General features: G+C 37.2%; 113 protein-coding genes, 3 tRNA genes and 1 pseudogene (2 of these 117 running past the window's edge). 41 read left to right on the top strand and 76 right to left on the bottom strand.

What is annotated here, in order from left to right; all coding sequences use genetic code 11:
- The 4 genes in view from FFS26_RS03410 to FFS26_RS03395 are tightly spaced (at most 15 nt apart) and all read right to left on the bottom strand, a layout consistent with a single transcriptional unit that may run on beyond the window.
- Positions 1–814 carry the 5' portion of a CheR family methyltransferase gene (locus FFS26_RS03410; RefSeq protein ID WP_110009717.1) on the bottom strand. It extends 17 nt beyond the left edge of the window, so 814 of the gene's 831 nt are visible here — the first part of the coding sequence; the start codon lies at positions 812–814; its stop codon lies beyond the left edge, outside the window.
- Positions 815–1,180 carry a response regulator gene (locus tag FFS26_RS03405; protein ID WP_171006230.1) on the bottom strand — a complete coding sequence of 122 codons (366 nt, stop codon included), beginning with the start codon at positions 1,178–1,180 and terminating at the stop codon, positions 815–817.
- Positions 1,181–1,195: 15 nt separating this feature from the next.
- Positions 1,196–4,798 (bottom strand): response regulator, encoded by a 3,603-nt coding sequence (locus FFS26_RS03400; protein ID WP_110009715.1) that lies wholly within the window; start codon positions 4,796–4,798, stop codon positions 1,196–1,198.
- Between the two features lie 5 nt (positions 4,799–4,803).
- On the bottom strand, positions 4,804–6,276 hold the full coding sequence (locus FFS26_RS03395; RefSeq protein WP_110009714.1) for a response regulator: 1,473 nt from the start codon (positions 6,274–6,276) through the stop codon (positions 4,804–4,806).
- Positions 6,277–6,473: 197 nt separating this feature from the next.
- Between FFS26_RS03395 and FFS26_RS03390 the strand changes: the two genes are divergently transcribed.
- A complete protein-coding gene (locus tag FFS26_RS03390; protein ID WP_228406490.1) occupies positions 6,474–7,091 on the top strand; it encodes a Crp/Fnr family transcriptional regulator in 618 nt (205 codons plus the stop codon).
- Positions 7,092–7,213: 122 nt separating this feature from the next.
- Here FFS26_RS03390 and FFS26_RS03385 read toward each other — a convergent pair whose 3' ends face one another.
- From FFS26_RS03385 to FFS26_RS03340, 10 genes are all read right to left on the bottom strand, one after another.
- Positions 7,214–7,513, bottom strand: a complete 300-nt coding sequence (locus FFS26_RS03385) for a hypothetical protein (protein ID WP_137904281.1) — start codon at positions 7,511–7,513, stop codon at positions 7,214–7,216.
- Between the two features lie 99 nt (positions 7,514–7,612).
- Entirely contained in the window at positions 7,613–9,049 is a 1,437-nt protein-coding gene (locus FFS26_RS03380; RefSeq protein ID WP_137904280.1) for an SDR family oxidoreductase, read from the bottom strand.
- Positions 9,050–9,097: 48 nt separating this feature from the next.
- Entirely contained in the window at positions 9,098–9,688 is a 591-nt protein-coding gene (gene ribA / locus FFS26_RS03375) for a GTP cyclohydrolase II (protein ID WP_110009711.1), read from the bottom strand.
- A gap of 28 nt (positions 9,689–9,716) precedes the next feature.
- Positions 9,717–10,265, bottom strand: a complete 549-nt coding sequence (locus tag FFS26_RS03370; RefSeq protein ID WP_137904279.1) for a lipocalin family protein — start codon at positions 10,263–10,265, stop codon at positions 9,717–9,719.
- Positions 10,255–10,944 carry a lycopene cyclase domain-containing protein gene (locus FFS26_RS03365; RefSeq protein ID WP_110009709.1) on the bottom strand — a complete coding sequence of 230 codons (690 nt, stop codon included), beginning with the start codon at positions 10,942–10,944 and terminating at the stop codon, positions 10,255–10,257. The genes FFS26_RS03370 and FFS26_RS03365 overlap by 11 nt, the downstream gene beginning before the upstream one ends.
- Entirely contained in the window at positions 10,941–11,393 is a 453-nt protein-coding gene (locus FFS26_RS03360) for a sterol desaturase family protein (protein WP_110009708.1), read from the bottom strand. The genes FFS26_RS03365 and FFS26_RS03360 overlap by 4 nt, the downstream gene beginning before the upstream one ends.
- Before the next feature lies 1 nt (position 11,394).
- Positions 11,395–11,859, bottom strand: coding sequence for an SRPBCC family protein (locus FFS26_RS03355; protein ID WP_110009707.1), 465 nt, complete (start codon positions 11,857–11,859; stop codon positions 11,395–11,397).
- Between the two features lie 53 nt (positions 11,860–11,912).
- Positions 11,913–12,749, bottom strand: a complete 837-nt coding sequence (locus FFS26_RS03350; RefSeq protein WP_110009706.1) for a phytoene/squalene synthase family protein — start codon at positions 12,747–12,749, stop codon at positions 11,913–11,915.
- A gap of 6 nt (positions 12,750–12,755) precedes the next feature.
- Positions 12,756–14,240: a phytoene desaturase family protein gene (locus tag FFS26_RS03345; RefSeq protein WP_137904278.1), complete on the bottom strand. Its 1,485-nt coding sequence runs from the start codon at positions 14,238–14,240 to the stop codon at positions 12,756–12,758.
- Between the two features lie 44 nt (positions 14,241–14,284).
- A complete protein-coding gene (locus tag FFS26_RS03340) occupies positions 14,285–14,938 on the bottom strand; it encodes a MarR family winged helix-turn-helix transcriptional regulator (RefSeq protein ID WP_137904277.1) in 654 nt (217 codons plus the stop codon).
- 219 nt (positions 14,939–15,157) lie between these two features.
- Here FFS26_RS03340 and FFS26_RS03335 point away from each other — a divergent pair, with 219 nt between their 5' ends.
- Complete coding sequence (locus FFS26_RS03335; protein ID WP_137904276.1) at positions 15,158–15,469, top strand: hypothetical protein; 312 nt, start codon at positions 15,158–15,160, stop codon at positions 15,467–15,469.
- Between the two features lie 204 nt (positions 15,470–15,673).
- On the opposite strand, the gene FFS26_RS03330 is transcribed toward FFS26_RS03335, so the two are convergent.
- Positions 15,674–15,746, bottom strand: a tRNA-Lys gene (locus FFS26_RS03330).
- A gap of 324 nt (positions 15,747–16,070) precedes the next feature.
- Here FFS26_RS03330 and FFS26_RS22400 point away from each other — a divergent pair.
- Complete coding sequence (locus FFS26_RS22400) at positions 16,071–16,232, top strand: hypothetical protein (protein WP_171006229.1); 162 nt, start codon at positions 16,071–16,073, stop codon at positions 16,230–16,232.
- Between the two features lie 181 nt (positions 16,233–16,413).
- Here FFS26_RS22400 and FFS26_RS03325 read toward each other — a convergent pair.
- Positions 16,414–16,486 (bottom strand) — tRNA-Lys (locus tag FFS26_RS03325).
- A 284-nt stretch (positions 16,487–16,770) separates the two neighbouring features.
- Between FFS26_RS03325 and FFS26_RS03320 the strand changes: the two genes are divergently transcribed.
- The gene (locus tag FFS26_RS03320; protein WP_110009702.1) at positions 16,771–17,226 is read left to right on the top strand and encodes a MarR family winged helix-turn-helix transcriptional regulator; all 456 of its coding nucleotides are present in this window, start codon (positions 16,771–16,773) and stop codon (positions 17,224–17,226) included.
- A 14-nt stretch (positions 17,227–17,240) separates the two neighbouring features.
- On the top strand, positions 17,241–17,744 hold the full coding sequence (locus FFS26_RS03315; protein WP_137904275.1) for a transposase: 504 nt from the start codon (positions 17,241–17,243) through the stop codon (positions 17,742–17,744).
- Positions 17,745–17,813: 69 nt separating this feature from the next.
- Here FFS26_RS03315 and FFS26_RS03310 read toward each other — a convergent pair whose 3' ends face one another.
- From FFS26_RS03310 to FFS26_RS03290, 5 genes are all read right to left on the bottom strand, one after another.
- Positions 17,814–18,452, bottom strand: a complete 639-nt coding sequence (locus FFS26_RS03310; RefSeq protein ID WP_137904274.1) for a DJ-1/PfpI family protein — start codon at positions 18,450–18,452, stop codon at positions 17,814–17,816.
- A gap of 102 nt (positions 18,453–18,554) precedes the next feature.
- Positions 18,555–19,553, bottom strand: a complete 999-nt coding sequence (locus tag FFS26_RS03305) for a GlxA family transcriptional regulator (RefSeq protein WP_171006228.1) — start codon at positions 19,551–19,553, stop codon at positions 18,555–18,557.
- 195 nt (positions 19,554–19,748) lie between these two features.
- A complete protein-coding gene (locus FFS26_RS03300) occupies positions 19,749–21,341 on the bottom strand; it encodes a beta-carotene 15,15'-monooxygenase (protein ID WP_110009810.1) in 1,593 nt (530 codons plus the stop codon).
- A complete protein-coding gene (locus FFS26_RS03295; protein WP_110009698.1) occupies positions 21,334–22,398 on the bottom strand; it encodes an HlyD family secretion protein in 1,065 nt (354 codons plus the stop codon). Before FFS26_RS03295 ends, FFS26_RS03300 begins: the two co-directional genes overlap by 8 nt.
- Positions 22,399–22,402: 4 nt before the next feature.
- The gene (locus FFS26_RS03290) at positions 22,403–23,725 is read right to left on the bottom strand and encodes a TolC family protein (protein WP_137904272.1); all 1,323 of its coding nucleotides are present in this window, start codon (positions 23,723–23,725) and stop codon (positions 22,403–22,405) included.
- 131 nt (positions 23,726–23,856) lie between these two features.
- Here FFS26_RS03290 and FFS26_RS03285 point away from each other — a divergent pair, with 131 nt between their 5' ends.
- On the top strand, positions 23,857–24,669 hold the full coding sequence (locus tag FFS26_RS03285; protein ID WP_110009696.1) for an AraC family transcriptional regulator: 813 nt from the start codon (positions 23,857–23,859) through the stop codon (positions 24,667–24,669).
- Positions 24,670–24,733: 64 nt separating this feature from the next.
- Here the strand turns inward: FFS26_RS03285 and FFS26_RS03280 are convergent, their stop codons facing one another.
- The 7 genes from FFS26_RS03280 to FFS26_RS03250 form a co-directional block, all read right to left on the bottom strand.
- Positions 24,734–28,219 (bottom strand): DUF2723 domain-containing protein, encoded by a 3,486-nt coding sequence (locus FFS26_RS03280; protein WP_110009695.1) that lies wholly within the window; start codon positions 28,217–28,219, stop codon positions 24,734–24,736.
- A gap of 276 nt (positions 28,220–28,495) precedes the next feature.
- Positions 28,496–29,284: an SDR family oxidoreductase gene (locus FFS26_RS03275; protein ID WP_137904271.1), complete on the bottom strand. Its 789-nt coding sequence runs from the start codon at positions 29,282–29,284 to the stop codon at positions 28,496–28,498.
- Positions 29,285–29,377: 93 nt separating this feature from the next.
- Positions 29,378–29,767 carry a RidA family protein gene (locus FFS26_RS03270; RefSeq protein ID WP_110009693.1) on the bottom strand — a complete coding sequence of 130 codons (390 nt, stop codon included), beginning with the start codon at positions 29,765–29,767 and terminating at the stop codon, positions 29,378–29,380.
- A gap of 100 nt (positions 29,768–29,867) precedes the next feature.
- Positions 29,868–30,431 carry a Crp/Fnr family transcriptional regulator gene (locus tag FFS26_RS03265; protein ID WP_110009809.1) on the bottom strand — a complete coding sequence of 188 codons (564 nt, stop codon included), beginning with the start codon at positions 30,429–30,431 and terminating at the stop codon, positions 29,868–29,870.
- Between the two features lie 71 nt (positions 30,432–30,502).
- The gene (locus FFS26_RS03260) at positions 30,503–30,994 is read right to left on the bottom strand and encodes an SMI1/KNR4 family protein (RefSeq protein ID WP_110009692.1); all 492 of its coding nucleotides are present in this window, start codon (positions 30,992–30,994) and stop codon (positions 30,503–30,505) included.
- A 9-nt stretch (positions 30,995–31,003) separates the two neighbouring features.
- Positions 31,004–31,606 carry a TlpA family protein disulfide reductase gene (locus FFS26_RS03255; protein ID WP_137904270.1) on the bottom strand — a complete coding sequence of 201 codons (603 nt, stop codon included), beginning with the start codon at positions 31,604–31,606 and terminating at the stop codon, positions 31,004–31,006.
- Between the two features lie 155 nt (positions 31,607–31,761).
- Positions 31,762–32,481, bottom strand: coding sequence for a DUF6796 family protein (locus FFS26_RS03250; RefSeq protein ID WP_110009691.1), 720 nt, complete (start codon positions 32,479–32,481; stop codon positions 31,762–31,764).
- A gap of 195 nt (positions 32,482–32,676) precedes the next feature.
- Here FFS26_RS03250 and FFS26_RS03245 point away from each other — a divergent pair, with 195 nt between their 5' ends.
- The 3 genes from FFS26_RS03245 (at position 32,677) to FFS26_RS03235 (ending at position 37,133) form a co-directional block, all read left to right on the top strand.
- A complete protein-coding gene (locus tag FFS26_RS03245; RefSeq protein ID WP_137904269.1) occupies positions 32,677–33,660 on the top strand; it encodes a helix-turn-helix transcriptional regulator in 984 nt (327 codons plus the stop codon).
- A gap of 323 nt (positions 33,661–33,983) precedes the next feature.
- Positions 33,984–36,314 (top strand): TonB-dependent receptor, encoded by a 2,331-nt coding sequence (locus FFS26_RS03240; protein ID WP_110009689.1) that lies wholly within the window; start codon positions 33,984–33,986, stop codon positions 36,312–36,314.
- A gap of 3 nt (positions 36,315–36,317) precedes the next feature.
- Positions 36,318–37,133 (top strand): DUF4249 domain-containing protein, encoded by an 816-nt coding sequence (locus tag FFS26_RS03235; RefSeq protein WP_137904268.1) that lies wholly within the window; start codon positions 36,318–36,320, stop codon positions 37,131–37,133.
- Positions 37,134–37,181: 48 nt separating this feature from the next.
- Here the strand turns inward: FFS26_RS03235 and FFS26_RS03230 are convergent, their stop codons facing one another.
- Complete coding sequence (locus FFS26_RS03230) at positions 37,182–37,907, bottom strand: YoaK family protein (protein ID WP_110009687.1); 726 nt, start codon at positions 37,905–37,907, stop codon at positions 37,182–37,184.
- Between the two features lie 365 nt (positions 37,908–38,272).
- On the opposite strand from FFS26_RS03230, the gene FFS26_RS03225 reads away from it, so the two are divergent.
- Entirely contained in the window at positions 38,273–38,959 is a 687-nt protein-coding gene (locus FFS26_RS03225; protein ID WP_137904267.1) for a Crp/Fnr family transcriptional regulator, read from the top strand.
- 98 nt (positions 38,960–39,057) lie between these two features.
- Positions 39,058–39,453, top strand: a complete 396-nt coding sequence (locus FFS26_RS03220) for a VOC family protein (RefSeq protein ID WP_137904266.1) — start codon at positions 39,058–39,060, stop codon at positions 39,451–39,453.
- Between the two features lie 72 nt (positions 39,454–39,525).
- On the opposite strand, the gene FFS26_RS03215 is transcribed toward FFS26_RS03220, so the two are convergent.
- The 4 genes from FFS26_RS03215 to FFS26_RS03200 all read right to left on the bottom strand — a co-directional run bounded on the left by FFS26_RS03215 (position 39,526) and on the right by FFS26_RS03200 (position 43,869).
- Complete coding sequence (locus tag FFS26_RS03215) at positions 39,526–40,473, bottom strand: alpha/beta fold hydrolase (RefSeq protein ID WP_137904265.1); 948 nt, start codon at positions 40,471–40,473, stop codon at positions 39,526–39,528.
- 139 nt (positions 40,474–40,612) lie between these two features.
- The gene (locus tag FFS26_RS03210) at positions 40,613–41,020 is read right to left on the bottom strand and encodes an ACT domain-containing protein (RefSeq protein WP_171006226.1); all 408 of its coding nucleotides are present in this window, start codon (positions 41,018–41,020) and stop codon (positions 40,613–40,615) included.
- Between the two features lie 484 nt (positions 41,021–41,504).
- Positions 41,505–42,158 carry a response regulator transcription factor gene (locus tag FFS26_RS03205; protein WP_171006225.1) on the bottom strand — a complete coding sequence of 218 codons (654 nt, stop codon included), beginning with the start codon at positions 42,156–42,158 and terminating at the stop codon, positions 41,505–41,507.
- A complete protein-coding gene (locus FFS26_RS03200) occupies positions 42,136–43,869 on the bottom strand; it encodes a sensor histidine kinase (RefSeq protein ID WP_137904263.1) in 1,734 nt (577 codons plus the stop codon). The genes FFS26_RS03205 and FFS26_RS03200 overlap by 23 nt, the downstream gene beginning before the upstream one ends.
- Before the next feature lie 577 nt (positions 43,870–44,446).
- Between FFS26_RS03200 and FFS26_RS03195 the strand changes: the two genes are divergently transcribed.
- Together FFS26_RS03195 and FFS26_RS03190 are read left to right on the top strand one after the other, a co-directional pair.
- The gene (locus FFS26_RS03195; protein ID WP_110009806.1) at positions 44,447–45,586 is read left to right on the top strand and encodes a vWA domain-containing protein; all 1,140 of its coding nucleotides are present in this window, start codon (positions 44,447–44,449) and stop codon (positions 45,584–45,586) included.
- A gap of 61 nt (positions 45,587–45,647) precedes the next feature.
- The gene (locus tag FFS26_RS03190) at positions 45,648–47,102 is read left to right on the top strand and encodes a sigma 54-interacting transcriptional regulator (RefSeq protein ID WP_137904262.1); all 1,455 of its coding nucleotides are present in this window, start codon (positions 45,648–45,650) and stop codon (positions 47,100–47,102) included.
- Between the two features lie 127 nt (positions 47,103–47,229).
- Here FFS26_RS03190 and FFS26_RS03185 read toward each other — a convergent pair whose 3' ends face one another.
- Together FFS26_RS03185 and FFS26_RS03180 are read right to left on the bottom strand one after the other, a co-directional pair.
- The gene (locus FFS26_RS03185) at positions 47,230–47,637 is read right to left on the bottom strand and encodes a YybH family protein (protein WP_110009681.1); all 408 of its coding nucleotides are present in this window, start codon (positions 47,635–47,637) and stop codon (positions 47,230–47,232) included.
- Complete coding sequence (locus FFS26_RS03180) at positions 47,637–47,885, bottom strand: FUSC family protein (protein WP_137904261.1); 249 nt, start codon at positions 47,883–47,885, stop codon at positions 47,637–47,639. Before FFS26_RS03180 ends, FFS26_RS03185 begins: the two co-directional genes overlap by 1 nt.
- Before the next feature lie 153 nt (positions 47,886–48,038).
- Here FFS26_RS03180 and FFS26_RS03175 point away from each other — a divergent pair, with 153 nt between their 5' ends.
- The 8 genes from FFS26_RS03175 to FFS26_RS03140 all read left to right on the top strand — a co-directional run bounded on the left by FFS26_RS03175 (position 48,039) and on the right by FFS26_RS03140 (position 54,884).
- Positions 48,039–48,863: a GyrI-like domain-containing protein gene (locus FFS26_RS03175; protein WP_137904260.1), complete on the top strand. Its 825-nt coding sequence runs from the start codon at positions 48,039–48,041 to the stop codon at positions 48,861–48,863.
- 69 nt (positions 48,864–48,932) lie between these two features.
- On the top strand, positions 48,933–50,054 hold the full coding sequence (locus FFS26_RS03170) for an agmatine/peptidylarginine deiminase (protein ID WP_137904259.1): 1,122 nt from the start codon (positions 48,933–48,935) through the stop codon (positions 50,052–50,054).
- 127 nt (positions 50,055–50,181) lie between these two features.
- Positions 50,182–51,123: a 3',5'-cyclic-nucleotide phosphodiesterase gene (locus FFS26_RS03165; RefSeq protein ID WP_137904258.1), complete on the top strand. Its 942-nt coding sequence runs from the start codon at positions 50,182–50,184 to the stop codon at positions 51,121–51,123.
- A 173-nt stretch (positions 51,124–51,296) separates the two neighbouring features.
- The gene (locus FFS26_RS03160; protein ID WP_137904257.1) at positions 51,297–51,626 is read left to right on the top strand and encodes an ArsR/SmtB family transcription factor; all 330 of its coding nucleotides are present in this window, start codon (positions 51,297–51,299) and stop codon (positions 51,624–51,626) included.
- A gap of 77 nt (positions 51,627–51,703) precedes the next feature.
- Complete coding sequence (locus FFS26_RS03155; protein WP_137904256.1) at positions 51,704–52,177, top strand: DUF6428 family protein; 474 nt, start codon at positions 51,704–51,706, stop codon at positions 52,175–52,177.
- A gap of 12 nt (positions 52,178–52,189) precedes the next feature.
- Positions 52,190–52,801, top strand: coding sequence for a low molecular weight phosphatase family protein (locus FFS26_RS03150; protein ID WP_137904255.1), 612 nt, complete (start codon positions 52,190–52,192; stop codon positions 52,799–52,801).
- Positions 52,802–52,803: 2 nt separating this feature from the next.
- Positions 52,804–53,835 carry an ACR3 family arsenite efflux transporter gene (gene arsB, locus FFS26_RS03145; RefSeq protein WP_110009674.1) on the top strand — a complete coding sequence of 344 codons (1,032 nt, stop codon included), beginning with the start codon at positions 52,804–52,806 and terminating at the stop codon, positions 53,833–53,835.
- Positions 53,836–54,095: 260 nt separating this feature from the next.
- Entirely contained in the window at positions 54,096–54,884 is a 789-nt protein-coding gene (locus FFS26_RS03140) for a PhzF family phenazine biosynthesis protein (protein WP_110009673.1), read from the top strand.
- Between the two features lie 136 nt (positions 54,885–55,020).
- Here the strand turns inward: FFS26_RS03140 and FFS26_RS03135 are convergent, their stop codons facing one another.
- Both FFS26_RS03135 and FFS26_RS03130 read right to left on the bottom strand, forming a co-directional pair.
- Complete coding sequence (locus FFS26_RS03135; RefSeq protein WP_137904254.1) at positions 55,021–55,473, bottom strand: Hsp20/alpha crystallin family protein; 453 nt, start codon at positions 55,471–55,473, stop codon at positions 55,021–55,023.
- A gap of 196 nt (positions 55,474–55,669) precedes the next feature.
- Entirely contained in the window at positions 55,670–56,818 is a 1,149-nt protein-coding gene (locus tag FFS26_RS03130; RefSeq protein ID WP_228406484.1) for a cation:proton antiporter, read from the bottom strand.
- A 777-nt stretch (positions 56,819–57,595) separates the two neighbouring features.
- On the opposite strand from FFS26_RS03130, the gene FFS26_RS03125 reads away from it, so the two are divergent.
- Together FFS26_RS03125 and FFS26_RS03120 are read left to right on the top strand one after the other, a co-directional pair.
- Positions 57,596–58,246, top strand: a complete 651-nt coding sequence (locus tag FFS26_RS03125; protein ID WP_110009670.1) for a lysoplasmalogenase — start codon at positions 57,596–57,598, stop codon at positions 58,244–58,246.
- A 10-nt stretch (positions 58,247–58,256) separates the two neighbouring features.
- Entirely contained in the window at positions 58,257–59,237 is a 981-nt protein-coding gene (locus FFS26_RS03120; protein ID WP_137904253.1) for a sterol desaturase family protein, read from the top strand.
- A gap of 135 nt (positions 59,238–59,372) precedes the next feature.
- Here the strand turns inward: FFS26_RS03120 and FFS26_RS03115 are convergent, their stop codons facing one another.
- The 8 genes from FFS26_RS03115 to FFS26_RS03080 all read right to left on the bottom strand — a co-directional run bounded on the left by FFS26_RS03115 (position 59,373) and on the right by FFS26_RS03080 (position 65,593).
- Entirely contained in the window at positions 59,373–60,065 is a 693-nt protein-coding gene (locus FFS26_RS03115; RefSeq protein ID WP_137904252.1) for a hypothetical protein, read from the bottom strand.
- A 497-nt stretch (positions 60,066–60,562) separates the two neighbouring features.
- Positions 60,563–60,820 carry a hypothetical protein gene (locus tag FFS26_RS03110; protein ID WP_110009667.1) on the bottom strand — a complete coding sequence of 86 codons (258 nt, stop codon included), beginning with the start codon at positions 60,818–60,820 and terminating at the stop codon, positions 60,563–60,565.
- A 4-nt stretch (positions 60,821–60,824) separates the two neighbouring features.
- Positions 60,825–61,199: a hypothetical protein gene (locus FFS26_RS03105; protein ID WP_137904251.1), complete on the bottom strand. Its 375-nt coding sequence runs from the start codon at positions 61,197–61,199 to the stop codon at positions 60,825–60,827.
- A 123-nt stretch (positions 61,200–61,322) separates the two neighbouring features.
- A complete protein-coding gene (locus tag FFS26_RS03100; protein ID WP_137904250.1) occupies positions 61,323–61,823 on the bottom strand; it encodes a hypothetical protein in 501 nt (166 codons plus the stop codon).
- Positions 61,820–62,998 carry an RHS repeat-associated core domain-containing protein gene (locus tag FFS26_RS22395; RefSeq protein WP_171006223.1) on the bottom strand — a complete coding sequence of 393 codons (1,179 nt, stop codon included), beginning with the start codon at positions 62,996–62,998 and terminating at the stop codon, positions 61,820–61,822. Before FFS26_RS22395 ends, FFS26_RS03100 begins: the two co-directional genes overlap by 4 nt.
- A 9-nt stretch (positions 62,999–63,007) precedes the next feature.
- Complete coding sequence (locus tag FFS26_RS03090; protein WP_228449379.1) at positions 63,008–64,120, bottom strand: hypothetical protein; 1,113 nt, start codon at positions 64,118–64,120, stop codon at positions 63,008–63,010.
- A 6-nt stretch (positions 64,121–64,126) separates the two neighbouring features.
- Entirely contained in the window at positions 64,127–64,312 is a 186-nt protein-coding gene (locus tag FFS26_RS03085; RefSeq protein ID WP_137904249.1) for a hypothetical protein, read from the bottom strand.
- A gap of 3 nt (positions 64,313–64,315) precedes the next feature.
- Positions 64,316–65,593, bottom strand: coding sequence for a hypothetical protein (locus FFS26_RS03080; RefSeq protein ID WP_137904248.1), 1,278 nt, complete (start codon positions 65,591–65,593; stop codon positions 64,316–64,318).
- 106 nt (positions 65,594–65,699) lie between these two features.
- Here FFS26_RS03080 and FFS26_RS03075 point away from each other — a divergent pair.
- A pseudogene (locus FFS26_RS03075) lies at positions 65,700–66,053 on the top strand (transposase); the annotation flags it as partial.
- A gap of 69 nt (positions 66,054–66,122) precedes the next feature.
- Here FFS26_RS03075 and FFS26_RS03070 read toward each other — a convergent pair.
- Positions 66,123–66,207: transfer RNA gene (locus FFS26_RS03070), tRNA-Ser, on the bottom strand.
- Between the two features lie 283 nt (positions 66,208–66,490).
- Between FFS26_RS03070 and FFS26_RS03065 the strand changes: the two genes are divergently transcribed.
- The gene (locus tag FFS26_RS03065; RefSeq protein WP_306596099.1) at positions 66,491–66,862 is read left to right on the top strand and encodes a helix-turn-helix domain-containing protein; all 372 of its coding nucleotides are present in this window, start codon (positions 66,491–66,493) and stop codon (positions 66,860–66,862) included.
- 67 nt (positions 66,863–66,929) lie between these two features.
- Here the strand turns inward: FFS26_RS03065 and FFS26_RS03060 are convergent, their stop codons facing one another.
- The 3 genes from FFS26_RS03060 to holA all read right to left on the bottom strand — a co-directional run bounded on the left by FFS26_RS03060 (position 66,930) and on the right by holA (position 69,995).
- Positions 66,930–67,142 carry a hypothetical protein gene (locus FFS26_RS03060; protein WP_062670628.1) on the bottom strand — a complete coding sequence of 71 codons (213 nt, stop codon included), beginning with the start codon at positions 67,140–67,142 and terminating at the stop codon, positions 66,930–66,932.
- Between the two features lie 530 nt (positions 67,143–67,672).
- On the bottom strand, positions 67,673–68,617 hold the full coding sequence (gene trxB, locus FFS26_RS03055) for a thioredoxin-disulfide reductase (protein WP_110011081.1): 945 nt from the start codon (positions 68,615–68,617) through the stop codon (positions 67,673–67,675).
- Positions 68,618–68,957: 340 nt separating this feature from the next.
- Entirely contained in the window at positions 68,958–69,995 is a 1,038-nt protein-coding gene (gene holA, locus FFS26_RS03050) for a DNA polymerase III subunit delta (protein WP_137904246.1), read from the bottom strand.
- A 7-nt stretch (positions 69,996–70,002) separates the two neighbouring features.
- On the opposite strand from holA, the gene FFS26_RS03045 reads away from it, so the two are divergent.
- Entirely contained in the window at positions 70,003–70,434 is a 432-nt protein-coding gene (locus FFS26_RS03045) for a type I restriction enzyme HsdR N-terminal domain-containing protein (protein ID WP_110011083.1), read from the top strand.
- 197 nt (positions 70,435–70,631) lie between these two features.
- Complete coding sequence (locus FFS26_RS03040) at positions 70,632–71,375, top strand: dienelactone hydrolase family protein (protein WP_137904245.1); 744 nt, start codon at positions 70,632–70,634, stop codon at positions 71,373–71,375.
- A gap of 64 nt (positions 71,376–71,439) precedes the next feature.
- Here FFS26_RS03040 and FFS26_RS03035 read toward each other — a convergent pair whose 3' ends face one another.
- From FFS26_RS03035 to FFS26_RS02995, 9 genes are all read right to left on the bottom strand, one after another.
- Complete coding sequence (locus FFS26_RS03035) at positions 71,440–71,820, bottom strand: PEGA domain-containing protein (RefSeq protein WP_137904244.1); 381 nt, start codon at positions 71,818–71,820, stop codon at positions 71,440–71,442.
- A gap of 242 nt (positions 71,821–72,062) precedes the next feature.
- Complete coding sequence (locus FFS26_RS03030) at positions 72,063–72,434, bottom strand: cupin domain-containing protein (RefSeq protein WP_137904243.1); 372 nt, start codon at positions 72,432–72,434, stop codon at positions 72,063–72,065.
- Entirely contained in the window at positions 72,431–72,958 is a 528-nt protein-coding gene (locus FFS26_RS03025) for a GNAT family N-acetyltransferase (protein ID WP_110011087.1), read from the bottom strand. Before FFS26_RS03025 ends, FFS26_RS03030 begins: the two co-directional genes overlap by 4 nt.
- A 3-nt stretch (positions 72,959–72,961) precedes the next feature.
- Complete coding sequence (locus FFS26_RS03020) at positions 72,962–73,564, bottom strand: DUF2911 domain-containing protein (protein ID WP_062670647.1); 603 nt, start codon at positions 73,562–73,564, stop codon at positions 72,962–72,964.
- Between the two features lie 210 nt (positions 73,565–73,774).
- Positions 73,775–74,821: a bifunctional transcriptional activator/DNA repair enzyme AdaA gene (locus FFS26_RS22935; protein ID WP_137904242.1), complete on the bottom strand. Its 1,047-nt coding sequence runs from the start codon at positions 74,819–74,821 to the stop codon at positions 73,775–73,777.
- Positions 74,821–75,585: an isocitrate lyase/phosphoenolpyruvate mutase family protein gene (locus FFS26_RS03010; RefSeq protein ID WP_110011089.1), complete on the bottom strand. Its 765-nt coding sequence runs from the start codon at positions 75,583–75,585 to the stop codon at positions 74,821–74,823. The genes FFS26_RS22935 and FFS26_RS03010 overlap by 1 nt, the downstream gene beginning before the upstream one ends.
- A gap of 93 nt (positions 75,586–75,678) precedes the next feature.
- The gene (locus FFS26_RS03005) at positions 75,679–76,191 is read right to left on the bottom strand and encodes a methylated-DNA--[protein]-cysteine S-methyltransferase (RefSeq protein ID WP_137904241.1); all 513 of its coding nucleotides are present in this window, start codon (positions 76,189–76,191) and stop codon (positions 75,679–75,681) included.
- Between the two features lie 39 nt (positions 76,192–76,230).
- Positions 76,231–76,776, bottom strand: a complete 546-nt coding sequence (locus tag FFS26_RS03000; protein WP_137904240.1) for a DinB family protein — start codon at positions 76,774–76,776, stop codon at positions 76,231–76,233.
- 53 nt (positions 76,777–76,829) lie between these two features.
- On the bottom strand, positions 76,830–77,348 hold the full coding sequence (locus tag FFS26_RS02995) for a Crp/Fnr family transcriptional regulator (protein WP_137904239.1): 519 nt from the start codon (positions 77,346–77,348) through the stop codon (positions 76,830–76,832).
- Between the two features lie 69 nt (positions 77,349–77,417).
- Between FFS26_RS02995 and FFS26_RS02990 the strand changes: the two genes are divergently transcribed.
- On the top strand, positions 77,418–78,272 hold the full coding sequence (locus FFS26_RS02990; protein ID WP_137904238.1) for a hypothetical protein: 855 nt from the start codon (positions 77,418–77,420) through the stop codon (positions 78,270–78,272).
- Positions 78,273–78,305: 33 nt separating this feature from the next.
- Positions 78,306–79,319: a hypothetical protein gene (locus FFS26_RS02985; protein WP_137904237.1), complete on the top strand. Its 1,014-nt coding sequence runs from the start codon at positions 78,306–78,308 to the stop codon at positions 79,317–79,319.
- A gap of 225 nt (positions 79,320–79,544) precedes the next feature.
- Here the strand turns inward: FFS26_RS02985 and FFS26_RS02980 are convergent, their stop codons facing one another.
- From FFS26_RS02980 to FFS26_RS02935, 10 genes are all read right to left on the bottom strand, one after another.
- Entirely contained in the window at positions 79,545–80,597 is a 1,053-nt protein-coding gene (locus FFS26_RS02980) for an alpha/beta hydrolase (protein ID WP_137904236.1), read from the bottom strand.
- Entirely contained in the window at positions 80,581–81,855 is a 1,275-nt protein-coding gene (locus FFS26_RS02975) for a PepSY-associated TM helix domain-containing protein (protein WP_228449378.1), read from the bottom strand. Before FFS26_RS02975 ends, FFS26_RS02980 begins: the two co-directional genes overlap by 17 nt.
- Positions 81,856–82,071: 216 nt before the next feature.
- A complete protein-coding gene (locus tag FFS26_RS02970) occupies positions 82,072–84,222 on the bottom strand; it encodes a TonB-dependent siderophore receptor (RefSeq protein ID WP_137904234.1) in 2,151 nt (716 codons plus the stop codon).
- A 157-nt stretch (positions 84,223–84,379) separates the two neighbouring features.
- Complete coding sequence (locus FFS26_RS02965) at positions 84,380–84,841, bottom strand: hypothetical protein (RefSeq protein WP_137904233.1); 462 nt, start codon at positions 84,839–84,841, stop codon at positions 84,380–84,382.
- Between the two features lie 52 nt (positions 84,842–84,893).
- On the bottom strand, positions 84,894–85,394 hold the full coding sequence (locus FFS26_RS02960) for a hypothetical protein (protein ID WP_137904232.1): 501 nt from the start codon (positions 85,392–85,394) through the stop codon (positions 84,894–84,896).
- A 203-nt stretch (positions 85,395–85,597) separates the two neighbouring features.
- Entirely contained in the window at positions 85,598–86,434 is an 837-nt protein-coding gene (locus FFS26_RS02955; RefSeq protein WP_110011100.1) for a hypothetical protein, read from the bottom strand.
- A 14-nt stretch (positions 86,435–86,448) separates the two neighbouring features.
- Positions 86,449–86,892, bottom strand: a complete 444-nt coding sequence (locus tag FFS26_RS02950) for a hypothetical protein (protein ID WP_110011101.1) — start codon at positions 86,890–86,892, stop codon at positions 86,449–86,451.
- Positions 86,893–87,012: 120 nt separating this feature from the next.
- Positions 87,013–90,195, bottom strand: coding sequence for a carbamoyl-phosphate synthase large subunit (gene carB / locus FFS26_RS02945; protein ID WP_137904231.1), 3,183 nt, complete (start codon positions 90,193–90,195; stop codon positions 87,013–87,015).
- A gap of 162 nt (positions 90,196–90,357) precedes the next feature.
- A complete protein-coding gene (locus FFS26_RS02940; RefSeq protein WP_121487400.1) occupies positions 90,358–91,431 on the bottom strand; it encodes a carbamoyl phosphate synthase small subunit in 1,074 nt (357 codons plus the stop codon).
- Positions 91,432–91,541: 110 nt separating this feature from the next.
- Positions 91,542–92,432 (bottom strand): aspartate carbamoyltransferase catalytic subunit, encoded by an 891-nt coding sequence (locus FFS26_RS02935; protein ID WP_137904230.1) that lies wholly within the window; start codon positions 92,430–92,432, stop codon positions 91,542–91,544.
- 240 nt (positions 92,433–92,672) lie between these two features.
- Here FFS26_RS02935 and FFS26_RS02930 point away from each other — a divergent pair, with 240 nt between their 5' ends.
- Positions 92,673–93,134, top strand: a complete 462-nt coding sequence (locus tag FFS26_RS02930) for an Lrp/AsnC family transcriptional regulator (protein ID WP_002980286.1) — start codon at positions 92,673–92,675, stop codon at positions 93,132–93,134.
- A 450-nt stretch (positions 93,135–93,584) separates the two neighbouring features.
- On the opposite strand, the gene argH is transcribed toward FFS26_RS02930, so the two are convergent.
- From argH to FFS26_RS02890, 8 genes are all read right to left on the bottom strand, one after another.
- Positions 93,585–94,889, bottom strand: coding sequence for an argininosuccinate lyase (gene argH, locus FFS26_RS02925; protein ID WP_110011105.1), 1,305 nt, complete (start codon positions 94,887–94,889; stop codon positions 93,585–93,587).
- 246 nt (positions 94,890–95,135) lie between these two features.
- The gene (locus FFS26_RS02920) at positions 95,136–96,218 is read right to left on the bottom strand and encodes a M20 family metallo-hydrolase (RefSeq protein ID WP_110011106.1); all 1,083 of its coding nucleotides are present in this window, start codon (positions 96,216–96,218) and stop codon (positions 95,136–95,138) included.
- Complete coding sequence (gene argB / locus FFS26_RS02915) at positions 96,193–96,987, bottom strand: acetylglutamate kinase (protein ID WP_110011107.1); 795 nt, start codon at positions 96,985–96,987, stop codon at positions 96,193–96,195. Before argB ends, FFS26_RS02920 begins: the two co-directional genes overlap by 26 nt.
- Positions 96,988–97,055: 68 nt before the next feature.
- The gene (locus FFS26_RS02910) at positions 97,056–98,012 is read right to left on the bottom strand and encodes an N-acetylornithine carbamoyltransferase (protein ID WP_137904229.1); all 957 of its coding nucleotides are present in this window, start codon (positions 98,010–98,012) and stop codon (positions 97,056–97,058) included.
- A gap of 238 nt (positions 98,013–98,250) precedes the next feature.
- A complete protein-coding gene (locus FFS26_RS02905; RefSeq protein WP_137904228.1) occupies positions 98,251–99,390 on the bottom strand; it encodes an aspartate aminotransferase family protein in 1,140 nt (379 codons plus the stop codon).
- A gap of 260 nt (positions 99,391–99,650) precedes the next feature.
- The gene (gene argC / locus FFS26_RS02900; protein WP_137904227.1) at positions 99,651–100,616 is read right to left on the bottom strand and encodes an N-acetyl-gamma-glutamyl-phosphate reductase; all 966 of its coding nucleotides are present in this window, start codon (positions 100,614–100,616) and stop codon (positions 99,651–99,653) included.
- Positions 100,617–100,667: 51 nt separating this feature from the next.
- A complete protein-coding gene (gene argG / locus FFS26_RS02895) occupies positions 100,668–101,864 on the bottom strand; it encodes an argininosuccinate synthase (RefSeq protein ID WP_110011110.1) in 1,197 nt (398 codons plus the stop codon).
- On the bottom strand, positions 101,836–102,501 hold the full coding sequence (locus FFS26_RS02890; protein ID WP_110011111.1) for a GNAT family N-acetyltransferase: 666 nt from the start codon (positions 102,499–102,501) through the stop codon (positions 101,836–101,838). Before FFS26_RS02890 ends, argG begins: the two co-directional genes overlap by 29 nt.
- 160 nt (positions 102,502–102,661) lie before the next feature.
- Here FFS26_RS02890 and FFS26_RS02885 point away from each other — a divergent pair, with 160 nt between their 5' ends.
- The 11 genes from FFS26_RS02885 to FFS26_RS02835 all read left to right on the top strand — a co-directional run.
- Entirely contained in the window at positions 102,662–103,078 is a 417-nt protein-coding gene (locus tag FFS26_RS02885; protein ID WP_062670701.1) for a helix-turn-helix domain-containing protein, read from the top strand.
- Positions 103,079–103,404: 326 nt separating this feature from the next.
- The gene (locus FFS26_RS02880) at positions 103,405–104,784 is read left to right on the top strand and encodes a porin (protein WP_110011113.1); all 1,380 of its coding nucleotides are present in this window, start codon (positions 103,405–103,407) and stop codon (positions 104,782–104,784) included.
- Positions 104,785–104,968: 184 nt separating this feature from the next.
- Entirely contained in the window at positions 104,969–106,549 is a 1,581-nt protein-coding gene (locus tag FFS26_RS02875) for an MFS transporter (protein WP_110011114.1), read from the top strand.
- Between the two features lie 43 nt (positions 106,550–106,592).
- Positions 106,593–106,820, top strand: coding sequence for a DUF6814 family protein (locus FFS26_RS02870; protein ID WP_062670707.1), 228 nt, complete (start codon positions 106,593–106,595; stop codon positions 106,818–106,820).
- A 62-nt stretch (positions 106,821–106,882) separates the two neighbouring features.
- Positions 106,883–107,077 carry a hypothetical protein gene (locus FFS26_RS02865; protein ID WP_062670711.1) on the top strand — a complete coding sequence of 65 codons (195 nt, stop codon included), beginning with the start codon at positions 106,883–106,885 and terminating at the stop codon, positions 107,075–107,077.
- Entirely contained in the window at positions 107,070–109,772 is a 2,703-nt protein-coding gene (locus FFS26_RS02860; protein WP_410493495.1) for an ATP-binding protein, read from the top strand. Before FFS26_RS02865 ends, FFS26_RS02860 begins: the two co-directional genes overlap by 8 nt.
- 9 nt (positions 109,773–109,781) lie before the next feature.
- The gene (locus FFS26_RS02855; protein ID WP_110011117.1) at positions 109,782–110,141 is read left to right on the top strand and encodes a response regulator transcription factor; all 360 of its coding nucleotides are present in this window, start codon (positions 109,782–109,784) and stop codon (positions 110,139–110,141) included.
- A 68-nt stretch (positions 110,142–110,209) separates the two neighbouring features.
- Positions 110,210–112,096, top strand: coding sequence for an AMP-binding protein (locus FFS26_RS02850; protein ID WP_110011143.1), 1,887 nt, complete (start codon positions 110,210–110,212; stop codon positions 112,094–112,096).
- Between the two features lie 62 nt (positions 112,097–112,158).
- Positions 112,159–114,066: an acetate--CoA ligase gene (acs, locus tag FFS26_RS02845; protein ID WP_062670720.1), complete on the top strand. Its 1,908-nt coding sequence runs from the start codon at positions 112,159–112,161 to the stop codon at positions 114,064–114,066.
- Positions 114,067–114,262: 196 nt separating this feature from the next.
- Positions 114,263–114,541: a hypothetical protein gene (locus FFS26_RS02840; protein ID WP_137904225.1), complete on the top strand. Its 279-nt coding sequence runs from the start codon at positions 114,263–114,265 to the stop codon at positions 114,539–114,541.
- Between the two features lie 568 nt (positions 114,542–115,109).
- Positions 115,110–115,343 carry the 5' portion of a hypothetical protein gene (locus FFS26_RS02835; protein ID WP_110011120.1) on the top strand. 132 nt of this gene lie beyond the right edge of the window, so only the first 234 of its 366 coding nucleotides appear in the window; it begins with the start codon at positions 115,110–115,112; its stop codon lies off the right edge, out of view.

Raw genomic sequence — 115,343 nt, 5'->3', positions numbered from 1 at the left:
TTTTCCAGATTTTCTGATCTTCAACCTGATGGTAATTTTTGTCGATAGCAGAAAACCGAAGGGTTTCTTTTGCTCCCAATGCGAGAAAACCTAAATTTTCCAGGCTGTTATCAAAAAGTCTGAATACTCTTTCCTGAAGTTCTCTGTCGAAATAAATCAGTACATTTCTGCACACAATCAGCTGAAAACTATTGAAAGAGCTGTCTGACACAAGGTTATGTGTTGATAAAATCAGTTTTTCCTGTAAGCTTTTATCAAATCGTACACTATCATAATTGGCAGTATAATAATCTGAAAAGTCTTTTAATCCGCCTGAAAGCATGTAGTTTTCCGAATACAGTTTCATCTGCTGCAAAGGGAAAATACCAGCTCTGGCTGTTTCAAGAACAGCGGGGTTCAAATCGGTTCCATAAATCAGAGACTTACTGTAAAGACCGGCTTCTTTCAGCAGAATGGCTATAGAATATGCCTCTTCACCTGTTGAACATCCTGCAATCCAGACCCTGATGAGCGGATAGGTTCCCAACTGAGGCAATATATTATCCCGCAGTGCTTTAAAAAAAGAAGGATCCCGGAACATTTCCGTAACATTTACTGTAACTTCTTCAACAAAACGTTTTAAGTACTCTGTATCATTCATCACAGTGTATCTGAGCTCTGCAAAACTGGTAAACCTGTCTAAAAGACATATACGGTTAACTCTTCTTTTAAATGAAGCCCTGCTATAACCCGAAAAGTCATAGCCATACCTGTCATACACATCTCTGATGAGATATTCTACTTCTTCATCTTTTATGATACTTGGTTCCAGCATCTATGAAAGTTTTTCTATTGCCGTTATTAAAAGATCCACATCAATGGGTTTTGTTACGTAATCATCAGCTCCGGCTTCCAGACATTTCTGGCGGTCTTCGGGCATTGCCTGTGCGGTGACAGCAATCACCGGAACATGTTTGATTTCCTGAGTATCCCTTATCATTCTTACAGCTTCATATCCGTCTATGCCAGGCATCATCATGTCCATAAGAACAACGGAAAACTGAGGATCAGACTTCATCATTTCCAGGGCATCCTGTGCCATTGTACATGATTCCACTGTATATCCACGGGCTTTAAGGGTTAGTTTTAAAGCAAATATATTGCGTGGGTCATCATCCACGATTAAAATTTTCTTATTCATCAGAATTTTATCTGTTTAACTTTCATACAACCAAACACGAAGGAGTGATAATAGCTGATCTATATCGACTGGTTTTGAAATATAGTCTGAAGCTCCTGCTGTAATACATTTCTCCCTTTCTCCGATCATTGACTTAGCAGTAATAGCTATAATAGGCAGTTTTTTAAATGCCGGCATTTTTCTTATTTCCTTTATTGTCTCATAGCCATCCATCTCCGGCATCATCATATCCATCAGAATAACATCGATATCCGGATTGTGGCTGATTTGCTCCAAAGCATGTTTTCCATCCATGGCTACAATGACCTCAACTTTATATTTTTCCAGGGCTTTCGTTAAAGAAAAAATATTGCGGACATCGTCATCAGTAATGAGTACTTTTTTACCACTCAGGACTTCTGTTAAAGAACCCAGCATTCTGCCTGTATTACCTTCGGCCGAACTGTTTTTTTCTTCCACCAAATGTAAGAATAAACCAACCTCATCTAAAACTCTTTGATAGGAATGTGCAGTTTTTACAACAATAGAATCTGCATATTGCTTTATTTTTAGTTCTTCTTCTTTAGACAAATGATGTTCCGTAAAAATAATGATCGGTAGATTTTCCAGTCCCTCATAGCTTTTGATTGATTCTATGACGTGATAATCATTTCCTTTTGCACTTCCGGTGTCCAGAATTACACAGTCGACAAGGTCTGAAGTAAGTGCTTTTACACTATCCTCCACATTATGTTCCACAGATAAGGAAATATTAAAATTGCTCAGGAAATAAGACAATGCGCTGGCATGTTTGGCATTTTCTTCGACAATTAAAACTTTTTGAGGTCCTTTTTGTAATGCCTCTTCAATTTTCCTGAATACATCCGTCATTTTGTCCAGAGCCACAGGCTTATTGATAAAGTCTACCGCTCCTTTCATCAGGCTTTCTTTTTTCACATGCAGGGCAGACATCATATGTACCGGAATGTGTTTTACCTGAGGATCAGACTTCAACTCGTCCATGACTTCCCAGCCATCTTTTACAGGAAGCTGAATATCCAGTAAAATAGCATGCGGATGATATTTCTGAGCCGCTGAAAGACCATAATCTCCTCTTACGACCACTACCCCTTTATAGTTCTGTAAGCGGGCATATTTCAATAGAGCTTTTGCAAAATTGGTATCATCTTCAATGATAAGGATGATTTTGTCCCCTTCCTGAATATTCTCTCTGTCGTCCTCCACATCTTCAGGAATTTCCAACGTATTCTTTTTAACAGTTTCTCCTTCATCAAGGATATTCTGAATTTCTTCAACATCTTCCCGTATAATTTCCACCAGATCCTGATCCGTTTCGGAATAAACAACTTCAGTGACCTGATGCACAGGAATAATGAAGCTGAATTCACTTCCTTTATTGAGTTCACTTTTCAGAACAAGCTCACCTCCTAAAAGTCTTGCAATTTCGCGGCTTATTGAAAGTCCCAGACCTGTACCTCCAAATTTTCTTTTTGTAGATCCGTCAGCCTGCTGGAATGCTTCAAAGATAATTTTCTGCTTATCCTCAGCTATTCCGACACCGGTATCTTTTACTGAAAATATAATAAAATCAGGTTTTTCAGAATGTTTTTTGATCAATAAACTGATGCTTCCTTTTGTTGTAAACTTTAAAGCATTGGACAACAGGTTTCTTAATACCTGATCTATTCTGAGACGGTCACTTTCAATAACAGGCTGTACGTTTGAATCAATTTCTATATTGAAAGGAAGGGCTTTTTCCTGAAATACAGGATTAAACAAACTCTTCAGATCTTTTACAATTTCTTCAATAACGACTTCCTGATATTCCAGGGTCATTTTACCGGATTCTATTTTGGCCAGGTCAAGAATTTCATCTATTAACGTTAATAAGCTTGTTCCTGAACTTTGAATAACTTTGGCAGATTCCACCTGGTCTTCGTTAAGGTTTTCATCCGGATTTTCTGCCATTAACCGCGATAACAGAAGGATTGAATTAAGCGGTGTACGAAGTTCATGAGACATATTGGCTAAAAATTCAGACTTGTATTTGGTGCTGAGTGCCAGTTCCTCTACTTTTTTCTGAATCTCATTATTACGTTCAGCAATCAAATGATTCTTTTCTTCCAGCAATCGTGAGCGTTCCTCCAATTCGGCATTGGCCTGCATCAGCTCTTCCTGCTGTACCTTCAATTCTTCTTCTGAAGCCTGAAGCTTCTGCGTTTGTGCTTCCAGTTCAGTATTGAGGTTTTCAAGCTCAGAATGCTGTACCTGTAATTCTTCAGACTGTGCCTGGGTTTCTTCCAGCAGCTGCTGTTCTTTTTCTCTTCCTTTTGCCGCATTCAGGGCTATTCCTATATTGATGCTGCACTCTTCAAAATAGCTGATTCTGTCTTCTTCAAAATTAGAGGTAGATCCTAATTCCAGGACTCCTATGGCATGGCCGTCTGCAAAAACAGGTATCAGAATGATGCCATAGATCTTAATGGTACTGCTGGCAAAAGTTACTACAAAATCATCTTCATGAAGATTATTGTATACCTGTGTTTTAGCATTCATGAAAGCCTGCCCCACCATTCCTTCACCCGGCTCAAAAGTCTGTTTCATATTGGCTTCCAGACCAAATGCTTTGTTGAGCTTCAGGACACCTTCGTCAAAAAGATATAATGAACCGTTGATACAGTTTCCGTATTCAATCAACTGATGTAAAGCCCTGCCGGCAACTTCTTTTACTGATTTATTTCCGACAAGGGATTCATTCAGTAAAGCAAGACCTTTCTGGCGCCAGTCGCTTTTATTAATTTTTTCAAAAGATGTTTTAAGAGATTCGGTCATGTGATTCAGGGATTCTACAAGATCCCCAAGATCATCCTCTGCGTTATCTACAGCTTTCTCGCTGTAATCACCATTGGCTACTCTGTTCGCAATTTTTTGAATAGCACTTACACGGCGTGTCATTTCCTGATCTTTATCCCTCAGCATTTTTTCCAGCTCATCTCTCCTGATAAGATCTGCCCTCATTTTAAAATAGAAAAATGTGGTTACAACTACCGCAGCCAGTGCAGAAAAAACAATAAAAAGAACGGTCGTTTCTGATGAGCGTGTTAAATCTTTGTTTTTGATTTCAACCTGACTCTCTTCATACTGCACAAAATCTTTTACAATTTTACGGCACTCGTCCATATAAGCTTTACCGGTAACGATTTGCTGCTGGGTCATCACAATACCCTTCCGTCTGTTTTCCACAAGATTTTTCAGGTTATCCATCACCTGGCTCACCGCTACTTTTAATCCGGCAAGTCTTTCCTGTTGGTTTTTATCCTTCAATCCCAATGATTCTGCAAGCACCAGCGCTTTGGAGTATTCTCTTAATCCGCGTTTATAGGGTTCGAGAAAATCTTCTCTTCCGGTCAGCTGATAGCCCCTGTTTCCTGTTTCTGCATCCAGCAAAGCTACCAGGACATCCTTAACAGCCGTCACAGAACGTCTGCTTTTGGAAAGACTCTCACGGTGATTCATTTGATTCTGAATACTCCAGTATGAGGCTATCGAACTGGCTATCAATATCAAAAGCGAAAGACCTATTCCAAACTGGAGATTTCGTATAATTTTTTTCGGCATGAAAATTAATTTAATGGTAAGGTAAAATAAAATGTAGAACCTTCATCTACGATACTGGAAACACCAACACTTCCGTGGTGCTGTTTGATGATTTCAGAGCATATAAACAGACCGATTCCCATTCCCTGGAACTGCAGTGAAGATTCTTCCACACGATAGAACTTCTTGAATACGGCCTCCTGTTTAAAGTCAGGAATTCCGATTCCAAAATCTGTAACATTCACTCTCACCTCCTGAGCTTCTTCATCCACAAAGGTAGTTACAATCACCTGGTTATTATGAGGGGAATATTTGATCGCATTGGTCAGGAAATTAATCAGCACCTGCTCGATACGGATTTCATCCAGGGGAATTAAAATATCAGGTTTTACCCCATGGCGTTCAATTTTCACCTGCCGTTCATGGGTTTGTTTTATGGTTTCAATGGCATTACTGATCACATTTTCCAGATTCACCGGCTTTTTATTGATTTTCAGTTTTCCGTTTTCAATTTTTGAAACATCAAGAAGATCCGTGATGAGTGTATTCAGCTTTTCAATCTGGCTCTGGACTTTTGTAACAAATCCTGCTTCGGAGCTGTCTTTATCTAATTTCAGCTTTCTTTCCAATAGCTGAACATAGGCTTTAATACTGGTTAAAGGGGTTTTTAATTCGTGGCTTGCAATACTTAAGAATTCATCTTTTTCTTTTTCCACTTTTTTCTGATCGTCAATATCGGTAAATGTTCCTACCCAGTTTTTAATACGGTGTTCATCATATACAGGGGTTATCCTAAGCAAATGATAACGGTAATGGCCCGAAATAACATTTTTAATTCTGATCTCCAATTCAAGAGCTTTTCCTTTTTTTCTGCATCTTTCCAGTTCTTCGCTGATCTTATGATCATCAGGGTGTGTTTCCGGAAAATCCTGTTCATTGTCTGAATATTGGTACCACTTACCATTAACAAAATCAACTGCACCTTCTTCATTCAGAGTAAATGCAATCTGTGGAAGAGACTCCAGCATAAGATGAAAATGGTCTATCTGGGATTTCATGGTCACCTGAGATTCCCGTCTTCCTTTTACTTCCAGTTCCAGATTCTGCTGTGTTTTTTTCATAGCAATATTCTGCTCCTGGAGATTATAAAAAGTTTTCACTTTAAGCAGAAGAATTTCAGGATCCACGGGCTTGGTTACGTAATCTTTACCACCAGAAGCGTAACCTTGGGTAATGAATTTTTTATCGGTATTAACAGCGGATAAAAATATAATAGGAACATCTTTGGTTTTACTGTAGTCTGCAAGAGTTTCTGCAACTTCAAAGCCATCCATATCAGGCATCTGAACATCTAAAATAATTAAGGCATAGTCATTTTTCAATGCTTTGCCGAGAGCCTCTTCACCGGAGCTGGCCGTTTCAACCTGGAAATCTTTAGATTCAAGTAATTTTTGAAGCGAATAAAGATTACTTTGGTTGTCATCAACAATTAAAATCATAGAAGTTAAAATCAATAATTAGTTACGGATACTTTAGCTTCAAAAATACTCACAATATTTGAAAAAACAGTAATTTTTAAAGGTTTATGCATAAGGATTTCGTACCACATTTTTTAAGAAAAACAGCAATGGCATAATGATTGAAATTATTACAATATTTTTAAAGATTCTCTCTAATTTTCAGAAAAACCATAATTATGAAAAAAACAATAAGCTGTATGAATATCGATCAGGAGATCCTTTACTCGTTCGGGGGTGAAAAAGTCATCTATAAGGCTAAAGAGTTTATTTTCAAAGAAGGTGATTATTCACAATATTATTTTCAGATTATCAGTGGAAAAGTAAAGCTGAACACCTTTACTGAAAATGGAAAAGAATTTATTCATAATATATTAGGTAAAAATCAAAGTTTTGGAGATCCGCTTCTTTTTATTGAAAAAGTATATCCTACCAATGCCATCAGCTTACAGATCACAGAAATTATAAGAATGCCTAAAGATAATTTTATGCAAATGCTTAAAAGTAATCCGGATATTTCCCTGGATATGAACATGTGTTTATCACAAAGACTGTATTATAATAATTTAATGGTCCGCAATCTGGCATTAGCAGATCCCATTCAACGGCTGAAAGGTGTAATGGATTATCTGAAAAGCTACCATGACGGAGACTGCCAGCACTGTTTTCCTATAGAACTTACCCGTCAGCAAATTGCTGATCTTACAGGGCTGAGGGTTGAAACCGTCATCAGAACGATAAAAAAAATGGTGAATAATAAAATAATAAAACTTGAGGGGCGCAGGATTTTATACTAACTGTATATTGATTGCATTATCATAAACTCATCTTATTTCTTTAAATATAGATTATAAATAAACCATAAAACAAAACAGATGGCCGGAATTTAAAAATTCCGGCCATCTGTTTTAAACTAACCTTAATTTGTTTTTTTCCTCCATTCTGCCTTCACATCTTCAGCGGCATCCTTCGTGCTTTCCCATGCTTCATCTGCCTTATCCTTGATATCTTCCCACGCATCTGCGACATTTGATTTTACTCTGTCCAACCAGTCTTCCTGAGTTGCTTCCTGATCATTATTTCTTTTTTCATTGATATAATCTTTAGCTTTATCCGCTAATTCACTAATTTTCCATTTTGCATTATCAGCTGCATTTTTTAATGAGTTTTCTGTTTGGTCTACTGCATTTTCTGCTTTGTTGTAATCTGAATTATTCATAATATAATATTTAGGTATTTGGTATATAAATAAACAATGTTCATGCCTAAAAAACAGACATTATGTTAAAATATTCTTAAAATTAAAAATGAAAGAACTTTATTTTTTCTTTCCACTGAGGGTCCTGATCATTCCTTTGAAGATAAAGCCATGAAATGGCAGCACCATGAACCAATATAATCTTCCCCAAAGGCCTTTTGGACGAAATACAGCTTTTTGCCAGATCTTATTTCTGTAAATTTTAAACATCAGCCAGGCTTCTCCGGGCAGTTTCATCTCAGCCAATAATATAAGCTTGCCTTCTTTACGGTCAGCATATAAAACCCGCCAGAAGTCCAACGCATCTCCATCTTTAAGGTCTGAAGGATGCCTGCGTCCCCTTCTCAGTCCGGGGCCGCCAACAAGCTTATCCAGAAATCCTCTTATTCTCCAAAGATCCTGCCCATACCAGCCATAATCTCCTCCTAACTGAAAAACCCGGCTCATACAGGCTTCCCTGTCATCATACTCTTCACTCCGGAGATCCGTAAAACAACCGTATTTCGGTACATCCCGGTATTCTTTCAAAGTTGAATCATGACGGCTGCTGATGAAACTGTCTTTCCAGCTGGAAATGATTTCATTGACCTGAATTTTTGCAAGGGTTCTCTTCAGGGCTGTATCATATGAAAAAGGCTGCACACCGGTAATTAATTTGATCTCAGAAAGACTTTCAGGACGGCAGACCACCTCTACCTTCATGCTTCCAACCAATGCTTTGGCCAGGTTATAAGAGGTTGAAGTAATAAAATAGAGCCAGTACGAAGACAGTCTGGGCGTCATTACAGGCAGTGTAAAAATCGTTCTTTTGAGACCTCTTACTTGTGCAAACTGCAACAGCATATCTTTGTAAGTCAATACATCATCACATCCAATGTCAAAATTTTTCTGATAAGCAGCTTCTTTAAACAAAACAAAAATCAGGAAATCGAGCACGTTGGCAATTCCTATTGGCTGACATTGGGTATACAGCCATTTGGGAGCTACCATGACGGGCAGTTTTTCAACGAGATCCCTTATAATTTCAAATGATGCACTTCCTGACCCAATGATAATTCCTGCGCGAAGAACTGTCGCGGGAACCCTGCATTCCATCAGAATTTTTTCAACTTCGTACCTTGAATTCAAATGCTTTGACAGTTCTTTTTCATTTACCAGCCCCGAAAGATAGACAATATGTTTACATTGCGTCTTCTCAATATAACCGGAAAAGTTGGCGGCACATTTTTTTTCCGAGTCTTCATAATCAGCAGTATTGCTCATGGAATGCATCAGATAGTAAGCACCTGCAATATCTTCAGGAATATTTTTAAGTGTTTCCGGCTTCAGAAAATCAACTTCAATAACTTCAATGAACTGTTCGTCGATATCCATATCTCTTGTAAAACGACCGATATCCCTGCAGCAGCAAACGACTTTATATCCCTGCGCGGCAATCACACTGATCATTCTTTTACCGATATAGCCGGTTGCTCCTGTAAGCAGTATTTTTTCCATAATTATTGCATTAAACAGATCAATAAATATTCCGCCTGTCCGAGTCCATTATATTCTTTCTAAAAAATGACCAAAATAGTCTTTCTTTTTAACAAGATAGCCTGCATTGATCTCATTGGAATCAATTTCCAAAGGAATCCTGCTTTTGAGAATGATTCTGCTGTTCTCAACAGATTTAATCTTGTCAGGATTATTGGTTAACAGATTGATTTCCTTAACATCCAGCAGATTCAGCATTTCCACGGCAACATCAAAATTTCTTCCGTCAGCAGGCAAGCCAAGTCTGAGATTAGCTTCAACAGTATCTAATCCTTGTTCCTGAAGTGCATATGCTTTCAGCTTATTGATGATCCCAATATTTCTTCCCTCCTGACGGAGATAAACAATCATTCCTCCTTTTTCAGACATATATTTCATTGCTGCATCAAGCTGCTGACCGCATTCACATTTTTTAGAATGAAAAACTTCTCCTGTAATACATTCAGAATGAAAGCGGACATTAACAGTCTTATCATAATCTGTATTTTCTGCTACCAGAACCAAATGCGGACTCCAGTCTTTTTCATTTTCCGAGAATGCATATATAGTGAATAGTCCGTAATCTGTGGGTATTTTTGATTGAGCCTGTATTCTAAGCATACGTTTCGATTTTATTAAATTTGAGAATTTATTTATCAAAAGGACTTTTCTTATCCTGCTTCACCCAGATAAGTTTAGAGATATCATACCCTATTTCCTGCGCCTTGCTGATAAATTTCTGCTTTATGTTTTCAGGAATAGTTTTTTCACGGGAAAGAATCCAGAGATAGTCCAGATTTTTTCCTGCAATCAGTGCATATTTGTACTCTTCCAGGGCAACTACATTATATCCGGCATAAAAAGGCCCGAAAAAACTCACTTTCAGAGCTGCCACATTTTTTTCTCCTCTGAATTTAGCAGTACCATTGGCAGAAACCCATTTATCCTTTTTAAAATTATATCCGCTGTTGACTACGTTTACATTTCCGTCTTCAGTAAGGCTATACTGGGCGATTGCATTGTCAAGGTCTTTTTCAAAGCGATAATCAAATCTGGCAATCTCGTACCATGTCCCCAAATACCGGTTCACATCAAACTGGTCAACAGGCTGCGCTTTTTCGGGCATGGAAGAACAGGAAGTCAAACTGTTTAACAGCCCGAAGCTTAGTAATAATGTAAGAATGATTCTATTTTTCATTTTTAGTTATTTTTTTAAAGAAGTAAATATTGAGTAAAAACTGACTGTAACCATAGACAGCATCTTCAACAGGAATAGTTCCCATTCTGACGCCTAAAAAGTCACCAGGATTGTAGTTCACAACAGGTGACGGAATAAAAGATCCCGTCAGGATTCCATTCACTGCAAAAAATCCGGGCATCAAAACCAGATATACAAAACTTGCTTTACCGATCCATTCTTTTTTGGCAATAAAATGCAGATAAGAAAGCGTAAGCACTGTTACAATGATGGTCAGCAAAGTATAGATCCTGTCGTAGTAAAGAAGTCCCACAACACTGAGAACAATAACTGAGGTAAAAACAATCAGATTATTAAAGAGGTCTGCCCGATTGAATGTAAAAAATTTTTCCAGGCAGTAGTATGTAAAAACACAAGCAAAAGGAATACAGTAAAAGAACAGCCATTCTTCCAGAGGAAGCCCTGCTATTTTAAATCCTAATGTGTAACGGTAATCAAACCACCACACTCCTTTTGCGGTGAACCATATATCCCATAGTATAAAAGGAACTGCTACAATAGTGGACGACATGAAAAACTTCAGGAAAAGTTGATTAAACTGTATCCTACGGTCAAAAGAAGCCAAAAAGCAGATGATGACGGTGAAAAAATTGATCAGTATGTAAGTGTATTGCATCATTTTTTATTGAAATACATTTTAAAATAAATCATAGGAACCCACAAAAAGCCGAAGCACTCTCCTTTTTCTTTCCCCAAATGTTTGTGGTGCTGTTTATGGGCACGCCTGATAGCAAGGAAATACGGATTCTTTGTTTTGGTAAAAACTTTTGCTCTCTGATGAATAAAAATATCATGAACAAAGAAATAGGCCATCCCGTAAAGGCTTATGCCCAAACCGACAAAAAACAGATAACTGAATTCCTGCCTTACTCCTGCATATAACAAAGCAATAGCAGGGCTGGCAAAAATGAAAAAGAACAGATCATTTCTTTCAAGTTTTCCATCGTTGCTATGATCATGATGATCCTTATGCAGATTCCATAGAAAACCGTGCATAATATACCTGTGAATAAGCCATGTGGCTCCTTCCATGGAAATAAAAACAAGTAAAACGATCAGGAAATTCATGTTAATGATGTTTGCGGTTAAAAAGATCATTCAGAACGCTGTATCTGAAATCGAAAATGTTTTTGAGCTTTTCTTTAACAAATAAACCATGAGCAGCCCTTCCAAGAATTCCCAAAGGAAGTTCATAAAATACAGTATCTTTCATTAATACCCCGTTCTGATCAGGAATGAACTCATGAAAATGGTTCCAATGCTTATAAGGTCCTTCTTTCTGATAATCTGTAAAACTTCTGCCTTCTTTTACCTGGCTGATAATCGTTTTCCATTTCATCGGGATTCCCAATACCGGAGAGACGGTATAATCTATTTCCATACCCTCAAAAATAGGTTCGTCCTGTATATCTGAAAGCACCACAAAATTCATACTTTTAGGTGTTATTTCAGATAAATTATGAGGAGAGGAAAAGAATTTCCATGCGGTCTCGATATCACAATTCAAATGTTGTTCTCTATATAATCTGTACATCGTTATTTTTTTATTGAATTAAATTCTAAACCATCTTCCAAACAAATGAGTGATCAGAAATAAGCAGATTTGTATCTTATATAACTTTTAAATGCAACCAATAATTTCTGCGAATTGGCAATCCTGATTCTTTGCTGCAAAATATGCTGGGAACTTGTTTTCTTTATTTTTTCAAATAATGACAGATAGTACCTGTATGCGAGATACACTCCAAACTTAGAAGAACCCGGAAGTTTCCTGATACCCTGCAATGCTTCTTTAAATTCTTCTTCAATTTCTTTTTCGATCTGAGCTTTAACAGTATTATCAAAGACAGACATATTCAATGATGGAAAATAAGTCCTGCCCAAAATCTGGTAATCATCTTTCAGATCACGTAAAAAATTAACCTTTTGAAAAGCGGAACCCAGTTTCATAGCAAATGGTTTAAGTTTTTCAAATTGCTGCTTATCACCTCCTGTAAATATCTGCAGACACATAAGTCCCACTACTTCAGCAGAGCCGTAGATATATTCATTATAGAGATCTGAATTATAATCTATTTTTTGCAGATCCATCTCCATGCTGTGCAGGAACTGATCGATCAATTGAATATTGATATCATACTGACGCACGGTTTCCTGAAACGAATGCAAGATAGGATTGAGTGATATTCCCTGCTGTAATGCATCGTACGTTTCTGCTTTTAATCTTTTCAACAGCTTTTCTTTATCATATCCATGAAAGCTATCAACAATTTCATCCGCAAGGCGTACATACCCATAAACAGCATAAATGGCAGGTCTGATAGAAGGCTTCAGAGCCAATATTCCTAATGAAAAACTGGTACTGTATTTTTGAGTGGTGCACTTACTGACCTCGTAAGACAATTCATCAAACAACTTTTTCATATTATTTTATTTTAGTTTATTAACCTCTTGCGCAACAATCTTCCCGGAGATAACGGATGGAGGAACTCCGGGCCCGGGAACCGTTAACTGCCCGGTATAAAAAAGATTACTGATCTTTTTGTTTCTTATTTTAGGTTTCAGGACAGCAGTCTGCGATAAAGTATTGGACAGTCCGTAAGCATTCCCCTCATAAGCATTATAATCCGAAATAAAGTCACTCACACAGTAGCTTCTTTTGTATTCAATTCTGGAAATAAGATCATTTTCTCCTGTATGCTTTTCGATTCTTTCAAGCATTTCCTTGAGGTATTTTTCTCTTACAGCTTCCTCATCGTGTATTCCTGGCGACAGAGGCAATAGTAAAAAGAGATTTTCACAGCCTTCCGGAGCTACACCGGGATCTGTTTTTGAAGGACAGCACGCATAAAAAAGGGGTTTCGAAGGCCATTTTTTATTGACATAAATACAGTCTATATGATTATCAAGCTCATTTTCAAAGAACAAGGTATGGTGTTTTAAATCAGAGATTTTCCCTTTGATTCCGAGGTAATAGATCAGGCATGAAGGAGCAAAGGTTTTGGTCTTCCAGTAGGCATCATTATAGTTCCTCAGAGATTTAGGAATTAGTGTTTCCGTATGATGGTAATCTGATGAGGCAATAACTGCATCAAATTCGTAGTCTTTATCCCCAGCCGTTAATGACACTACTTTTCCGTTTTCTGTATTCAGCTTCTGAACATCCTGATTAAAATGAAAAGTCACTCCCTGCTTTTCCGCTACGTCCTTCATCGCCATAACAAGCTGATAAAAACCTCCCATAGGGTATTTTGTTCCCAAAACATATCCTCCATAATTCATAAGGCTGTAAAGTGCCGGAATATCACGGGGCGAAGCACCCAGAAATATCACCGGAAATTCCATCAGAGATCTGAGTTTCGGGTCAGAAAAATATCCTGAAACGTATTTCCTGAAATTACTTAAAAGATCAAGCTTCAATGCACTGCTCACTATTTTTAATGAAGCAAATTCCAGCCAGCTGTAACAGGGCTTTGTCACAAAGTCTTTCATGCCGACCTCGTATTTAAACCGGGCAGACTGCATAAATTGATCATACTTTTTACCCGATCCGGCCTCTGTATTTTCAAATAACTCACGGATGTCTTCATTTTTTTCAGGAACTGAAATCTTTTCTTCTGAAAAAACCATTTCAAACTGAGGATCTAAGGATACCAGTTTAAAATAATCAGCTGCTTTACAGTTGAAATCACTGAAAAAACCTTCGATAATATCAGGCATCCAATACCAGCTCGGCCCCATATCAAACACATAGCCTTCTTCCGTTTTAAATTGCCTTGCACGTCCTCCCGGCTGATTATGTTTTTCAAAAACATGCACTTCATTTCCGGCCTTTGCCGCATAAGCAGCCGCAGAGAGCCCGGAGAACCCTGAACCTATTACCGCTATTCTTTTTCTTGATTTTTCAGTACTCATCGTCATTTTTTTAACAGTTGTTTAAAGACATTTTCACTACGCAATCAGTTTAACTTTTTATATACGGTGTTCAGCAGATCTCTTGTTTCCAGATTCATACGGTAAAAAGAATCATGAAATTCATCCAATTTGGAAAGTACTGCAATGAGGAGCATTTGTTCAGCATGGGTAAGATTTCCTACAACAGCCCTGGAAGCCCTGCGGATTTCCTCCATATGTTCATCCAGTATCGCCAGCCCTTTCTCAGTGATCTGTATATTTTTTATTCTTTTATCTTTTGAGGAAACCGCCTGTTCAATCCAGCCATTATGGAGCAGCCGGTTAATAATAAGTATACCTGCAGATTTCTCATGTACATTATGTTTTATCAATTGCATTTTTGGCATTGCTCCCATATTCTTCAAACTGATAAGATAAATGAAGTCATCCTGACTGGAAAAAACAGAACTGCCAACTGCCGATCTGGAATAAGACTTTGCATATCTGTTCATTCTGATCAGCAAAGTATTTATAATACTGTCTGAGCTTCTTCCTGAATCCTTCCCTATCCAGTCAGGATTTTCAAAGTCCTGCTGATGGGCAGCATTAATCCATTCTGTAAAACCATGAAGATCATTGCTATATAGAGCCTTACCTTCATTTTGTTCTATAAATTGCTGAACGAGTTCCACCACTGATTTTATAAGTTCAAAATTCATATCAAACAAATTAGTACACAAATATACTTATATAAGTTTACAAATAAACTATTTTTTGTTTTTATTTTAACTTTTTACATTTTGACCAGCATTTAACGGCAATAAAAAACGACATTAGTTCAGTAATACAACTTTAAATCTCCATTATGATTCTGCTCATATCACTGTCAGGGTTAAATACCGAAATTTGGCTTCACTCTATACATAAAACAAAATCCTATGAAAACATTAGTTTTATCAATAGCAGCAGCCAGTTTTATGATTCTGGCCTGTAAAAAGAAGGACACAACAAGTAGTACCCCCGTTACCGATTCAGTCAACACGCAAAGAAATTATTCTGATACAGCAGCATCTGCGGTCAGGGATACTCAAGACATTACAACGGGTAATGATAGTATTAATACAAAAAATCACGTTGGAGGAAGAAAAACGAGCAATAATAATACGGGTAACGGCACAGGCAATATCAATGCAGCAGTTTCAGACAGTGCGCACAATACGCAGGGAAGATCCGGCAATGTAAAAAAATAGGTATTGGACCACAATAGCATTACAATATACAACCGATATAAAAACAAAAGTTGCTATTTATATCGGTTGTATACTGTTCGTTCTGGATGCTTTTATTATTAAAATATCGTTGAATAGCTTCGGATTGCAACATACATTTGGCAGACAACAAATAACGAAAACTAAAAAGGACAAACCATTCATAAAATGATTTGTCCTCATAAGTGACCCGGCTGGGATTCGAACCCAGGACCCATACATTAAAAGTGTATTGCTCTACCAGCTGAGCTACCGAGTCGGCCCTTACTTTTTCAAGTAAATCCCTTTCTGTAAGGGATTGCAAAGATAGAAACTTTTTCTTTATTTACAATACTTCCCGGACATATTATGTCTGTGCTTCCGCTAACTTTTACAATATCAGACACAAAAATTTCACATATCTGAGCAGGTTCTTACTATAAATCTTAAAAATGAATCAAAAGGCTTCAAGAAAAAAATAAGAACTGCAGTAAATCCTTTGTTACTCGTGGTCCGATCAGTAAATCAATTTATTTTCTTAAAATTTGAAACATCCTTATTATCAATAATTTGTTTTTGTCAAATAAATTCACTATATTGATACATGAAAAAAAATGAACGTCAGGACAATATAACACATGCTGGCAAAGTTAACGAAAGAACAAAAGCATTGGAGGTCCTTGAAAAAGCAAAAAAAGTACAAGGAAAAATTACATTTCTCCGTCAGGGAGTAGGGAGAAATTTTAAACCCAAAAATGAAGAGTAAAGATATTGCTGATTTCAATGGCAATAGAATGAGAACAATCAAACTGGTCGTTAATTCAAATTTATAATAACCGGCCATTTGAAACATTATAGCAAACACTATAAATAAAAAACCTGCAAAAATAATTTGCAGGTTTTTTTTGTGTTTTTCTGATGCTTTATTTTTTGCATCTTTAATATTGTGACCCGGCTGGGATTCGAACCCAGGACCCATACATTAAAAGTGTATTGCTCTACCAGCTGAGCTACCGAGTCGGCCACTTACTTTTTCAAGTAAATCCCTTTGTTTAAGGGACTGCAAAGATAGGAAAACCCTCTTTAAATCCAAATTTTTCAAAGCTTTTTTATTATAAAATTTGCATCAAAAAAGTCAAACACCTGTTTATAAATTAATTACGCTGTTATCTTTTTTAAATTCAAATTCCCAGCAATAATAGTAGCTGACGGATAATATCATTTTTTTAGCAAAAAATTTATTTTGATAAATCAAAAAACAATAATATCTTAGCAACTAAGATAATTATAAAATAATTTAATTAATGACTAAAAGTAATATACAAAATTTCCGTGAAGCCAGCAGAGCCTATTCTGACGCCTCAATCTTTATGCACGAGGCTATTGCCAGAAAAGCAGGGCTTTCCAGCACAGATCATAAATATCTGGGGCTTATTCTGCAATACGAATCCATAACAGCGGGTGAAATATCTAAGCTGACAGGTCTTACAACCGGCGCTGTTACAGGTTTAATTGACCGTCTGGAAAAAAAAGAACTTCTTAAAAGACAGTTCATCAAAGAAGACCGCAGAAAAGTAATGATCATCCCGAATACAGAAAAGAGCATGAAATTACTCGGTCCTATTTTTGAAGAGCTGCAGCAAAAAACCATGAAACTCGTTTCCACTTTTTCTAAAAAGGAAATAGAAACTATTGAACGTTATTTCAGGGAAGCTACCCTTCTTATGAAAGAAACAACAGATCATTTAAATAACCCATAAATCAATACACGACCATGGAAAGTTTAACTGCTACTTATATAACCCGCGCAGAAATCTGGCTTTGCATTACAACATTACTTTATTTTCTTATGAACGGGGCACAGATTTTCGAAACCCTGCTCTTTGTACCCAAATGGGCTTCTTTCCCACCCGATACATTGAAGCTGCTTCAGGACGGAAATGGAGTAAGCCTGAAGTTTTTCTGGATCATCCTTCACTCTTTGCATGAAATAACCTTTATCCTTGCGATTGCTTTTTGCTGGAAAATTGATCCGGTAAGGAACTGGCTTTTGATTTTACTCATTATTCACGCAGCTGTAAGAGCCTGGACATTAGCTTTTTTTGCTCCAAACATTATACAGTTTCAGAACTTGGCATCCGCCACTTCCGTTTCACAGGAAATCATAACCAGAATTTCACTTTGGAAAACCCTTAACTATATTCGGGTTGCTGTTTATATTGCGATTTCAATTGGTTTCATTCCTCTTTGTATTAAAGTACTCAGTTTTCGTCAATAGACCTTCAATCTAAAATATAAATTTCGCCGATCTCTGATCGGCGAAATTTGCAAATCAACAGATTCTCTTTTACGCTAAGTTTCCAGATTTTGCATTCTGATATTCAAAAATCTCTATAATAGTGTTCACCGTTTTCTGTCCGATGTGTTTTCCAACCAGATAAAGAGCGGCATCTATCCCGGCTGTGATACCTGCCGTAGTTATCAGGCTGCCCTGGTCAATATACCGTACATTCCTGATTACATTGGTTTCCGGATTATGCTGTTCAAGGACATCCAACAACATATGATGCGTAGTAACATCATAATCAGCAAGCATTTCTGTCCCTGACAGAAGCATACTTCCGGTACATACCGTAAATACAACTGTTCCTGCATCATAATGATTTTCAACCCATTTCAGGACAGTTTCCCGAAAATCCCTGTCCTGAATATATTTCATAATGTATTCAGGATTTGCTCCCGGAACGACAATCATATCCGGCTGAGGACATGTATGGATATCGTAGGTAGGAATAAGAGCCATTGTGTTCGCCTCCATATATACCGGATCTTTTGTTTTCCCAACTGTAAAGCAATTGTAGCTTCCGGGCTGCAGGACATTCGCTTTAACAAAAACATCTAAAGGACCATTTAAATCAAGGGCTTCCACCTGATCATAGATTAAAAATGCTACATTCATTGTCTTGCTGTTTTGTACGTGATTCATAATTTTATTATTTAAGATTATTATTTTCAGATCATGGCACAAGTCTTCTCTGCTGACAATTGATGATTGCCAGTTTTATGTAAAATCAATAAGAAAAAGCTATTATTCTGTAGTCTTGAATGACTTCCTGTACTGTGCCGGAGAGAGGGAAATGTTTTTAAGAAATAAGCGGCTGAGAGAAACAGCATTACTAAATCCACATTTATCAGCTATCATATCGATGCTCATATCAGTATATTCCAGCATATTTTTAGCCTGATCCAGCCTCATTTTTTCGAGAAATCTGCCGGGAGTCATTCCTGACTCTTTTACAAATACCCTGGAAAAGTTACGGACACTCATGTTCAGGAACTCTGCCATATACTCCACCGTAATAGCTTCTCCAAGCTTATCTTTCAATAAATCACGGATTTGTTTTGTAAAAGGAGACATTATTTCATATTCCGGCAATGCATTTCCAAACTGAGACTGTGCTCCGGATCTTTTTAGATACAGGACGAGATGACGGGCAACTTCGGCCGCCAAAGGTTTTCCAAAGTCTTCTTCCAATAGAGCCAATGCAAGATCCATCCCTGAAGAAACACCTCCTGAAGTATAAATTGGCCTGTCACGGATAAAAAAAGGATTAATATTCACATCCAATTTTGGATAAGATTTCTGTAAAGTATCTGCGAACTTCCAATGAGTAGTTACCTGTTTGCCATCCAGCAGACCCGCTTTGGCAAGGATGAACGCCCCTACACAGACAGATCCCATTCGTCTCACGTCGGGAGCTATATTTTGAAGGTAATGATAAATATCCGGATTGACCTCATCCAGCACATTCAACGTGGTACCTGCCACCAGTAAAGTGTCTACAGGAAAATCAATATCATAAATAGTATGGCTGCATGATAAAGGCATTCCTGAACCTGAATATATTATTTTTTCTGAAGTTCCGGATACCAGATACACATGATAACCGGAATCCTGTTTATCATTTAAAAAACGGTTTGCTGATGTAAAAACATCCCATGGTCCGGCAATATCAAGCAGCTGTACCTCCGGCAATGCTAAAAGCACTATATTTTTCATTCCTGTTTTCCGCCTTTCTTTCTTCATATCTCGTTCTGTATGAGTACAAATGTAGAGAGAATGGATTTTGTCTGCAATGACAAAAAACATACAATTCCGGCCAGAAGTAATTGCTATTCTTTATCAAAATAAAAGAGACTGCCTTATCAGACAGTCTCAGCACTCTACTATAAAATTAGCTGACAAGCTATACTTTTTCGATGATTAACATTAAAGTTCTCTTTACGCAGGAGATAATCTGCGTGATTTTAAATAAAGAGCAGTGCGGTTAAGATATGGGAAAAGGAAAATCAATAACAGTGAGGCTGCAAGAAGCCATACCATCATTTCATAATAATCCATCGCAAAACGGACATGATCCTGAACATTCATCCTGCCAATCAACAGCTTATTGGCAGCTTTAACAGCCTTATCTTCCGGCATTCCGCGAGCGATAAGCTTAGTAGTCTGCTGATGGAGAAAGCTTTTAACTTCCGGATCGACAGCACTTAAATGATCCTGAAAGGCATTATAATGACGGCTTTTCTCAAACAGTTCAAAAAAATTGATCAGGGCAATACTGATACAAAATCCGAGATACCGTATTGCTAAGGCTGTTGCCGCAGCGGAAGGGCCAATGGCTGCAGGAACTGACGAAATAATAAAGATAATCGTCGGAACCATAATCAATCCCACACCCAATCCCTGAATAAATAATGGGATGTAGTAATTAAACTCATCAGCCTGAACATCAAAAGAATAATACATGACCGCATGAAAAATGAGCAGCATTAAAAAACCCGGACCCCAGATATACCGTATATTTTTTTTCTGCAAAACCATACAGCAGGCAATAATGACTCCCATAACCAATCCTGCAAGATTGAAAATATTAATATAGGATATATGGAATGGGTCCAGATGCAGCTCCGATGCAAAATAATTATTGACAATTCCTGAAGCAAACCTGCAGATATACATCACAAAAAGAATCAGCAGACCTACTTTAAAATTCCGGTATCTGAAAACACGCAGATCAATATAAGGCCTTTTAATGGCTTGCTGACGGAATATGGATATTCCTGCTAAAGCAATAATTCCGATGACACTTCCTAAAATCCGGCTATCTTCCAGCCAATAATATTCCTGCCCGAAAATGCTTATATATCCTATGAGCACCAGCATCATACTGAACAGTCCAAAACTCTGCCAGTCGAGTTTATAGAGATGAAATCTTGCATGGGTTCTGTAGTTGCTCATTGCCAGAGTGAGGAAAATAAGTCCCGGAAGATATGAGAATATGGCTGTTTTATAGACGATATTAAAATTATACGAATCTATGAGGTCGGCGGTTATAAGGTTATTAAATGGTAAAGCACAAATTAAGATCCCGAAAAACACTGAAAAGCTAATCTCCCTTGCTCTTTCACTACTCAGCCGGGTGAAAATAAGGGTTAGTGAAAGGTTTACATTCCCGGCAAACAACATTCCCTGCATAAAACGCACCGGAAACAGAATATAAATTTCACGGGTAGAATAGCATACCAGGCAGGCCAGAATTTGCAGTGTGGTAAAAAGAAGAAAATATTCTTTTGCGGCTAGAAAACTGAAAAACCTTCTTTCCAGACTATAAAACCCTACATATCCGGCATAAAACAAGGCTACTGAAAACTGAATATCCGCTGGTTCACATCCATAATATCCGGCTGCAGCATTCACATTAGACAATGGCAGAAAAAAGATAATGATCCCCGGAAGTGTCATTGAAAAAAGAATAATCTTCACCAACCATTCCGGAGCCCATTTTTTGAAATAAGGCATTTGTCTTTTAGCCATTGGAATGCTTTTTATTAGCGTATACATTCACGTTCATTCCCACCTTCAGAATATTAATTTCTCTTCTTTGCCCATCCAGTCTTATTCTCACAGGAATACGCTGTACAATCTTGACATAATTCCCGGTGGAGTTATCCGGTGGAAGCAATGAGAAGCTTGAGCCTGTTGCAGGAGAAAGTGAAATAATGGTTCCTTTAAATTCTCTGTCGGGATAAGAATCCGCCACAATTTTCACATGATCGCCGATATGCATATCCCTGATCTGGGTTTCTTTATAATTAGCCACTACCCATTTATCAGTTTCATTATTGACAATGAATGCCAGCGTTTCTCCGGCATCAATCATCTGGCCTACTTCTACGGTTCGTCGTCCCATTCTTCCATCATAAGCAGCAGTGACAGCTGTATAACTTACATCCAATTTGTGACGGTCCAGCAATGCTTCCAGTCTTGCAATTTCTGCCAAAACCACGGCTTTTTCTGCCCGTATATCATTAATCTTGGATACAGAAGCTGCATAATTATCCTGTGAAGATTTATAATCACTTTCGTTGACATCAAGTGTTGCTTTCACATCTTCAAGTCGCTGTCTGGTAGCAGATTCTTCATCATACAGTTTTTTATACCTGTTATAATCAAGCTGCTGTTTCCAGACTTTTGCTTTATTGGCATCCACCTTGGCCATCGCTGCGGCAGCTTCCTTTTCTGTAGTTCCTGTAGTACTTTCCAATACTCTCAGTTGGGCACGGGCTTTCTGAAGGGCTGCCTGAGTCTGCTTTTCCTGAAGGACATATTCACGGTTATCAATGATTAAAAGAGTATCGCCCTTTTTTACTTCCTGATTTTCCTCAAATTTTACGGCAACAATAAATCCTCCGGCTCTTGAAATAATAGGATTTACATATTCCTGAACCTGCGCATCATTGGTCTGCTCATAGGCATAATAATTTTTTAGGGTAAACCCGCCCCACACTGCAAGTGCAGCAACGATTACAACTGAAATCCATCCTGTGATCTTCGTGATCATTCTATCGGTGGGAGTGTATTTTTTTTTCATTGTTTTATAAAACGCCTGTAATATTTTGTAATAAATAATAATTGTTCTGTGCCATAATTTTAGCCGCTTCCAGTTCAAATTTTGTCTGAAGCAGCTGTATATCTGCATCCAGCAGTTCTGTAATAAGGGAAGTCTGGCTGAAGTAAGTATTTTTGATAATACGTGCATTTTCCTTTGCCTGAGCGACATTGGCTTCTGCCACTTTTATCTGTTCCAAAGCTTCCTGGTAACGCAGATAAGCTTCTTTTACCTGCTGTCTTACTTTATCTTCAGTATCCCTGTGCACTTCCTCTTCTTTTTCAAACTCCAGCTGGGCTGCCTTTACCTTATGGGTATTGTGGTAAAGGGAAGAGATGGAAAATGAAGCTTTAATTCCCACAATCCCCAATGAATACCAATACGGATTGTACGGATAAAGAAAAATCTGTGGATTGGCATAATAAAATTCGCCATACATCCCTATTTTAGGCCTTACATTCGCTTTTACCTGTTTCAGTTTGATGATACTCAGCGCTGTCTGCTGCTCAGAAACGTGGTAATCAAAAGAATGATCCAATGCCAGTTTCAGGTATTCGTTGTACGTTGTATTCTCATTCCACTGATTAAACGGTGCTTCAGGAATAACAACCTGTTCATCCGGAATTCCAAGAATGATATTCAGTTTCTGCATGGCGACGAGGATATCATTTTCTATGGTCACCAGTGCCATTTTCCGTTTTGAAAGTTCAAGTTCAATCCTTAAAACATCACTTTTTAAAACCACTCCGTTTTTATAAAGAGTCTGTATTTCTTTTAATTGTGTTTTCTGATCAGCAATATCCTGCTTGATAAGATCTCTGAAGATTAAGGTTTTCTGTAATTCCAGATAAAGTGATGCTGTTTTGTAGTGAATATCTGAAACGGACTGTTCTTTCCGGATATCCTTAATTTTCTGAAGCATTTGATTTTCCTTAATCTTAAGATTCAGTTTGTTTCCGTTATAAATATTCAGATAAAAATCTGCTCCGGCTCTGTAAAGCGTATGGATAACTTCATGCTGGGTTGGTTTGGAAAAGATTCCGTTTTCATAGATAGGAATGTTGGAAGCTTTTTCAGCAGAGCCTTTAACTTCTATTTCCGGGAGGCGCTCTCTTTTTGCATCTTTTACTTCGGCTTCGGCAATGTCTACATTAATGGTATTGATTCTGATATGGCGGCTGTTTTCCTCCGCTTTCTGCCATGCTTCCTTCAGGGAGAGTCGTATGGTATCCTTTGCTGGACTGCCGGTTTGCGCTGATACGATGGAGAAAACTCCAAACATCAGCAACCCGGCGACATAAATTTTCATTTGAATTTTTGAATTATTGCACTGCAAATTTATTGGCAATCCGGAAATTTTATTTATCTAAAATAGTCAACTTTTACATGATTCCGGCCAAATGATTATATTTGTATTCTTATTGGGATTTTAAATTTTTTATGGGATTAATTGCTGCGCTTCCGGACATTGATAAAGATGATAAAAGTGTATTTGTCATGCACGAAAAATCTGAAAAACTGATTCCTTTTCACAAGCATACAAAAGGACAGCTGAGTTATGTGGAAGGCGGCATCGCCTATATTACGATTGATAACAGGACCTATGTGGTACCGGCAAGACACTTTTTCTGGATTCCGCAGGGAATGGAACATATTTTAGAGATCGGACATACAGCCACAGTCCTGCGTTCCCTTTATTTTTATGCCCACGATGATTTTTCAGATCCTTTCTATAACAGATTAGGAATATACCCTGCATCCGAACTGCTGATTCAGATGATCAAATATTCTGAAATATGGGATGAAAAGCATGTAACTGCAAAAGATGAAAACTTTGAATTTCTGGTAGCATTAAAAAAGATCCTTCCTAAAACCCATCAACAGCCCTTGCCTATTATTCTTCCCGCCACCCATAATAAACAAATGATGCGGATTGTATCTTATCTGGAATGGAATATCGGGGAAAAACTGACTCTGGCTAATGTAAGCAGTAAATTTGGTTTGAGTGAACGCTCTTTGTCCCGCCTGTTCAAAGCGGATATGGACATTTCTTTTCTGCAGTACCTGAAAACATTAAGAATCATTAAAGCCATTGAACTGCTTTTAAATACCGATAAACCTATCAATGAAATAGCGGATGATGTTGGATACAGCTCAATAAGTGCCTTTAGCGACACCTTCCATGAGTTTACCCAATCCAGACCTTCTGATTTAAGGAAGAGCAATAAAGCCATTCAGAATTTTACAGATTAAATTGGACACCATGAATTAAATAAAAGCCTTTAAACATTATGCTTAAAGGCTTTATCACTGATTATTACTGTGTCACTTTTATCATCGCATTGGTAATCTCAATTTCTTTTTTTCTGGAATAGGTGGAATCAAAAGGTTCCATAACATTGAATAAATACTGATAAAAGGGAGCGATCTGGCGTATATTTTCAGCTTCTTTCCCTGCTCTTTCTTTGTCCATCTGCTGAAGCCCTTTTATAAAGACATTGAATTTTTTATCAATAGGCTCCATTGCTTTTAAAAGATATGCATGTGCTTTTTCATTTTGCCCAAGCTTTTTGTAGCCTTCAGTAACAGCGGAAACCACCAATGCGTATTCCATCGGTTTGGACCTCATCTGTCTTTTTGCCATTGCTTTAAATGAAGGAGTAAGACTTTGATAATAATCGTATTCTTCAAATATTCCTTTTTTAAGATTTTCTGCCAGCTGAAGTCCCTTTTGCTCCTGCCCTGCAACAATATATCCGGTAACCATGACGCTCAGTGAACGTGGATCGTTGTATTTTTCAGCAGGAATTTCTTTTGCTGCAAGTTCCAGTAACTCGAGTGCTTTCGCTTTCTGCCCGCTTGCCACAAGTGCAGATACAGCTCTGCTCACCGACATTCTGTAGCCCAAAATATTTGACGTAGCTGTTTCATCATAATAAATACTCAGATCTTTAAAATTTCCCCATCTGAAATTTTTCACCACCTGATAAAGAGATTGGGCATCTACCCTTCCTTTGTCTCCATCAGGCCCCTGAGGCGTATGAATGGGAACCAGTCTGTAGCTGAAACCGTCAAACTGCAGATATTCATCCAGATAAAAAATATTTTCGCTTTCATACATTCCGCCTGAAGAGAAACTGATCGGGCGCTTCCAGTCGAAATTGGCCAGCATATCCAGCATCATCAGATTGCTTTTATAAAGGGTATTTGCTTCATAATTGATCATAATGTGATCCACAGTACCCGGAAGATCGGACTGCTTAATAATTCCTGCTTTTACGGCATTTTCTTTGTTGACAGGAAGAATAAATTTACTGACAGGAATAATATTGTATTTTTCATATTGTTGTTCGCCGAAGTACATTTTCAGCAATTCATCTTTTTCGGACGATTGTAATTTCAGGAATTTTATAGCATCCTTCAGGGTCATTGAATCCTGAGTCAGGTATTTTCTGAACTCCTGGAAAGCCGTGTCCGGCGCTCCCTGCTCTTTCAGCATCTGGAAAAGTCCTTCCCAATCTTCTTTTTTCATCAGATACACCTGATCATTGACACCGTCTCTATATTCTTCATGGGTCAGCTCACCCGGAATTCCCATGGCATTGTAGGTTCTTCTTTTCACCTGATCAATATTCCAGGGAGTGGCCAAAAGGGTAAAGTTGACTGTTTTCACATCATCCCTGAATCTTTCTGTTTCCTGAATAGCCCACACCGGAAAAGTATCATTATCACCATAAATAAAAATGATATCATCTTTAGGCAATGACCGTAAAAATGAATAGGCATAATCGCGGGCTGCCGTTTTTTTGCTTCTGTCATGGGAAGTATAATTCTGAAATCCCATCATAAAAGGGATTCCCAGCAATACAGCTCCCAGTATAATGTTGGCTGCATTGGATTTAATCTTAGACTGGATCAGCCAAAGGATGGCTCCGGCTCCCAGGCCGATCCACACGGCAAAGGCATAGAATGAACCTACCATGGCATAGTCTCTTTCCCGCACTTCAAACGGTTTTACTCCGGTATAGAAAACAATTCCCACACTGGTCAGAATAAACAGTGAAAGGATGGCATAAAATCTTCCAAAATCTCTGTTCAGCTGGAAAAAGAAACCAATCAAACCCAGAATCAATGGTAAAAAGAAAAACTTTACGGTACTTTCATTTTTAAATTGAGCAGGCATATGATCCTGATCACCCAACAGAGCATTATCAATAAAAGAAAATCCTGAAATCCAGTTCCCGTTGGTATTTTCCATATGTCCCTGAAGATCGTTCTGTCTTCCAACAAAATTCCACATCAGGTATCTCACAAAGTAATATCCGTTCTGGAAAGAAATAAAATAATCCATATTCTGAGCAAATGAAGGGCGCTGTACCTTAATCAAATCATAAGGTTTTACTTTCAGATAATCTTCTGCAGTGATAGAATCTCCTTCATATTTTGCTCTCAGTTCTTCAAAAATACGTTTAGCCTCAGGATTGTCTGCCACATCTTCATTATCGTAATTGAAGGTAAAATCAGGAGCTCCATACAAAGAGATATAATTAGCCATCACTTCTTTATCTTCATTGAACATCCTTGGCATAAAACTTATGTGAGATTTATTAAAAACATAGTTGAATCTTTCTCCGGTTTTTCTGTAAGTTCCGGTTTTTTCATCTTTTTCATAAATATCTCCGGTGATGTCTCTTTTATAACTTCCGTCTTCCTCTTTTTCCAGCCCGTTTTTGTCGAGAAAAGCGGTATAATTCTGCCCGTAAATCGTAGGCCAGTCACCATATTGAACCCTGTTATAATAATCTCTCATTCCGATAGCCGTATCCGGATCATTAAGATTCATCGGCGGATTGGCATTGGCTCTTATCGGAATCACCAGCCAGCAGGAGAAACCAATGATCATGTAAACAAGGGATAAAACCACAGTCTGGTATACCTTCTTTTTTGTTTTTCTGGCATACTTAATTAAGAAATAACTTATTGTGGCCATAAGAACAAACGCCGCAATTGTCCCTGAATGGAAAGGAAGCCCTAAACCGTTCACAAAGAAAATTTCAAGCTGTCCAAAGAGGGTCATAATCAAGGGGAAAATAATCTTGAACACGAAGGCAAGAATTCCCAAAGTAACAAGATTGGCGATGATAAAACTTTTCCACGAAAAGGTATAATTCCGGGCGTAATACACCAGACATATTGCCGGAAGAGCCAGCATACACATCATATGTACTCCTACGGAAAGACCTGTGATAAAGAAAATAAGGATGATCCATCTCTCACTGTCAATCGCTTTATATTCGTTTTCCCATTTTGTAATGAGCCATACCAGCAACGCAATAAACAGCGAAGCCATTGCATACACCTCACCTTCTACAGCCGAAAACCAAAAGGTATCTGAAAAGGTAAAGCATAAGGTCCCGATAGCTCCGGCAAAAAGGATAGAAATTTCCTGGTGTTTTGTAATCTCTTCAAAGTCTTTATGCAAAAGCCGTCTTAAAAAATGGGTGATCGTCCAGAACAGCAGCAGAATGGTAAATGCACTGAATAACGCTGACATGGCATTGATCACCACAGAATAATTTTCAGTATTTCCCAATGCAAAGATGCTCGCTGCCGCTCCCACAATCTGGAATAAAGCGGCTCCCGGGGCATGAGTTACCTCCAGCTTTACAGCTGAAGAAATATATTCCCCGCAGTCCCAGAAACTCAAAGAATGTTCTATCGTTGAAAGATAAGTAATAAGCGCAACAGCGAAAAGGAACCATCCCAGTACGGTGTTCCATTTTTTAAAAGACCAGTTTTTCATATCATATTTTCCAATATGTATATGACAACTGAAACAAAGGGTTTATTACATTTACCTTATTTTATTCTCAAACCACAAAAGTCATAAAAGTCTTGGCGTAGTTTAATTAAGTTAAAAAACAATGCTGCAAAAAGTTCATATAAGAAGAAGTAAAGCAAAGATTTCAAATAACTTATGTGTACTTTAATACTCAAAATAGTAAGCTTAGAAACAAATTCAAAAACTTTTGTGACTTTTGCGGTTTAAAAGAATTTATATTTCCTAAATGGTAAAGTTTTAATAGGTATTATTCAATCCTCCATCCAAAGGAATACTTGTTCCAGTAAGATAATTTGAATATTCAGAAGCCAGAAAAGCCACGAGATGTCCATATTCCTCAGGCTGTCCGAATCTTTTCATCGGAATTTTATTTTCCCTCGCCTTTTTTATTTCTTCTTCAGCATTGCCACTTTGCTGCGCTTCATGAGCTACCAGTTTTTGAATTCTTTCAGTATCGAAGTATCCTGTTAAGACATTATTTACCGTGATATTATGCTGTGCAATTTCGTTGGAAAGCGTTTTGGCCCACGCAATTACTGCTGAACGGATAGAATTGGACAAGGCCAGATTTCCAATCGGTTCTTTTACTGAAAGTGATGAAACATTGATGATACGCCCTTTTTTCTGTTGGATCATATGAGGCAAAGCCAATAATGTTGTTTCGCAAACAGTTTTAAACAGCAAATCAAATGCTTTCTGATAATCATCGGCATTTTTATCCAGTGCTAAACCAGGTTCAGGACCATTGGTATTATTCACCAGAATATCTACAGAATGATTATTAAAAAATCTTCCTATAATTTTCTTATAACTTTCAAAATCTGAAAAATCTGCTACCAGATACCCATGTTTCTGATCAGTATTGATGACCGGAAGAGATGAAACAAAGTCTTTAAGTTTGGCTTCATTACGGGCCATAACCGTAACATTAGCACCGCATTTTGCCAGTTCAACAGCTATTCCGGCACCGATTCCCTGGGTTGCCCCTCCTATTAAAGCATTTTTTGAAAAAAGTTGGATATTCATAAGATTTTTGGATATTGTAATTGGTATAGATAAATGTAAGAAAAAACCTTCAGATTATATTTTGAAGGTTTAATTTTTAAGTTCAATGATCATTTATTTTACGACGGTAGCTTCAAGCTCCACTTTTAAAGTTTCAAACAAACCTTTCACTTCAAGCATCGTTACAGCCTGCTGAATTGCATGTGTGGCAATCCACTCCTGAAGAATAGGAAAATGTGGCCAAAGCTCTTCCGTAGAAGTTGTATAAATATTTAATCTTACAATACCGCCACATTCATATCCTGCAGTACTGATTACTTCTTCCAGATTGGCAATAGCCTGTTCCAGCTGCGATTTCATATCCTTATTACTGGATGTTCCATCGGGGTCAATAGCTGCCTGTCCCGAGCAATATAAAGTACTTTGCACATTTTTTACCTCTACCGCCTGTGAATAGCTTCTTTCATCCTGCCATTTCCAAGGATTAACCGTTTTTTTTTCCATTGTCTTGAATTTGTTATTTGTTACTGTACAAAATTGCAGAACAAATACAGCAAATTCCTGTGATACGGATAACGATTATAGTGTGAGTTTGATCACAGCGTTACAGAGGCAGACGGCTTAAGGTTTCTCTGGACACCCCTAAATAAGCAGCCAAAAGAGATTTCGGAACACGCTGAACAAGAGAAGGATATTTTTCCAAAAGCTGCTCATAGCGTTCTTTTATTCCTGTTGTCATCATGGAAATGGTACGCTGTTGAGCCGTAATAAATCCCATATATGCTTTTTCAAGGAAGAAATGCTCCAGCTTTGGAAGTTGAGCGCAAAGTTTTCTGTAATCGTCCAGCTTAATACACAGTACTTCCGTATCTTCAATACATTCCAGAGACATTGTTGCTGCCGTTTGCTGATAATAAGCGGGAAAATCTGTTTCCCACCAGTCTTCCATGGCAAATCCAACAATATGTTCTTTTCCGGTTTCGTCAGAATAAACCAGCTTCAGCAAGCCTTTCAGGACAAAATAATTATAGGGAACCGTTTCCCCTTCCTGTACCAGAAACTGATGTTTCTTATATTTTTTATAAGTAAAGCAGGATGATATGAATTCAAATTCATCATCATTAAGAGGAATTATTTTTTCAATATGGGTTCTTAGCTGATGCAGCATATTCTGTTTCTTATGGTAAAAGTATTCTTTTTTCACTTAGACATTTACATTCATTGCTGATAAAACCAGCGTTACAATGTAAACGGATACACATCACTTAATGTGGGATGAATCGTATTCAGGGTTTTATAGAACTCCAGACGAACCGGCTCAGTGATATGGTCATATTGATCAAAACATTGATCCAACTGACGGATAATGATTGCCATTTGCAGCCATTCTTCAAAATTAATATGCATCGGCTTCAGCTTCCCGTCATCATCATGATCATAGAAAAAAACCTTCTGATCCCTGTCCAGAAACCATCGGTCACCTTGTCCGTTGCCAGCAAAACACCAGTACTCCGGCAAGTTAAATTCTTTATTTTCATTGACTGCATCCACTGAATTGTACAGAATGGTCTCAGAAGAGATTTCTGTTGTTTTTATTTGAGTAACCAGCGTTTTATAGCTTTCAGAGAAAGGAAATACTATAACCTTTGGAAAATTCTGCACGGCGCTTTTTTCTTTAAGGATTTTATTTTCTATTGCGGTAAGAGCTGGCACGATAAAAGGAATCATCATTATTAAAAATTATGGCTTTTCTCTCAACAGTTCATCAATCTGCTTATAAAAGGAATCTTTGCTATAATCTGCCACTCCTATATGCTGCATGCGGATTTCTCCTTTCTTGTCCAGTACTACTGTTGTAGGCAGAGAGCCGCTATACAATATATCAGGAATATTTCCAGCCGGTGTAAGAAAAGGAACCGTAAAGCCTTTCTCTTTTAAATAAGATTTTCCCAGACTGACATTATCATCCAGATTTACTGTAAGAAATACCATATCCGGATTATTTTTATACTGATCATACAGCTTCTGCACAGATGGAAATTCAGCCCTGCAGGGAGGGCACCATGATGCCCAGAAGTTAATAAAGACCACTTTATTCTGTAAAGCAGAAGTATCTACAATTTTTCCTTCTTCATTTTTCAGCATCAGCCCGGCATAGGAAACTTTGGCAGCATTATTCTGGTTTTTTTGTGGTTCTGATATGCTGGAATTGAGAATTCCGGTGGAAGCCACCTGCCTCATCAGCCATGCCTTTGCATCCTTATTCACCAAAACGATAATAAACAATACGGTAAGTACTGCCGTAGAAGCATTTTTTCTTATCCAGATCCTCAGATTTTCCATATTCTTCCGCTTAATTCCCAGCCAATATAAGATTAATATTCCGAACAATATTCCCAAAAAGATAGTTTTAATATAAAGAAGCCTTTAAATTCTAAGATTTAAAGGCTTTCCTCTCCATTTATTTCAAGTTAAGATCATGGTCATATTTTTTATAGCTAAATCCTGTTCAGCAATTTCTTTCTGAAAAAGAAAAGCAGTGAACTGAAAAATGTCAGATAGGCAATATTGAATATGGCACCTCCTACCCATCCTGAAAAAGGAAGCGGTAAAAGATTTTTTATAGGGATGATAAACAAAGTAAGCGCAAATGGTGTCAGCAGAGCCATCCACCCCGGCAAAAGGGTTTTATTGAAAAGAATACAAACAGCAAAGGAAATCCATCCGACTGCCAGTACACCAATAGCTGTTCCCCAGGCAATGTTAAGCATTTTCATAAAACCTCTTCCCGTCTCCAGAAGATAAGGGTGAGAGGCAGAGTCTGTATGATAAACTGCTTTATAAATCTCCCCCACATAGAAAAATCCGGCATGTCCTAAAGGTGATAAAACCGCCCCTGCCAGTAGGATCCAATACACAAAGACTGCATACCATTTTTGAGTGTCTTTGAAAAACTGATATACCAGCCAAGTGGCAGGAAGCAGTAAAGGCCCGGTAAGAGCACCAATCAAAGCACCAAACATCAGCCTTGGAGTGGAACCTTCCAGCATTAAAGTTGCAAATTCTACATTCACCTGATCTGCATAGGTCTTTGAAAACAAAGGATAATCTGATGGATCCGGATCAAATCCGGCAACGTAAATATCACCAATAATCCAACATATTGACACTGCTATTGCAGCTGCAAAAGACCAGTTTATTTTACCTGAATATTTCATAATTTTTAATAATTAATTTGTATAAGATGCACATCGTTTCATTATTTCTTTCTTTTATTTAAAAGTAATTTAATTATTAAGAACGATTCTAAATAATTATTATCTTTGTGCAAACTTAGTCTAAACATTCAACAGAAAGGGTCTGTAAAACGGAATAAAAAGTCCGTAAAAAGGAAATTCTAACAACAAAAGGAAATGACAGTACGGCTATATGATGAAAACTTTGGAAACATGCTTATGGAGCGGGATTATCCTTCCTCTTATTTCTTAGATGATGGAGGCATCCAGGAATGCATTACCCAGCTGACTCCTCCTTATGGAAATGGTTTTTATCACGAAATAAGCTTTACCCATGTCCACATCAGTTTTGGAAATATTGTATTGAATAAACCGCTTCAATTGTACCTTGAGAGTGATTTTGATTCGGTAGAAATGCATTTTACCCTGAAAGGAAAAAGCAAAGCCATTTCGGGTAACTTTCAAAAAACAATAGTGTTTGATAACTACCAGCACAATATTATTTATGCTCATCATATGGAAGGCAGGATGGAATTCGAAGGTCCGGAAATGTATGTATTCGAAATCAATCTTGCTCCTGAGTTCTTTAAAAAATTTCTACCTGAGTATTCAGGACTGTTTGAAATATTCAGAAATTCGATTGACAAGCAGAATTCATCTCTCATTCAGACTGAGCATAGCCGCATTACCCATGATATGTATCAGATTCTGAACGACATCATTCTTTGCAACAGAAAAGGGACTTTCAAACGAATTTATCTTGAAGCTAAGGTAAATGAACTTCTTCTGTTGCAGCTTGAACAGTTTTTTGACAGTGAATCCTCATCTTCTTCTCTTCAGAAAAAAGATATAGAGAAAATGTATGCGGTGAGGGATTATATTGTAAAAAACCTGAATGCAGATAGTTCTCTGAATGATCTTGCCCATCTGGTAGGAACCAACGAATTTACTTTAAAGAAAGGATTCAAAGAGCTTTTTGGGACTACCGTTTTCGGATTCTGGAATGATCTCAAAATGGAGCAGGCTAAAAAAATGCTTCTCGACAGTGATCTGAATATCAGTGAAATTTCTGATCGTATCGGCTATAAAAATCCGAGACATTTTTCATCAGCATTTAAACGAAAATTCAATATCCTGCCAAGCCAGATCAGAAGCAGATAGCATCGTGCAGTCTTATAAAAGCTCATTTGTGTTTTTTTAATACCGGATAATAATAAAAATTAAATAACGGTCGTTAATAATTTGTTTTTCTATAAAATCTACCAAAAAAACAACAATAAATTAATATACAATGCATAATACTGCTTTTTATCTGACAGTCCTCTTTTATCCTTGCCATTATCATTTCCGGAAGTCTGCTTTTCCCATGGATTTATTTCATAATTAATTTGTTACCTGTAACAAATCCCCTATTCATCCAACTCATTGAACATCATCAAAACATTAACTCATAGACAAGAGATCTACTACTTTAAAATAAACTAATGCAAACATCCTTTCTAAAAATTACCGCTGCCACCGCTGCGCTCTGCTTCAGTACACTGGCAATGGCCCAACAAACGTATTCCGTAAGTGGAACCGTGAAAGACAAAAAAAACGGGGAACTGCTCATCGGAGTCTCTGTAAAAGTAAGCGAAGATCCCAGCATCAATGTTGTTGCCAACGAATATGGATTTTATTCCCTTTCATTACCCGAAGGAAATTATACCCTGGTTATTTCCTACCCGGGATATCAGGATTTTGAGCAGAAGATCAATGTAGATCAGAATATAAAACTCGATCTTCCGCTGCTTCCATCAGAATCTGTAGAAAAAGCCATTGATGAGGTGGTGATAACCGGTATCAAAAAGGATAAAAACCTGACCTCAGCTCAAATGGGAGCAGAAACGTTAAGTATTAAAAATATAGAGAAACTTCCTGTACTTTTTGGTGAAAAAGATGTCATGAAAACCATACAGCTTTTACCCGGGATCAAAAGTAACGGTGAAGGAAGCAGCGGGTTCAGTGTAAGAGGAGGTGCTACCGACCAAAACCTGATCCTGCTGGATGAAGCTCCTGTTTATAATGCCTCTCACCTTCTTGGTTTTTTCAGTACATTCAACAGTGACGCCCTGAAAGATGCCAGCATTATCAAAGGAAACAGCCCCGCACAATACGGAGGACGCCTTTCTTCTGTATTGGATGTTAAAATGAAGGACGGAAACAACAAAGATTATAACATCAACGGAGGAATCGGGCTTATCAGCAGCAGGCTGAGTGTGGAAGGGCCTATTCAAAAGGAAAAATCATCATTCATCGTATCGGGAAGAAGAACGTATGCGGATCTTTTTCTTAAAGCCAATAAAGATTATAAAGACAACAAATTATATTTTTACGATCTGAACCTGAAAGCCAATTATCAGATCAACGAAAACAACCGTATTTATTTGTCCGGGTATTTTGGAAGAGATGTTCTGGGATTGGGAGACACATTCAATACAGACTGGGGAAATACGACGGCCACTTTGAGATGGAACAGCATCATCAGCAGTAAGCTATTCTCCAATACTTCATTTATTTACAGTAATTATGACTATAAGATCAGTCTGAAAAATGATGATACGGTATTTGATTTAAATTCAAAAATCCGTGACTGGAATCTTAAGCAGGATTTTACCTGGTTTGCCGGAAACAAGCATTCTGTACGTTTCGGTCTGCAGTCTATTTATCATACCCTTACTCCGAGCAGTGCTTCCGGTACCACCGTGAGCAGTTTTGCCAGAAATCCGAGATACTCGTGGGAAAATGCCGTTTACATTAATGATGATTATAAAGCAACGGAAAAGCTGACCATCAATTATGGAGCAAGGCTTTCCATGTTCAGTGTACTGGGAGGTGACACATTCAATACTTATGAGAATGGCGTACTAACCGACAGTAAATTTTTAGAGAAAGGAAAATTCGGGAAGACCTATGTGAATATTGAACCGCGTATCAGCGCCAACTACCGCATCAACGAAGTGAGCAGTGTAAAAGCAGGTTATTCCAGGAACACTCAGAATCTTCACCTCTTAAGCAACAGCAACAGTGGAAATCCTACCGATCAGTGGATAGGAAGCAGCTATACGGTAAAACCGGAAATTGCAGATCAGATCAGTTTAGGATACAGCAGAAACTTCAACAACAATAATTACGAATTGAACGCTGAGGTTTATTACAAAGACATGAAAAATCAGATCGACTTTAAAAACGGGGCTCAGATTGGCTTTGACACGGGAGCCGACGTAGAAAGTGAACTGTTATTCGGAAAAGGGAGAGCCTACGGTCTGGAACTCATTGCCAAAAAGAAGAGCGGAAAACTGACAGGATGGATCTCCTATACCCTTTCTAAAACAGAAAGAAAAATCAACGGAATCAATAATAATGAATGGTATAACGCCAGAATGGATAAAACCCACGATTTATCCGTCGTTGCAACGTATCAGCTTAATCCGAAATGGAGTTTTTCAGGATTATTTGTATACAGTACCGGAAATGCAGTTACCTTCCCTACCGGAAAATATGAACTGAACGGACAAACAGTCTTCCAGTACAGCAACAGAAATGCAGACAGAATGCCTGCATACCACAGAATGGATCTGAGCGCTACTTACGAACCAAGTTCCAATAAGCGGTTCCGCGGTTCATGGACATTTGGTATTTACAACCTGTACGGCAGAGAAAATGCTTATACAATCAATTTTGAAGACAATCCTGACCGCCCGGGAACAACACGTGCCATGCAGACCTCTTTATTCCGATGGGTCCCTAATATCACTTATAATTTCAAATTCTAACTCATGAAAAATACTTTTTATATCATAGTATCCCTCTTCGCCTTAACCTCCTGTGAAAAGGAAATTGACCTGGATCTGAACGATCAGAGCGGGAATATTGTCATTGAAGGCAATGTAACCAATCAGTCAGGACCTTATACTGTAAAAATCACAAAGTCCGTTGGATTTTCAGAACCTAATCAGTATCCGGCAGTAACCGGAGCCCAGGTGGTTTTAAGCGATGATACAGGCCAGACTGAAACGCTTCACTATACGGGAAACGGAATGTATCAGACTACAACTTTTGTAGGTACACCCGGCAGAACGTATACATTAAAAATACAGGCCGAAGGAAAACAATATACTGCTCAGAGTACAATGCCTGAGGTAGTATATTTTGACGGACTGGAACAGAGTTCTTTTAAATTTGGTGATAAGACCACCTACACTCTTTTGCCACTCTTTACAGACCCGATGCCATTAGGGAACCGTTATCTTTTCAGTTTTACGATTAATGATCTGCCTAAAAAATACATGAATACTTTTTCAGACAATGTCAATAACGGCTTACCGAACCAACAGCCTCTGATTCTTCCCAATGACGATAACAAGGGCCGCGACCATGAAGTAGTGCCGGGAGACAAGATCCATGTGGAAATGCAGTCTATCGACACCAATGTGTTTACTTATTACAGTGCATTGCTTCAGATTTCGGGCGGCAACGGCGGAACTGCTACTCCAGCTAATCCTCCGAGTAATATCAGCAACGGAGCATTAGGCTATTTTTCAGCCCACACAACTGATACGGAAACTTTTGTGATCCAGCCTGTAACACCATAAATTTAAAAAGGATATTCCCAACACCGGAATATCCTTTTTTATTGTATTCTATCTGAATTTCCTTTTTAAAGCGTAATACCGGTACAGGAACTTATCATGCCTGATTACGCCAAAGAGCAGTCCCGCAGTTACAAGCAGCGTTTTGAGCTGAATCATGCTGTACACAAAACCACCAATCATACATCCTGCAAAAAAGCAGGCGATAATCACCAGTTTCAGGGCTATATTCTTTTTAAGCTGCCTCTTTTCGTTTTCCCTTTCCTTAAAAAAAAGTTTTGATAGCTCTATTCCCAGATCAGTAAATAAGCCCGTAAGATGAGTGGTTCTTACCACAGATTGTGATACTCTTGTTACCAGTGAGTTCTGAACGCCCATTGCAAAAAGCAAAAGCCCGGCAATTGCATAAGGAGATATTGAGATTTTCAATGTTTGGTCACCTGTTATTCCCACAAAACCTAAAATCAGAATTTCGGTGATCAAAGGAATGAGATGCGGACGGAACATTTTGTGTCCGGACGAAAATTCAACCATAAAACTGGATGAAAATGCTCCTCCCAGAAAACATATAATAAAGATAAAATAAGTGAGTGCCTTGCTGTAATGATAGAGAAGAATTTCTTCAGAAAAGAAGGCAAAATGTCCGGTTATATTCGTAGTAAGCACTTTCACAGATAAAACACCTGCAATATTCACTATCCCTGCAACAAATGAAAGTACTGATGCAAGCTTAAGATTGTGAAAATAGGTTCTGTTTTTCCCTCTGTGTCTGAACATTTTAAATTTCTATTAGAGCTTCTCCTTCAGGAAAAGAACAACCGGATAAAATAAATAAGAAAAAAAAATAATTAGAAATGTCAGCGTCAAACTGTGAAAAACATGTCCGCTTAAATATTTATCCAGTGTTCTTTATAGATCTACTATTTCCCCTTTAACGTAAAATCCTATTTTTTAGTAATAAATGATGATTCTGAAAAGGCTTCCAGACCTCTCTGAGATCTTCTGTTTCTTATTTCAGAATCAATTTTATTACTTTTGTAAAAGTAATTCGTTCAGGAAAAAAATCTTGTGATTTAGATCGGTTTAAAATGTGATTTAAGTTAAAAACTGAACGTACATCCAATATCCTGTATAGAAAAATTATGATCTCAAAATTTATTTTTAACAATCAGTATCTTTTTGATGAACTCCCTGAGTATGATAAAAATCTTCTTACAGGAGCTATGAAAACCAGGAACTATCGTAAAAATGAACCCATATTTACTGACGGAACAAAACCCAATGGCGTTTACTACCTGAACGAAGGTAAAATAAAGAAATACAAGGTTGATAATGACGGAAGGGAGCAGATTATTTACATTTACAGTTCCGGTGAATTTTTCGGATATTCTGCCATTCTGAGCAATGAATCTTACGGAGATACGACCTCAACCCTTGAAAATTCTGTGATCTCATTTATTTCAAAAGACAGTTTTCTGGATATTCTGAGCCAGTCATCAGTGCTTTCGAGGCTGCTGCTGAAATCTTTAAGCCATGAATTCAGCGTAATGGCGAACCTTATTGCAGTTTTATCCCACCGTACAGTCCGTGAAAGAGCTGCTCTCAGTTTACTGATTCTTCATGATAAGTATACATCAAATGACACACCTGACCATGAAATATTCATTACCCTTTCCCGTGTGGATCTTGCCAATATGGTGGGAACTGCAAGAGAAACCTTAGCCCGTATCATCAATGATTTTAAGCAGGAAAAACTGATCAGGTCTGAAGGAAGGAAAATCCAGATTACTGATATTAAGCGATTAATTCATATCGCTAATTTTTATTAATCATATTTGAGATTAAAGAGCTTGATTTCTACTGACAAACTGTTGTCATAAACACCTGTTACCTTTGTTTAAAATTAGTTTAAACAAATAGTATCCTTATGAAACTTACTTCATTAAGAATGATCAGCCAAGACATTAAAGCAACAGTAGCATTTTATGAACAGGTTATAGGCATAACTGCCACCTGGTATACGGAAGATTTTACAGAACTCTCTGCTGATTCTATCACAATCGCTATCGGAAGTACCCGGACCATGCAAATGTTCTCAGAAGATCTTACAGATTTCGCAGGAACAAAATCAACCATTATTGAATTTATGGTTAAAAATGTTGACGAAGAATACGAAAGGATTAAAAGTATGACTTCCCGAATTATTCAGGAGCCGACCACGATGCCCTGGGGAAACAGATCTCTCCTGTTCTGTGATCCGGATGGCAATATGATTAACTTTTTTACTCCGGTAAGTGAAGAGGCTGTGAAAAAATTCAGCTAAATCCTGATATCAGTAAAAAAAGACCCGCTGTTCATCAGCGGGTCTTCTTGTTATAATTTTTTAAGAACAGATTCATTTTCCGAGGAATTCTGTAGCTTTCGCAACAAATATATCATGATATTGATAAAAAGAAGCATGTCCTGAATCCGGGAAAATTACCAGCTCTGCATGGTCTAAATGCTGAGCCATATTTTTAGCATTCTGAACAGACACCGGAAGGTCATTTTCACCATGAACAATCAGTACCGGATTTTTAATCTTCTCTATTTCTGTAAGCGCATCAGCATCAGGCTGGGCCCAGCTCAATACTGCAGTAAACTGAGCACCGGAGGCAGCATCATTTAAAGGAAGATCTCTGTCCGTCGTACGAAGCTGAACTCTTGCAAAAGAAGCTTTTCCTTCCGCAATACTCTGAGCAGATTCTGTAAAACCAAATTTCAGGAATGAAGCTTCAGGACTTAAGCCAGCGGTTCCGGCAATAATATTGGGCAGATTAGACAATCCTATGGCTCCCTGAGGGCCTGTACCTGCTAAAATCACTTTATTAATCAGTGACGGATTGGTAAGCACTATTCGCTGTGCGACGAATCCTCCCATAGAAAATCCCATGATATTCACTTTGGTCAGGTTCAAAGCCTTAATAAAGTCTAACGCATCGTCGGCCATCGCCTGAACCGTGTTGGGAGTGGTTCCTTTTGAGGAAGAGACTCCTTTGTTATCAAAGATAATGACTTTATAGTTTTTAGCCAGTCCATCCGTCACTGCAGGATCCCAGTCATCCATTGAGCCGCCTAATCCCGGAAGGAGAACCAAAGGAATTCCGTCTTCTTTTCCTAAAACACGGTATGCGATGGCATTTCCTTTAACGGTTATGAATTGGGTTTTGGCAGTATGGTGGTTTCTGTTTTGTATCTCCTGCGTCGTGGGAGGCTCATTTTCTTCAGTACAGGAAACTGTTACTACAGTAAAAAGAGTTAAACATAATAAGCTTAAGGCTGAGATTTTTCTGATTGTTTTCATTGTTGTTTATTTTTGTATGATTATGGTGCAAACATAAAACACAAAAACAGGCAGAACACTCAATTTCGTTATCAAGAGGACATTTTAGCAGCTCAAATAGACCTTTTAAATGGTGAAATACAATTTCTTCGAAAATAATTTACAGCTTCTGAGCTGATCTCAATGCATACAGGGCATCCATCGCTTTTTCAGCATCTTTTCGGGCTACAAAAATATGATCATGGAAGTAAGCGGCAACGACATTACAGCTGATATTTTCCTTTTTCAGGGCATTGGCAAAAGCTGCAGTAAGCCCTACGGCTTCCAGAGAAGAGTGAATTGTAAGAGTAATCCATGAAGAAATATAGCTGTAATTCATATTCCATTCATCTGCTACTGTTTTTTCTACCACAATGGTAACGGCTTCATTTTCCCGGAAAAAAAACAGAACCTTTTCGAGGTCTGGTATTGCTGCTAGAGTTTCAACAGTACAAAATGCATATTCTCCGGTATTCAATACTGGTTCCATATTCTGAATCAGTAGGGCCAAATCTTTTTCTCCTGACATCTTTTTTGATACAAAAATAAGAGATGGAGAGCCACATTTGTTTATCATTTGATAAAAAAACACAAAAGGAGGCTGGGCGCCTCCTTTTTGTGTTTGTACTGTAACCTATTAACTGAACCTCACTATATGTGTTTGTGTTTTTTTCTGATCATTTGGCTTTTTTAAGAAGTCCGTTTAAGGTTATTCATACACTTCTTTAATTTCATCAGTGTTTCTTAATTTTTCATCATTTGTGTTTCTATAACTACCATTTACTATTTGTAAAATAGCTACATCATTTGTTGTTTTTTGAGTGTGAAACTTAAGAAGTTAAAAAACATTTCTCAGTTGTTTTTCATTGCTTAAATTTTACACTACAAAGGAACAACATTTCCAAATAAAATTCTCTATAAACCCCATCGATACATGTCGATCGACTTATAGATATTTATCGATGAAATATAATACCCTGAGAATAAGAAGTGGAGATCACCTTAAAAAAAAACTATAGTTTATGGTGGGTTTTGACAAGGTCCACAAGCTCAACCATATTTTCAATCTTGAGTTTTTCAAAGATATTTTTTTTGATTGTGCTTACTGTATTTTGTTTGATATTCAGACTGTTTGAAATTTCCAGGTTTCCATATCCTTCAGCATAAAGTTCTGCAATCTGCATTTCTCTTTTGGTTAAACTGTTGAGCGGGCTTATCAGATCCGGATTGTAAACAAACTGTACCAGCAGGTTTCTCAGAAGTTCAGAGAAGTACTCTCCTTTTTCGATGAAGGTTGTAATTGCTTTTCTTACGTCTTCTTCCTCACTCAGTTTACTCAGGTAGCCGTCAGCACCGGCTTTAATGAATTTAAGGCCGTGCAGCTCTTCTTCAAGTCCTGTAAAAATCAAAATTTTAATATCAGGATTTACGCTTTTCATCTGTGGTAAAATATGAAGACTGTTTCCGTCCGGGAAATGGGCATCAATAACAGCCATCTCGATTCCTTTCGATTCTATGAGTTCCAATACCTGATGTAAGGATGAAGTTTGATAAACTTTGGCGTTAGGAACAATATCGCTGATAACAATCTCCATTCCCTGGCGTACAATGCTGTGATCGTCTGCCAGAAGGAATATAATCTCTTTATTTTGTATTGGTGTTTCCATTATTATTAATGTTTAAATTGATCCTGAATGTCACTTTAGTTCCTTTATGTAATTTGCTTTCAACCGATATATTGCCGTCAAAAAGCTCTACAATTTCTTTTACAAGGTTAAGCCCAAGTCCTGCTCCCAGATTATCTACTTCATCAGAAACCATACCCTGATAATAAGGATCAAAAATTTTACCAAGATCAGATTCTGATATTCCTACTCCCGTATCCGCTACTGTGGTGATCAGGCAAATTTTATTTTCTCCAAGGGATTCTGTAGCCAATACAAGATCAATCTGTCCGTTTTCTGTAAACTTGTTGGCATTCCCCAAAATATTCATAAAAATCTGATTGATTCTGATATTATCCGAATAGACCACCAGATTTTCAGGGATTCTGTCTGTCACAGCAAACCTGTTGTTTCTCGTTTCCAGATAAGGGGTAATTACCTTTACAATAGAACTGATTTCATCTTTAAGATTGAAGACCGACTGTATAAGCTCTTTTTCAGCATTCTCGTTTTTGGTATATTCCAGAATCTGATTAGACTGCAGAAGCAAGGTACTATTGGTAAACTTGATGGATTTAAGATAATCCTTTATCGTTTCATCTTCGGTAGTTCTGTAGATTTTATCAATGAAAATATTGATGATTTTCAAAGGAGACCTCAGGTCATGACTTAACATTCCAAGAATCCTGTTTTTGAAATTAAGGTTCTTTTTAATCTCTTTATTGGCAGCATCCAGTTTCTGTTCATAGATAAACGCCATTCTTGTAAAATACATAATCAGGATAGAAACAATAAACATCAGAATCATCAGTCCCAATACCAGATAGGTTCTTATCTTGTTATTATTAGAACTTTGGTCGTTGTATTCTTTTTCCAGTTCAGATTGAAAATCCTTAATGGCATTTTCGTAAACCTCTATTAAGTTATTACTATATACCAGCAGCTTACTGAAATTGCTGTAAAACTGTAAATTATTCTTCTGACTAATGGCCGCAAGCAGCTGAACTTTTTTTACCTCGGCAGCGTAATGCTTGTCCATAGATTTTAGGGTATTGTCCATTTTGGATTTTACCTGAGAAATATCCAGAGTCTTGTTATTGGTCATTGTGATTACAGTACTTTCCTTCTGAACATCTACTTTCCCTGTTACCGCATCTTTTAAACGCCCGAAAAAGCCTTTCTTTTTAATGGTATCCGCATAAGTACGGGTCTGAATATTGAAATCTTCAAAATCGTTTTTATACTTGGCAGGTTCATACTGTTTGTCCTCAATTTTTGCCGGCGGATTGAGGGATGTCTGGTACACTGAATCTATTAACGTCTTCAGTTTTGCAGTCTTTAAGGTATCCTTACTACGAATAGCCAGATTTTTTTTCAATCTTGGACTTGTATTTTCATATTCACCAATTTTATCAAAATTAGTTTTAAGTTTTCTCAGCGACTGGAAATAGAGCTGCAGATCATCGTTATTCTGAGTAGCCATATATTTCTGAAGATGATCCTGTGCATCCATAAAATCTTTCCTGGAATTATCAGTTAATCCTCCCAGGGCACGGCTTTCTTCAAGCTGATCTTTTATAAACTTCAGCTTTTTCCCGTTGACAAATTCGTTGTAGAAAAATATGGCAATAATCACCTGTATCAGTAAAATACAAAGGATCAATGAGTAATGAACAAGTTTTCTCAATTTAAAATTTAAGAATTTATTTTTCATATTTGTTTATCAGTTAAATTAATTTCCTGACCAGATAAGCCCATTAGATATTAGTCTTCAACAATATAGCATTATTTTCAGCAATTTCATAATAGCCATATATTATCTAACTGGCAAAGTTAAAGTAATTTTTGTCTTCTTACTAATAATGAATATTTGATAAAACACACAGAATTTAATTCTTTTTACAATTAAAATGGCTTCTCAACATTCAGTTTTATGTATGTAAATCTATTTTTTTAGATCAATAGCAAAAAAGCGGGCTTCCGGCAAAATGTTCTTTTTCTGTTTATTTCATTCCAAAAAACAATTCAAACATTTGAAAATATGCACATTACAAACTCACAAAACTTTGATAAAGTTCAGGATGTAAAATTCACAGTAAGCAAAAAAAGCCCAGAATTATATTTCGATTCCATATCACAATCATTAGTATTTTCTATTTTTCCAGGGGAATCATGAGATGATATTTTCCTAACTTTTCAGTTTGAAAGGAATCAAAGAATATTTCAGACCATTCATTACATTCTCTGAAATACTCAAAAGCAATTAACTGCAAAAAATGCTTTATCATCTTATGAGAGATAAAAATTTTAATCCCGGAAAAGGTTTTATATTCAGCAAGCATGTGCCGGAGGAATTATCAAATTTTGAACGTGTCTTTGATGTTTTCAAAGATCTGCTTACCCATACCTCCGGAGATATTGAAGAAGCCTTCGACTGGCTGGACATGCTTGATCAGGAATATGATATTTTCAGTGATGAGTATACCCTTCAGGATTTTGAAGAGGATTTGAAAAAACGAGGTTATATCAGGGAAGAAGACCCTGAAGAAGGCAATACTGGAGGTGGAAAAGGTAAAAAAATATTAACCCCTAAACTGGAAGCTGCCCTTCGTGAATATGCGCTGGATCAGATCTTTGGTAAACTGAAGAAAAACGGAGCCGGAAATCACCGTACCCATAAGACAGGAATCGGAGATGAACGTGATGGTGAAAACCGTTCTTTCCAATATGGAGATGATCTTGCTGCCGTGAACATGACCGAAAGTTTAAAGAATGCACAGATCAACAACGGAATCTCAGACCTTCGTCTCACAGAAGATGACCTGGTCGTAGAGGAAACCAAGCATAAGGCACAAATGAGTACTGTTCTGATGATTGATATCAGCCATTCAATGATTTTATATGGTGAAGACAGGATCACTCCGGCCAAAAAAGTAGCCATGGCACTCGTGGAATTGATCAAACGGAAATATCCGAAAGATTCTATTGATATCATTGTTTTTGGAAACGAAGCATGGCCCATTAAGATCAAAGACCTTCCCTATTTAAAAGTTGGTCCTTATCATACCAACACCGTAGCAGGTCTGGAACTCGCCATGGACATCCTTCGCAGAAAAAGAAATACCAACAAACAGATTTTTATGATCACCGACGGAAAACCCAGCTGTATTCAGCTGCCCAGCGGTGAGTTTTATATGAATAGCTTTGGGCTGGATGAAAAGATTGTCAACCAGTGTTTCAACAGAGCAGCACAGGCAAGAAAACTGAAAATTCCTATCACGACTTTCATGATTGCCCAGGATCCTTATCTGCGTCAGTTCGTGGAAGAGTTTACAGCCCAGAATAAAGGAAAAGCTTTCCTGACCGGACTATCAGGATTGGGGCAGATGATTTTTGAAGATTACGAAAAAAACAGAATAAGAAGAATATAAAGATCAGATTTCACATTATTTAAAAATAAAAATCTCATCAGATAAATAGTATTACAAGACAATGAAAAACGATATTACATTCAAAGAATTAAAAAAATCCGGTTATACTCACAAAACGATTAATGAGGAAATCCAGGCGAACTTAATTGCCAGAATCAAATCTAAAGAACCTGTATTTGAAGGGCTTTGGGGCTATGAAGACACGGTTGTTCCCCAACTGAAAAAGGCAATTCTTGCCGGACACCACATCAATTTACTGGGACTGCGCGGACAGGCAAAAACCAGGATTGCAAGAAGCATGGTAAATCTGCTTGATGAATATATGCCTATCGTAAAAGGGTCTGAAATCAATGACAGCCCGTTTCAGCCCATTTCAAAATTTGCCAAAGACCTGATTGCTGAACTGGGTGATGAAACTCCGATTTCATGGGTGCACCGTTCTCATCGTTTCTATGAAAAACTGGCCACTCCCGATGTAAATGTTGCTGACTTAATTGGTGACATTGATCCTATTAAAGCTGCAACCCTGAAACTGCCCTATTCCGACGAACGTGTCCTTCATTATGGAATGATTCCGCGTGCCAACCGTTCTATTTTTGTTTTAAATGAATTACCGGATCTGCAGGCAAGAATCCAGGTTTCTTTGTTTAATATTTTACAGGAAGGAGATATTCAGATCCGCGGATTCCAGCTGAGAATGCCGCTTGATATTCAGTTTGTCTTTACCGCCAATCCGGAAGACTACACGAACAGAGGAAGTATTGTAACGCCGCTGAAAGACAGAATAGGATCTCAGATCTTCACCCATTATCCCAAAACAATAGCACTTGCCAGACAAATTACAGAACAGGAAGCATTGATTTCTGCTGAAGATAAAGAACAGATCCTGATTCCAGACCTGGCAAAAGATCTTTTGGAAGAAGTTGCTTTTGCTGCCCGTATCAGCGAATATGTGGATGCCAAAAGCGGTGTCAGTGCCCGTTTGACCATCAGTGCCATGGAAAATTTAGTGGCAGCGGCGAAATTACGTTTAATTGAATCCGGAGCAGAAAGAACCACTGTACGTCTGCTAGATTTTATGTCGATCATTCCATCCATCACAGGGAAAATTGAGCTGGTCTATGAAGGAGAACAGGAAGGAGCAGATTACGTGGCCAAAATATTAATTGATAAAGCGGTAATGACCCAATTTGAAAGCCTGTTCCCACGTATTTCAAAACTGGAAAAAGAAGGGATCAAAACACCGTACACTGACCTGATCAGGTGGTTCAACAAAAATCATTTAGAACTTAACTACAATGATACGGATGAAGAATTTTATGCTAAACTTGACAAGATAGAACCTTTGACAACTGTGGTGGAAGAAAATGCTTCTGAATTGAGCAGAGAAGACCAGAATTTCTGCAAAGAGCTTGTATTATGGGCATTAACCATCAGCAATAAAATTGATAAATCTGAAAATCATAATGCTTTCACTTTCGATTCTCCCGGAATCGGCCAATTCTTACGCAACTAAAATCAGTAAAATAATATAAAAGTAAAACCTTCAGATGAACTGAAGGTTTTTTATTTGTTTCTGAAAGACTTTATCCCCACCCTTGTCAAGGTCTAAAACCTTGACAAGGGTACAATTATTTCAGACTTTATACCAGATTGTCATTTTTAAGCACAGCAGAACCGAAAGGATTGTCAACCAGCCACAGCCACTCTCCTTCTTCATTTCTTTTCATGATACAGGAAGTATTGCCTGTCATATGAATAGAATGCCCATCCGGAGCAGTTCCCGTTATTTCCCACTGATCCTGCCACATCGCCAGATCATTTACAACAGTGATATGTGGAGTTTCACCTTGAATATCCAGTTGTAAGCGGCAAATCTCATTCATTGCCCTTTCTATCTGCTCAAACCCTCTCCACTCTCTTCCATCGCGGTCTATGTAGACAGCTTCTGGATGAAAACAGCTTAATGCTCCTTTTACATCTCCGTTTCTGATGCAATGCCGAAAATAGGCTACAGCACCAGTTTCTGTTTTTCTGTTAAATTCCTGCATTACTTCACATTTCTGGAGTCCATTTCCCTTTTCAAGCCTTTCTTACCTTTATTCCAGCTGTTGGCCACAAAAAAAGCAAGAAGTATCGGTAAAAAAGTAGTGAAACTGCTCCCTTTGGTTATGGTACTATAAATAGCAATTCCAGCCAATACCCCCAGGATGATAGCATTCACAACATTTCTGGCTTCAATAGTTCTTTTTTTCTCTATCAGCTCCTGATCCGTTAATTCTGACAAATCTTTTTCCATATTTAATAGTATCTCTTGGTTTTTCGTTTTAGAGCGGTAAAATTCATTTTTTTTAATCTATTTTTACCGAAAGCTAAATTACAATATTGTCAAGATATTTTTTTTATTTGTAATTTATTTCATATCACCAGTTTCGGAAAAATTTCAATGCTTATGGAAGACAACCTGAATTGTATTTACAGAGTTATCAATTTCATGGAGAAGAATTACGACCAGCCTGTTTCTGTAAAGGAACTGGAAGACATTTCTCATTATTCTTACCGGAATATCCAGCGCATTTTCAAGTACAGCTGTGGGGAGACAATAGGTACTTTCCAGCAAAGATTAAAAGTAGAAAATGCCTATAAACGCATTCTTTATACTCAGGAAAATCTTACCTCCATTGCCATTGAAGTTGGTTTTGCCAATATCGCTTCCTTTTCCAAAGCTTTTAAACAACATTTTGGGATTTCCCCAAAAGCGGCAAGACAAAGTAAGGAACAACTCCTTTGTGGAGGTGCCATCATTCCTGTTACCTCAGAGGTCTTGCTGGAACCCGAAATTGCTTATCTGAAACCTGTCCAGGTATATTATCAGAGCATTAACACCTGTTATAACAATGAAGAGATTGAAGTGCTGTGGGAAAAGTTCATGGAAAATGATTTCCCTGACTCAGGGATAGAATATTTTGGAGTTATAGCCGATGAACCATTAATAAAAACAGAAATCAACTGCCGCTATGATGCATGCACATCCGTTCAGTCCGGAAATAAAAAGCTACCTTCAAAAATGATATTCGGAGGTAAATATGCCCGTTTTACCCATCATGGAAGCTACGAAACAATAGACGACACGTATACGAAGATCTATTCACGCTGGATTTTCAATTCAGGTCTTGAGTTTTCACACACTCCTATCATTGAAAAGTATGAAAATCATGCTGAAAATGAAGACGGCCAGGAAAAACAACTGACCTATATTTTATTACCTTTGAAGTAAGTTGTCAATTTGGGACAACTTTAAGAAAAACAATCGATCTAATTTTGCTCTGTTTAAAATAGATCAGTTATGCAAAAAAAGAAAATTATGTTCCCTTTATTACCTCTTCTTTTATTTTCATGTTCTGCTGCAGAGCTATCAGAAATTCCGGGCACTGCAAATCCGGAAACAGCTATTTACAAAATGCCTGAAGAATCAGCTCCACATGAAGGAACCTGGCTTCAATGGCCTCATCAGTATCAGTATGGAGTGACTTACCGCAACAGACTGGATGCCACCTGGGTAGCGATGACCAAAGAACTTGTACAAAGTGAAAAAGTTCACATTATTGCTTATGACGGTGCAGAAAAGAATCGTATTATAGGCCTGCTCAACAATGCTGGAGTTTCTCTCACCAATATCAACTTCAAAATTTATCCAACGGATGACTTCTGGGTAAGAGACAATGGTCCTATCTATGTAAAAGACCAGAACGGGCAGTTATTCATTCAGGACTGGGGATTTAACGGTTGGGGAAACAAAGCCGATTACAGCCAATGTAACGTAATACCTTCTAAAATAGCAGCCGATACCAATATACCAAAAATCAATCTTAACTCAGTGATGATCAATGAAGGCGGAAGTGTGGAAATTGACGGAAACGGAGTGTTGATGGCTTGTAAAAGTTCTATCCTGAATAATAACAGAAATCCGGGAATGACGCAACAACAGGCAGAGGCTATATTTACTAAAAACCTCGGAGTAACCAAATTTATCTGGCTGAATGGAAAAGCCGGTCTTGATATTACCGATATGCACATTGATGGTTTTGCCCGGTTTGCCAATTCTTCTACCATTATTACAATGAGTCCTGATGATCTGGCCTACTGGCAGGTACCGGACGGAGATATTGATAAACTGTATGATGCTACTGCGAAAAACGGTTCTCCATATCAGTTTGTAAAAGTGCCTTTAACAACAAATGATGTGATTACTACGTACGGAAAAAATGTAGGACGTGCTTCTTACATCAATTATTATATTGCGAATAACCGTGTATTGGTTCCTAATTATAACGACCCTAACGATGCAGTTGCCAACAATATTATCCAACAGCTTTATCCTGGCAAACAGGTGGTTGGTATAGACTGCCGGAATTTATTTGCCAATGGCGGAATGGTACATTGTGTAACACAGCAACAACCTCAGTAAAAATGATATTAAAAATAAAGCCTGCTAACTTTCAGCAGGCTTTACTAATAGAGAATGCCCATCGTCAAAAAATAGCGTAAATTTGCTCTGCCCATCCCGAAAAAGATGGTTTTCTATTATACGTATTATGAAAAAAACAGCACTTTCTTTATTGGTTCTTCTGAATATGGTTTGCCAGGCACAGAACTTTGATGTAATTCCCTTAGGAATATATGGTGGTGAGCAGGAAGACAATTTATCAGCCTATCTGGTAGGCGCACCTAAAGACAATGCATTTCTCTGCCTTGATGCCGGTACGGTAAATGCCGGAATCCGGAAAGCAATCGAAATGAAAAGTCTTGAAGGATCAGCAGAAACGGTTTTAAAAGATCAGATCAAAGGATATTTTGTATCCCACGGTCATCTCGATCATTTGTCAGGGCTCATCATCAATTCTCCGGCTGATTCCAAGAAAGATATTTTCGCCATAGCTCCTGTGATTCAGATTCTGCAGAATCATTACTTTATCACGGATACCTGGATCAATTTTGCTGATCAGGGGCAAAAACCTATCCTTGGAAAATACCATTATAATGAGTTGCAGACAGGAAGTGAAATTCCCGCCCCCAAGACTCCTTTTTTTATAACCGGCTATGAACTAAGCCATGTAAATCCTTATAAAAGCAGTGCTGCTTTGGTAAGAAGAGAGAATCATTATCTGCTTTATCTGGGAGATACAGGTGCTGACCGTATAGAAAAATCTGACCGTCTTGACCAACTTTGGAACGTGGCAGCTCCACTTGTTAAGAAAAAACAACTCAATACAATATTAATTGAAGTTTCCTTCCCCAACAGTCAGCCGGAACATCTTCTGTTTGGGCACCTTACTCCTAATCTGCTGACTGAGGAATTGAGTAAACTTAAAGAAAAGACCGGACAGAGCAGCCTTGAAGGCCTTAATATTGTGGTTACTCATAGAAAGCCGACAGGCGATAATCCTGAGCTTATCAAAAAGGAATTATTGAAAAACAATCCTTTAAAAGTAAATTACATTTTCCCCGAACAAGGCAAAAAGATTAGTTTACCCTAACAATAAATTAAAAGATGAAGCGGAAACAGGCTTCATATTTTTTATTTCAGACATGATTCATTGAAATTTAAAACATTGACAATCAGTAATTTAAATTTCAATAATGAAAATTATGAAATTTTTCATTGCCTAATTAATTTTATCATCGTAATATTGCAATATAAAATACAACAATGGGAGTTACTAAAACAGAAATTTATACTGATGAGCAGAATAAGCTGGCTTCTCTGCTTAAAGTTTTGGGACATCCGGCGAGAATCGCAATTCTACAGTACATCATTAATCAAAAAGCATGTATCTGTAATGATCTCGTTGAAGAACTAGGATTGGCACAGGCCACCATTTCCCAGCATTTAAAAGAGCTTAAGAATATTGGAATCATCAAAGGTTCCATTGAAGGAAAGTCTGTATGTTACTGCATTAATGAAAGTACATGGAAACAGTTTCAGAATGAATTCAACCTGTTTTTTAATCAGGATGTTACTATAAAACAATGCTGTTAAGGCATTTTTTTTGAACATAAACATCGTAATATTGCAATATATCATTATAAAATTATAACACTCAATTTTAATCTACTATGAGACTATCAGAAATCAAAGAAATTCTACCGGCATTGGAAAATGTTGAATTTCAATTAGAAAACGGAAATTTTGTTCCAGAACATTTCCATGTAACAGAAGTGGGTCAGATCACAAAAAATTTCATCGACTGCGGCGGGGTCATCAGAAATGAAAAAGTGGTTAATTTTCAACTTTGGGATGCTGATGATTATGAACATCGTCTGAAACCTGCAAAATTACTTCATATCATTCAGCTTTCCGAAGAAAAACTTGGAATTGAAGACTCTGAAATTGAAGTTGAATACCAGGGAGAAACCATTGGTAAATATGACCTTGAATTTAACGGAAAAAACTTCGTACTGAAAAGCAAAACAACAGCATGTCTTGCTCAGGACGCCTGCGGAATTCCTTCCGAAAAACAAAAGAAAAATCTGTCTGAACTATCTGTAACCCCAACATCGGCCTGCACTCCGGGATCCGGCTGCTGTTAATTTTTATCAATTATGTATCAGGAATTATTAAACACGATTCAATCTCTGAAATGGGAAAGTATAGATGCCGACAGAAAAGAAGTTCTGGAGCCTTTGATCAGTTTTATCCAGCAAAAGGTGGATGACCGCAAAGAAATCAACCTGAATTTTATCTGTACCCACAATTCACGCCGGAGCCATCTGGCACAAGTTTGGGCACAGACAGCGGCTTCTTTGTTTGCCATTCCGGAAGTTCACTGCTATTCCGGGGGAACGGAAACAACGGCATTATTTCCTAAAGTCGCGGAAGTCCTGGCGAAACAAGGCTTTTCGGTTTTCAGCATTGCTGAGACCACCAATTCTGTATATGCTGTAAAATATGATGACAACAGTCTTCCGGTAATTGGTTTTTCAAAAAAATATGACAGTCCGTTCAATCCTGTATCTGATTTTGCAGCAATTATGACCTGTTCGCAGGCAGATGACGGATGTCCTTTTATCCCTGGTGCGGAAAAAAGAATTCCGATCACCTTTGAAGATCCAAAGATTTCAGATAATACACCGGAACAGTCAGCAATATATACTGAAAGAAGCTTACAAATTGCAGAAGAAATGTTGTATGTTTTTTCTAAAATCAAAAAATAATCATGCAGCCCAGACTAAAATTCTTAGACCGTTATCTTACCTTATGGATCTTTCTGGCTATGGGGACAGGGATTGCTTTGGGGCATTTTTTCCCGGCTATACCTGATATTATCAATTCACAGTCTCTTGGAACCACTAATATTCCTCTGGCCATCGGTCTCATTCTGATGATGTATCCGCCACTGGCAAAGGTTGATTATACTCTCCTGCCCTTGGCTTTCAGGGATAAAAAAGTAATCGGCATTTCTTTATTGCTCAACTGGATTATTGGTCCGGTTCTGATGTTTGTTCTCGCTATTCTTTTTTTAAGACATGAACCTGATTATATGTCCGGATTAATCCTCATTGGACTGGCCAGATGTATTGCTATGGTGATTGTCTGGAATGACCTCGCTAAAGGAAACAGAGAATATGCGGCATTGCTGGTTGCTTTAAACAGTATCTTTCAGGTATTCACCTATAGCTTCCTGGTATGGCTGTTTATCAATGTCCTTCCCGATCAGTTAGGTCTTGCAAGCTTTAATGTGAGTGTTTCTATGCAGGATATCACAGAAAGTGTATTGATCTACCTTGGAATTCCTTTTCTTGCAGGTTTTCTTACCCGATATGTCCTGATCAAATCAAAAGATGCTGAGTGGTACAACAGAAAATTTGCACCTAAAATTTCTCCTGTGACATTGTACGCTCTGTTATTTACCATCGTACTCATGTTTAGTTTGAAAGGCTCTAAAATACTGGAATTGCCAATGGATGTCATTAAGGTAGCAGTCCCCTTGGTAATCTATTTTGTTCTGATGTTTTTTGTAAGTTTTATCATCAATAAAACATTAAAAATTCCTTATGATAAAAATGCATCCATAGCCTTTACTGCTACCGGAAATAATTTTGAACTGGCTATTGCTGTGGCCATCTCAGTCTTTGGTATTCATTCGCCTCAGGCATTTGTAGGAGTGATTGGTCCATTGGTTGAGGTTCCGGTATTAATACTTCTCGTAAAAGCCAGTTTATTTATGAAAAAGAAATGGTATCATTAATTTCATTACCAAAACAAGAAGCATCGCCAAAACAGTGATGCTTTTTTTATGGATATCAGTTCTTACTCAATTTATAATTTCCACTGCCTTCCTTTTATTTACCACGGAAAATTATTACAAACCGGGGAACGAAGGAATAAATATTTATCTGTATAAGAAAATAAATCAGAGACCATTAAATGTTGTATGGAATTATGCACAAATAAGGACTTTATCTCAGAAATAGATTATCTTTATAGGGAAAGAAATTTTTATTAATAATGAAGTTAGAATTATATCAGATAGATGCTTTTACAGAATCTGTTTTCCATGGAAATCCGGCATGTGTTGTGCCATTAGAAAACTGGTTACCCGATGAAATCCTTTTAAAAATAGCCCGTGAAAATGCAGTGGCAGAAACCGCCTTTTTCATTGATAACGGTGATAGCATTCACCTGAGATGGTTTACCCCTGAAATAGAGATGGATTTATGCGGCCACGCTACCCTGGCTACTGCCCATTGTCTTGTTTCCATCTTAAATTATGAGCGCAATAGAATCATTTTTGAAACCAAAAGTGGCGAACTGACAGTAGATGTTAAAGATGGGATGTATTATATGGATTTTCCGTCCAGAATGCCCGAAGCCTCTACTCTTCCGGATACAATATCCAGATCACTTAATATCCAGCCTAAAGAAGTCTTCAAAGCAAGAGATTATGTTCTGGTATACGATTCTGAAGAAGAGGTAAAAAATATCAGGATTGAAAGATCCGTTTTTGATCTTATTAATCTTGATCCGGGTGGTGTTATTGTAACATCGGAAGGGACAGACAGTGATTTTGTTTCAAGGTATTTTACCCCGCAGTCCTCTATTCTTGAAGATCCGGTTACCGGTTCTGCACACTGTTCACTGATTCCCTTCTGGTCATCAAGATTAGGAAAAGATCAGCTTTTTGCCCGTCAGATCTCTGAAAGAGGCGGACAGCTCTATTGTGAGAACAAAAAAGAAAGGGTCATTGTGGCGGGGAAAGCCCAAACATATTCTGTCGGACATTTCCGGGTAGAGTAAGAGAAGAGAATACAATACTGCAATATTAATGATAAAAGCCTTGAATCATTTGATTCAATGATTTAAGTTGATCTGCATTTTCAAAAATTATAAAAAAAATTGGCTACTCTTTTGGTAGCCAATTTTGTAATTATTTCTATGAGATTTCAATCATCCTTGGTGGTTTCTGCTTCGCTTCTTCTTTTTTCGGGATGGTTAACATTAAAAGGCCATTTTCATATTTTGCATTAATATTATCCTGATCCACAACATCTTTCGGAAGCTCAAAACTTCGCTTGAAAGATTGGTAACTGAATTCTCTTCGTGTGAAGTTTTCATCTTTTGTCTCTTTACGATCTTCCTTGGCTGATGAAATGGTAAGCAGGTTACCATCCAGCCTGATCTGAAAATCGTTTTTATCCATACCTGGTGCTGCAACCTGAACTTCATAAGCCTCTCCGTTCTCCTTTATATTGACCGATGGTACGGTTGTACTGGTAGATGAGTAATTGTTATTGCCCCAGTTAAAAAGTTCACGACCAAAAAAATCATCAAAGACATTTGAAAAGCCCAAATTGCTGTTTCCGTTTCTTCTTATTAGATTATTCATTGTAATCATTTTTAATTAAGTTTAACAATCATTTAAAAACACGTCAGCTGGCCAGCTGTACATAAAATTTTACAAAAAAAATACCATTTGAGTACGAATGAAATTTTTTCCGGTTTTCTGTCATTTTTTCAGAATTTATGACACAAGACACTGATCCTTAGAACATTCAATACTCTTTTGTTTTTATTCTTTATTCTCAATACGAAAAATTTTTACGAAGCCTGAAAAACGTACCGCAACTGATCCATATTGTGGACAATAAAAGTGATAAGCAGGTAATACCCAGGCCGGCTTTATAAAGATCGTACTCTACCATACCGGTTTTGTAAGCAATCGAAATAGCCAGTATTCCAAATTCACCTGTTTGAGAAAGTAAAGCACCTCCATAAAAACTATCCTGCCATTTAAAATTCAGCATCCTGAAAAAGAGAGCCGACATAATACTGTTGCTTATCAGTACAATTAAAGTTCCTATCGTGATCAGCTTATAATTGGATAACAGATAATTGATATCCAGCCGTAAACCAATGGATACAAAAAACAATGCCACAAAGAAAACCTTGAATGGAAGCAGGGAATGTTCCAGCCATTGAAATGCCTGAATTTTTCCGACTAAGACCCCTGCCATAAAACTTCCAAGTGCAGCACTCATACCTACCGTTTCTGCTATAAGGCCAAAGCCGAGACAGATCAGTAAGCCTGAAAATACCTGAAGCTCATGGTCATTTTCAAGGAATGTACTTGAGAATTTAATTTCCTTCAGATGTCTGATTTTCCGGAATATAAAAAAAATGCCGAGACATATGGCAATGGGAAGCATCATATTCCATATACTGAAATCTTTGCTATTCCAGAATTTCAACACAGTGAGCACCGGAGCCAGAAGAAGATCCTGTAATAACAAAATATTGAGGATAATAATTCCAAAGGCAGTATGCAGGGTTCCATGCTTCTTCAGAAACTCAACTACAACTGCAGTACTATTGAACATAAACAGAATGGCGATGAGGAGCACACTTTCAAGATTCAGATGGAGTAACTCACCCACAAAATACGCAAATATAAAACTTAAGAGTATTTTCATCCCCTGAGCCAATAATGGCTTAATGATAAGGCTCTTTTTATTGGGAATATTGATTTCTACTCCGATAAAAAACATCAGTAGTAATATTCCTATTTCGCCAATCGTTTCTATTTCTTCCGGTTTGTTAAATAGCTTTAGTACATAAGGCCCCAATAACACCCCGGCAACAATATAGGCAATAAGATAGGGCTGATTAAATTTCTTCAGTAAAAACATCAGTCCTAAGATGGTCATACACAAAATACATACAGTCCAAAGCATATTGATAACGTTTTAGATTGAGATAATTTCGTATTTAATAGTATTGTCTTATGTTGAATTTCCTCAAACGCTGTCTGTGTGAAGAATATTGAGGTCTGTACCATCCTTGTGGTAACCGATCAGTTCAACTATACTGTTTTTAATTGAAAAAAAATAAAGAGGGATCTCATCTTTATTGCATAAGACTTTCTCAGGAAAAAAGTCAAAAAATTCTGCACCGAACTCCAGTAAAAAATTTTCATTGATTATCATAACAAAATTATTAATAATAAACTCTAACTTATTACATGTTCTGGTTATTAGTTATTTTCAAAATCTGAATACAAAATCCAGACCAAGCTACCAGGTTATAGCCGACCGGAAATCAAGCAATTTAGGACAAAAAAAGGAGACGTTTATTATTAACGTCTCCCTAAGCGCAAGGGAGCCCTGTCGAACTCCTAATCCCATCCTTAACACTTTTGATAGTAGTCATGCAACCCTAAAGTTCAAGGATGAAGAATTTTTCAAAAAATTCGAAAACTACTTTGGAAAAGATGTAATTAAACTGCATAAACTTAAATAATACTTCTAATAATAGTCGATTTCTAAAATAGAAAATAAACTAAAGTGTGACGCATTGTATTTTTATATTTCAAAAGTACTTTATCTTCATTTTATTTGTAATTTAACAATCTGAGCTAAGTGTCACATATAGAATGACTTGATACAAACCTGAGATATATCCATATTGTAACAAGAAAAAAGATAATTAAAAGATTGCAATAAAATAGTACCATGATAAAATCTGTCAATATCAAATTGTTATTAGTCCTTCTTGCCATTGTTTTTGCATTTGATTTAGTATTTATAGCTATGAATCATAGTTCCTGGCGGTTTTTTACCAAGCCACTGTTGTTACCTATTATTGTCTGGTTTTATTTTACGTATTCTCAACAAAATGCATTTCGGATCAACCAGTGGTTTTTGTCTGGATTAATTCTGAGCTTTTTGGGTGATGTGTTTTTGTTATTTGGATGGGGATTTATGCCCGGTTTGGGAAGCTTTTTGTTGGCTCATATTTGTTACATAGCTTATTTTTTTAAGATTGAAAAGAAAAATGCATGGAGTTGGCTTCCCTTTGTTTTGCTTTATTTAGGCTCATTTATTTACTGCATATTTCCTTATTTAAACGAAATGAAGATACCCGTGGTGATTTACGGAATTACCATTGCTACGATGCTGTATTTTAGTATCAGAACTTATTCTTTATTATTAATCCTGGGAGCTGTTTTGTTTGTAATATCAGATTCCGTATTGGCCATTAATATATTCGTACAGCGCAGTATTGGGAAAGAACTTGTTGTGATGATTACTTATGTTTTAGCCCAATTGATGTTGGTGTTGGGAGTGGTTGGTCTTGAAAAAAAGAACAGAATTATCCGATAAAAGAAGACTTATGAAAAGAAAAGATAACCGGTTTTTTCATAGTATTGCCCTATTCTGTCCATTGGATTTTACTGATCCTGTTACTTATTTTATTCCTGTGTTTATCTTGTTGATAGTAGGGGAAATATTTTTGTATCAGATTCCTCAAAAAGTATTCACAAAAAGACTCATCAAAGATAATGTATCGAGTATCGGATTGGGGATAGGGGCAGTAATGTTAGACTTTGGGATGAAAGCTATATCATTATCCTACTTTTTTTGGATTTACAATCATTTTAGGCTTACTGATATTTTCGGGATCAAAGATTTCAATAAATTCTTCACTTTACAATGGCATGCAGATCACTGGTGGCTTTGGTTATTGGTTATGATTGTCCAGGATTTTGGCTTTTACTGGCATCATCGGTTAAGCCATAAAATCAGATTGTTCTGGACAGGTCATGTCAATCATCATTCGGCTACTCATTTGAGTCTTGCTATTGCATTGCGTCAGGGATGGTTTGAAATCATATATCGGGACATTTGGTATATCCCTTTTATCATTATTGGTTTTCATCCTATTATGATTGCTATGATGCATCAGTTTAACCTGATTTTTCAATTTTGGCCGCATACCAATGCTATTGGAAAATTAGGGTGGTTCGATAAAGTATTCAATTCTCCATCCAACCATCGGGTGCATCATTCCCGAAAAATTGAGGATTTAGATAATAATTATGGGGGCATTCTGATGATTTGGGATCATCTTTTCGGCACATACAAAGCGGAAGAAAAGAAAACGACGGATTACGGAATCTATCATAACATTCATACTTATAATGTTTTTCATATCGTCTTTGATGAGTTTGGAAATATGATAAAGGATGTCCGGAATGCACCGACATGGAAAGCGAAATTGGGGTATATATTCAATGCTCCGGGCTGGCATCATCATGATAAAGATGAGCGGATTTCTACTTTGAAGCGGGAATTAGAAGAAAAAATGAATTGATGGTTGTTTAGCATGAAACAAATACGATTCTCTTCAGGTATGTAGTTTTTTATAGTAAGTGCTTTACTTTATACACCTAAATACTGATTTACAAATACTTATCAAAAACAAAAAGGCAGAACGAACAAAATGGGTTTATTCTATACTTTCTAACTCTGAAAATTTTATCTCATCTCTTCTGAATATAAGCTTTTTGCTCTTAGCTTTATCAAACATGAAGAGATAATTTTCCGTCATGCCAACAAGTAACAAATTCTTATCTTCTTTGTACTCAATATTATTAACTGTGAAGATTAACCTTTCATGTCTCGATTCCCCACTATACCTGATTTTATAGAAATCCTGAATGGCTTTGCCTATGGTTAAAAATAACATAATGACAGCCAAATACCTAATTAACTTTTGAAACTTAATATTTCCTTTTTTAACATAGGCGTAAATTACTGCAAAACCAATTATCCAAGTAGCTAAGACATCTATCCGAAACTCTTCAACACAAGACACAAAAATAAAACTTACAATTCCTGCTAGTAACAACATACTAAGAGTTCTACCTTCTGGCTCTTTATCAAAAACATAGACCTTGGACAAAAAAATATGAATGACCAGCAAAAACAAGCAAGTCAATGAAAGCCCCATCAAATACTGCACACTCAGGAGGATAACCTCACTTAAATTTAAGTAATTAATTATGCTAATATTCCAGACAAAATAATAGGATAAAGTATGTACAACCCCTATAGTGGACGTATACAAAGAGATAGTTGCCAGATTTTCTTTTACATAATCAATAAAAGATTTCATGTCGAGCTTTTGATTTTCATCCATAATTAGTCCTTTACAAACTTGAATTTTAGATTGTTAATACAAAAAAACAAAGGAAAGCAGAAACAATAAAGACAACAATACTACAATGAAATCTTGGATTTTCATTTTTTTATAATTAACTGCTATTGAAACAATTAATACAACCTGTATTATAAGACCTAAATAATACCCAAGATTAAAAAGCCCTTGCAATTGTCTGGGATTAATGACTTCATAAATCGAACTAGGGATTAATTTACTGTATAAATTATATCTTACTAATAAACAGATTACTAAAGCCAATGACAGGAAAAAACTTTTCATTTTCATATGATTGTATCTTGTTAGTTCCAATATTGTTATAGCATTTATTTTTTTTGAGTTCTTTGATTCCAGGTCTCAATCTGTTTTTTTCTTTGTTCACATTGTAATTCCAATATAAAGATATCCTATACCCAATATATAGCACTACAAGTATTAAAAGTAAAATATCTATTATAGTTTTGTTTTTTTCATAATTAGTTCCCTGAATTTTTAATTGGTGTTGAACGAGGAAATAAACCTTTATACCTATTGAGTAAATAACCATTTTGTATAGACCTTAAATCAGCTTTACTATCATTCTTATTAAATTTTAAAGCTCCATCTTTAGTGTCTTGTAATGAAAAGCCTAAAACATTCATGTAGTGTCCCCAAATAAAACTCCCAGCATCTAAATGACTGTATGTCTGATAGCCATCTCCTTGAAAGATGTAAAGAGGTCCTTTATCTTTCAAGATTTCAGTAGCAGGATTCAAAGTTTCGCCCTCTACCTGTTGCATAAACAGTCTGTTGTTTGCTTTTGGAATTTTCAATAACTAATTGGTCTGGTTTATCATTCTCATCAACTCTAACAAACTTACCCTCTTCATTAAATATATAATCATCTTCCAATAAGCCTGTTGGGTCGCTAAATCTCAAAAGATTATTAAAACCAAATCGGTAAGGAGTCCAATCACTATGCTCTTCACTCAAAGGGTCTGGTGAAAACCATCTACCTGCTGTATCCAAATAAGGTTGTACATCTGGGTCACTCAAATCTATTTCCCTAAACTCTGTTATCTTCTTGGTTTTTCTATTATATTTTACAGAACCAATATTAACTACAGCATCCATATCGTGAAATTCTAAGTATTTTCCTTTGCCGAGTGTAGCAATTTTAGGATAATAGCCACAGTCTTTAAAAGGATTTCCAATAGCAATATTTTTTCTTCTTCTTCTGGGTTATCAATTAAAGCATTAAAGCTTAATATTACAGTCATATGGATAGCATTTTTTTAATTTGCCATTTGAGTCAAAATTCAATATCCATGTTTTAGGGTCATAATAGTTATTAGAATCAGTAGAGTGTGATTCTGAAACCTTATTTATTTTTATGGACTTTAAGAAATCAGCTTTACTATCCTTGTTAAATATACAGAATATGTTACTTCTTGTCTTGTAAACATTGAAGTTTTTTACAAATTCATTTATTTGATATTCATTCTGAAATTTATAAATAGTTAATGTAAAACCTTCATATTTGTTTTCATTAGAAGAGCTATTTTTAACTTCTGTTACTAAAGGCATTTCTTGGAAATATATTGCAAAAGTAGATTTATAGGGATCTATATTTATATGTTTAGAAAATTGATTTGTTAGATTTTGAATTAAATTTTTATCATAGATTGTATTAATCTTTGTTTGAGCTTTACATGAATTCAATAAAGTAAAGCATATAAGTAATATTAGGTTTTTCATCTATTTAATTTTCCTTCATTAGTTATTGAAATAATTTTTTCACTGTCAAAACGTATTCTAAGTGCCCCATCTTTATAATATGGTGAATATAGGATAAATTTGGTTGCAGGATTGTTACCAGCAGCTTTAATATCACCTGTAGGTAGTCCCTTACTGTAAGTAAAATTTCCTGTATCCTTAAAATAGTTAACATTAAAACCACTTGGCCAAAAGGTAAAAGGGTCAGGATGACTATGTTCACTTTCAACTAAGTTGGCTCCTAATTTTACAAGAGGAACCATATCCTCAAGATGTGCTGTTCCAACAAAACTAAAATTATCATTTTTAGAATTGGTAAATAAATTTCTATTAAATTCAACATTTGAATTAGAAGATAAATAATCAAAAACATTTTGAGCCTTTTCAGTATTACCCCCAAATTTAATGTAATCATAAGTAACAGTTTTAAGGCTTCCAAAGATTTCTGCTGTTACTTTCTCTGAAACAGAGTTTTTAGCCATGTAGCCTTTCTCACCAACTTCAACACCTCCATCATTGTTAGCTTTAAGATTTCCATTCTTATCAAAGTTTTTCTCAGCATATATAACATCAGTTTTAGACTCTGCCATCCAAGTGAGATTACCAGATTTATCTAATTTATAAATATCCGTTGCCTGCCTTCCATCAGGGTCAATAAACCTTAAAGGATTATTCATAGCATAATTATAAGGAGACCATCTTCTAAATTCTTCACTTAAAGGGTCAGGTGAAAACCATCTACCTGCTGTATCCAAATAAGGCTGTGCATCTGGGTCACTCAAATCCATTTCTCTGAACTCTATAATATCTTTGGTTTTCCTGTTAAACTTTACGGAACCAATATTAACTACAGCATCCATATCGTGGAATTCTAAGTATTTTCCTTTGCTTAGCGTAGCAATTTTAGGATAATAGCCACGGTCTTTAAAAGGATTTCCAATAGCAATATTTTTTCTTCTTCTTTCTGCTTCTTCAGGAGTAATGGTATCTCTGGTTTTCAAAACCTCATCCATATAAGGTCTGTTTCTCTCTTCTTTAGTCAGTTTAACAGGATTCACCCATTTATTTTCAACTTTTGCCTTAGTTTGGGGTTTCTTGACTTGAGCTTGTGTAATTCCTGCCAGAAGTACAAAACCAGTAAGTATAATTCTTTTCATTGTCATTTGTTATTTCGTAAAGTTATTCATTAATTTTTTATTCTCGTATTTATCTCTCTCAGTTCTCAGAGAAACAAGCCAGTCTAAATACATTTCCTCTGGCATTTGTCTATATCCGATGTCATAAATATGCCCATATTCCTTTGTCATAAGCTCCATGAGTTCTTTGGCTTTTGGGTCTTGTTGAGCCTTTTTTATGTTTTCAGGATTAGTGGAACTCAAATTCTGTTTATCCATCAGCTTTTCAAACTGTGCTTTATGTGTTTCGGCTTTCAGAATTAAGGCTTTGGCAAAGTTTGGATAAATCTCTATTGCTCTGTTTATCGTTTTTAGTACAAATTCTCCATCATTATCAGGAAAATTCCTATTATATGCCTGTGCTAAATCAAATAAACATAAAGCAAGGCTTTCTTTGTTATTCAGGGCTTTCATAAACACCCCATTTTTGATGGCATCTAAGTGAATGTATCCAGAAGCCATTAACCATGAATCCTGTGGAAATATCCCACTTGTAAGCTCTGTATTGTACCATCCATCAGATTTAATTTGATGTTTGATATAAACATGGTTTGGTGCTAATGCCAGATTAGCCTCAACACCCAATTCCTCTGCCAGTATCTTATATAGATATGGCATAGAATTACAGTTTCCTTTTTTAGTAGCCAGAAGTTTAGATACAAATAAGTTGGTAATATCTTTATGACCAAATACATCCTCAAAATCATAATTGAAAGGTTTGTACTGAATTACGGTATCTTTAATAGCAATTGGCAAAGTCTGGCACATGATAGAATAGACTGCTGCATATTTACTTACTTTATCCTTGTCTGACTGTTTATAGGTCAAATCTCTGCTCTGAACAATATTATTTGCAAAACTCTTTAGAAAGACTATTTCTCGATTTAATTTGTCTGTATCTAACTTACCTTGATAGTAAGCATTTTCTACACTAAAAACAGCCTCTTTGAAACTGTATTGCTGTTTATCATTAAGCATATTATCAATAGTTTGATAAGCATCATTATAAAATTGGTTGCTTTGTGCCTTAATTATTCCTGTACTCAACCAAACAAAAAGCAGAGATAAAAGGAATGTGTTTTTATAGGATAAGTTTTTTTTCATTATTGTTTATAGATGTTTTGGGTCTATTGGAAAATATTGAGCTTTCTCATTAGACTGCTGAGACTCTTTTTTCTTTTGTTCCTGAGCTTTTCTTAAAGCTTCCTGTTGTTTCTGCTTTTGATTTTCAGCATTAATCTGTTTCATTCTTTCGGCAAGAGCTTCACTTTTCTGCCTGTTGGCTTCACCTTTCATATTTCATAACCACTCTTCATAAGCACCCTCAGGCATCGGGACGTAACCCAAATTGTCAATATTGCTGAACTGGGCTTTAGTCTCTTGTAATAGAGCTAATGCTCTCGGATAAAACCTAATGTTTTGCAGTTCCTCAGGGTTTTCAAGATTCTTAATTCCCAATTGCCCTGCTACATATTCCAGTTTAGCCTGTTGAAAAGTTGATTTTAGGAGATTTGCATAAATGTTTTTTGGTGAGTATTCCAATGCCTTGTCTAAAGTCTTGCCTACAAACTCATCCATTCCGTACTTATGGGCATAGCCATTGGCTAAATCTGCATAGAACTGTGCTAATAACTCTTTTTTGTTTTGCTCCTTCATATAAATATCATTCTGCAAAGCTTCTGATTTTATATAGCCTGATTCCAAAATAATGGAGTTTGTAGTAAATATTCCATTGGTTAATTCTGCATTCTGCCATTCCCCCTCTTCATCCTTAAACTTGACATAAGTATGATTTGGGGCAAAGGCTAAATGAGCTTCTGCATTCATTTCCTCTGACAGCATCAAATAATACAATGGCATAGAGTGACATTGCCCAGAGCCTGTTTTAAGGAGTTTTGATACAAACATCTTGCTCCAATCCTTTGCACCCATGTAATCCTCAAAATCATACTTGATAGCTTTGTACTGAGCCCCTCCCAGCTTCATACCTTTTGAGAGGTATTCAAAAATCATGAGGTTTTTATCTGTATTGCTTTCAGTATCCTGCTTTCTATCTTTCATTTTCTGTAAGAGCTGTTTTGCTGTTTTCTGAATGCCAAATTTAAACTGATTATAATTTTGTTTATTCCCATAATAGGCATTTTCAACAATGAAATTGGCTTCACTTATGGAATAATTGTCAGTATTGAGTGAGGCTAATTGATTGTAAGCATCATAATAGGATTGTGTGCCTGCTTTTCCTGAAAATGAAGGGAGGTTATAATAAGAATCTTCTAAGGCTTGTTGTCTGTAATAATTCTCCTGTTTATTTCTGAGTTCTTGCTCCTGAGCAACCTTCTTAAAGTCCTCCTGCATCATTCTTGCATTCTGCTGTTCAATCTGTGAACTCCTTTGATTATGTAAACCACCATGAGGAACAGAGGGAATAACAGAACTTGCTGAACTTCCATAATTTGGATTTGAAAAGTTACCCAGATTGCTTGGTGCAAAAGCTTGGGAAGTAGGAAAATTTGGAATCTGTCCCAATCCATAAATACTTATACACAGCAAAGGCAAAATCTGTATTTTTTTCATCATAAATACTCTTATATTGTGTTTTTTAGAGGTTTATAAATCTACAAAAATTCATTGAATTGTGAAAATTATATGTTGAGAGCACTTATTTTATCCAGAATGGACACTCTCCCAAAGGCAAAGAGCCATCATTCTTTTTGCTCAGTATCCCGACCTGGAGAAAGCGTATCAATTGACCGATGAACTGCGAAAGATTTATAATCAGAATATTCCTAAATCTTTGGCTATGACTAAACTTGCGCATTGGTTCAAAAAGGTGGAAGAAGCAGATTTTAAATCTTTTTCTACCTTAAGAAAAACAATAATGGTTCATTACAGAGATATTTTAAACTATTTTCATCAAAGAAGCTCCAATGCAGCAGCTGAATCCTTCAATGCCAAAATCAAAAACTTTAGAATGCAGCTCCGCGGAGTAAAAGACAGAACTTTCTTTCTATTCAGATTAACAAAAATTTGCGCTTGATCCCGGAATTGCCCTTTAGAATTATGAACAAAAAAGCCTTGAATCATTTGATTCAAGGCTTTTTTTTTGCGGAGAGTGAGGGATTCGAACCCCCGGACCTGTTACAGTCAACAGTTTTCAAGACTGCCGCAATCGACCACTCTGCCAACTCTCCCTAAACTCCGGCTATACCGTTGTTTTCAGTGGTGCAAATATAGAACGATTTTTAATTTCTGCAAAACTTTTCCCCCACAAATTTTAACAAAACTTAATAATAGACTAGGAATCAGGGGAATTATTTTTCACTCTTTCGCTAAAGTTTCAATATAAAAATCTAAAACACCCATGTTTTGGGGAATCCCATCATAGAAAGGCTTTTGTATGACAAAACTTACAGCTATATTTACAAACACACACATTTTTCACTACATTTGTAAAAACACAGCCACCCTATGACAATGGAAAAACTAAGAACTTTAAGAAAGCAGAAAGGTTATACTCAGCAGCAGATTGCTGATCTTCTTGCCACCGATGTCTCCAACTACAGCAGAAAAGAAAATGGAGACGTAAGAATATTTGATGACGAATGGGAGAAACTGGCTAAAGCTTTGGAGGTTTCTGTAGAAGATATTAAAGAAGAGAAAGAACCGAATGTTGTACAGAAAAATGAAAACATAACATTTAATGACACTAGTTCTTTTCACCAGTCTGGTATTTATAATTGTAACGTTCCCAATTACTTATTAGAAAATCAACAGGAATACATTAATCTTCTGAAAGAGCAGATTAAAGCTTTAAAAGAAGAAAATGAAAAACTAAAAAAGGGATAATCACCACATAAAGAACAAAACGGCTTCCAATGGAAGTCGTTTTTACTTTATACCTATAAAAAGCTACCTATTCCCGATCAACAATGGAAATAAAACTGTTTTTTAAAAAATCAGACGGATATACAAACTGATCTCCATCTTCTCCCTTTACTACAATTGCGCCCTGTTCATCATTAAGGCATTTGTCCAGCTGGGTTTTCATGTCATTAAGGGCTCCATTGGGAACTTCAATGATGTAAGTTCCGGTAACGTGTGTAACTTTTATGATTTTTGTTTCCATTTTGTTTTTGATTATGGGCTAATTTAGGGATTTTACTTTACGCAAAACAAGATGATCATAATAACTTATCTATCACTTTTACTCAATTGTATAGTCGTAACCACCCCGTCAAAAATTCAAAGAATTTTTGCCACCCCTCCAAAGGAGGGGAATGTGTACGTCTTCAGTTGTTATATAGATGATCATGAGGATTTTGGAAATATTTCTGGAAAATAAAGCTATTTATCTAATTTCTTAGCGAATATTGGGTATGGAGAGATGTTGAATGTTTTAAGCGTAAAGGCGAGAACATTCGCTGAAAATCTTCTGAAACATTTTTTAATATTAAACCATTAAGATGAATTAAATAATTAAGAATATTAAGTTGAAGCGCAACACTTTCTAAAACATCCAGGATGTTTCCTTAACTTTCCTTCATAGCTTCAAGTTCCTTAATGGTTAAAAATAATTTGACGATCTCCTTCTCCTTTGTGTTTTCCAATAAAAAAAGCGCACCCACCGGGTACGCTTTGTATTGTATATACTGAATACTATCCGTGTAATTCAGCTAAATATTTCTCTGCATCCATTGCTGCCATACATCCGCTTCCCGCAGCTGTAATAGCCTGTCTGTAGATATGATCCTGAACATCTCCGGCAGCAAATACACCCGGAAGATTGGTTCTTGAAGACCCTTTTTCAGTGACGATATATCCGTTTTCATCAAGATCTACCTGACCCACAAAGATATCTGTATTGGGTTTGTGACCGATGGCAATAAAGATTCCTTCAACATCTACTGTAGATTTCTCCTGAGTCTGATTGTTGATGATTACCGCTCTTTCTACAAGGCTGTTTTCTCCTTCAATTCCAATTAATTCATGGTGGAATTTCACTTCGATATTCGGCGTATTTTCCACTCTGTGAACCATTGCCTTTGACGCTCTGAAAACATCTTTTCTTACCAACAGCGTTACTTTTTTACAAAGCTTTGCTAGGTAAGTAGCCTCTTCAGCAGCTGTATCTCCTGCGCCTACTACTACAACATCTTTTCCTCTGTAGAAGAAGCCATCACACGTAGCACAAGCTGATACACCGCCTCCTGCATATTTTTTTTCATCTTCAAGACCTAAATACTTTGCAGTAGCTCCTGTAGAGATAATAACTGTTCTGGCAAGGATCTCTTTGTTTCCTGCATATAATTTGTGAACACCGCCTGCTTCTTTGGAGAATTCAGCTTTAGTGATCATTTCGTAATGAACTTTGGTATCAAATCTTTCTGCCTGTTTTTGCAGATCCATCATCATTTCAGGACCTGTAATCCCGGCTGGATACCCTGGGAAGTTATCCACTTCAGTAGTGGTTGTTAATTGTCCGCCCGGCTCCAAACCTGTATACAATTCAGGTTTTAAGTCTGCTCTTGCTGCGTAGATAGCAGCTGTGAAACCAGAAGGCCCAGATCCAACGATCACACAATCTAAAATGTTTTGCTCCATAATTTGCTTTGTTCGAAAAGATTTAATTTGAATTAGACCGCTAATTTCGGAATTTTTAATTTCTTTTTAAAGTTATTTTAATGATACTTGTCAATATCTGATATGTTGTATTTCGATGGTAACTGTTGTGGGGTGAATTCCGGGGTTCGGGATTCGGGATTTGTGGTGCGGGTTTTGGGATTTCGGGGTGCGGATTATTGTGTTACGGAATTTAGATTGGCAGAAAATTTAAAACTTTTTTAATGTCCTTTACCCATCATATCCCGAATCTCACTATCCCGCAACACGCATCACGCAACACGCATCACGCAACTCGCTACCTCGCATCTCGCAACTCGCCTCACACCTTCATCTTAATCTTATCTACATTGATGATCTTATACACAAGTTCCCGAATCAGCTCAGCTTCTCCCATATTCACCGCTCCTAGTCCTTTACCTTTCATATCGAATTCACGAAGAATAGAAATCACTCTTGTGGCATGCTTCAGAGGATAAAGCCTGGCACTTTCCGCGTAGTCTTTGATAAAATAAGGGTTCACTCCCATCTGCGAAGCAATCGTCTGTGGAGACTGCCCTGCCATGGTCTGATAAATAATAACGTTTGAAAAATAATTGTAAAGGCTTGCCAGCATCATGACAAAAGGATTATTCTTCGGGTTTTTACCCATAAAATGAGCAATCTTAAAGGCAGCATTGGCATTTTTAGTTCCCAAAGCCTTCTGAAGCTCAAAAATATTATATTCTTTGCTGATCCCGATATGATTTTCAACGATGGTTCCGTCAAGGATTTCTCCTTCTTTAAGGATCATCTTCAGCTTGTTCAGCTCGTTGGCAATTCTGGACAGGTCATTTCCCAGATATTCTGCCAGCAGATGGGAAATATTGGGAGCTGTATTGATTTTAAGCTTTGCGCATTCATCCGAAATCCATTTCGGCAGATTGCTTTCCTTTACAGATTCGCTAAGGAAAAGAACTTTGGCTTTATCTAAAGCTTTGGCAGCCTTTTTTCTGCTATCCAGTTTCTTGTGTTTATGAGCAAAAACCAATACCGTTGAAGGAACGGGATTTTCTACATAGGCTTCCAGAATTCTGTTTTCCTCTTCATTGAATCGTAAATCCTGAGCTTCTTTCACAATAATCACCTGTTTGTCTCCCATCATCGGAAACTGTCTTGCCAGGGAAAGAACTTCCTGATAAGAAGTATCTTTTCCATAAGTAACTGTCTGGTTGAAAGCTTTTTCATCTTCTTCCAAAAAGTTATGTTCAAGAGCCTTTACAGCGACATCAATAAAGTAAGCTTCTTCTCCGTGGAAAAAATAAATAGGTAAAACATCTTTATTTTTAATATTTTTGAGGATTAAATCTAATTCTTTCATCTTATTAATGGAACTTCCAAAACTGAATTTTCAGGAAACTTTTGATTTTAAATTCAAGAAAGACAAAGATAAGTTTTTTATTTATGATTTGGTCCGCAAAACTTATCTTCTGCTCACTCCTGAGGAATGGGTCAGACAACATTGGGTACATTATTATCTTACTGTAAAATCCTACTCAACATCGGCTCTGATTACCGAAAAAAAGATTATCCTGAATGGTCTTACCAAAAGAATTGACCTTCTGGTTACTGAAAAAACCGAACCCATAATTCTGATTGAATGTAAAGCGCCACAGATCAAATTAACGGAAAAAACTTTTGAACAGACTGCCCGATACAATTCTATTATCGGTGCCAGGGAAATTATTTTAACAAACGGTTTGCAGCATATCAATGCTTATTATGAAGACGGACAGTATCAGTTTTACAGACCTGAGTAAGGTTTAAAATACCAAATGATTCCTGAAAAAGATTAAATAATATTCTATTAATATTCTTTCTGAGTTATTTTTATTAATTTCGATAAGATTTCTTTTCAACACTACTATCACAAATTTTTACACGAATTGCACAATTGTTATTGGTTGTATTTGTGAAAAGGATTAGTGTAATCTGTATTAAAATTAAATTACAAAATATGATACGTTCCATCTTATTAACTGCAATGATTATGGCTTCAGGAAATCTTTTCAGTCAGAAACTTAACCCTGTTTCCTACCAGGACGGTTCCCAGAAACTTAATGGTCTCATCACTTCCAATGCAGGAAAAAAACTTCCCGGAGTACTGATTCTCCCAGCCTGGAAAGGTATAGACGAAGAAGCTAAAACAGCGGCTGTTGAGCTTGAAAAGCAAGGCTACATCGCTTTTATTGCTGATATTTATGGTGAAGGAAAAATTCCTACGGATAACGAATCTGCTGCAAAAAGCTCAGGGTATTACAAACAGAATTATCAGGAGTACCAGAAAAGAATTTCGCTGGCATTGGAGCAGTTGAAGAAAAACGGAGCCATTTCTGATAAGGTAGCGGTAATCGGCTACTGCTTCGGAGGTACGGGAGCATTGGAATCCGCAAGAGGACATCTGCCTGTAGCGGGTGTTGTTTCCATCCACGGAAGCCTGGGCAGAGATCAGAGCAGAAAGAATGAAGCTTTGACGGCTAAAATTCTTGTTGAAAATCCGGCAGATGATAAAAGCGTGACGCCTGAAGATTACAATAACCTCATCAAAGAAATGAACGATGGAAATGCCGACTGGCAGATCATCACGTATGCCCATTCCAAACATACTTTCACAGATCCGAAATCACCGGATTATAATCCGGCAATGGCCAAAAGAGCATGGAACCACACATTGCTGTTCCTGAAAGAAATTTTGAAATAAACATAAAAAAGGCAAATTCGTGAATCAATGAATTTGCCTTTTTACTTTTATAGTGTTAGCTTAATTACGGTTTAGCCTGAAGCTCCACGTCATATTTTTTGGGAGAATATTTGGTAAGAGAACCTGTTGCAGCATCAATTCCCACTCCTATTGCTCCTCCAAGAATAATATTGAGTAAAGTTACGGCATTAAAAGTTTTTGTCAGTTTTACTTCTTTCTTCTCAAATCCTTCTTTTTCAAATGTAACCATTTGCTTACCCAAACCTCTTGGAATTTTGGTTGTACAAGGTGTTGTACATTTTTCAATTCCCTTGTGAAATACTTTTGCCCCTTCAGGGTTTGAAGTAAAAGCTATTGGATCCTGAGTTCCTGTAAAAATGGTTGCACATGAAGTGGTAGAAAGCGCAATACTCAGGGACAGCACAATTGATAATTTGTTTTTCATAGATCTTAGTCTTTCATTTTTTAAGTCCGCGAACTTACAAAATAATTCAAAAATCAGTACTATCAATCAGAACAAATATTTCAAAAAATATAGTATTAACCTATGTTCTCATTACCTGCTTCCTGAAATCTGATCTCAAAAGACTCAATACCATACAATTGCATCGTCTTTTGAAAATTGGGAATAAAAAAAACAAACCCACTGATATGCAGATTTGCTTTTATATTTTTTTAACAGCTTTTTTAGTCTACGCCTTCCTCTTCCCTATGCACCAATTCCATAGAAAATGCAGGAAGGCAGATCGCAAGATATTCACATGGTTCTGAAAACGGATTACTATAACGGATTCTTGCTCCTTTTTCAATAAGGATGCTCTGTCCTTTTTCAAGAACAACAATTTCTCCGTCTATTTCAAATTGCTTTTTTCCTGAAATAATGTAGGTAAATTCATCAAAATCAGGAGTCTGGTGAGGCTCACTCCAATCCGGAGGGGCTACCATATGAGCAATGGAAACATTGGAATTCCCTGTAGAGTTTCCCCAATGTTCTTCAATCAGTTTTCCGTCTGTAGTAGGCACTACAAATGGGGACTGCTGTATTTTATATTTTTTCATACCCAATCTTCTTTTTTAATTTCATACACGAAATTGGTTCTTGTAGGTTCTGCAAAATAAGCCACTTCTTCTTCAGCAATCTTTTGACCTCCCAGTCTTTCCAAAGCTGTCTGCGAACGGAAATTCTCTTTTCCAATGTGAAAATGAACTTTGTCTACAAACTGGAAGATATAATCCAGCATCAGCTTTTTAACCTGAGGATTAATTCCTTTTCCCCATGATTTTGTTCCGTAGAAAGTGTAGCCGATGAAAATATGATTCTCCTTTTCATTAAAATCATAATAACGGCTGCTTCCCAGTACATCTCCGGTTGCTTTCTCCATAATTTTGAAAGCACCCTTACTCTCCATAGCTCCTCTGAAAAAGTTCTCGAAAACGTCTCTCTTGTAACGATCCTTGTTGGGATGCTGTTCCCATACTTTAGGATCGGAAGCTACTTCATATAAAGATTCAAAATCCCCTTGCTGTAAGGGGATTAATTGAAATTCTTCATTCTCTAAAACAGGCTGAACAGAAAAATTCATTGCTTAGCCTTTTTTAGTAGAATCTGATTCTATTTTCTTGATTTCTTTCAACTTGTCGGAAATCTTGATAACAGTGTCTAATTTGGACGGTTTCAAAGGAACTTCTGCCTGAGCCATATCCCATTTGATCACCAGGTTTCCTGAGTTTTCATCTGTAGGATTTAAAGTGATTTCAAACCATTCCTGTTTGTCTGTCAGTTTGTTAACCGGTACCGTAACGTCTACTACATCCTGTTTTGGATCGTAAGTATACGCTCCCCATTGCTGGAAATCTTTATTAAGGATAACTTTCCATTCTTTTTCTGTAGGAACGATGAACAATCCGTATGTTCCTGCAGGCACTGTTTTCCCACCGAAGTTAACGGCCTGTCCGAAAGTAATTTTTGTAGAAGAGTTCGCTCCCGCTCTCCAAACCTGGCCATAAGGAACCAGTTCTCCGAAAATCTTACGTCCCTTCACTCCCGGTCTTCCATAATCAATGGTAATTTTAGACATTGAAAACTGCTGCTCAACCTTCTGGCGCGGACTTGCTGCCGGCACAGAATAATCCTGAGCAAAACTGAATGCTGAAACTGAAATGCAAACTGCTGCTAGTAACTTTTTCACGTGTAAATTTTTGTTTAAAATTACAAAATTCAGAGCGAATTAGCTTTCATAAACTTCGTTAAAATTTGTTTTACCGATATTTTTCTATACGGGTATTTTTTACCCCAATCCTTTTTAAAATTAAATAATCAACTGTTAAAAATCTTACTTTTCTTAATCGTTTTCCTTTTCTAAGTTGAATTGAAAAACAGGATAAGAATAAATTATTTTCTAAAATAATATAGCCTTTTCCAATTCCAGCAGCTTTTGTTTTCTCCAGATTCCACCTCCATAGCCTGTTAATTGTCCATTGCTGCCAATTACGCGATGACAAGGGATGATAATGGATATCTTATTCAGACCATTCGCATTGGCTACAGCTCTTATGGATTTAGGATTTCCCAAAATATCTGCCTGTTCCTGATAGCTTCTTGTTGCACCATAAGGAATTTCCTGAAGAATAGCCCAGACTTCTTTCTGAAAAGTTGTTCCTACAGGGGAAATAGGAACTGTAAATGCGGTTCTTTTTCCTTCAAAGTACTCTTTTAATTCTTCTTCCAGAGTAATAAAATGAGGATTTTCTCCTTGTATAATATTTGCTTTAAAATATTCCGCAACACTTTTTAATTCTGTTGGAAGCGCTTTTCTGTCGGAAAATTCTAAAAGACAGATTCCATGTTCATCGGCACAGGCTATCATTGTTCCCAGCATGGTTTCTATTCTCTTCAGATCAATGATCTTTTCCATGGAATTATTCTTAGGTGATACTCCAAAAATATTTTTAAAACTCTCATTAAAACCACTCAGACTTTCATATCCTGTGTCAAATGCTACTTCTGTAACCGATTCTCCCTGTTGAAGTTTTTTAAATGCTGTATTGAGTTTTGACATTCTCTGGAAAGCATGAAACGTAATCCCATGGTGTTTCAGAAACCATCTGCGGACTGTTGCGGGTTCCAATCCTCTTTTTACAAGATCATAATCTTTAAGCTTTAATGTGGGGTCGTCGGCAATTTCTTTCAATAAATCTTTAATATACGGAGGTGTGGCGTTGAGATTTTCCAAAGGTCTGCACACTTTACACGGGCGATATCCTTTGAGCATTGCATCTTTGGTATTGGAAAAAAACTCTACATTTTCAAATTTCGGTTTCCGTGCGGTGCAGCTCGGTCTGCAGAATATTCCTGTGGTTTTTACACCCATCCAGAATATCCCTTCAAATGAAACATCTTTGATATAAGATGCCTCGTACATTATTTTTTCTGTAAGTTCCATCATTAGATAAAAAGAGGTGAAAAACTTCTTACGTTTGTAATTTCCTGACTTGCTTTTTCAAGCTCCCTGTAAATATGTCTGTACATAAAAGCACCTGAAGTAACTCTTTTTACCCCTAATGCTTTAAGCGTATCAAAGTCGGGTAAATCAGCAAGAGCCATAACATTCACGGGAAGAAAAGTAGCTTCTGTAATGGTTCTGATATCGTTTTCAGCTGTTATGCCCGGAATGAAGACGCCATCGGCTTTAAGTTCTTCACACAGTTTAATTCTCTCTAAAGTTTCCTCCAGCGCATTTTCAATATTCAGTAAAAAAGGATCTGTGCGTACATTGATAAATACCTTACCTCTGTTTTCTCCTAATTTGATAAAAATATCTTTTAATTTTTCATAGAAAACATCTCTGTTTACCAGTTCTCGTATTCCATTAATAACATTGGTATCTTCAATATTAATCCCCGATATTCCAATTTCTATAAGTTTCAGCATATTCGAAACTACCGTATCATTTTCAAGACCATATCCGGATTCCAGATCTACCGACAAAGGAATTGAAACGGAAGCTCTGATTCTCTTGATGATATAAAAATATTCTTCAAAGGTCATCTGCTCTCCATCTTCATATCCTAAACTCAGCGCGACTGCCGAACTTGAGGTTGCCAATGCCTTATACCCCAGCTTTTCGTATGCCTTTGCGCTTTCTACATTCCATACATTACCTAAAAGTAACGGTTCTTCACCATGATGTAACTGTTTAAAACTGATCATAATTTTTTATTCAAAAGTAGAAAGATTACCGGATGCTCTACAACCGAAAAATGAACACCTATTTTTTATAATTCTCCGAATGTGAATTTTGGTTTAAAATAAGATGGCCTTTTCAAGCTCCAGCAGTTTTTGTTTTCTCCAGATTCCTCCGGCATATCCGACCAATTCACCGTTTGAGCCTATCACACGATGACAGGGAATCAAAATCGCAATTTTATTGATTCCGTTGGCTGTTCCTACGGCACGTATCGCCTTGGGGTTTCCCAGTATTTCTGACTGCTGTTTATACGTTCTGATTTCTCCCATCGGAATTTCACGCAGCAGCTGCCAGACCTTCTCCTGAAACTCTGTTCCAGTAGTAAACAACGGAACTTCAAAACGGTTTCTTTTTCCCTCAAAATATTCTTTCAGTTCCTTCTCCAGCTGTTTGAAATGAGGATGTTCTTTTTCTACAATTTCTGCATTCAGTACCTTTGATAAAGCCTTCAGCTGTTTTTCAATATTCTTCCGGTCTGTAAATTCAAGCAGACAGATTCCCTGATCCACGGCACAGGCGATCATTTCACCCAAAGGGGTTGATATATTTTTTTGGTGTATCATTTCCATTAGCTTAAAATTAAGCTTTTTGGAAATCTTAATTTGTTTTTAATCCGTTAAAATTCTTTTTATCTGTTCAACATGCCTTTGATTGTGGTAAATAACAAACCGGAAAGTGTCTCCCAGCTTCAGCCTGATCAGCTTTGAGATACTGATATTTGTTTTTGTCTTTTCCAGATCAACCTTTTGTGCTTTTTCCAATAACTCAAGCATTTTTTCCTGCTGTTTTATGAATGTATCCACTACACCTTTATCCAGATTACTGTGGATAGGATTCATGGCTTTAAGCGTTTTCATCTTATTCAGATTCTCTTTGGGAAGCATGCTTTTAGCAAAATAGTTTCCAAGAATCCCGGGCTTAAAAAAAGTTGATGAGGATTTTCCAGCAGAGGAAATAGCACGGCTTATTTCAGGAATATAGAAATCACCATAGCGGTTGAGATGTTCCAGGCAGTCCAATATACTCCAGCTTTCTGCTGAAATCCTGAAATTCAGATCATGTTCCGTCTTTAAAGACAACATTTCAGCAAAGTGTAAATATTCTTCTGTCGTGTTTTTTAATTCATTCAGTAGTTCTGAGGTTGAAATTTTCATTACGTTTTTTATGCAAATATGCTGATCTGGTTATTCTTAAATCTTGACTGAACTCAAGATTTTTTCAGTCTGGACAAGGTTTCCGGTGACATTCTCAGATAATTGGCGATATATTTATTGGGAACTTCCTGAAATAGCTTTGGACTTCGTTTTAAAACTCTGTCAAAGCGTTCTCCGGGAGCATTGATCAGCAGATCTTTTTCTCTTTCAAGCTGTTGTAGTACGAGATCTTCCAGAACATTCATCCAGAATTTCATGTGTTCTTCATTTGATTGTATAAATGCATAGAAATCCTTTTTTGAAGCTACTTTCACCGTTGTTTTCTTAATCGCCTGAATGTAAAGTTCCGAAGGCTTTCCCGACAAAAAGGAATCCAGGCTGACAATAATATTTCCTGTGTATCCGAAACGAATGATCCTTTCTTCATCTTCATCCATCATAAAGATCCGGACACTTCCCTTTTCTATAAAATAAATAGAGGTATCTGTACTGCCTGAAATCTTCAGAAACTCATTCCGTCTGAATGCTTTCTTTTCCCAATGGATTCCACTCTGAAGCAATTTTTCAACCATTTCATTTTATTATTTGCTTTTCCAAAGATAATAGGTAATTTTAAAGTTTTAAAACACTAATCACTGATAATGCTCAAAAGAACAGTACTTTTCATACTGCTTTCTGCCGGATTGTATGGTATGAAAGCACAGCAGACCATCCCCTTCCGGATCACAAAACACAATAATATCATTGTAAAGACCCTTGTCAACAAAAAGGATTCTCTGGATCTGATGTTTCAGATCGCGATGAAGGATTATTCAATTTCTCCCGACAGCAAGCGCAAAGCAGGCCATCTTATTTTCAATAAAGAAGAACTCAGCGATAATAATACTGTTGAGATCGGAAAGATCATCCAGGAAAATGTGCGTTTTTTTGACAATCAGCTGACAGGTCATGAAGCAGACGGAAAAATCGGAACCGGAATTTTTGAAGGGAAAGCCTTTAAGATTGATTATGACAACAACCAGTTTGTGATCTACGACAAAATTCCGGATCTGAAAGATTATCAACCCATTAACATCATTCCGGATCATGAGGGTTTTTATCTTGCAGCAGACAATATTATGGATGACGGACCGCAGCAGGAAGCCTATTTTGTTTTGCAATCCGGGTTTTCAGGAGCTATACTCTACAGCAACGAATTCGCTGAAGAACAACATCTTGAAAAAAAACTGAAGATAACAGGAGAGAAAACCCTCAGGAACTCTGAAGGTAAAACTTTAACTACCCAACAAGCGGTTTTGCCGTATTTCAAGTTGGGAAACAGTGTATTTAAAGATGTTTCCGTAGGATTTTTCTCCGGGGAACTGAAAACACAAAATGTAAGTTATCTGGGCGCCGATATGCTCCGCAGGTTTATCTGGATCTTTGATGCAGAAAGGAAAATGGCTTATATCAAACCCAGCAAATACTTTTCGGAACCTTATTACAAAATGAATTAGACTATGATAAACACTTTAATGCTAAAAAAAATCATGAAACCCAAAACTGCCGCTGCTCTTTTACTTTTGCCATTGGCTATCGTCAGCTGTAAGAAAGAAGAGAAAAAAACAGTGGCTACAGAAATAAAAACAACAAATGATTCTGTAAAAACAGTAAAAACTGAGGAGAAAATAGATTATACGGATTTTAATATTTTCAGTCTGTCTGTCATTTCATCCGCAGAAAAAGATTCTGATATTGATATTTTCATTTCTGTTTCGGATATCTATAAAGGAGTACAGCCTGTACCTGAAGCTATTATGAAAAACCAGAAACAGATGACTTATGAGGAACGCCAGCATTTTGAACTGGATGCTCCCAGCAGAAAAAAACTGCTTGAAGGAATTCATCTCACAGAAAATGATTCTCTGTACATCTATGAGTATCGTTCTAATCAACTTCAAAAAATGCCAGTCAGCCAATTAAAAGCCGTGGCTTATTTAAGTCCTTATTCCGATGATCAGGATTTAGACCCGGATTCTTATATGATGGGATTCCAGGTAGCCACTCATCAAAAAACAACAGAATACGACCGTTATACTAATGCTATCGCTTATTTTGGGAATAAAAATCCTTTCGTAAACCATAAAATGAAAGCTGTGAAATGGCAAAAAGCTGATGCGGCCAGTTCAGGAAAATATTTTAGTCAGTCCAAACTTACCAAGGGAAAAACCTACCAGGCACAATATGAAAATCTGACCTATTATCTTCAGGATTATCTTGAAGAAGGAAATATCACAGAACGTAAGCTTGCGGTCATCAATGATCGTAAGGAAAAAATTGCGGAAAAGACCTTCAGCCTTGCAGGAAGTGATGGCGGAGAGTTTCTTCCTCTGTATGGAATAAATGCTGATGAAGCCAATGTTTTCCAATATACCGGCCACCTGTTCAAAGGAAAGCCTCCTGTTATTTTTGGATTCATGGCACAGTCTTTTGGCTGTCCTTCCATCAGCTTTTTAGATCAAAAGGAGAAGGATTTTCCGATCAATTGTGATAACAGGCATTAATTCACTGAAAAATTATTCAGATTTCTACCGGAATAATCCATTATACACTCAGTTGTCCATTCCGTAGGAATCTATACTCTTATCATCTAAATAAAAGAAATCGGAATGACAAACTGTGAGGATAGTTCTTTAGAATAAATCTGCTTTAGCCAAAGCTTACTTTAGAATCAAGATATAAAAAACCAAATCTGTTGGTAAACGGATTTGGTTTTTATTTTCAATGCATTATTGCTCAGGATAATAGTTGTCTTTCAGATTCATAAAATAAGTTTCGGGCTCTTTAAAACCATTACTTTTCATAAATTTGATCACTACATTCAGATAGGCCTCTGAAGGAATAAAATCTGTTCCCATCTTTTCGGAAAACTTTTTATAGTCTTCTTCAAGCAGTTTGGGATTTTTGGCAAGTTGTTTTATATCGGTTCTGAAACCTTTGAATATAAACTTTAATGCTTCATAATTTCCGGGATAGGAAACAGTTCCGTGGGTTTCTCCTTCGAAAAAGCTATGTTTATAGTTTAATGATCCGTTTTTTTCTATCATTCCTTTAAATTCTTCAATAGCCTGGGTCATATCGGAGTTCCAGTTTTTCTGCTGTTCTTCATTGTCTGCCTGAGAAACATACAAAGATTTTTTTGCAGGAAAGTTCTTATTCTTTTCCAGATACTCTTTCGTTCTTTTGAGGGTCACTTTATTGTCCCACCATAAACTGGGATCATTCGCAACATAAGCATTGAAATAATCCGGATGTAAAAGGAAGGTATTGATCGCAAACAGACCTCCGAAAGAATGGCCTACCAACACTGAATAATCCTGTGTTCTATAGTGTTTATTAACAAATGGTTTCAATTCTTCCTGTATAAATTTTACAAAATTTTCACTTCCGCCACTGTCTGCAAAAAGAGTGATACTAGGGTTTACTGGACTTTTCTTTTCAGACTTTGTCGGAGTAAGATCCCTTGTTCTTTCTGTGTTTTTAATCCCGACAACAATACATTCCGGAATATCTGCATAGGGTGTTCTGGCAATGAAATCCGTTAATCCTGCGTAATATTCAAAATTGATTTCTCCATCCAGAAGATAGATCACCGGATATTTTGCCGGATTAATGGTATTGTCGCTATAGGTTTTAGGCAGATGAATCCAGATTTCCCTGTTTTCTTTTAAAACTTTTGAAAATAGGTTTTGTTTCTCTCCTATCATCAGTTTGTCCTGAGCTTTTCCGGAGGTAAATACTAAAAGTAATGAGAGGGCAATAATTTTAAACCAATTGTTCATGGTGTGAATCTTTTCTGTGTTGATGAATATTCTTAATTTCTTTATTTTTTTTTGGCGATTTGTTTCTTCTGCCCCACCAGATCAGGAATCCGGTAACCGGCAGACTTGTACAGATGGCTCCGATAATGAAGGTGAATATTTTACCAAACATTCCGCCCCAATACCCTACATGAAGGTCAAAATTCATATGCTCAATCGCTTCATGCCTCTGTACTTCTTCGGGATAATCAATTTCTTTTCCGGTGTATTTGTTGGTTTCCATTCTTTTTCCGTTGACAAGGCTTTTCAGACCAATAAACTGAGCTGCCACCACATGATAGACCGTTGCGGAATCATTTCTCGCAATACTCATTCTGAACTGTTTTGCATCAGGAAATTCCTTGAATTTTCTATCAACAAAATCAGCATAAGTCAGAGCTTTTTTCTCCGGATCAAACTTAGGTTCATATTTTTCTGCAATGGTATGGGCATCCACGGCTCCTCCGAAAGCCTGCTGGGTAAGATCGGTTAAGACCTTGTATGCCATAAACAGTCCGGTAATGGTAATAAACACTGCGGGAAGCAATGAATAAAATCCAAAAACATTATGAAAATCGTAGTTTTTCCTGCGCCATTTTGTTCCGGATTTAATTTTAAAAGCTGTTGTTCTTGTGGTTTTGTTCCATTTTTTAGGCCACCAGAGAATCAGTCCGCCGATAAGCTGGATAAAAAATATGATGGAAGCAATTCCAACCACCGTTTTCCCGAACTTTCCTGCCAGCAACTGCGCATGAATATGGGCCACAATATAGAAAAACTCATAGCTTTTTGTAGAACCGATTACTTTTCCGGTGTAAGGGTCAAGATAATGATAGGCAAATACACCTCGTGGACCACGACCTTTTTTCTTTGGTTTGTCTGCCTTGTCCGCACTTTTATCTTTAGGAGGCTTCGTTGCTGAAGCTACTCTGAAACTTCTGTCAGCATCTTTGTAGGTATCAAAATAGAACGCTTTTCTGTCCGGAACCTGCTGGTGAAAGCGGGCAAGCAACTCTTCGGGGGTCATTTTTTCTGCATTAGCCGGAGCCTGGACATATTTTGCGCTTCCGCCGCACAGATCAATGATTTCGTCACAGAAGACAAATACCGTCCCTGAAAGAGTAACCGTAAGCACAATGATTCCGGAAACCAGCCCAAGCCACAGATGCAGCCAGCCGGTGATCTTTTTGGTAATGGATTTTCCCTGCTTTTTCTTAGGATTAGTTTTTTTATTCTCCATATCTGTTTTCATCTACTCAACATGTTACAGCAGAAAATGCAAAGGCACAAAAGGATTATAATAACGGCGCATTTGTAAAGTGAAAGAGTTATTCCTGATGCCATTTACTTTAGCATATTTGAGGCATCAGAAACATTGTTTATTATTAATCAAAGCATTGTGCCTTTGCGGTTTTCATCCTTATATTTTCGTTGAGATTATTTTTTGTTTTGGTTATTAAAATTTGAATGCAAAATTGGCCAGGATTTCTCTAGGCTTCTGTGGCTGCCCATAGAAGTTCCAGTAGTTTTCATTCAGCGCATTATTCATTTTCAGACCGATTCTGTATTTTTTCTTGTCATAGAAAATGGTTGCACCTACAGTAGTGTAAGAAGGAGCTAGAAAATGGTTAACAATATTGATATAGGTTTGGTCTACAAAATTAAATCCGGCTCCGAAGCCAAGTCCTTCATAAGCCCCATCCATAATTTTGTAACTTGTCCATAGATTGGCTACATGTTTTGGAGTCCAGGCGATTCTTTTTCCGCTGTCTTTGCTTCGGTCATCATATTTGTTATCATTATATCCGTATCCGGCAACGATATTCCATCCTTTGAAAGGGTTGGCAATGATCCCTATTTCCAGTCCCTGATTTTTGATATTCCCATCCTGAATACTTCCTATTCCGCCCGGATCTGCAACCAGTCTGTTTTTAACATTGATATTATAATAGCTTACGGTTGTCAGTAATTTTTTATGGAAAAGATCTACTTTGAAACCAGTTTCAATCTGATTTCCCTGCTCAGGATCCCATTTTGTCAGAACACCAGCTTCATTCAGTGATGGTGCATAGTTTTTAAATCCGTTCACATAATTGGCAAAGAATGAGATCTGATCTTTTACAATTTCATACACCAATCCGAATTTTGGTGAAAACTGGGTCTGGCTGTAACCGGAAACTTTATTTTCAGGATATCCGTTTTTGGTAGAGATCTCTACACCGTTTACCACTGTATCATCATTTTTATAGCTGTCTATCCGCAAACTGGCCATTACCAATAAGTTATCCGTGATATTCAAAACATTGGAGATGTATCCGCTGATCGTTCTGAATCTTGTAATATCCGATTCTGTGGATTTTCTTTCCTTATTCATGAATTTGTTTCTTGAAATAGGATCCCACGCGGAAGAGCTGTCGAGATTCACTTTATCATAAGGCATGAAAACATTACTGTATCCGTTGGCCTCATAGTAAGGGAACTGATATTTTGTTGTTTGCTGGAAATAATCTATTCCTACTACCAGACGGTTTCTTAAGCCTGCTATTTTAAAATCTCCTGTAAAATTCTGCTGGATATTGTCTGTGGTCACTTTAAAGCTGTCAAAAGGACGGATCATTCTTTCTACCTGATTATTATTCAGATATCTTAACACCAAAAAGATCGACTCATTTTCATTGGCTTCTCCTCTTTGGTAAGATGTCCTTGACGTCCACTGGTCATTGAATTTATGGGTAACCTCAGCCATCGTTACAAAGTTGGTTCTTTTGGAGCCGATATCATTACTAGTAAACGCTCTTTTGTAGGCTACTTCCAGGTCTTTCATAGAGTGTAAGGTCAGCTTTTCTGAGTTTCTTACATAGGCATTCAATGTTTTGTCCGGAGCATGGAACTCGGTATCAAGTGTCACTGTGGTTTTGTCGCTTACTTTGTACAAAACACTTCCTGAGAAAAATAGTCCTTTATTATACCCTGCATCCTGGAAAGAATCCTGAGAATAGGCTGCCACATTGAATCTTGCCAATGCTGTTTTTTCTTTGTTCAAAGGGGTGTTTACATCGGCTGTGATTCTGTTCATTCCCCAGCTTCCGGTGGTATAATTGATAATTCCTCCGAAATTTTCCTGTGGTTTTTTCGTAACAATATTCACCACACCGCCATAATTGGCTAATGTTCCTCCGAATAAAGTTCCGGATGGGCCTTTTATTACTTCTACTCTCTCGATATTAGCGATCTCGGATTGTACCCTTGGGTTTTGAATCAATCCGTTTCTGAAACTGGCATTGGAACTGAAACCTCTCATAAAAATATCGTTTCCACTGTCATTGACACTGTTGCTGACAACAACTCCCGGAGCAGAAGCCATGGCTGTGTTGAAATCCATAGCTCCCATTTCACTGATGATTTCTTTGGGAACAAGGTTATAAACAGTGGGGTTTTCAAGGTTTTCAAGAGGAAGTCTTGCGATAGATTCAGATTTTTTGGTTCTGTAATTGTGAGTTCCCTGGAGTGATACAGACTGGATTTCAGCCACTTTAATGGTATCCGTTTCCTGGGCACTCAGCATCGTTACGGCTAACAGAGCTGCAGAAATAATAGTTTTTTTCATGTTTATAATTAAGTTAGTTCTGCAAAATTATTTTATTTTTATTAATTCTAAATAAAAACATGATACAAATCATAAAACTTACTTAATGAAATACCCCATAAATAAAGGGTTTTCGAAAATTCCGAAAACCCTTTATTCAATCAATATATAAGTTTTTTTATTTATTTTTCCAATTTTTAATCATTTTCATATAGTGATCAATATTAATTTTTTCCTCCCGTAAAACATTACCTTCTATTTCTTTTACGTTTGTATTATCCTCATACACAATTGTTTTGCCCAATACGGGATATATAATGAATAATGAGTCAAAAGTTTTGCCACAGCTTTCATTATAATAATTTTTCTCAATAACAATCTTCTTTATTTTTTCATTTTCAGAAAAAAAATATCTTTTGATATAGTCTCCACATTCTGGATGATTATTAAACTCAAGACCTTTTAATTTTCCATCTTTAAGATAGGCATAAGCAGGATGTAAAATATCACCATTGGATAAAACCTGATCAGAATCAAAAACAAATTTTTCAAATTCTTTTTTGTAATTTTTGCTAACAGGATTACATTGAAATAGTAATAGCAGTCCGAAAATACTCAGGACACAATTCTTTTTTACCATAAGGCTAATAAAAATAAAGGTAATATATTGCTAAAGTTTTAATTTAACTGTCTTATATAACAGCAGCGGCCATCATCGACATATAATAATTGGCGCAATGCAGTGCAGTAATTAAAACGATTTCTTTTTCCGGAAGGGTTTCATAGGCATCAGAGGTGGTGATCTGGTATTCGTAATTCATAGACGTCCATCTCAGGTGGGGTTTTATAATCATCAGCTCGACGCCGTTCTGATCTGTAAGGACAAATGATTCTTTAAAAATACCTCTGTGTTTAAAAAGATAACCATTTTTCACGCCATCAAAATAAGTTTGCACCACAATTTCCCCGTTCCAGTTCATTCTGAATTTCAGAAGGACTCTTTCCTGATCTTTCAGCTCAATGGTGGTTCCCCAAAAACCTTTCGGCTCCACCTGATAGATTTTACCATCTGCAATTTCAATGACAGCATTAAATTTAAACCAACTTGTGTAAGCAAGTTTCCCAATTAATTTTTCTTCTTTTGTAATTTCAAAAGTTAAAGAATTGCTTGATTTTGCATAATATTCTGCCATGGTTATATTTTGATTTGGTGGAATTGTATTAGTTTTTAAATAATAATAACAGCTTGAATTTTAACGCTCTAATTTATAAATAATTCGGTAAACATAATCTATTTTAAAGCTAAACCGATAAAAACACTTCCGAAATCATTTTAACCCTGTTTTTTGTATTGAAAATTTGCTTTTAAATGTATGATAGCATGATAAAAAATCACTTAATTGCTTTCAAACCAGTACTTCCATTTTTCATCATCAATTCCAAATTTCCCCTGCCACCATCTTGCGGGATAACCAACATCATCATTCCTAATGGGTCTGTGTTCTCTTTCCGGATAGGTAACATATTGATCTGCATACCCAAAATGAGCATCATCATGTAAAATTCCAATAACTCCTAAAATTTCCAACAATCCTAATCTTTCTTCATCATTTGATTTTACTATTTTGGCGATTCTCTTTTTAAGTTGAGAAATTCTGTCGCCGGGTTCTGATGTTTCAATAATTTCTTTCACTTCATTGAGGATCCTGTAGTCATTTTCGATGGGTTTAACGACCGGAAGTTTTGGAAACTGTTCTACATCAAATAAAACCTGGATTAAACTATCAAAACAACATCCATCCTTGTATTTGAAATAATTGATGGTATTGAATTCGATAGGATCTTCAAACTCAAATGTATGAAGCCCGCATATGGCACAGATGCCTTCATTAGGTTCCGGGCTTGGCGTAAAGCTATGCTCTTCCAGACTTTCTGCAATACAATAGCTGGATAAAAATGAACGATATTCTAATTGCCTGGTACTTAAACTATAAAGAAAAGCATCTACCACCTGCTGTTTTTCAATACCAGTCACAGCACTTTTAATTCTTCTGCAAATTTCATCATGACTTATTTCTTCCTGATCATACATTACAGATTGCTTTTTTGCATACTCAAAATCATCTTCGGAGATATACTGCATATAGGTTTCCCAATAAAACCAATCACTTACACTTTCGTTCTGGGAAGTTTTTATGGTGTTGAGTAAAATTTGTATTGCTTTTTTATCCATTACAGCTTTTTCCTTTATTCAATTTTATAAACATAATCCTTACTGATATATCTGCTTTTATTTATTAATTCTGAAGGATAAAAAATGGTTCCATTAATCTCAACACTTTTAATCCTATATCTCCAGCTTCCATTATGGCTTTTGTAAATTTTTGTTGTTGAATTTGGATAAAGCTCAAGAACAATGGAAGAGTCTTTGACTTCTATTTTTTCAAGAGACTTTGGATTTTTGATTTTATAGAAAGACCGAGGTGACAATATTCCATTTTCATAATTAAATGCAAAGTTGCCGCCTTTATTATCAATTGCTTTTGAGATGGGATAACTGTAATTGATCTTAATTATTTTTTTGGAGCCAGTCAGGTTTTGAATATAGAAATCAGTTATCCAGGAACATCCTGAAAGTACTGTTACGAAAATACAACATAGAAATCCTATCGTAATTGATTTTATACTCATTATATTGAAGTTTAAATGGCTTTTGCAAAAGTAAACAGAATCCTTTATTTTTCTGGATTAATCGATAAAAAAATTCCGCAAGTTTTCTTGCGGAATTTAAGTATTTATTCTGGCTCGAAATTACATCGTCTCCATTTTGAAGCTCATGCTTTCGATTACTTTTAGGATTGCTTCTACTGTATCCATTGAAGTTAAACAAGGAACACCGTTTTCCACACTCATTCTTCTGATCTGGAATCCGTCTCTTTCTGCCTGCTTACCTTTTGTAGTGGTATTCACAACATACTGAACTTTTCCTTTCTGGATCAGGTCGATAAGATTTACATCTTCTTCTCCTATTTTGTATCCGATTTTGCAAGGGATTCCTTTTTCTTCGAAGAACTTCGCAGTACCTTCCGTAGCCCAGATTCTGAATCCTACTTCATGGAATCTTGCGGCAAGAGCTGCTGCTTCATCTTTATGCTTATCAGCTACTGTGAACAGGATAGATCCGTGCATAGGAACTTTTCTTCCCGCAGCAACCAATCCTTTGTAAAGTGCTTTTTCAAGGGTTGTATCTTTCCCCATAACTTCTCCTGTAGACTTCATTTCCGGGCCTAAAGAGATATCAACTTTCGTTAGCTTAGAGAAAGAGAATACCGGTACTTTTACAAATACGCCTTCTTTATTTGGAACCAATCCGTTTTCGTAACCTAAATCTTTCAGTTTTTGTCCCAGGATTGCCTTTGTTGCAAGGTTTGCCATCGGAACTTCTGTGATTTTAGATAAGAAAGGAACTGTTCTTGAAGAACGTGGATTTACTTCAATTACATAGACATTTCCTTCGAAAAGAACGTACTGGATATTCATTAATCCGATAACATTCAGTCCTTTTGCCAGTCTCTGCGTGTAATCTACCAAAGTATCGATTTCACTCTGAGAAATATTCTGTGGAGGATATACCGCGATTGAGTCTCCGGAGTGAACCCCTGCTCTTTCGATGTGCTCCATAATTCCCGGGATCACTACCGTTTCACCGTCGCAGATGGCATCTACTTCGATTTCTTTTCCTACCATGTACTTGTCGACCAAAACAGGGTGTTCAGGACTCGCATCTACTGCGTGCTCCATGTAGTGAGCCAATTCTGTTTCAGCATATACGATTTCCATTGCTCTACCTCCAAGAACGTAGCTTGGACGTACCAATACCGGATATCCGATTTCGTTGGCAATTTTTATCGCTTCTTCTTTGGAAGTTGAAGTTCTTCCTTTTGGCTGAGGAATTCCAAGCTCCTGAAGTGCTTTTTCGAATTTATCTCTGTTTTCAGCTCTGTCAAGATCTTCAAGTGAAGTTCCCAAAATCTGTACTCCGTGAGAGGCTAATTTATCTGCAAGGTTGATGGCAGTCTGTCCACCGAACTGTACCACTACTCCTTTAGGCTTTTCAAGCTCGATGATGTTCATTACATCTTCTTCAGTAAGCGGCTCGAAATATAATTTATCAGAGATGGAGAAGTCTGTAGAAACTGTCTCCGGGTTGTTGTTGATGATGATCGCTTCGTAACCCATTTCTTTGATTGCCCATACGGAGTGAACCGTTGCATAGTCAAATTCTACACCTTGTCCGATTCTGATTGGTCCTGAACCCAGTACGATGATTTTTTCTTTGTCTGAAACAACACTTTCGTTTTCTTCTTCGTAGGTTCCATAGAAGTAAGGTGTTTCACTTTCAAACTCAGCGGCACAAGTGTCTACCATTTTGTAAACCGGCATGATTCCGTTTTCTTTTCTGAAGTTGAAAACCTCACGCTCTTTTACATCCCAAAGAACTGCGATATTGATGTCTGCGAAACCTAATCTCTTCGCTTCAATCAGGGTTTCTTTATCAAATTTGTTGTCAGCGATTACTTTTTCGAAGTCAACCAGTTTTTTCAGTTTCCAGATAAAGAACTTGTCGATTTTACTCCATTCTACGATCTGCTCCCAGTCGTAACCTCTTCTTAAAGCATCCCCGATGATGAATAATCTCTCGTCATCACATACTCTGATTCTTCTTTCGATTTCTTCAGCAGTAAGTGCCTGAGCCTGCTTTGTTTTTAATCCTAAATGTTTGATTCCTGTTTCTAATGAACGGATCGCTTTTTGTAAAGATTCTTCAAGATTTCTTCCGATTGCCATTACTTCTCCGGTAGCTTTCATCTGAGTAGAAAGTCTTCTGTCTGCCGTTTCGAATTTATCGAATGGGAATCTTGGGAATTTCGTTACCACATAGTCAAGAGCCGGCTCAAAACATGCGTATGTTTTTCCTGTTACCGGGTTCATGATTTCATCCAGAGTTAATCCAACTGCGATCTTCGCAGCAATCTTTGCAATCGGGTAACCTGTTGCTTTACTTGCCAATGCTGATGAACGGGAAACTCTAGGGTTTACTTCGATGATATAGTAATCAAATGAATGCGGATCTAAAGCTAACTGTACGTTACATCCACCTTCAATTCCTAACGCTCTGATGATTTTCAGGGAAGCATTTCTCAGTAACTGATATTCTCTGTCTGAAAGCGTCTGAGAAGGAGCTACTACGATTGAATCTCCTGTGTGAACTCCTACCGGGTCAATATTTTCCATGTTACAAACCACAATGGCGTTGTCGTTTGCATCACGCATTACTTCGTATTCAATTTCTTTGAAACCTGCGATTGATTTTTCAATAAGACACTGTGTAACCGGGCTGTGTTTTAATCCCAATTCAGCAATTTCTTTCAATTCAGCTTCTGTGGAAGCGATACCACCTCCGGTTCCTCCCATTGTAAAGGCAGGACGAACAATTACAGGATATCCGATTTCATCTGCGAAAGCAAGTGCACCTTCTACTGTATTGACGATATCAGATTCCGGTACCGGCTCATTCAGTTCTCTCATCAGCTCACGGAAAAGGTCTCTGTCTTCTGCTCTGTTGATGGCAGAAAGCTTGGTTCCTAATACTTCCACTTTGCACTCTTCAAGAATTCCTGATTTCTCCAGTTCTACCGCCATGTTAAGACCTGTCTGGCCTCCAAGAGTTGGTAATAAAGCATCCGGACGTTCTTTTCTGATGATGTGGCTTACAAACTGTAATGAAATCGGCTCGATGTATACTTTATCAGCGATTTCCACATCCGTCATGATTGTTGCAGGGTTTGAGTTGATCAAAATTACCTTGTAGCCTTCTTCTTTCAGAGACAGACAAGCCTGCGTTCCTGCATAATCAAATTCAGCTGCCTGACCAATGATGATAGGTCCTGAACCGATTACTAAAATTGTTTTTATATCTGTACGTTTTGCCATTTTTCTTTTTTTATTAGAGTCAAGAATCAAAATTCTTAAACTTCGTATTTTTTACTTTTATAAGACTTACGATTCTACTTTGTCATTCTGTAGGAATCTAACTCATTATAGTTGAGATTCTTCATTACGCTGCTGCTTCATTCAGAATGACAATTGGGTGTCTTACTTTTTAAAGTCCTCCATCATTTGAATAAACTCGTCAAACAGGTAGTTTGCATCTTCCGGACCCGGGCTTGCTTCAGGGTGATACTGAACGGAGAAGCAAGGGTGGATTTTATGTTTTAATCCTTCGTTGGTTCTGTCATTCAAAGCGATGTGCGTTTCGATAAGGTCTGTTCCTTTTAAACTTTCCTGATCTACCGCATATCCGTGGTTTTGAGAAGTAATGGCTACTGTATTTTTCTCTAAATCCAATACCGGGTGGTTTCCTCCTCTGTGTCCGAATTTCAGCTTGAAAGTTTTGGCTCCGCAAGCAAGACCAATTAACTGGTGTCCTAAACAGATTCCGAAGATTGGGACTTTTCCTAATAATCCTCTGATCATGTCTAAAGCATGGGGTACATCTTCCGGGTCACCAGGACCGTTTGACAACATAATTCCGTCCGGATTCATCAACAGGATTTCTTCTGCTGTGGTATCCTGAGAAACCACGATGATGTCACAGTTTCTCTGAGACAATTCTCTGATAATTCCCAGTTTTGCACCGAAGTCTACCAATACTACTTTGAAACCTCTGTTTGGATTAGCATAAGGTGTTTTTGTAGAAACCTCCTCAACCTGATTGGTAGGGAAAGTTGTTGATTTCAATTCAGAAGCTACTGCCGTTTCATCAGCATCAGCATTTACAATTTTTCCTTTTACCACTCCATGGTTACGAAGAACTCTTGTCAGTCTTCTGGTGTCGATTCCTGAAATTCCTGAAAGGTTTTTCTTTTTAAATAATTCATCTAAAGTGATCTGAGTACGGAAGTTGGAAGGAAGATCGCAAAGTTCTTTTACGATAAGCCCTTTGATTGCCGGCTCGATACTTTCATAATCATCACGGTTAATACCATAATTCCCGATAAGCGGATAGGTCATACAAACTATCTGACCGCAATACGATGGGTCAGAAATCAATTCCTGATACCCTGTCATTCCGGTATTGAAAACTACTTCCCCTGCAGTTTCCAATTCTGCTCCGAAACCTTCTCCATGAAACACTTCACCGGACTCCAGTATTAATTTTTTCTTCATTTTAAACTTTTATCTCTTATTATTTTATTATATGTCATTAACAGGTCGCCCTTACAGGGCTCTTTACCTTTTTACTTTTTACTTTCACCCTGGCTCTTTCACCTTGGCTCTTATTTAAAAGTATACCCTTTGCTTTCCAATGCTCCTTTTAAGATGGCCATTCTTGCGAATACTCCGTTTTGCATTTGTTTGAAGACTCTTGATCTTTCGCATTCTACAAGATCCGAATCTATTTCCACTCCTCTGTTGATGGGAGCAGGATGCATGATGATTGCTTCTTTTTTCATGGCCTTTTCTCTTTCTTTCGTCAGACCATATCTTTTATGGTATTCTGAAGCGGTGAAACTCATTGCGGAATCGTGTCTTTCGTGCTGGATTCTTAATAGCATTAACACATCCACTTCGCCGATCAGTTCATCTACCGACATATAAGTTCCGTTGATCAGGGCTCCTTCGTCAAACCACTGTTCCGGTCCTGAGAAGTAAACTTTTGCTCCCAGTCTTCGTAATGCCTCTGCGTTTGAGTTGGCTACGCGGCTGTGTTTTACATCTCCTACAATTCCTACTTTCAATCCTTCAAACTTTCCGAATTCCTGATAAATAGTCAGCAAATCCAGCATACATTGTGAAGGGTGATTTCCTGTTCCGTCTCCTCCGTTGATCACCGGAATGTTAATATTTTTCAGTTCTTCGAAGTATCTGTCTTTCTTATCGCGGATCACTACAAGGTTTACTCCTATACTTTCAATAGTCTTTACGGTGTCATAAAGACTCTCACCTTTGTTTACCGAACTGTGTGATGCATCAAAAGGAACTACCTGAAGTCCCAGTTTTCTTTCTGCAAGATCAAAACTTGTTTTCGTTCTTGTACTGTCTTCGAAGAAAAGATTTGAGCAAAAAACTTCTCCTTCAATTTTAGCAGTTTTACCATTTGCAAAAGCCATTGCTTCTGTCAGTATACTGTTGATTCTCTCGGTGCTTAGTTCTGTAATCGTAAACATAATTCTAATTTTTGGGCATAAAAAAAGCGAAGACAACAATCTTCGCTAATAACAATAAATATCGTAAAGGGCGCTTTCGCCCGGTAAATCTAATGATATAAATGCTTTTTTATTCATTAGGTGCAAAGATACAACAATTTTATGAACTGGCAAAAATTATGTTTAAAATAAATTAAAAACTTCAGTCTTTCCTTATTCTCATTTAAAATTAATATTTTTGTTAACACTCAAATTTATTCTATGGATTTAAAAGACAAAATGATTCTCAGCATTATTCAGGAAGACTCTACGCTATCGGTTAAAGAAATTTCCGAAAAGATAGGTCTTACCTTTACTCCTACGTATGAGCGAATCAAACAACTGGAGAAGCAGGGGATCATTCAGAAGTATGTGGGACTTTTAAACCGTGAAAAACTGGGTTTAAATATTGTAGTCTATTGTAATGTCCGTCTAAAGGAACAATCCAAGAAAGTTTTGGAAACTTTTGAGAACCATATCGGAAAATATGATGAAGTACAGGAAATCATCAGCCTTTCCGGAGAGTACGACTATATGTTGAAGATTATTGCCAAGGACATCAATTCTTATAACGAATTTGCGGTTAATGTTATTTCAAACATTCCCAATATCGGGCAGTACCACAGTTCCATTGTCCTTCACGAGGTAAAAAAATCTACCAAATTCAAAATTGATCTGGAATAATCCTTCTATTTTAAACTCATTATTTATTTCTATTTCACTTGCTGAAAATCTTTGGATTTTTTTGCGTCTTAAAAGTAATATTTATCATACAATTCCTTGCGCCTTTGCGTATACCAACATTTTTCGATTTTTATAATCTCTTATTTTGTTAGAAAACGCAAAGGCGCAAAAGAAATTGAAAACTTTATGCTGTAAGGCGCAAAGATTTTATCTTCGATAAAATTTTATGCAGCAGATTTCCTTAATTAACCTTGAAATCTTCAACTACCTTAATGGCTCAATTTATCAATCATCAAATTCAAAGAGCAGAGTAAAATCCAACCATTAAGATCACTTAAGCAGATAAGATTTAAGATTAAGGCTTCCACAACGAAAAGACAGCAGGCTAAAATAATTTTAGAAATTCTACTGATTTTTGCCTAAGTTTTGATGACCTTAATGGCTTAGATTCTAACCCAATAATTTATTTTTCAGTTTATTGAACTGATATTCTATTTTATCCAGACAAAGATTTCCTATACTTCCCTGATGGGTATGTTCAAGGTTGCCGGGTTCAAATTCAAACGTATTATTTTCAATCTCCTGTCCTACTTTTACATAAGCATCACGGAAAGAACTTCCGCTTTTTACCTCTTCATTGATCTTTTCCACACTGAAAAGGTATTTGTATTTCTCGTCTTCCAGAATCCCATCTTTCACCTTAATATTCGGTAAAGTATAGCTTAAAATTTCCAGACATTCCTTTAAAGAATCTATCGCAGGGAAAAGAATTTCTTTTGTCAGCTGTACATCTCTGTGATATCCTGAAGGCAGATTGCTTGTTAGAAGGATCAGTTCGTTTGGAAGGGACTGAATTCTGTTGCATCGTGCACGAACCAGCTCAAAGATATCCGGATTTTTTTTGTGCGGCATAATACTGCTTCCCGTAGTAAATTCTTTTGGAAAGCTGATAAAATCAAAGTTCTGGCTTAGGTAAAGACATACATCATAAGCGAACTTGCCAAGCGTTCCCGCTAAAGTAGCCATCGCCATGGCCAGCATTTTTTCTGACTTTCCACGGGTCATCTGAGCGTAAACAGAATTGTAATTCATGGACTGGAAGCCTAAGTTATAGGTGGTACTTTCACGATTGATCGGAAAAGACGAACCATAACCGGCAGCTGATCCCAGTGGATTTTTATTAATGATATTCTTCACTGAAAACAGCATTTCAACATCATCCAAAAGCGCTTCTGCATAAGCTCCGAACCACAATCCAAATGATGAAGGCATCGCAATCTGGAAATGGGTGTATCCCGGAAGCAGAACATTTTTATGCTGATCTGCCAGCTGAATTAAAATCTGAAAAAACTCGTCTGTAAGGGCTGTAATTTCACGGATTTCATCCAATAAATACAATTTGATATCCAGTAAAACCTGATCATTTCTTGATCGTGCCGTATGGATTTTCTTTCCCGTATCTCCTAATTCTTCAATCAGGATCGCTTCTACCTGAGAATGGATATCCTCAGCTTCTTTATCAATTTCAAAAGTCCCATCCTCAATTTGATTTAAAATACTATTTAAAACAGATAACATCTGCTCTGATTCTTCTTTTGTAATAATGCCGGTTTCTGCCAGCATTTTACAATGTGCCATAGAACCTTTAACGTCATATTTGGCTAAACGCTCGTCGAAGTCAAGATCTTTACCTACTGTAAATTGATTGACTAATATATTGGTGGCAAGGTCATCCTTCTGCCATATTTTTTTCATGATAATATTTGATTTAAATATTTGTTGGTTTTGACATGCCCGGCAAGGCAATCCTTATTACTAATAACTATAAAAAAACATTTCCTTATGTAAAGCTTTCATTTTTAATTTCTTTTTGCATAAATCTTATTAAAAACTGAACTTCTAGAGCCCGCCGGACGGAGTCAAAACATATATTGAGCTGGAAGCCTGAGGCTGGAGGCTATACTGCAATAACTTCCCTCTTCCTACACCCATCTTCCATTTTTATAACACTTTTTCTAAAATGCTGATGTAGATTTCTATTCCTTCTTCTATTTCATGGATATAGATAAATTCATCTGCTGTGTGAGAGCGCCTGCTGTCTCCAGGACCTATTTTCACTGATGTGCATGGAATAATCGCCTGATCTGAGGAAGTAGGTGAACCGTAGGTTGTCCTTCCGATTTCAATTCCTGCTTTTACAAACGGATGATCCATTTCGATCCTGGAGGAATTCAGCCTGAACGATCTTGCCGTTAATGTAGATTTCATCTGAGACTGGATGATTTCAAATGCTTCCTGATTGGAATATTCATCCGTTACCCTCACATCCAATGTAAAATTGCACGATTCCGGAACCACATTATGCTGTACTCCTGCATGGATTCCTGATAAAGTAACTTTAACTTCGCCCAGATATTCTGAAACCTTCGGAAATTTAAAGGAAAGAATATTCTGCAGATCCTGCATACATTTTACAATTGAGTTATCATCATTAGGATGAGCGGCGTGAGAAGGAGTACCTTTCATTTCTCCATCAATCACAAGAAGTCCTTTTTCTGCAATCGCCAGGTTCATCTGCGTGGGTTCTCCTACAATGGCGAGTTCTACGTTGGGTAGCTGCGGAAATAAGGCTTCGATTCCATCAAATCCTGAAATCTCCTCCTCTGCCGTCAAAGCAATAACTAAATTATATTTTAAATCTTCTTTATCATAAAAATGTAAAAAAACCTGTGCCATAGAAACCAGAGAAGCTCCTGCATCATTGCTTCCCAATCCGAACAGTTTACCTTCTTTTTCGATCGGTACAAACGGATCAAGTGTATAAGCTTTATTAGGCTTTACCGTATCGTGATGGGTATTCAGTAAAACGGAAGGCTTAAACACATCAAAGTGTTTGTTCACCGCCCAGATATTGTTTTTAAAACGTTTGGTAGGAATCTGATGTTTTTTGAAAAAATTTTCAATCTCTACCGACGTATTGAATTCATCTTTACTGAATGAAGGAATCTCAATCAAATTTTTAAGCAATCCGACCGCGTTATTCAACAGTTCTTCTTTATTATAAACAGATTTCAGTTCCTGCATGATGATTTTCTATATGGTTTTTCAGTTCTGTTTCTTTAATTAGAAACACTTTATTTACATTATTTTTTATCGCTCCAAGAGCATTTTCAAGTTTGGGTAAAATCCCTTTATGAAGTTTCCCTTCTTCTTTTAATACCGTGAATTCTTCTTCATTGACAGTTTTGATCACAGATTCCGGATCGTTTACATCTTCTAAAACACCCTCTTTATCAAAACAATACAACAGTTCAACTTCATATTTCTCAGACAAAGCCTGAGCCATCACAGAGGCAATGGTATCAGCATTGGTGTTGAAAAGATTTCCTTTTCTGTCGTGGGTAATCGCAGAAAACACAGGAACAAGATCCAGCTTGATTAATTTTGATACCAGCTTTCTGTTCACACTTTTTTTTGTAATATCCCCCACAAATCCAAAATCGATTTCAGGATGTTCTCTTTTCTTAGCTTTAATTAAATTTCCGTCTGCCCCCGAGAATCCTATAGCATTGCATTTTTTCTGCTGCAGCTTTTCAACAATATTTTTATTAATTCCTCCCGCATACACCATCGTTACAATGTCCAAAGTTTCTTTATCCGTAATCCTCCTGCCATTGATCATTTTCTGCTCAATGCCCAGTTTATCAGCCAGCGTTGTTGCCAACTTGCCCCCGCCATGAACAAGGATTTTCTTTTCAGTAATTTCAGAAAACTGTTCTAAGAATTGGTTTAATAATTCCTTATCATCTATTAAAGCTCCGCCAATTTTTATGATGTATAACTTTTCTTTCATTGTAAACATTTTGGGATACTTGATCTTTTCTATCCTTGTCAAGGTTTTGAACCTTGACAAGGATTATTTTAAGCTTTTAATTCATCTAAAATTTCACTGAATACGGCTTGTGCTGAGAAAATCCGGTTTTTTGCCTGCTTATAAATGATAGAATGATCTCCATCCATCACCTCATCACTCAATTCTACATTACGGCGAACCGGAAGGCAGTGCATTACTTTCGCATTATTGGTATTGGCTAATTTTTCATTCGTGAGCATCCAGTTTCCCTTCACTTCTGGCATTGCAGCATAATCATCAAAAGAAGACCAGTTTTTTACATAGATGAAGTCTGCATCTTTCAATGCTTCATCCTGATCATGGATTACTTTCACATCTTTTGTGAAGTTTTTATCTAAATCATACCCTTCAGGGTTTGTAATCACTAACTCTACATCCATTTCCTGCATCCATTCTGCGAAAGAATTTCCAACGGCATGAGCAATAGGTTTGATATGCGGTGCCCAGGTCAATACCACTTTTGGTTTATGGTCTTTTTTCCAATTTTCTGTAATGGTGATGCAGTCTGCTAAACTTTGTAATGGATGGCGGGTAGCTGACTCCAGAGAAATAACAGGTACTTTTGCATGCTTTTCAAACTGGCTTAGGATGCTTTCATTCACATCATCTTCCTTACTTTTCATTCCTGCAAAGCAACGTACCGCAATGATATCACAATATTGATTTAACACTTCAATAGCATCTTTGATATGTTCTACCGTGTCTCCGTTCATCACCGCTCCATCAGCAAATTCAAGATTCCAGGCTTCCTGTGCTGCGTTTAATGTCAATACATTCAACCCAAGATTCTGAGCTGCAATCTGACTGCTCAGACGGGTTCTTAAACTTGAGTTTAAAAATACAAGTCCGATTGTTTTTCCCTTTCCTTTTTGTGTTTCAGTAAGGGGATCTGCTTTTATCTGTAAAGCTTTTTTTATGATTTCCTGTAAGTTTTCTACATCACTTACAGAGGTAAATTTTTTCATTTTGAATTGATTTTAAAGATTGTGTTTACACATTGATTGTTGATCTAACCACAAAAGGCACAAAAGTTTTTACTAAAACACTTTAGAACACTTAAGTTTTAAAAGTTGATTATTTTGAAAATATAAACTCACATAGGAAGAAAATCAAAGATTTTCGAAAACTTAAGTGCACTTCTTAAGCCTTTAGTATTTTCTTAAAATCACTTAAGTGTTTAAATTCTTTTGTGACTTTTATGGTTTAAATATTTCCAAGCACTGCTTTCAAAGCATTGATGAAAAGATCCGTTTCCTCTTTTTTGATATTCAGTGCCGGAAGAATCCTCAACACGGTTTTATCATTAGAGTTTCCTGTGAAAATATGATGATCAAAAAGGAGCTCTTTCCTTACTTCTGAACAGTCTCTGTCGAGTTCTATTCCAATCATCAATCCTTTCCTTCGGATGGATTTAATATGTGGCAAATCTTTAATTTCATTTTCAATATACTCACCCATCTGTTGTGCATTTTCAAGAAGATTTTCATCTTTCATGACATCCAGCACAGCAATAGAAGCGGCACAGGCAAGGTGGTTTCCTCCAAATGTCGTTCCCAGCAAACCGTTGCTTGCCTCGAATTTAGGATGGATTAAAACTCCGCCCACAGGGAAACCATTTCCCATTCCTTTTGCCGTTGTAATAATATCTGCCTCTACACCAAATTCCTGATGGGCAAAGAAATATCCGCTTCTCCCATACCCGGACTGCACTTCATCCAAAATAAGAACAGTATCATATTTTTCACATAATTCTTTGATTTTAGATAAAAATTCCGGTGTTGGAATCATAATTCCTCCTACTCCCTGAATTCCTTCGATGATTACGGATGAAATTTCATTTCCAAATTTTTCAAAGGTTTCTTCAAGCTGTTGTACATCATTCCATGCTGATTTGATAAATCTTTCAGAAAAATTGACCGGAGCTACAATTTTCGGATTATCAGTCACTGAAACCGCTGCAGAAGTTCTGCCGTGGAACGAACCTGAAAAGTAAAGCACTTTGCTTTTCCCGTTATGAAAAGAAGCCAGCTTCAATGCATTCTCATTCGCTTCTGCTCCGGAATTACACAGGAAAAGGTTATAATCTTCATACCCTGAAAGTTCACCCAGTTTTTCTGCTAACTCCGTCTGCAATTCATTCTGAACAGAATTGGAATAGAAGGAAATTTTTTCAAGCTGATCTTTCAGTTTATTCTGATAGTATGGATGGTTGTGACCGATAGAAATTACAGCATGACCTCCATAAAAATCAAGATATTGTTCTCCCTTATCGTCCCAAAGAAAGGATCCCTGAGCTTTTACCGGATTGATGTTGAATAATGGATATACGTTGAATAAATTCATTTTTTTATTTTTTATTTTTCTTTTGCCTTAAAACAAAAGAAACAAAAGTTCAAGACCTGGAAACTTCCGCTAAAAATTAGTTCTCTTCACTAAAAATTCTAAAACTTGTGCGAAATCCGAATTGGTTCTTCGGTTCTCTATTTTCCTCGCACTTTGAACAGTAGAATTTTCTTAACGTTCATAGAATTAATTTTCTTAACGCTCCATTTTCCTAAGTCGGATTTACTTTCTGTTAAAATTCTCAATTACTTACCGTCAATTTAAAATGCTATCGGTTTCAGGTTCAGTCCTGCATTTTCTTCCCAGTTCATAGCCAGATTCATATTCTGTACGGCCTGCCCCGAAGCACCTTTTAACAAATTGTCAATCGCTGAGTGAATAACGACTACATTTCCACTCTTTTCGATTTGAATCACACAGCGATTGGTATTGACAACCTGCTTTAAATCAACTGCCTTCCTGCTTACTGTAACAAAAGGCTCCTCTGCATAAAAATCCTGATACAACTGTTCTATTTCCTCCAGCTCCAGCTCCGTTTTCATGGTGGAACTTGTAAAAATCCCTCTTGCAAAATCTCCTCTCCAAGGAACAAAGTTCAGGTTTACTTCTTTATTATTGAATGCAATCAGCTGCTTCAAAATCTCATCCACATGTTGATGAGTTAATGTTTTATAGGCTGAAACATTATCATTTCTCCAGGTAAAATGAGTCGTTGCCTGCAGAGACTGCCCGGCTCCCGTAGAACCCGTAATCCCTGTGGTAAAGGCCTCATTCAACACTCCTTTTTCCGCCAATGGCAGCAAAGCCAATTGAATGGCCGTAGCAAAACATCCCGGGTTCGCAATACTTTTAGCACCTACTAGTTGTTTTTTATTAATTTCAGGTAATCCGTAGATAAAATCTCTGCTTCCGAAATTTCCTTCCAGACGGAAGTCATTTCCAAGATCAATCACCAGCGTTTCATCTTTGACAGGGTTCTGCGTTAACCAGTTTTGACTTTCTTTATGCGGAAGACACAGAAAAAGAATATCTACGTCTTCAGATTTATCCGTCAAAACCATTTCACAAACCGTCGTTAAATCCGGGTACAGATCAGAAATACGTGTTCCCGAATTCGAACGACTATATAAAAAACTCAATGTCACATGGGGATGAAAAGCCAGTAAGCGTATCAGCTCGCTTCCTGTATAACCGTTGGCACCAATTATTCCTACTGTTTTCTTCATTTTGATTCTGACAGAATATGTTCTGCCTTTCATTAAATCGTCCCTTCGGAACTAGTTGATATTCTGATTAATCTGGTGATATATATTGAGAGAATTGCTTACAATCTTAGTATATCCTTTCACGTCATCGCCTGTCCATGCTCTGTTCGCTTCTCCATAGCTTCCGAATTTGTCGGACATCAGATCATGAGCAGATTCAATTCCATTCAAAATAAATCTGTAAGGATGAAGAGTTACAAATACTTTCCCGGTTACTGTTTTCTGAGAATCTGTCAGGAAAGATTCAATATTTCTCATGACAGGATCTAAGAAAAGTGCTTCATGAAGCCAGTTCCCATACCAGTCGGATAACTGCGACTTCATCATTTGCTGATATTTTGAAAGCGTATGTTTTTCCAATAAATGATGCGCTTTGATAATCACCGATGCTGCAGCTGCTTCAAACCCCACACGTCCTTTAATCCCAACAATAGTATCACCTACATGGATATCACGGCCAATTCCATATGCTGAAGCCAATTCTTCTATTTTTTGAATGGCGTATACAGAGTGGTCAAAGTTTTCTCCATTGACAGCTATAACCTCTCCGTTTTTAAACTCAATTTCAAGTTCTGAAGGCTGAGTTTCTTTAATCTGGGATGGAAAAGCTTCTTCCGGCAGGTAATTTCTTGAAGTTAAAGTTTCTTTACCGCCTACTGAAGTTCCCCAAAGTCCTTTATTAACAGAATATTGCGCTTTCTGGAATTCCATTTCGTAACCGTGTTCTTTCAAAAACTCAATTTCTTCCTCACGGGACAAAGCCATATCACGGATAGGTGTAATGATTTCGATATTCGGACACATTACCTGGAAGATGAGATCAAAACGAACCTGGTCATTCCCAGCTCCTGTACTTCCGTGAGCAATAGCATCTGCCTGTACTTCAATGGCATATTTTGCAATTTCCTGCGCCTGAATAGTACGCTCAGCACTTACAGAAAGCGGATACGTATTATTTTTCAATACATTCCCGAAAATCAAATATTTCACACATGAATTATAGTAATCTTCCTGAGCGTCTACGCACCTGTACTCTTTTACTCCAAGGTTTAAGGCTTTTCTTTCCAATTCTTTTTCTTCTTCTTTTGAAAAACCTCCGGTATTTACAGTAACAGCATACACATCATATCCCAGTGTTTCACTAAGATATTTAGCACAATAGGAAGTATCTAAACCTCCGCTAAACGCTAAGATGACTTTCTTTTTCATCTGGACTCTTTTTATTTTTATTAATGGTCACATGGAATTCATCAAAATCTTTCTGAAGCATTCCATCATATTTATTTTCAGGCAGATTATTCACTACCTCTTCTTTTTTTTTATCGTTTTCTGGAACAAATAACATGGCTGTACACAGACAATTTTTACGTTCCTTCATCATTAAAATCTCATAGTTCACGCAGTTTTTGCAGCCGTTCCAGAATTCTTCATCCTGAGTCAGTTCAGAATAGATCACGGGTTTATATCCCAAATCACTATTGATTTTCATCACTGCCAAACCTGTTGTTAATCCAAATACTTTCGCATCCGGATATTTATCTCTAGATAACTGGAAAACTTTCTTCTTGATCTGAGTCGCTACTCCCCCGTTCCTGAATTTCGGTGATACAATCAGCCCTGAATTGGCCACAAACTTCCCGTGCGACCAGGTCTCTATATAACAGAAACCTACCCACTCACCGTTTTCAGTGGCTACCACAGCATTGCCCTCTGAAATCTTCTTACTCAAATATTCTATGGAACGTTTTGCGATACCCGTTCCTCTACGCTGTGCAGAATCGTACATTTCCTGCTGTATTTCACTCACATACATTAGATGTTCGCATGAGGAAATTTCTATTTCCATTTATTTATCTAAATTTTTTGGCAAATTTAAAATATAATTTCTTTTAAATCCAAATAAAAAAGATATTTTTTTTGTTTTAAAATTTTAAACAGGTAAAATTATCTTTATTGAAAAATATACATTTGCTAATTTATTATATATTTGCTAAAATAATATAGTTATGGAAAATACCTGTCCTAAATGCAAGAGTATCAAAGTAGTAAAAAGCGGCATTATCAACAATAAACAGCGCTTCCACTGCAAAGACTGCAATTATTATTTTACCGTTAAAAAACTGGGAAAACAAATTGACGATTACTACGTAACCAAAGCCCTTCAGCTTTATCTGGAAGGTTTAAGTTACCGTGAAATTGAAAGAATCATCGGTGTTTCCCATGTTACCATAAGCTCATGGATTAAAAAATACAATATCACAAGACCTCCCCATTCTGAATTCCATCCTGTTTATAAAATATTAAAACAAAGCGAACTGATTGAGTATATCGCTCAGGAAGAGAATATTAAAAACTCAGGAATTATCATCACACAATTTGCCGATAAGTATATGCTGATTAAGTGGGAACGGTTTAAGAAGTAATGCGAGGTGCGGGATGCGGGGTTTCGGGTTTCGGGATGCGAGTTACTAGGTTTAAAAACCGAGGTGAAAATACTCTTGCAAAAAACTGTATATCAAATCTTTAAAAATTATATTTTTAAAATCTCGAACCCAAAATCTCGAACCTCGAACCTCACATCCCGGAATCACAAAACCCCGAAACCCGAAACCCGAATTCCTCACCTCAAAACTCAAAGCTCCGCCAACATTAACTATACTATTACCACTAATATATATTAAATTTTCATAAATAAATTATTAATTACAATTTGGCATTCACAAAAAAAAACGCCAAAAATTGATAATTTATGAAGAAATTACTTACATTCATTGGATTAGCTTTAATCAGTAGTTCCTTATACTCACAAGGTTCTCCCGATTATGGCAGTGGCTTAAAACTTAACCTCAATCAAAACGGGGATAAATTCGTCAGATTTATTTTATGGGACCAGTTTTGGGTAAGAAATACGTCTATGAACCCCGGAACCATGGTAGGCGGTGAACCTGCTGACAACTCATGGAGCCTGGGAAACAGAAGGTTACGTGCATTAACGTACGCACAGATTTCTAAGAGATATATGATCCTACTCCATTTCGGAATTAATAATCAGACTTTCATCAATGGCGGCGCTTCAGGCACCTCAGGAACAGGAGGTTATGGAAACGGAAAGAAAACCCAGCTGTTCTTTCATGATGCCTGGAACGAATATGCAGTTATTTTACCTGGAGAAGCGGGAAAATTCAGTTTAACTTTAGGGGCCGGGCTTCACTATTATATGGGACTATCCCGTATGACCATGGCTTCCACGCTTAACTTCCTTACATTAGATTCTCCTGTTTTCTCATGGCCTTTGATTGATAATTCAGATCAGTTTGCAAGACAGCTTGGAATGTTTGCTAAAGGAAAGTACGGAAAACTGGAATATCGTTTCAGTTTAAATAAACCTTTCGCCACAGATTTTGTTCCTGTGAATGTAACAGATCCTTCAAAAGCAGTCGCTGTTGACAATAACGGAAATCCCAGTTTTTCAAAAGCAGGATATGTTGAATATCAATTCCTTGATGAAGAATCCAACACCCTTCCTTTCAAAGTGGGATCTTACCTTGGAACAAAGAAAGTTTTCAATGTAGGCGCAGGTTTTTATCATCAAGCTGACGGAACAAGAACTTCTGTCAATTCAAACATTGAAAAACATGATATTACCCTTTTTGCTGTAGATGCGTTTGCAGATATTCCTTTGGGTGAGGCAAAAAATAAAATGGCCGTTTCTGCCTATGCCGGATATTATAATTACAATTTCGGACCGAACTATGTAAGAAATCTGGGAACGATGAATATTGGCGCCTCTGATCCTAATTTTATAGGGAATAAAGCCATTGCAGGGCCAGGAAATCTGCAGCCAACCATCGGAACAGGTAATATTATCTACGCTCAGGCGGGTTTACTATTACCAAGTCAGGCAGAAAAGCCAAAGATCAGAATACAGCCTTTTGCAGCTTATACCCACAAAAACTTTGAGGCTTTCGATAAATCTTCATCACAGTTTGATGTAGGTGCCAACTGGTTCATAGACGGACATCATGCGAAAATAACAACACAATATTCAACAAGACCTGTTTACACCAATCCTACGGAAAGTCCTTCTTCTAAAGGCGAATTTATTGTGCAGTTTCAAATTTACCTGTAAAATCTGAACCATTAAGAACAGGAAGAAATTAAGATAGGTTAAGCTCCATTAAAGATGGATAAAAAGCATACCGCTGAATAAAATAGCTTCAGCTATCATCTTAATTATTCTTATCAACTTAAAATTCCTTAATGGTTTAAAACAAATTAAATTCCTATTCCACTAACATCAAAAACTAATCAATATGAGCGAAAATCATCACGAAAGCTACGAAAATATGACCGACAGGCAGAAAAACCGCACCATCTGGAGTGTGATCACTGCCTCATCTCTCGGAACATTGATAGAATGGTATGACTTCTATATCTTTGGAAGTCTGGCCGTTGTTTTAGCCACCAAATTTTTCCCTGCGGATAATCCTACTGCCGCATTTTTATCTACCCTGGCCACTTTTGCTGCCGGATTTGTAGTAAGACCTTTCGGGGCATTATTTTTCGGGAGACTGGGAGATCTTATCGGAAGAAAATATACCTTCCTGGTTACGTTACTGATTATGGGATTTTCCACTTTCCTGATCGGATGTATTCCAAGTTATGAAACCATTGGATTTCTGGCGCCGGTTTTGGTTTTAATTTTAAGATTACTTCAGGGCCTTGCTTTAGGAGGTGAATACGGAGGTGCTGCCACGTATGTCGCAGAATACGCACAACCTCATCGCCGCGGATACTGGACCTCCTGGATCCAGACTACAGCAACAGCCGGACTTTTCATTTCATTAATTGTTATTCTGATCACCAAGACCACTCTTTCTGCAGAAGAATTTGATACGTGGGGATGGAGAGTTCCATTCTGGATTTCTATTCTAATGGTTGCTGTATCTTACATCATCAGAAAGAATATGAAGGAGTCGCCTCTTTTTGCAAAAGCTAAAAGTGAGGGTAAAACATCCAAAAACCCTTTAAAGGAAAGTTTCGGAAACAAATACAATTTCAAATTTGTACTATTGGCCTTATTCGGGGCTGCGATGGGACAAGGTGTGATCTGGTATACAGGACAATTCTATGCCATGAGTTTCCTTCAAAAGGTCATGAATGTAGAATCAGCGCAGGTAGATTCATTGATGGCTACGGCTTTATTTTTAGGGACACCGTTCTTTGTATTCTTTGGATGGCTTTCTGACAAAATTGGCAGAAAAGCAGTGATGATGACCGGAATGCTGATCGCTATTTTAGCGTACAGACCTATTTACGACAGCATGTTTAAAAGTGTCAACCTCGAAAACAAAACAATTGCAGCCAATGGAATTACAGAAAAAAGAACGGCGAAAATCCACAATGATATTGCGACAGACAGCCTGGTGACTTTTCACAAAGAAACACTTTATACGGACGGAACTTTAATTAAAAAAGACAGCGTAGTTCATTGGTCTCCATCAGGAGTTGTTATGAAAGACGGAAAACTGGAGGAAGCCAAAGTTTCTCAAAGTTTAAAATTAGGTGACAACACCAAATGGTATCTGGTATTCCTTGTTTTCATCCAGGTGATTTTTGTAACAATGGTTTACGGCCCTATCGCTGCTTTTCTCGTTGAAATGTTCCCTGTGAGAATTCGTTACACCTCAATGTCATTACCTTATCACATTGGAAACGGGGTATTTGGAGGACTTCTTCCGGCGGTAGCCACTTATCTGGTAACTACAGGAAAAGAAGCAGGACATGCAACATGGTATCTGGAAGGACTCTGGTACCCGATTGGAGTCGCTGCCGTATGTTTGGTCATCGGATTATTTTATCTTAAAAATAAGAACAATAATCTTCACGATTAGGCACTGAATCACTCAAATTTTTATTAATTTTAAAACTACTAAAATGAACGGACTAAAAAAAATATTAGGCATTCTCTGGATCGCAATAGCAGTAATTGTGGGTTACTTCGGAATTACCGTACTGGGAATCCCGAAAATAACTTCCGGAAAACAGGAAGATCTGGTTTTTGGCATCATCATTCTTTTTGTACTGATGCCGATTATCTCGGGCGGAATGGCAGTTTTTGGTTATTACGCCTTAAAAGGAGAATATTCTGACGATAAAATTTAAAAGCAATATGGATAATTGATGAATGTAGTCATTCATCAATTATCTTTTATCAAAAATCATTTATGAAAAAAAGACACGAACAAAAACTTATCATACTGAGCGTAGGGCTTATGATTGCTTTCAGCATTCCTATTTCACTGCTTTTCAATAGTGACAGGGAAGTTTTGGGCTATCCTATGATCCTTATTTACCTGTTCGTAGTCTGGATGATTTCCATTGTGATTTCTTTTGTAATTGTAAAAAGACATGATGAGTAGTTTCGCATTATTTTTTGTCGTTCTGTTTTATCTGGCCCTCCTTTTCTTAGTTGCCTACCTGGCAGAGAAGAAAAGAAGCAAGCTTTGGATCAATAATCCATACATCTATGCTTTATCCCTTGCTGTATATTGTACCGCCTGGACGTATTATGGAAGTATCGGAGTGGCAGCGACAAGCGGATTAAACTATTTACCAATCTACATTGGACCTATTATGATTATTCCGGCATGGATCTATATCAACACCCGGATTGTAAGAATTTCAAGAGTCAACAAGATAAGCAGTTTAGCTGATTTCATTTCATTGAGATACGGGAACAGCAGAAGCCTGAGTGCCATTATCACGATAGTCTGCCTTCTTGCGATAGTTCCTTATATCGGACTTCAGATTAAAGCTATTTCTGAAACCTTTCATTTGGTAACAGAAACACCGATGTCAAAAGATATCCTGACTGATAATGCAACTTTCGTGGTAATTTTAATCGCTTTATTTTCTTCTTATTATGGAACACGATATGTGGATGCTTCAGAAAAACGGCTTGGAATTATCTCCGCCATTGCTCTGGAAAGTTTTTTAAAGCTGTTTTTCATTATCATTCTCGGATTTTTTGTTATTTATTATGTTTTTGATGGTTTCTCAGATATTTATGAGAAAGCCAGTAAATTTGAAGATTTTAAAGAAAAAAACACCTTTAACGGAATTGAAGGTGCCCTGAACTGGATGGTTCTCTGCATGATTTCTGCAACAGCGATCTGCATTCTCCCAAGACAGTTCCACACTGCCATTGTTGAAAACAGGCAGGAAAAACACATCAGAACAGCTATTTGGTTTTTTCCGCTTTACCTTCTAATCTTCACTGTATTTATTTTCCCGATTGCCTGGGGAGGAAGATTAATTTTTGACGAACAGAAAGTAAATCCCGAGTTCTACTCTATCCTGATTCCACAGCATTTCGACAATACTTTGATCACAGTATTCGTCTTTCTTGGAGGATTGAGCTCATGTATTTCCATGATCATTATCTCTGCCATTACTTTATCCATCATGCTTTCCAACAACCTCATCATTCCATACGGATTGCTGGGAAAATTAAAATCTGAAAGCGAGGAGCAAAATACAAGAATCATCACCAATATCAGGAAGTTCAGTATTTTCGCATTGATTATTATGGCTTTTGCCTTCTATAAATATTTCATTCTGAAGACCTCACTTGATTCGGTAGGATTGATCTCATTTGTCGTAATTGCACAACTGGCACCTGCATTTTTCGGAGCTTTATTCTGGAGAAGAGGAAGCTATAAAGGTGCTGTTACAGGACTTTTAGCCGGATTGGTAATCTGCTATTTCGGGCTGATTATTCCCCAGTATTATTTTTCGTACAATCAGGAATTTAAAGGGGTCTTGAGGGATATGTATAATTCTTTCGGATTTTTTACCATTCCTTATTTAGGAAGAATTCCACAGATCTTTTTCTGGTCGATGCTGGTCAATACAAGCCTGTTTACCATTGTTTCCGTAAGTTCAAAAGGAAATTACCGCGAAAGAAACTTTGCTGAGCTTTACGTAGACATTGATAAGTACATTCAGAATCATGAGAATGCTTTCATTTGGCGCGGAACAGCCTACATATCTGATATTCAGAATATTCTGGAGCGTTTCTTAGGTAAGAATAAAACGGAACAGGCCTTAAGGATTTTTAATTTAAAATATAACATCGACTCCAATACTGAGACTGCCGATTCAAGGTTTATCAAATTCTCAGAAAACCTTTTGGCCGGAAGAATCGGTACAGCTTCCGCAAAAATATTAATTGAAGGAGTAACCAAAGAAGATAAAATATCTTTAAAAGAAGTTTTAAATATTCTCGAAGAATCACAGGAAAATATCAGCTTAAATAAAAAGCTTACCGAACAGTCTGCAGAACTTCAGAAACTGTCTAATGATCTGAGGACTGCCAATGAAAGTCTGATTATTAAAGACCGCCAAAAAGACGATTTTCTGGATTCTGTCGCTCACGAGCTAAGAACTCCGATTACAGCCATCCGTTCAGCCGGAGAAATTTTAGCGGATGACGATGATATTCCTTTTGACATCAAACAGGAGTTTTTAAACAACATCATCACAGAATCCGACAGATTAAGCGAAATCATCAATGATATTCTTTATCTGGATAAATTGCAGCATGGTGAAATCTCTCTGCATATTCAGGAAAACAATATTGTTGACACGTATAAAAAAGCATTGAATCCGCTTCTTCACCTGATACAGCAGAAAAATATTCATTTGAGTGAAGTTAATCTCCTGAATCATTCTATATTTGAATATGATGAAGCAAGAATGATTCAGCTGTTTCAGAATATCTGGGGAAACGCCTTAAAATTTACGGAAGAACACGGCACCATTCAGACCAAATTGTTTGAAAAAGATCAGCAGCTGATCATTACCATTTTCAATACGGGAAAGCATATCCCGGAAGAGGATCTGGAAATGATTTTTGATAAATTTTATCAATCGAAAAACCAAAACATATTAAAGCCTACCGGAAGCGGACTGGGACTGGCCATTTCCAAAAAAATTGTAGAGGCACACGGAGGAAGTATAAAAGCAGAAAACAGCGGACTGGGCGTAACTTTCACCATCAACATTCCCAAAAAAACTAAAAAAGAGATTACAGATGAAGTTGAACACCATTAAAACCTTCTTATGAGAAAGATAATCATTGCGGATGACGAACACAAAATATTGATGTCGTTGGAATACAGCTTTAAGAAAAACGGATATGATGTTTATATTGCCCGTGACGGAATGGAAGTCCTTGACTTTCTGAAAACCATGGTTCCGGATGTGATTCTTCTCGATATCATGATGCCCAATCTGGACGGCTACAGCACGCTCGATCTCATTAAGCAGGACGAAAAACTAAAGGATACTAAAGTCATCTTTCTGAGTGCCAAAAACAATCCAAGAGATATTGAAAAAGGATTGGAAATGGGAGCTGATGCTTACGTTACCAAACCCTACTCGATTAAGAAACTAATGCAGCAGATTGAGGAGATGTTTTAAGAGATCGCTTCGCCTTCGGCCGCAATGACATGCAGACACTAAACACAACTATTGACCTTGATATTGATATGAATACAGATACCTTATTTAAACAAAGCATAGAAAACAAAGAAGATTTCTGGAAAAAACAAGCAGAAGAAATCAAATGGTTTGAATTTCCGCAGCAGATTCTTTCCAATGGTGAGAACGATTACCCACAGTGGTTTTCTGACGGAAAGCTCAATATGTGTTACTTATGCATTGACAGACACATTGAAGACGGTTTTGGTGATCAGGTTGCGATCGTTTATGATTCTCCTGTAACCCATCAGAAGAAAACCTACACATTTCATCAGGCAAAAGAGGAAATAGCAAAACTGGCAGGAGGATTGGTTTCTTTAGGACTAAAAAAAGGAGACACAGCCGTTATTTATATGCCTATGATTCCTCAGACACTTTTTGCCATGCTGGCATGCGCAAGAATCGGGGTGATTCACAATGTGGTTTTCGGAGGCTTTGCTCCTCATGAGCTTGTTGTCAGAATTGATGACTGCAAACCGAAAGTTTTAATCACAGCCACAGCCGGTGTGGAAATTGCAAAGAGAATCCCCTATCTGCCGCTGGTAGAAAAAGCGATCGAGCTGGCTCAGGACAAAGTAGACAATATCGTTGTATACAACAGAAAATTAGTAGATAATCAGGATGAGATGTTTGAAGGTCTTATTGATTATGAAGAACTGGTAGAAAAATCAGCTCCTGCGGACTGCGTTTCTGTAGAATCTACTCATCCGCTTTACCTGCTTTACACCTCAGGAACTACCGGAAAACCTAAAGGGATCGTTCGTGATACAGGAGGTTATGCCACGGCATTACAATTCTCAATGACTTATGTCTATGGTGTAGAACCGGGAGAAACGTATTGGGCTGCTTCAGACTTCGGATGGGCGGTTGGCCATAGCTTTTCCGTATACGGACCCTTAATCAACAGGAACACGACCATTATTTTTGAAGGGAAACCCATCATGACTCCTGATGCAGGAACTTTCTGGAGAATTATCTCAGAATATAAAGTTTCGGTGATGTTTACAGCCCCTACTGCTATCAGAGCTATTAAAAAAGAAGATCCGAACGGAGAGCTGGTAAAAAGATACGATTTAACCCATTTTAAAAAACAGTTTCTCGCTGGTGAAAGATGCGATGTTGCCACTTTGGACTGGTTTGCAGAACATATCGGTGTTCCTGCAATAGACCATTGGTGGCAGACAGAATCCGGCTGGCCAATGCTGGGGTTGTTGACTCATGATGAAAATTATCAGATCAAAAGGGCCTCTGCAGGAAAGCCTGTTCCGGGATATGACATTAAAATATTTGATGAAAACGGTTACGAACTCAATCCTCACCGTGAAGGTTATCTGGTGATCAAACTGCCCCTCCCACCTGGCGCCATGCTTGGAATATGGAAAGACTACGCCCGTTTTGAAAGCAGTTATCTGTCTCAGTATAAAGGGTATTATTTTTCGGGAGACGGTGCTATTCAGGATGAAGACGGTTATATTTTCATTACAGGAAGAGTGGATGATGTGATCAATGTAGCAGGACACAGGCTTTCGACCTCCGAAATGGAAGAAATTGTTTCCTCACATCCTGATGTTGCCGAATGCGCTGTTGTAGGCATTGATGATGATTTAAAAGGACAGGTTCCTTTTGCTACGGTGGTTTTGAAAAACGGCTCGGCGATTTCTGAAGAAGATATTGAAAAAGACATCGTTCAGATGGTTCGCAACAAAATCGGAGCAGTTGCTTTTTTAAAAAATGTAATGGTTGTCAAACGTTTACCCAAGACGAGATCCGGAAAAATTTTAAGAAAGCTGATCCGGACACTGCTGGACGGTAAAGATTTTCAGATTCCATCTACCATTGATGATGAAAAAATCATTGAAGAAATCCAGGAAAAAATTCAGGTTTATAGAGCTTAAACGGGAAATTAAACATAAATTTAAAAATATAATAAATTCAAATTTCAAAAAACGAAAGGGATATGAGAAATTACTTAATAGAAGATTTACCACAATATTTTGAAGACTATAAGAAGTCTATCAAAAATCCTAAAAAATTCTGGGATAAAGTTGCAGATCAAAACTTCGTGTGGTATCAGAGATGGAGCAAGGTTGTTAAGTACGACATGAATGAAGCGAAGATCACCTGGTTTAAAAATGCGAAACTCAATATTACCAAAAACTGTCTCGACAGACATCTTACCATAAGAGGGGAAAAAACAGCAATCATCTGGGAACCCAATGATCCTAAGGAAGAAGCACAGCATATTTCTTACAACGAATTATACACCCGGGTGAATAAAACGGCCAATGTTTTGCGCGATATGGGTATTGAAAAAGGAGACAGGGTCTGCATTTATCTTCCTATGATTCCTGAGCTGGCTGTTACGATGCTTGCCTGTGCAAAACTGGGAGCTGTACATTCTGTTATTTTTGCAGGATTCTCAGCTTCAGCAGTGGCTTCAAGGGTCAACGACTGTGAAGCCAAAATGGTTATCACATCGGACGGAAGCTACAGAGGCAATAAGGTTCTGGATCTGAAAAGCATTGTAGACGATGCGCTGGAAAAAACGCCGACCGTGGAGAAAGTTCTTGTTGTAAAAAGAACTCACAACGAAATTAAAATGAAAGAAGGAAGAGATTACTGGATGGCCGATCTGTATGAAAAAGCTTCTCCTGATTTCGTTACTGTCATTATGGATTCTGAAGATCCTCTTTTTATTTTATATACTTCCGGATCTACAGGAAAACCAAAAGGAATGCTGCACACCTGCGCCGGGTATATGGTGTACACCGCATATACTTTTAAAAATGTATTCAATTATAAAGAAAATGATATTTATTGGTGTACGGCAGATATCGGGTGGATCACCGGACACTCCTATATTCTTTACGGGCCGCTGCTGAATGGTGCTACTACAGTGATTTTTGAAGGCGTTCCTACTTACCCGGAACCGGACCGTTTCTGGGAAGTGATTGAAAAACACAAGATCACTCAGTTTTATACGGCACCTACTGCGATCCGTTCTTTAGCAAAAGAAAGTACGGAATGGGTAGACAAACATGATCTGAGCTCCCTGAAAGTCATTGGCTCAGTAGGTGAACCTATCAATGATGAAGCATGGCACTGGTTCAATGACCATGTCGGGAAGAAAAAATGTCCGATTGTAGACACATGGTGGCAAACGGAAACAGGAGGAATCATGATTTCACCGCTTCCTTTTGTAACGCCTACAAAACCTACTTACGCTACCCTTCCTTTACCAGGTGTACAACCTGTTCTGATGGATGATAAGCGCAATGAAATCACAGGAAATCAAGTGACAGGAAATCTTTGTATCCGTTTTCCATGGCCCGGAATCGCAAGAACCATCTGGGGTGACCATCAGAGATATAAAGAAACTTATTTTACAGCTTTCCCTGGAAAATATTTTACAGGAGACGGAGCTTTGAGGGATGAAGTGGGCTATTACAGAATTACCGGGCGTGTAGATGATGTAATTATCGTTTCAGGGCATAATCTTGGGACAGCTCCTATTGAAGACAGCATCAACCAGCATCCGGCTGTTGCAGAATCCGCCATTGTAGGTTACCCTCATGACATCAAAGGAAATGCGCTGTATGGCTATGTAATGCTTAAAGAAACCGGAGAAGGACGTGATAAGGAAAATCTTAAAAAGGAGATCAATCAGTTAATTTCGGATCAGATCGGACCCATTGCGAAACTGGATAAGATACAGTTCGTTTCCGGGCTTCCGAAAACCCGTTCCGGAAAGATCATGCGTAGAATCCTGAGAAAAATTGCAGAAGGTGACTTCAGTAACTTCGGAGACATCAGTACACTTTTAAATCCTGAAATTGTAGAGGAAATCAAAAACGAAAGAATTTAATTAATCATTATTTAACCAATAGTGGGCCCTGGAATTTATTTCGGGGCTTTTTTCAAGTGACTTTAATTACAAGTTTTTATAACTTTAATTTGTAATTTGCAACTATTTAATACTAACAATAGTGAATAAGAAAATACCAATTCTATTAGGCTTTGTATCTGTGATACTACTTTACTTATATTATGGGGGAAATTACATGGATAATAGAGGAAAAAAAAATTTCAATCAATTTGATAAAATGTCTATAAATGATACTATTCTGGATTTGAATGAATTTTCAAGAGGCGTAAAACTGCATTTTAAGAATAATGAAGTTATCTTTTACCCTTTAACAAGTACACTTAATGAAAATAATATTTTCTTTTTAACTGCTAAAAAAGGAGATAAAGTTCTAAAAAAAACTTTTCAAGATACACTAACATTAGAACAAAAAGATGGAAACATTTTAAAGTATACATTTATGAAATTTAAGTAACCCTGTTAACGAACGAATCCTTTCGTTTGGAACTTATACTACCAAGTCAATATCGATTTGATATACGGATTCAGAATAATAAAGAGCTGCTGTTAAAAATATTAGATCATTAAAAAAGAAAATTTTTATAAATTCAATCTGATGTTTTGATCTATGGCTTTAAACCACCCGAGAATATATCCTTATGGTGCCTATGAAAAAGATAAGCAGATTTGGCTGCATTGGTATGAGAAAAATAAATGTAATAATATACAATTTAAACAAGACTGAACCTGTTGCACAAAGTCTCCCAACTTTGCGCAGATAATAAAAAGACCCCGCAAGTTGTGAAGTTTTTTGTTTATGGTCTTCTGTCTTCAAATGCAAAATAAAGCGAAAGAGGCATCAAGGTTTTAAAAACACACACATTATCCAATTTTTAAAATTAAACACCCGTTCAATAATTATTCTTAAACATTACCCCTACCTATTGAAAACCAAATATTAATTAACAAATTTTATTGGCTTAAATTCAATGATAATCAGAAAATTATTAGTAACTTTAATGGGAACTTAAAACCAATTAACTATGTCACATATATTAGCTGGAGTATTTGGTCATCACAGCGACTACAAAAAACTGGAAAGTGATCTGGAAAATTCAGGATTTGAAAACTCAGATTATATTGTATACCTTACTGATGGTTCCGGTAATTCTCAATTTCTGGCAAGTGTTACCGTAAATGACCTTAATCAGATTGATCTTGCACGTAATGCATTTATTCAGAATGCAGCATTGAAATCCTATTTATTTGAAAATATG

Source organism: Chryseobacterium sp. 2VB (genome assembly GCF_005503635.1).
Classification (GTDB): domain Bacteria; phylum Bacteroidota; class Bacteroidia; order Flavobacteriales; family Weeksellaceae; genus Chryseobacterium; species Chryseobacterium cupriresistens.
Note: the sequence above shows the minus strand (reverse complement) of the source record. Positions and strands in the feature narration are given on the sequence as shown.

Excerpts from the sequence above, each read along its gene's own strand:
- FFS26_RS03405 (WP_171006230.1), bottom strand. The coding sequence starts at position 1,180 with ATGAATAAGAAAATTTTAATCGTGGATGATGACCCACGCAATATATTT.
- FFS26_RS03400 (WP_110009715.1), bottom strand. The coding sequence starts at position 4,798 with ATGCCGAAAAAAATTATACGAAATCTCCAGTTTGGAATAGGTCTTTCG.
- FFS26_RS03395 (WP_110009714.1), bottom strand. The coding sequence starts at position 6,276 with ATGATTTTAATTGTTGATGACAACCAAAGTAATCTTTATTCGCTTCAA.
- FFS26_RS03390 (WP_228406490.1), top strand. The coding sequence starts at position 6,474 with ATGAAAAAAACAATAAGCTGTATGAATATCGATCAGGAGATCCTTTAC.
- FFS26_RS03385 (WP_137904281.1), bottom strand. The coding sequence starts at position 7,513 with ATGAATAATTCAGATTACAACAAAGCAGAAAATGCAGTAGACCAAACA.
- FFS26_RS03380 (WP_137904280.1), bottom strand. The coding sequence starts at position 9,049 with ATGGAAAAAATACTGCTTACAGGAGCAACCGGCTATATCGGTAAAAGA.
- ribA (WP_110009711.1), bottom strand. The coding sequence starts at position 9,688 with ATGCTTAGAATACAGGCTCAATCAAAAATACCCACAGATTACGGACTA.
- FFS26_RS03370 (WP_137904279.1), bottom strand. The coding sequence starts at position 10,265 with ATGAAAAATAGAATCATTCTTACATTATTACTAAGCTTCGGGCTGTTA.
- FFS26_RS03365 (WP_110009709.1), bottom strand. The coding sequence starts at position 10,944 with ATGATGCAATACACTTACATACTGATCAATTTTTTCACCGTCATCATC.
- FFS26_RS03360 (WP_110009708.1), bottom strand. The coding sequence starts at position 11,393 with ATGAATTTCCTGATCGTTTTACTTGTTTTTATTTCCATGGAAGGAGCC.
- FFS26_RS03355 (WP_110009707.1), bottom strand. The coding sequence starts at position 11,859 with ATGTACAGATTATATAGAGAACAACATTTGAATTGTGATATCGAGACC.
- FFS26_RS03350 (WP_110009706.1), bottom strand. The coding sequence starts at position 12,749 with ATGAAAAAGTTGTTTGATGAATTGTCTTACGAGGTCAGTAAGTGCACC.
- FFS26_RS03345 (WP_137904278.1), bottom strand. The coding sequence starts at position 14,240 with ATGAGTACTGAAAAATCAAGAAAAAGAATAGCGGTAATAGGTTCAGGG.
- FFS26_RS03340 (WP_137904277.1), bottom strand. The coding sequence starts at position 14,938 with ATGAATTTTGAACTTATAAAATCAGTGGTGGAACTCGTTCAGCAATTT.
- FFS26_RS03335 (WP_137904276.1), top strand. The coding sequence starts at position 15,158 with ATGAAAACATTAGTTTTATCAATAGCAGCAGCCAGTTTTATGATTCTG.
- FFS26_RS22400 (WP_171006229.1), top strand. The coding sequence starts at position 16,071 with ATGAAAAAAAATGAACGTCAGGACAATATAACACATGCTGGCAAAGTT.
- FFS26_RS03320 (WP_110009702.1), top strand. The coding sequence starts at position 16,771 with ATGACTAAAAGTAATATACAAAATTTCCGTGAAGCCAGCAGAGCCTAT.
- FFS26_RS03315 (WP_137904275.1), top strand. The coding sequence starts at position 17,241 with ATGGAAAGTTTAACTGCTACTTATATAACCCGCGCAGAAATCTGGCTT.
- FFS26_RS03310 (WP_137904274.1), bottom strand. The coding sequence starts at position 18,452 with ATGAATCACGTACAAAACAGCAAGACAATGAATGTAGCATTTTTAATC.
- FFS26_RS03305 (WP_171006228.1), bottom strand. The coding sequence starts at position 19,553 with ATGAAGAAAGAAAGGCGGAAAACAGGAATGAAAAATATAGTGCTTTTA.
- FFS26_RS03300 (WP_110009810.1), bottom strand. The coding sequence starts at position 21,341 with ATGGCTAAAAGACAAATGCCTTATTTCAAAAAATGGGCTCCGGAATGG.
- FFS26_RS03295 (WP_110009698.1), bottom strand. The coding sequence starts at position 22,398 with ATGAAAAAAAAATACACTCCCACCGATAGAATGATCACGAAGATCACA.
- FFS26_RS03290 (WP_137904272.1), bottom strand. The coding sequence starts at position 23,725 with ATGAAAATTTATGTCGCCGGGTTGCTGATGTTTGGAGTTTTCTCCATC.
- FFS26_RS03285 (WP_110009696.1), top strand. The coding sequence starts at position 23,857 with ATGGGATTAATTGCTGCGCTTCCGGACATTGATAAAGATGATAAAAGT.
- FFS26_RS03280 (WP_110009695.1), bottom strand. The coding sequence starts at position 28,219 with ATGAAAAACTGGTCTTTTAAAAAATGGAACACCGTACTGGGATGGTTC.
- FFS26_RS03275 (WP_137904271.1), bottom strand. The coding sequence starts at position 29,284 with ATGAATATCCAACTTTTTTCAAAAAATGCTTTAATAGGAGGGGCAACC.
- FFS26_RS03270 (WP_110009693.1), bottom strand. The coding sequence starts at position 29,767 with ATGGAAAAAAAAACGGTTAATCCTTGGAAATGGCAGGATGAAAGAAGC.
- FFS26_RS03265 (WP_110009809.1), bottom strand. The coding sequence starts at position 30,431 with ATGCTGCATCAGCTAAGAACCCATATTGAAAAAATAATTCCTCTTAAT.
- FFS26_RS03260 (WP_110009692.1), bottom strand. The coding sequence starts at position 30,994 with ATGATGATTCCTTTTATCGTGCCAGCTCTTACCGCAATAGAAAATAAA.
- FFS26_RS03255 (WP_137904270.1), bottom strand. The coding sequence starts at position 31,606 with ATGGAAAATCTGAGGATCTGGATAAGAAAAAATGCTTCTACGGCAGTA.
- FFS26_RS03250 (WP_110009691.1), bottom strand. The coding sequence starts at position 32,481 with ATGAAATATTCAGGTAAAATAAACTGGTCTTTTGCAGCTGCAATAGCA.
- FFS26_RS03245 (WP_137904269.1), top strand. The coding sequence starts at position 32,677 with ATGACAGTACGGCTATATGATGAAAACTTTGGAAACATGCTTATGGAG.
- FFS26_RS03240 (WP_110009689.1), top strand. The coding sequence starts at position 33,984 with ATGCAAACATCCTTTCTAAAAATTACCGCTGCCACCGCTGCGCTCTGC.
- FFS26_RS03235 (WP_137904268.1), top strand. The coding sequence starts at position 36,318 with ATGAAAAATACTTTTTATATCATAGTATCCCTCTTCGCCTTAACCTCC.
- FFS26_RS03230 (WP_110009687.1), bottom strand. The coding sequence starts at position 37,907 with ATGTTCAGACACAGAGGGAAAAACAGAACCTATTTTCACAATCTTAAG.
- FFS26_RS03225 (WP_137904267.1), top strand. The coding sequence starts at position 38,273 with ATGATCTCAAAATTTATTTTTAACAATCAGTATCTTTTTGATGAACTC.
- FFS26_RS03220 (WP_137904266.1), top strand. The coding sequence starts at position 39,058 with ATGAAACTTACTTCATTAAGAATGATCAGCCAAGACATTAAAGCAACA.
- FFS26_RS03215 (WP_137904265.1), bottom strand. The coding sequence starts at position 40,473 with ATGAAAACAATCAGAAAAATCTCAGCCTTAAGCTTATTATGTTTAACT.
- FFS26_RS03210 (WP_171006226.1), bottom strand. The coding sequence starts at position 41,020 with ATGTCAGGAGAAAAAGATTTGGCCCTACTGATTCAGAATATGGAACCA.
- FFS26_RS03205 (WP_171006225.1), bottom strand. The coding sequence starts at position 42,158 with ATGGAAACACCAATACAAAATAAAGAGATTATATTCCTTCTGGCAGAC.
- FFS26_RS03200 (WP_137904263.1), bottom strand. The coding sequence starts at position 43,869 with ATGAAAAATAAATTCTTAAATTTTAAATTGAGAAAACTTGTTCATTAC.
- FFS26_RS03195 (WP_110009806.1), top strand. The coding sequence starts at position 44,447 with ATGAGAGATAAAAATTTTAATCCCGGAAAAGGTTTTATATTCAGCAAG.
- FFS26_RS03190 (WP_137904262.1), top strand. The coding sequence starts at position 45,648 with ATGAAAAACGATATTACATTCAAAGAATTAAAAAAATCCGGTTATACT.
- FFS26_RS03185 (WP_110009681.1), bottom strand. The coding sequence starts at position 47,637 with ATGCAGGAATTTAACAGAAAAACAGAAACTGGTGCTGTAGCCTATTTT.
- FFS26_RS03180 (WP_137904261.1), bottom strand. The coding sequence starts at position 47,885 with ATGGAAAAAGATTTGTCAGAATTAACGGATCAGGAGCTGATAGAGAAA.
- FFS26_RS03175 (WP_137904260.1), top strand. The coding sequence starts at position 48,039 with ATGGAAGACAACCTGAATTGTATTTACAGAGTTATCAATTTCATGGAG.
- FFS26_RS03170 (WP_137904259.1), top strand. The coding sequence starts at position 48,933 with ATGCAAAAAAAGAAAATTATGTTCCCTTTATTACCTCTTCTTTTATTT.
- FFS26_RS03165 (WP_137904258.1), top strand. The coding sequence starts at position 50,182 with ATGAAAAAAACAGCACTTTCTTTATTGGTTCTTCTGAATATGGTTTGC.
- FFS26_RS03160 (WP_137904257.1), top strand. The coding sequence starts at position 51,297 with ATGGGAGTTACTAAAACAGAAATTTATACTGATGAGCAGAATAAGCTG.
- FFS26_RS03155 (WP_137904256.1), top strand. The coding sequence starts at position 51,704 with ATGAGACTATCAGAAATCAAAGAAATTCTACCGGCATTGGAAAATGTT.
- FFS26_RS03150 (WP_137904255.1), top strand. The coding sequence starts at position 52,190 with ATGTATCAGGAATTATTAAACACGATTCAATCTCTGAAATGGGAAAGT.
- arsB (WP_110009674.1), top strand. The coding sequence starts at position 52,804 with ATGCAGCCCAGACTAAAATTCTTAGACCGTTATCTTACCTTATGGATC.
- FFS26_RS03140 (WP_110009673.1), top strand. The coding sequence starts at position 54,096 with ATGAAGTTAGAATTATATCAGATAGATGCTTTTACAGAATCTGTTTTC.
- FFS26_RS03135 (WP_137904254.1), bottom strand. The coding sequence starts at position 55,473 with ATGAATAATCTAATAAGAAGAAACGGAAACAGCAATTTGGGCTTTTCA.
- FFS26_RS03130 (WP_228406484.1), bottom strand. The coding sequence starts at position 56,818 with ATGCTTTGGACTGTATGTATTTTGTGTATGACCATCTTAGGACTGATG.
- FFS26_RS03125 (WP_110009670.1), top strand. The coding sequence starts at position 57,596 with ATGATAAAATCTGTCAATATCAAATTGTTATTAGTCCTTCTTGCCATT.
- FFS26_RS03120 (WP_137904253.1), top strand. The coding sequence starts at position 58,257 with ATGAAAAGAAAAGATAACCGGTTTTTTCATAGTATTGCCCTATTCTGT.
- FFS26_RS03115 (WP_137904252.1), bottom strand. The coding sequence starts at position 60,065 with ATGGATGAAAATCAAAAGCTCGACATGAAATCTTTTATTGATTATGTA.
- FFS26_RS03105 (WP_137904251.1), bottom strand. The coding sequence starts at position 61,199 with ATGGATGCTGTAGTTAATATTGGTTCTGTAAAATATAATAGAAAAACC.
- FFS26_RS03100 (WP_137904250.1), bottom strand. The coding sequence starts at position 61,823 with ATGAAAAACCTAATATTACTTATATGCTTTACTTTATTGAATTCATGT.
- FFS26_RS22395 (WP_171006223.1), bottom strand. The coding sequence starts at position 62,998 with ATGAAAAGAATTATACTTACTGGTTTTGTACTTCTGGCAGGAATTACA.
- FFS26_RS03090 (WP_228449379.1), bottom strand. The coding sequence starts at position 64,120 with ATGAAAAAAAACTTATCCTATAAAAACACATTCCTTTTATCTCTGCTT.
- FFS26_RS03085 (WP_137904249.1), bottom strand. The coding sequence starts at position 64,312 with ATGAAAGGTGAAGCCAACAGGCAGAAAAGTGAAGCTCTTGCCGAAAGA.
- FFS26_RS03080 (WP_137904248.1), bottom strand. The coding sequence starts at position 65,593 with ATGATGAAAAAAATACAGATTTTGCCTTTGCTGTGTATAAGTATTTAT.
- FFS26_RS03065 (WP_306596099.1), top strand. The coding sequence starts at position 66,491 with ATGGAAAAACTAAGAACTTTAAGAAAGCAGAAAGGTTATACTCAGCAG.
- FFS26_RS03060 (WP_062670628.1), bottom strand. The coding sequence starts at position 67,142 with ATGGAAACAAAAATCATAAAAGTTACACACGTTACCGGAACTTACATC.
- trxB (WP_110011081.1), bottom strand. The coding sequence starts at position 68,617 with ATGGAGCAAAACATTTTAGATTGTGTGATCGTTGGATCTGGGCCTTCT.
- holA (WP_137904246.1), bottom strand. The coding sequence starts at position 69,995 with ATGAAAGAATTAGATTTAATCCTCAAAAATATTAAAAATAAAGATGTT.
- FFS26_RS03045 (WP_110011083.1), top strand. The coding sequence starts at position 70,003 with ATGGAACTTCCAAAACTGAATTTTCAGGAAACTTTTGATTTTAAATTC.
- FFS26_RS03040 (WP_137904245.1), top strand. The coding sequence starts at position 70,632 with ATGATACGTTCCATCTTATTAACTGCAATGATTATGGCTTCAGGAAAT.
- FFS26_RS03035 (WP_137904244.1), bottom strand. The coding sequence starts at position 71,820 with ATGAAAAACAAATTATCAATTGTGCTGTCCCTGAGTATTGCGCTTTCT.
- FFS26_RS03030 (WP_137904243.1), bottom strand. The coding sequence starts at position 72,434 with ATGAAAAAATATAAAATACAGCAGTCCCCATTTGTAGTGCCTACTACA.
- FFS26_RS03025 (WP_110011087.1), bottom strand. The coding sequence starts at position 72,958 with ATGAATTTTTCTGTTCAGCCTGTTTTAGAGAATGAAGAATTTCAATTA.
- FFS26_RS22935 (WP_137904242.1), bottom strand. The coding sequence starts at position 74,821 with ATGATGGAACTTACAGAAAAAATAATGTACGAGGCATCTTATATCAAA.
- FFS26_RS03010 (WP_110011089.1), bottom strand. The coding sequence starts at position 75,585 with ATGATCAGTTTTAAACAGTTACATCATGGTGAAGAACCGTTACTTTTA.
- FFS26_RS03005 (WP_137904241.1), bottom strand. The coding sequence starts at position 76,191 with ATGGAAATGATACACCAAAAAAATATATCAACCCCTTTGGGTGAAATG.
- FFS26_RS03000 (WP_137904240.1), bottom strand. The coding sequence starts at position 76,776 with ATGAAAATTTCAACCTCAGAACTACTGAATGAATTAAAAAACACGACA.
- FFS26_RS02995 (WP_137904239.1), bottom strand. The coding sequence starts at position 77,348 with ATGGTTGAAAAATTGCTTCAGAGTGGAATCCATTGGGAAAAGAAAGCA.
- FFS26_RS02990 (WP_137904238.1), top strand. The coding sequence starts at position 77,418 with ATGCTCAAAAGAACAGTACTTTTCATACTGCTTTCTGCCGGATTGTAT.
- FFS26_RS02985 (WP_137904237.1), top strand. The coding sequence starts at position 78,306 with ATGAAACCCAAAACTGCCGCTGCTCTTTTACTTTTGCCATTGGCTATC.
- FFS26_RS02980 (WP_137904236.1), bottom strand. The coding sequence starts at position 80,597 with ATGAACAATTGGTTTAAAATTATTGCCCTCTCATTACTTTTAGTATTT.
- FFS26_RS02975 (WP_228449378.1), bottom strand. The coding sequence starts at position 81,855 with ATGGAGAATAAAAAAACTAATCCTAAGAAAAAGCAGGGAAAATCCATT.
- FFS26_RS02970 (WP_137904234.1), bottom strand. The coding sequence starts at position 84,222 with ATGAAAAAAACTATTATTTCTGCAGCTCTGTTAGCCGTAACGATGCTG.
- FFS26_RS02965 (WP_137904233.1), bottom strand. The coding sequence starts at position 84,841 with ATGGTAAAAAAGAATTGTGTCCTGAGTATTTTCGGACTGCTATTACTA.
- FFS26_RS02960 (WP_137904232.1), bottom strand. The coding sequence starts at position 85,394 with ATGGCAGAATATTATGCAAAATCAAGCAATTCTTTAACTTTTGAAATT.
- FFS26_RS02955 (WP_110011100.1), bottom strand. The coding sequence starts at position 86,434 with ATGGATAAAAAAGCAATACAAATTTTACTCAACACCATAAAAACTTCC.
- FFS26_RS02950 (WP_110011101.1), bottom strand. The coding sequence starts at position 86,892 with ATGAGTATAAAATCAATTACGATAGGATTTCTATGTTGTATTTTCGTA.
- carB (WP_137904231.1), bottom strand. The coding sequence starts at position 90,195 with ATGGCAAAACGTACAGATATAAAAACAATTTTAGTAATCGGTTCAGGA.
- FFS26_RS02940 (WP_121487400.1), bottom strand. The coding sequence starts at position 91,431 with ATGAAGAAAAAATTAATACTGGAGTCCGGTGAAGTGTTTCATGGAGAA.
- FFS26_RS02935 (WP_137904230.1), bottom strand. The coding sequence starts at position 92,432 with ATGTTTACGATTACAGAACTAAGCACCGAGAGAATCAACAGTATACTG.
- FFS26_RS02930 (WP_002980286.1), top strand. The coding sequence starts at position 92,673 with ATGGATTTAAAAGACAAAATGATTCTCAGCATTATTCAGGAAGACTCT.
- argH (WP_110011105.1), bottom strand. The coding sequence starts at position 94,889 with ATGAAAAAAATATGGCAGAAGGATGACCTTGCCACCAATATATTAGTC.
- FFS26_RS02920 (WP_110011106.1), bottom strand. The coding sequence starts at position 96,218 with ATGCAGGAACTGAAATCTGTTTATAATAAAGAAGAACTGTTGAATAAC.
- argB (WP_110011107.1), bottom strand. The coding sequence starts at position 96,987 with ATGAAAGAAAAGTTATACATCATAAAAATTGGCGGAGCTTTAATAGAT.
- FFS26_RS02910 (WP_137904229.1), bottom strand. The coding sequence starts at position 98,012 with ATGAAAAAATTTACCTCTGTAAGTGATGTAGAAAACTTACAGGAAATC.
- FFS26_RS02905 (WP_137904228.1), bottom strand. The coding sequence starts at position 99,390 with ATGAATTTATTCAACGTATATCCATTATTCAACATCAATCCGGTAAAA.
- argC (WP_137904227.1), bottom strand. The coding sequence starts at position 100,616 with ATGAAGAAAACAGTAGGAATAATTGGTGCCAACGGTTATACAGGAAGC.
- argG (WP_110011110.1), bottom strand. The coding sequence starts at position 101,864 with ATGAAAAAGAAAGTCATCTTAGCGTTTAGCGGAGGTTTAGATACTTCC.
- FFS26_RS02890 (WP_110011111.1), bottom strand. The coding sequence starts at position 102,501 with ATGGAAATAGAAATTTCCTCATGCGAACATCTAATGTATGTGAGTGAA.
- FFS26_RS02885 (WP_062670701.1), top strand. The coding sequence starts at position 102,662 with ATGGAAAATACCTGTCCTAAATGCAAGAGTATCAAAGTAGTAAAAAGC.
- FFS26_RS02880 (WP_110011113.1), top strand. The coding sequence starts at position 103,405 with ATGAAGAAATTACTTACATTCATTGGATTAGCTTTAATCAGTAGTTCC.
- FFS26_RS02875 (WP_110011114.1), top strand. The coding sequence starts at position 104,969 with ATGAGCGAAAATCATCACGAAAGCTACGAAAATATGACCGACAGGCAG.
- FFS26_RS02870 (WP_062670707.1), top strand. The coding sequence starts at position 106,593 with ATGAACGGACTAAAAAAAATATTAGGCATTCTCTGGATCGCAATAGCA.
- FFS26_RS02865 (WP_062670711.1), top strand. The coding sequence starts at position 106,883 with ATGAAAAAAAGACACGAACAAAAACTTATCATACTGAGCGTAGGGCTT.
- FFS26_RS02860 (WP_410493495.1), top strand. The coding sequence starts at position 107,070 with ATGAGTAGTTTCGCATTATTTTTTGTCGTTCTGTTTTATCTGGCCCTC.
- FFS26_RS02855 (WP_110011117.1), top strand. The coding sequence starts at position 109,782 with ATGAGAAAGATAATCATTGCGGATGACGAACACAAAATATTGATGTCG.
- FFS26_RS02850 (WP_110011143.1), top strand. The coding sequence starts at position 110,210 with ATGAATACAGATACCTTATTTAAACAAAGCATAGAAAACAAAGAAGAT.
- acs (WP_062670720.1), top strand. The coding sequence starts at position 112,159 with ATGAGAAATTACTTAATAGAAGATTTACCACAATATTTTGAAGACTAT.
- FFS26_RS02840 (WP_137904225.1), top strand. The coding sequence starts at position 114,263 with ATGGATAATAGAGGAAAAAAAAATTTCAATCAATTTGATAAAATGTCT.